Genomic DNA, 109991 nt, shown 5'->3' with positions numbered 1-109991 from the left:
CCTACGCGGCGGTGCGCCGCGGGCTGCGCGTGATCGTGATCGACCGCACCGACGGACCGAGCGGCGCGACGATCCGCAACTTCGGGCACCTCTGCATCGGCGCGCAGACCGGTGACGCCCGGCGCTACGCCGACCGGTCCCGTGAGCTCTGGCTGCGGCTCGCCGCCGATGCCGGGTTCTGGCTGCGCGAATCGGGCACGCTCGTCGCCGCGCGACATGTCGATGAACTCGCGGTGCTCGAGGCTGCGTCCCTCCACGAGAACCCGAGCGGCGGCATCCGGATGCTGGATGCGGACGAGCTGCTGCGCCTGGCCCCGCTGCGGCGCGATGGCATCCTCGGCGGTGCGCACATCGCGACCGACCTGCAGACCGATCCGCGTGCGGCCGCCGGTGCGATCGTCCGTCACCTCGCGGCGCTCGGCGTCGAGTTCCGGTTCCGCACTGCGGTCACCGCGCTCGCGGCAGGGCAGGTCGAGACCACGCGCGGTGCGGTGTCCGCCGGGCACACGGTCGTCGCCGTGAACCACGACATCGACCAGCTGCTGCCGGAGATCGCCGAGCGCCGCGGCATCCAGCGCTGCGCCCTCGACATGATGCGCGCGGCGGTGAGCCTGCGGCATCCGCTGCCGGCCCCGCTGCTGACGGGCTGGTCGATGGTGCGCTACGGCCGCTTCGCAGAGGCCCCGGAGACGGCGCAGCTGACCGCACGTCTGCGCGAACGCCTGCACGCCGAACGGCCCGACCTCGCGGCCCTCGACCTCAACCAGATGTACACGCAGCTGCCTGACGGCTCGCTCATCATCGGCGACTCGCACGCCACAGCGACGACGACCTCGCCGTTCCAGTCCGAGGCGGCGTTCACCGCCTTCCTCGCGGAGGCAGAGGCACTGTTCGACATGCCGGCTCCGCGGGTGCTGGAGCGCTGGCAGGGCGTCTACGCGAAGGGCTCCACGGAGTTCCTCGTCGAACGGGGCGACGACGGGGCGCTGGTGCTCGCCGCGACCACCGGCATCGGAATGACCACGGGTCTGGGGCTCGCTGAAGAGAATCTCACCGCCGCCTTCGGGTGGGCACCCGCAATGGAAGGAACATCATGACCACTCCTCTCGACCTCGCCTCGATCGAACTCGTCGTGCTCGACATGGCCGGAACCACCGTGCTCGACGACGGTGTCGTGGAGCAGGCGTTCCAGCGCGCTGCCGAACGAACCGGCGTCGCCGATCGGATGCCGTGGGACGAGGCGCTCGACCACGTGCGCGTCACCATGGGCCAGTCCAAGATCGACGTCTTCACGCACCTCGCAGGTGGCGACGTCGCTGCGGCTACGCGGGCGACCGCCGCCTTCGAGGACGCGTACGCCGAGATCGTCGCCGAGCAGGGCGTGTCCGAGATCCCCGGCGCGGCCGATGCGATCCAGGGACTGAAGGATGCCGGCCTCGCGGTCGCCCTCACCACCGGCTTCGCCCCGGTCACCCGCGACGCGCTCATCGACGGCCTCGGCTGGCACGGCCTCGTCGACCTCGCGCTGTCGCCGGTGGACGCCGGACGAGGTCGTCCTGCGCCCGACCTCGTGCTGACGGCGCTCCTGCGCACGCAGACCTCCTCGGTCGGCGCGGTCGCGGTCGCCGGCGACACCACGAGCGACATCGCGTCCGGGCGCCGTGCAGGTGCCGGCTTCGTCGCAGGCGTACTCACGGGTGCACACGATCGTGCTGCGTTGAGCGCCGCCGGCGCGGATGCCGTGCTCAGCGACGTCACCGGTCTGCGGGCCGCCCTCGCCGAGCGCGGACTGCTCGGCGCTGTGGTGTCCGGCGCTGCCGTGATTGTCTGAGCTGGTCGACGACATGGGCACGCTGCTGATCCGCCCTCCAGGCCATCGACGTGACGTCACGCTGCGGCCGGCGGCCACGGCGATGGTGTGGACCGGCGTCGATCACCCGCACGAGACGATCGCGGTGCCCGGCGTCGCGCTCGGTGACGGCGACGTGCTGGTCGCGATCGAGATGTCGACGATCTGCGGCTCCGACGTGCACACCGTGCAGGGTCGCCGGACGGCGCCGACGCCGCTCGTGCTCGGCCACGAGAGCGTCGGGCGCGTGATCGCGATCGGCGACGACGGCGCGCTCGGGGTCGACGGGAGTCCGCTGCGGATCGGCGACCGCGTGGTCTGGTCGATCACGGTCTCCTGCGCGAGCTGCGACCGGTGCCTGCGCGGAATGCCGCAGAAGTGCCGCACGCTCGGCAAGTACGGCCACGATCGGGTCGGCGCGCACGGCGATCTGACCGGCGCGTTCGGCAGTCACATGCAGCTGCGCGCCGGCACGGCGATCGTTCGGGTGCCCGAGGCGCTGCCGGCATCCGTGCTCGCGCCGGCGTCGTGCGCGACCGCCACTGCCTGGGCCGCGGTCGCCCGCGCTGCGCGGTGGCGGGACCTCGAAGGTGCTGCGGTCCGCATCCACGGCGCCGGACTCGTCGGACTCTCGGCGGCGGCGATCGCTGCCGAGTTCGGCGCCGACGTCGAGGTGCGCGACCCGAACCCGAAGCGCCAGGCGCTCGCCGCCCGGTTCGGCGCAGAGGGCCTCGATCGCGAGCCGGACGTGGTGATCGAGGCGTCAGGACATGCCGTGACGGATGCGCTGGAGGGCGTCGCAGTCGGGGGCATGGTGGTGCTGGTCGGCAGCGTGTTCCCGGCCGACCCGGTGCCGTTCGACGCCGAGAGCATCGTGCGGCGGCTCGTCACGATCGCGGGTGTCCACAACTACACCGGCGCGGAGCTCGCCGAGGCGGTCGCGTTCCTGGCCGGCCGCGGTCGTGCATATCCCTTCGCGGATGCCGTCGGTGCTGTGCGCCCGCTCGCCGACATCGATGCGGCGCTCGCCGCGGCATCCGAACGGGGCGCGCCGCTGCGGATCGGACTCGTGCCCGGGCGCTGAGCCGTTCCTCGGGCGCTCGTGGCCGCGGTATGGTCGCATCGACCCGGAACGCCCCCGTGCATATGTGTCTTCGGCACATATCCGTGCGATGGCCGCGCTGGAAAGCTGGAGCGACGACCACATCGCCGCTCCACCATCGACGCCGGAGCGCGCGTCGCAGAAGGGATCCCACGATGATCGATGACGAGCTCCGCGCCCGACTGGAAGCACTGGGCGGGATGGATGCCGGTCCCGGCTCCCTCGCCGGCGTCGTGGTGGTGGACGTCACTCGCGTCGTCGCCGGTCCCTACTGCTCGATGATCCTCGCCGACCTCGGCGCGACCGTCATCAAGGTCGAGCACCCCGACGACCCCGACTACACGCGCACCTTCCCTCCGCTCCTCGAGCGCGAGGGCGGCGAAGGCTTCAGCGGCTTCTTCGCGCAGTACAACCGCAACAAGCTCGGCGTCTCGCTGAACCTCCGTCACCCGGAGGGGCGGACGGCCCTCGAGCGGCTGGTCGCGAAGGCCGACGTGCTCGTCGAGAACTTCCGCCCTGGCACCATGGACCGTCTCGGCCTCGGCCACGAGCACCTGCGCTCGATCAACCCGCGCCTCGTCTACGCTGCGCTCAGCGGCTACGGGCAGACGGGCCCGTATCGCGGTCGCCCCGCCTACGACAACAGCGCCCAGGCGACCGGCGGGCTCTGGTCGATGAACGGTCCGGCCGGCGGCCCGCCGACGCGCGTCGGCACGATCATCGGCGACCTCGCCGCCAGCCTGTACGGCGTGATCGGCGTGCTCGCGGCCGTGCGTCATGCCGAGCGCACCGGTGAGGGACAGCTCGTCGACGTGTCGCAGCAGGACTCCGTGCTCACGCTCACCGAGAACGCGGTGGTCTCGTACACGACCGAGGGTGTCGTGCCGGTGCCGCTCGGCAACCAGCATCCCTTCGTCCGCCCCTACGAGCTGTTCGCGTGCCAGGACGGCTACGTCTTCTTCGGCGGCTATACCGACAAGTTCTGGAAGATCTCCTGCGAGACCTTCGGCTCGTCCGACGACTACGCGGCCAACCCCGACCTGCACCGGATGGCCGACCGCTTCGACGCCGTCGTCTACGCGCAGCAGGTCAAGCCGATGGTCGAGCGCTGGTTCGCCGGACGCACCAAGGCCGAGCTCGAGACGCTGGCCGGTGACCTCGTGCCGCTGAGCGCCGTGAAGGACATCGCCGAGGTCGTCGCCGACCCGCAGATCGCCGCGCGGGACATGGTCGTCGAGGCGGAGTACGAGGGCTACGGACCGCTGCGCACCTTCGGCTCGCCGGTCAAGCTCGACCGCACGCCCCCGCGCGCTCGCGGCCTTGCGCCCGACACCGGCGAGCACACCGACGCGGTCTTCCGCGATCTGCTCGGGTACGCGGCCGAGGAGATCGCGGCCCTGCGCACTGCGGGGACCATCTGATGGGAGGCGTGCGTCTCGACCGCGACGGCGCGCTCGCCGTCATCACGATCGATCGACCCGAGAAGCTCAACGCGCTCACGCTCGCGATGTACGAGCAGCTCGGCGAGGCGTTCGCCGAGGTGCGCGACGATGCCCGCATCGGCGCGGCGATCCTGACCGGCGCAGGGGAGCGGGCGTTCTGCGTCGGCGCCGACCTCGGCGAGTCGATCCCTGCGCTCACGGAGGGCCGCTTCGACATCAGCGAGTGGGATGCCGCGCACCAGAAGCACTCGACGCTCGACAAGCCGGTGGTCGCCGCGGTCAACGGCCTGTGCCTCGGCGGCGGCTTCGAGATCCTGCTGTCGACCGACATCCGCATCGCGTCGGAGGGGGCGCAGTTCGCGCTGCCGGAGACCGGCGTCGGCGTCGTGCCGGCCGGCGGCACGCTCGTTCGCCTGATCCGGCAGATCCCCTACGCCTGGGCCATGGACCTGATGCTGCGCGGCACGACCATCGACGCCGCGACGGCGTCGCGCTACGGCATCCTGAATCAGGTCGTGCCGGCCGTCGAACTGCAGTCGACCGCCGTGTCGGTGGCGGAGGATCTGCTGTCGCGCAGCCGCACCGCGATCGCGACGGTCAAGCGCGCGGTCCGCGAGCTCGCCGATCTTCCCGAGGGCGAGGCGTTCGTGCGCGAGGCAGCGCTCGGTCAGCAGGCGTTCGACAGCGACGATGCCCGCGAGGGCCTCGCCGCGTTCGCCGAGCGCCGCCCGCCGGTGTTCCCCTCGCACGAGGGCTGACGCACCGGCATCCGGCTCCGATCGCAGTTCGTGCCGCCTGCATGCTCTGCAGGCGGCACGAATCGCGACCGGAACGAGGTCCGGTCCGTCAGCGGTCGTCAGCGCTCGTAGTCGTCAGGGGCGGCCTCGCCCTGCGGGGCGCCGGACTCGGCGGTCTCGGATGCCGCTGCCTCATCCGTGTAGTCCGGGCGCGGCGGCTGCAGGCGCTGGTCGTTGAACTCGCCGCCCTTGCGTCCGCCGAACGGGCGGCCGTGGTCCGCCGACTCGTCGCGGGCGAACACGAAGCTCCAGGGGCCGGCGGTGAACTGCGCACCGGTGCGGAGCGTCTGGGTGTCCTCGCCGGGGTGCGTGGCGTCTGCGCTGCCTGCTGCGCTCCGCTCGCCCTCGCCGTGCAGCGTCAGCACGTACTCGTCGCGGTCGTCGTGCTGGATCGTGGCGTGCAGCGGATCGGTGTCCGCGATGCGCAGCTCGTTGCCCTCGGCCGACCCGATCCGCACGAGGTCCACGTCGAGCGCGAACTCGGTGCGGTCGTCGTCGCGCGTGATGCGCAGGCGGGGGTTGCCCGCGCCGAACTCGGCGTGGGTCGTGGTGGGGGTATAGCCCTCGGTCGTCTCGTCAGTCATGCGTGCTCGCCTCCCGGAAAGTGTGGCTCCGAGCCTAGGCGGGTTCGCGGATGCCGAGGAAGGGGTTGACTTCCGCGCTGCGTCACGGCAGAAAACCGATGACGGAGCGCGCACAGGTGACCCCGCACGGCGACCGGAGTACCCGATTTGGCGGAACGGAGGAATACTCTACTGAGAGGGACGATTCCGACAGCCCTGTCGGACCAGGACTGAATCGATCCGAGGAGTGGGACACATGGGAAAGTTCGTCTACGAAGGCGGCGTCAAGACCGAGATCGAGGACCGTGCGCTCACGCACCTCCAGCTCGTGATCACGGCCAAGCTCCGTCGCGGTGAGCCGTTCCCGTTCAGCTGGCGCGAAGACGCCAGCGTCGGCGGCGGACGCGTCACGGTCTGGGTGCAGCCGGGCAGCTCGCTCGTGTTCAAGTACTTCGGCAGCCGTCAGCCGGCGATCAACCGGGCCTGGATCGAGGCCCTGGCCTTCACCGCCAACGCCCCGAGCGGCCTCTACCTCGTGCCGGAACCCGCCGAGAACGGCGACTCCGTCGGCGCCGGCGACGTGCACATCACCGTCCCGAGCTGACCCGGAGCACACCCCGGAGCAGACGCGACTCAGATCCGGGAGCGCCCTCCGGGCTGTCAACCCCCTTCGCATGTCGAGGCGGGTGCGGCATCGTCGACCTCTCCGACGCGACGAGAGGCGAACCGATGACCGACACCGCTCCCGACCCCCGCACGGCCCACCGCACGGAGGGCTTCCCCGACCAGCAGCAGGATCAGCCGGGCCTCACCGAGCGGACCACGCCACGGCCGGATCACGGCGAGTCCAGCTACGTCGGCAGCGGTCGTCTCGAGGGCAGGAAGGCCCTGATCACCGGCGGCGACTCCGGCATCGGCCGAGCCGTCGCGATCGCCTTCGCCCGCGAGGGCGCGGATGTCGCGATCGCGCACCTGCCGGAGGAGCAGCAGGATGCGGATGCCACGGTCGAGCTCGTCCGAGCAGCCGGCCGCACCGCGGTGAGCCTCGCCGGCGACCTGCGCGATGAGGACTTCGCCGCCGCCGTCGTCTCCGAGACGCGACGTGCGCTGGGCGGACTCGACGTGCTCGTGCTCAATGCCGCGTACCAGCACGACATCGACGGCTTCGAGAACCTCCGCACCGACGACATGCGACGAGTCTTCGACACGAACCTCGTCGGCATGGTGCACTCGGCCCGTGCCGCCTATCCGCTGCTCGAGGCCGGTGCGAGCATCATCGTCACCTCCTCGGTGCAGGCGTACAACCCCTCGCCCGGTCTGATCGACTACGCCATGACGAAGGCAGCGCAGGTCGCGTTCGTGCAGGCGCTGGCGGAAGAGGCCGGCCCACGCGGCATCCGGGTGAACGCGGTCGCACCAGGGCCCATCTGGACGCCGCTCATCCCGGCGACGGGGTGGGATGCCGAGCGCCTCGCGACCTTCGGGCAGGACACGCCACTCGAGCGCGCCGGCCAGCCAGCCGAGCTCGCCGGTGCGTACGTGTACCTCGCCTCGAACGAGTCCTCGTACACCTCCGGAGCGATCCTGCCGGTGACCGGCGGCAAGCACCTCTGAGCATCCGATGCCGGGTGCCGGCCGGCACCCGGCATCGGGGTGTGTCGACTGGACGCGGCAGGGGCTGATGCCTCACGCTGAGAGACGTGCAGCAGTCCGCGTCGTCCCGTTCTCTCACGGGCGTCGCGCTCGTCATCGGCTCCTGCCTGTCGCTGCCCTTCGGCGCCGCCGTCGCGGCTCAGCTGTTCCCGGTGCTCGGGCCGTGGGGCGTGACCTCGCTCCGTGTCGCGATCGCGGCACTGCTGCTCGTCGTCATCGTGCGCCCGCGCCCCGGCCGGTGGACGAAGCAGCAGTGGATCGCCGCCGTGCTCTTCGGCGTCTCGCTGGCCGCCATGAACGGCTTCTTCTACGCCGCGATCGACCGCATCCCGCTCGGCCCTGCCGTCGCGATCGAGTTCCTCGGGCCCCTCGTGCTGGCCGCGCTGCTCACGCGTCGCCTGGCCGATGCGGTGTGGGTCGGCGTCGCGCTGATCGGCATGGCGCTGCTCGCGGTCGACGGGCTGCTCGGGGCCGAGCCGCTGGATCCGCTCGGCATCGTCTTCATCCTGATCGCCGCGGCGTTCTGGGCGATGTACATCCGCATGAGCGCACGCGTCGGCACGCTGATCCCCGGCGCCGGCGGTCTCGCGATGGGACTCGTCATCGCGGCAGTGCTCCTGATCCCGATGGGCGTGCCGGCGGCCGTCACGGTCGCCGGAGACACGCAGCTCCTGCTGCTCGCTGCGATCACCGCGGTGCTGTCGTCGGTGATCCCGTACAGCTTCGAGCTCGCGGCGCTGCGCCGCCTGCCCGAGCGCGTGTTCGGGGTGCTGCTGAGCCTCGAGCCGGCATTCGCGACGCTCGCCGGGTGGCTCGTGCTCGGCCAGAGTGCGACGCCGCTGCGGATGCTCGCGATCGCCCTGGTCGTCGCCGCGAGTGTCGGGACGACCCTCGGCATCCGCCGTCGCCGCCGCGCGGATGCCGCACGCGACGACGACGAGGATCCGCCCGGTGTCTTCACCGCGCCGATTCCGCTCCCGGACTGACCGGTTCGGACCCTCTCGTCAGGCCTTCACGCGCTTCGGGGCGGGGGCCGCGGCCATTGCAGCAGTCGGCAGCGGGTAGCGCCGACGCAGCAGTGCGCGCTGCACGAGTGTCCAGATCACCGTGACCGTGAGGTAGAGCGCGGCGGCGAGCGGCACGAACGCCGCGAACACGGCGGTCAGGTAGTGCATCGCGCTCATCACCCGCAGCATCGTCGGCGAGTTCAGCGGGGAGTCGCCCTCGACCGGCGCCGGGCGGAACACGCGACGGGTGACCTCGGCCACGGCGATCATGATCGCGAGCAGCACCCCGAAGACCAGGAACGTGGCGGGCGTCGCGGTGCCGCCGAACAGCGCGGAGACCAGGCTCGTCCCCAGCGGAGCGCCGAACAGGTCGTGGGTCAGCAGGTCGTTCGGATGCCCGGCGATCTCGGGGCGGATGAACAGCGTGTAGAGGATGCCGACCACCGGAGCCTGCGCGAGCACCGGCAGCATCCCGGCGAACGGGGAGGTGTTCTCCGACCGGTACAGCTCGAGCGTCTCGCGCTGCAGCCGCTCCGGGTTCTTCTTGTGTCGGCGCTGCAGTTCGCGCAGCCGGGGAGCGAGGCGGGCCCTGGTCTGCTCGGCCTTGGCCTGCGAGAAGCCGACGGGGATGAGCAGTGCGCGCACGAGCAGGGTGACGAGGATGACGGCTGCAGCGGACGCCGCGCCGCCGGCGAAGGGTTCGAGCAGGGTGGAGAGGCCGGCCAGAGCGCCATAGGCGGCGTCGAGCAGGGCGGTGAGCGGTGGGAAGGCAAAGGGGTCCATGGGAGTGTCCGTTCGAGAGGTCGGGAAGGGTCGGCGAATGCCGCGCGATCCCGGTCGGAACGGAGGTTCCGTCGACAGGACTACGCGGCGGTCGCGACTCCCGGCGCTCGCGGACGCGGGTGCCCGGCGGCATCCGGATCACTCTGCGAGAGGATGGTGGAGACATCGATGGCGCGCCAGGGATGCGGCGCGCTGCTGCCGGTGGCCTGACGCAGGCTCAGCACCATGGCGAGCGTGAGCGCGGTGACCGCGATCAGCGCGATCGCGAGGCCGAGGGCCGCGGCATCCGGCACCGAGACGAGACCGAGCGCGGTCAGCATGATGCTCAGCATCTGCCCGAACCACTCGCTCATGTGCGTCTCCCTCTCTCCTGCGAGGGTAGCACCGGGCGTTGGGTGGATGGCCGGTGGCGGCACGTCGTCACGCTCGACCGCGGGGTCCGCAGCCGGGCGTAGCCTCGAAGCATGAGTGATCTGCGTGCGCTGTTCGGCATCGAGCATCCGATCGTCCTCGGCCCGTTCGGCGGGCTGTCCTCCATACCGCTCACTGCGGCCGTCAGTGACGCGGGCGGCCTCGGATCGTTCGGACTCTACGGCTACGACGGCGACCGGATCCGTCAGACCGGCGCTGAGCTGCGCGCAGCCACCTCGCGCCCGTTCGCACTCAACATCTGGGTGCCGACCGGCGACGAGGTCGTCCCGAACGCACAGCACATGATCTTCGCGCAGGCGCTGCAGCCGTTCTACGACGCCGTCGGTGTCGAGATGCCCGCTCGGCCCGAGCATTACATCCCGTCGCATGAGGAGCAGCTCGAGGCGATCTGGGAGGTCGCACCGGCGGTGCTCAGCGTCGTGTTCGGCGTGCCCTCCGGCGAGGTCGTCGAGGAGGCGCATCGCCGCGGCATCCGCGTCGTCGGCACCGCGACGACCGTCGCCGAGGCCGTCGCACTCGCAGACGGCGGTGTCGACGCGATCGTCGCGACCGGCTTCGAGGCGGGCGGACACCGAGTCTCGTTCATGCGCCCGGCCGAGGACTCGCTCGTCGGCACCGTCGCGCTCGTGCCGCAGGTCGTCGATGCGGTCGACGTGCCGGTGATCGCCGCCGGTGGCATCGCGGACCACCGCGGAGTCGCCGCCGCCTTCGCGCTCGGCGCCGAGGCGGTGCAGGTCGGCACGGCGTTCCTCGTCACGGCCGAGTCCGCCGTGAACGACGCGCACCGCGAGGCGATCCGCCGCACTCCCGCTGACGGCACGGTGCTCACGAAGGCGATGAGCGGACGGCTGGCACGCGGCGTGCGCAATCGCGCGGTGCGGGCGATCGAGGCGAGCGGCACGATCGCGCAGTTCCCGATGCAGAACTGGCTCACGGGGCGCTTCCGCACGGCCGCAGGCCAGCAGGAGCTCGGCGAGCTGCAGTCGCTGTGGATGGGCCAGGCCGCCCCGCTCGCGCGCTCGGGCACGGCCGCTGAGGCATTCGCCGAACTCGTCGCCGGAGTGCCTGTGGAGTGAGTCTTTCGCCTAGCCAGGTACCTGGCTAACATGTCGTCATGTCGACATACAGCGTGCTCGATGCGCGGAACAATCTGTCCCGCCTGATCGCGGATGCGCGTTCGGGTGTCGAAGTTCTCATCACGAACAGGGGGATTCCCGTGGCGCAGATCACACCCATCACCGCGGTCGACCTGCCGCTCACCGGACCGGCGCTCGTGGAGTGGATCGACGCGAATCCGCTTCCGGATCGCCTCGCCCGCTCCTCGGCCGACATCGAGGAGCAGATCCGCGAACTCAGGGACGCCTGGGAGTGATCTACCTCGACGCCTGCATCCTCATCTACGCGCTCGAGGACCGCGGGGAGACCGGCGATCGCGTTCGACAGGCGCTGGCTCGGACAGAAGACCGCATCGCGGCGAGCCCGCTCGTCCTGCACGAGTGTCTCGTGAAGCCGCTGCGGGAGGGCGATCTCGAGACGCGTTCGAGATTCCTGTCCGCCTACGAACGCATGGTGCATCTCGAGCTCGACGAGACCGCGTTCCTGCACGCTGCCGAACTGCGAGCGCGGCACGGACTGAAGACGCCGGATGCGCTGCACCTCGCCGCCGCACAGCTGACCGGATGCCGGGAGCTCTGGACGAACGATGCCCGCTTCGCTGCGGCATCCCGTGGCCTCGCGGTGGACGTGGTCTCAGCCGGAGCATTCTCCGCCTGAGCGGTCCGGCCGGCCGCGGGGTTACAGGATGACGGTCGAGCGCCCGTGCACGATCACACGGTCCTCTGCATGCCACTGCACGGCGCGCGCGAGCACCTGACGCTCGACGTCGGCGCCGCGGCTCTGCAGCTGGGCGGCCGAGTCGGCGTGCGTGACGCGCGTGACGTCCTGCTCGATGATCGGCCCCTCGTCGAGGTCGGCGGTCGCGTAGTGCGCGGTCGCGCCGATGAGCTTGACGCCGCGGTCCTTGGCCCTGGCGTACGGGTTCGCGCCGATGAAGGCCGGCAGGAACGAGTGGTGGATGTTGATGACCGGTGCCTCGAGGCGCTCGATGAAGTCGTCCGTGAGGATCTGCATGTAGCGGGCGAGCACGACCAGATCGACGTTGCCGCGCAGCAGATCGAGCTGCCGTTCCTCCATGAGCTGCTTGTCGCCCGAGGGGATGTGCACGAACGGCACGCCGAAGGATCGCACCGCCTCGGCGAGATCTGGATGGTTCGACACGACCATCGTGATGTCGATGTCGAGCTGGCCGCGCTGCGTGCGCCAGAGCAGCTCCATCAGGCAGTGGTCGTACTTCGACACGAAGATCGCGACGCGCTTGCGACGAGCGGTGTCGTGCAGCGACCACTCCATGCCGAAGCGCTGCGCCACGACGTCGAGATCGGCCTCCAGTGCGGTGCGCGCTGCGGCGAGCCCGTCGAGGTGGATCACCGTGCGCTGGAAGAACCGGCCGCCCTCGGAGTCCGTCGAGTGCTGATCCAGCGAGATGATGTTCGCGTCGTGGGCGGCGAGCACCCCTGCGACTGCCGCGACGATGCCTGGTTGGTCATCGCAGGCGATCAGAAGACGTGCGGTGTCGGGCTGAGACATGGATGCTCCTCGGGGGTGTTCCTCGATTCTGCCGTGCGAGCGCTCCGACGGACGAATCGCCGCGGCGAGTGGATACGCTGGAGGGTGGCGCGAAGCGCCGCGAGGAGGACTGCCATGACAGCATCCGCTCTGCTGACGCAGGCTGTGCACGATCTCGCCGGCGCCCCGAAGGAGGGGCTGGGCGAGCAGCGCGACTCCCGCTGGCGGGGTCGGCGCATCGTGCGGGTCGGGGAGGCCTGGCACCTGGGTGTGCTCCTGCTGACCGACACCCACGCGCTCGCGACCGCTGAGGTGCTGCGTGCGGCCGATCCCGGTCGCCGCGGCTACACGGCCGAATCTGCGCGTGAGCGGGCGGCCAGACGCGAGGAGGCCCTGCGCGGCGGGTTCGACGAGGGCGCGGTCGTGCACGTCGGGTGGAGCGTCATCGATGTCGACGCGGTGGATGCCGGTGGCGCATCGGGTCCGCTCTCGTCGATCGACGGCGTCCCATCGGTGCGCTGGAGCGCGGCTGGCGGGTTCATGCCGCTGGAGTCGTACCTGCGGGAGCGCGTCGAGCTGCTGCGCGGCGCATCGGACTGATCCGCTGGCGGTTGCTCAGGCGAAGGTCTCGGCGAATCGGCGCAGCAGTGCGGTGCCCTCGGTGACGGATGCCGACAGCACCCGGTCCTGCACGTGGTCGAACTCGTCGGGATCGAAGTATCCGGTCGTGCGGTAGAACGTCATCCGATCGGCGAAGTCGCGCGGCGTGGGCTCCGGGTGGAACTGGGCTGCGTACAGGTGCGTGCCGACGCGGTAGGCCTGCACGGGGCAGTCGTCGTTCGTCGCGAGCAGCTCGGCACCGGCAGGCAGCGCGGCCGAGCTCTCCTTGTGCGCCGTGAACACGGTGAGCGCGGGGGAGCTGGGGCCGAAGACCGGATCGGATGCTCCGACCGGCGTCGTGCGGATCACGGTGGCGCTCGCGGCCTCCGGCGTCTCGGTCGTCACGTCGCCGCCGAGCATCCGCGTCACTACGCCGATGCTGAAGCACGTGAAGAACACGGCGATCTCGGCGTCGATCGCGCGCTGGGCGATCGTGCGCAGGTCGGCCTCGACCCGCAGCTGCTCCGGGATCTTCTCGGCGTCGCTGACGTTGAAGGGCGAGCCGCCGACGACGATGCCGCGGTAGCCGCGCAGGCGGGCGGGGTCGAGCGGTCCGTCGAGCAGGTCGAGCCGGTCGACGACGTCGGCACCGAGTGCCCGGCGGAAGGACGCGTGCTCCGCGTCGGCCGCGCCGCGCTCCGGGCGCACGCAGACGTAGAGAAGCGAACCCATCAGGCGATTCTACCGAGGGGCGGAGGCTGCCGAGAAAGCCGGTGACGCCCCGTGACGCCCGAGTTGCGCGCCCTCAGCGCGAGGAGTTCGAGGTGCGGCCGCGCACGATGCCGACGAACGTCTCCACGTCCGGTGTGGTGCGCTCGCGGGGCCAGACCAGGGCGACCGTGGAGGTGGGGCCGTCGAGCAGGGGACGGTGTCCCGCGTCCTTGCGGTGGTGGAGCCGTGCGAGTGACATCGGCACGATCACGATGCCGACACCGGATGCCGCGGTCACGATCGCTTCGGCGGTCGGCAGCGGCGCGAACGCAGCCGGCGTCGTGCCGGGCAGGTCGATCGGACCGAGCACGTCGTCGGACGGCACGATCACGACCTCGCCGGCGAGATCGGCGATCGAGAGCTCGTCGACCGCGAGCAGATGCGAGTCGGCGGCGGCGACCACGACCGGCACCTCGTCGTACAGCGCGACGATGTGCAGGCTGTCGTCCGCGAGCGGGAGGCGCAGCAGCGCTGCGTCGACATCGGCGAGGATGCCGTGCCGGTCACCGGCCTCGACGGGCACGAGCTCGAGTCGCACATGCGGCATCCGCTGCTTCCAGGCGTCGATCCACTTGCCCGGCGTCGTGCCGGGGACCGTGGCGAGTCGGAACACGCGGGGTTCTTCGGGAGCGTCGCTCGGGGCGTCGAAGACGACCTTGGCCTTCGCCGGAGCCCGCTTGCCCTTCGGCTGCGCTCCTCTGCTCTGTGCCTTGCCCTGCTGCCTGCCCTGGCGTGCAGGGCCGCCGGTGGTGCGCCGCGCCGGTCGCCGTCCCTGAGTCGCCATGTGGTCCAGGGTATCCGGCGCCGGGCGGCGCACCTGTGTCAGGCCCGCGAGGCCGCGGCGCGGCGCTGGGCGTGGCGGATGAGTCCGACGGCCCCGGTGACGAGCACGAGCACCCCGAGTGCGAGCAGCCCGAGGGCCACGGCTGTCCCGGGTGTGAGCGTCGTGATGGCATCGGCGGCCGCCGAGCGACGGTCGTCGCCCGTGAGCGTCCAGATGCCGGCGAACGCGATGGCCGCGAACAGCAGGCCCCAGATGATGGCGGCGCCGCGCACGCGGGGTGCGGCGGGTTCGGCGGCGACCGAGGTGGATGCTGCAGGAGCTGCCAGGGGAGCGGGCGGTGCCGGCAGGGACTCGGCAGCGTCCGACGGTGCCGAGTCGTCGGACGATGACGTCTCGGTGATCGGTGTCGTCTCGTCGGCGGGTGCCGCCGGGGGCGTCATCTCGGTGCTCATCGTGCTTCCTCCGCTGCTTCGTAGATCGTGACGAACACGTCGCCCGAGGTCTGGGCGATCGTGACCGATTGCCGCGTCGTGACCGCCGTGTTCTCGGCTGCTGTGGTCGCGGACGCGGTCTGGGTGCCGTCGTTCTGCCCGACCAGCGGCCAGATGCCCGAGTCGAGCACGGTGCCCGTGTCCGGCTCGATGCGCATCCAGCTCACGGTGCCGGTCCCGACGGTCGCATCCAGCTGGAGCTCGACCCCCGGCTGCAGGTCGATCCAGGTGTTGCCCGACCCCTTGTCGACCACGATCGGACGCGGCCCGCCAGCGTGGGGCGTGAGCGTGATGCTGAGATCGCCGAACGGCTGCTGCACGTGCTGCGATTCGTTGTTCGACACCGAGGCCCATCCGAAGGTGAGGTCGTCGAACGTCGCGACGTATCCTGCGGTCAGCCCGCCGGCGAGGGTGATCGCGGTGAGGAAGGCGAGGAAACCGCTGCGTCGGCGCAGGAGTCCGGCGATGATCATCCCGAGGGCCAGCACGAGCGCCGCGCAGAGGAGTCCGAGGGCCGCAGACGTGGGGCCGCCGGTCAGCCCGACGCCAGCACCGACGGCGAGCGCGAGTCCCATGACGGATGCCACGAGGGCGAAGCTCGCGCGGGGCTTCGACGCGCGGCGCACGCGGCGACGTTCAGCGGCCTCGGCGGCGAAGGTCGCGCCGACGGCCTGCCGCTCACGGCGGGCCTGCTCGCGGGCAGCGCGCTCGGCATCCTGCTGCTGCCGACGCCAGGCCTGATCCTGTGCACGCCAGGCCGCATGCTGCGCACGCCAGGCCGCGAGCTCCGCGGGGTCGGTGGTGCCCGAGGGCAGCGGCGTCGGTGCGGCAGGTCGTGCGTCGGCAGCGGACTGCTCGGGGGCGGGTACCGGCGACGCCTCGGGGTACGGGTGGGAGCCGGAAGCAGCGACGGCGGAGAACGGGGCCTGCGGTGTCGCATCCGCGCCCTCGGCGGTACCCGAACCGCCGAGGGGCGCGGATGCGTCCGGGGCCGCGGAGCCGGTCGGAGCCACCGACACGCTCGACGCTGATGCGCCCGGGGTGCGGCTCGCAGCGCGCACGATGAGGAAGAGCAGTCCGCCGACGAGGATCAGCCCGACGATCCAGCTGAACACCGACAGCGCCGACCAGCTCTCGTAGCCGAGGCCGAAGAGTCGACCGGTCAGCGGGGCGGTGGGGATCAGCCCGATCGCGGCCATCGCGAGGATGCCGAGCTGCACCGGCTCGTAGTCGCGGTTCAGCAGGTCGCGGGCGTGGATCCGTCCGTCGGCGTCGGGCAGCAGCGCCCAGGCGACGGCGTAGAGGAAGATCGCGGGGAGTCCGAACAGGGCGGCGATCACCAGCACGCCGCGCACGATCAGCGGGTCGATGCGCAGCCGGGCGGCGATGCCCGCGGCGACGCCGCCGAGCCAGCCGTCGGATCGTGCGACGCCGAGGCCGGAGACCCACAGGAAGAAGCGCTCTGCGGGGAGGGAGGGGGCGGTTGTCGTCGTGTCGGAGGCGGCCGGCTCGGTCGCATCGGCGGCAGGCGGAGGCGCTGTCGGAATCGTCATGCTTCGATACTGTCCGTCAGGAGGTGCCGTCGGCCATGGGGTGAACCCCTGAGCGACCCCTGATCTTGTCCGCGGGAATCCCCTCAGCAGTGCTGCGGGTGATTGGATTGCGACATGTCCTCCTCCGCGCCGCCCGTCTCCGCGCGCCCGACCCGCGTCGCGCCGCCGCCGCGGCCCGCGCTCGTGCGGGACCGCGAGTGCCTGGTGTCCGGTGTCAGTGCGGGGCTCGCCAGGCACCTGGGTGCGCCGGTCTGGATGATCCGCGCCCTGTTCATCGGGCTCGCGCTCTGCGGTGGTGCCGGCGTGCTCCTCTACGCCTGGTGCTGGGTCTTCACCCCGTGGGCGGATGCCGAGGCGGCGCCCTCGCGCCGGGTGCCGGTCGCGTGGATCCTGCTCGCTCCGGCCGCCGTCGCGGCGCTCGTCGTCGGATCCTGGACGCTCGGGAACGCGCCGGGCAGCGTGCTGTCGCAGCCCGCCGCAGTCCTCGCCGCGGTGGGAGCCGTCGTGCTCGCCACCGCCGCGGGACTCTGGGCGACGCTGATCGATCGCACCGACACGGCGCGCGGCCCGCGGCACACGACCGTCGTGCGCATCCTCTCCGTGGCGCTGCTGATCGCGTTGTTCGCGGTGCTGCTGGCGCGTGCGGTCGGCGGCGTCGAGTTCCTGCTCGCCCTGCTGCCGCTGGCCGGGGTGCTCGCGGTGGCCTCGTCGACGCTCATCCACCGTTGGCGGGAGCTCGCCGGGGAGCGCACCCGGCGCATCCGCGAGGAGCAGCGCAGCGAGATGGCTGCGCACCTGCACGACTCGGTGCTGCAGACGCTCGCGCTGATCCAGAACAGAGCAGGGGCGTCGAGCGAGGCCGCACGCCTCGCCCGCGCACAGGAGCGCGAGCTGCGCGCGTGGCTGTACGACGGCGATGCGCCGGCCGACAGCGACCTCCCGACCGATCTGCGCGACCTCGCCGGCGCGCTCGAACTCGACTACCCGGTGCGGATCGAGGTCGTCTCCGCCGGACTCTCCGCCGAGCGAGCGAGCGGTGAGCTCGCCGCGGCGGCCCGCGAGGCGATGCTGAACGCGGCACGGCACGCCGGCGGTGAGATCTCGGTGTACATCGAGGGCAGCGTCGCCGGTGTCGACGTCTTCATCCGCGACCGCGGGACGGGCTTCGACCTGGCCGAGGTGCCGGACGATCGGCTCGGCGTGCGACAGTCGATCATCGGACGCATGCGTCGCGCCGGAGGATCAGGCAGCGTGCGCAGCGACGAGAACGGCACCGAGGTGCATCTCAGCATCGCGACGACAGGAGACAGCCGTGGCTGACCGCATCCGCGTGGTGATCGTCGACGATCACTCGATCTTCCGCTCCGGGCTGCGCGCCGATCTCGATGAGAGCGTCGACGTGGTGGGCGAGGCCGACGATGTGCCATCGGCGATCGCGGTGATCCGAGACACAGCACCCGACATCGTGCTGCTCGACGTGCACCTGCCCGGTGGCGCGGGCGACGATGCGAGCGGCGGGGAAGCGGTCATCCGCGGCTCTGCCCCGACGGCATCCCGGTTCCTCGCGCTGAGCGTGTCGGATGCCGCAGCCGATGTCGTGCGGGTGATCCGTGCCGGAGCGCGCGGCTACATCACGAAGGGCTCGTCCGGCGGGGAAGTGAGCCGGGCCGTGCATGCGGTGGCCGGCGGGGATGCCGTCTTCTCGCCGCGTCTTGCCGGCTTCGTGCTCGACGCCTTCGGGGCCGTGTCTGGTGAGACGGCCACAGCCAGCGACGAACTCGACCGGCTCTCTGCACGCGAGCAGGAGGTGATGCGCCTGATCGCTCGGGGGTACGCCTACAAGGAGGTCGCCGCCGAGCTGTTCATCTCGATCAAGACCGTCGAGACGCACGTCTCGGCGGTGCTGCGGAAGCTCCAGCTGTCGTCACGGCACGAGCTGACCGTCTGGGCCTCGGAGCGCAGGCTCCTCTAGCCCGGGCCGGGACGACCGGGTGGCCTCAGGCTGCGAGCCAGAGGCCCTTCGGGTTGGTCGCGATCGTGAGGCCGGCTGCGACCGTCTCGTCGTCGCCGATGCGGGCACCGCGGACGATGCGTGCGCCGGCGCCGACCTCGGTGCGGACGCCGATGTAGGCGTTGTCACCCACCGCGGCTCCCTGGCCGATGTGCGCGTGCGCCTCGATGTGCGCACCCTCGCCGATCACGGCATCCGGTTCGATCCATGCGCCGCGTGCGATCGTCGCTCCGGCGCCGATGCGGGCGCCGGGTTCGATGTACGCACCCGCTTCGATGTGAGCCTTCGGATGCACCTTCGCGCCGTGCGCGACGAGACCGCGACCGTTCGCGTGCTTGCGGTACCGCAGCGTCGCCCCCTGGTCGTTCTCGATGTCGACGTAGTTCTTTCCCACGATTCCTCCCGTGTTCCGGAGATTCCCCGGATATATGGACAACCAGGAGACGGGTGGATTCATTCCCTCGGATGAATGCAGTTCACCGCTGGCACGATGGGCACCAGAACGTGATGCGTTCGCGGGTCGGATCGGCGCCCTGTTCGCCCCTCCGGATCAGCGTTCCGCAGCGTCGGCACGGCTTCCCGGCACGGCCGTAGACCCAGGTCGCCTGACCAGGGCGATCGACCCCGGTGAAGGTGCGCCGAGAGCGGTCGCGGTTGGCTCGGATGGTGCGTACGCCGAGTTCGATGAGGGCTGCGGCGTCGACCTCCTGGGTCGGTCTGGTCGGGAGGATTCCTAGGAGGAACAGGAGTTCTGCGGCGTACTCGTTGCCGAAGCCCGCGACGTTCCGCTGGTCCAGCAGGGCGACGTGGATGCTGCGGGTGTCGGTCGAGAGGCGGCGGACGGCCTCGGCGGCATCCCAGTCCTCGGCGAGCGGATCGGGACCCAGATAGCCGACCAGCTGCTCCTCGTCGCGGGTGGGCACGACCTCGATCTCGGCGATGTCGACACCGACCGCCTCGCGCTCGGCGGTGCCGACGATCGCGCGCACCTTGAAGGCCGGATGCCGCCACTTCTCGCCAGGGCGGTAGATGAGCCAGGCGCCGTCCATGCGCAGGTGCGAATGCAGTGTGCTGTCGCCGACGCGCAGCAGCAGATGCTTGCCGCGTGACACGGCGCCGTGGATCGGCTGGCCGGTCAGGTCGATCGTCGCGGCCTGCGGCACGCGGAGGTCGAAGCGGGTGGCATCCGCACCGGCCAGCGCCTCGTCGAGACGGCGTGCGGTGCGGAAGACGGTGTCACCCTCTGGCATCAGCGCGGTCCCGTCGGGGGTGCTTTGTGGGTGCCTGAGCTTGGTGCCCCATGGGCCCATGGGCTCGGTGCCCCGTGGGTCCCTGGGCTCGGCGCCCCGTGTGTCCCTGGGCTCGGTGCCCCATGGGTCCCTGAGCCTGTCGAAGGGCCCGACGTCGCCTGCGGCGTCCGCTGCAGCATCGTGCGCGCGAGCATCGTGGCCCCGGCGACCGCCGCCGGCATCACGGCGACAGCGCCGCCGGGGATCAGGAAGCACAGCTGTGTCGCGACCCCGAAGCCGAGCACCCTCGCGCGGCTGCCGCCGAACAGCGCAGCGCGGTCGGCCGGTGTGAGATCGCGGGCATCGAAGGCGCGTCCGGTGAGCTCTCGTGCCAGCATCCGTCCGGAGAGGAGCACACCGGTGATCGGCGCGAGGACGCCGCCGAGCAGCGGGATCAGCCCGAGCAGCAGCACGGCGATCGCGATCAGGATGCCGAGCAGCACGAGCCGCAGGCCCTCGCCGACCGAGGTCCAGAAGCTGCCGCCGTCGGCAGGAGGTGCATCGCCCAGGTCGGCTTCGACCGCCCGCCAGATCCGTTGGTAGAACGGGTCGCCGATCGTGAGGGTGAGTGCGCTGAACACAGCGCTCGCGAGTGCGAGCGAGGCCGCGATCACCACGAACCCGACGAGGCTGCGGAACAGTCCGCGCCACGGCTCGAGCCACCCCTCGGCGAAGGGCGTGAGCCAGGTGGAGATCGAGGTCATGCCGAGGAACACCGGGACCAGGGCTGCCGCCAGGAGCAGCACCGCGATGATCGCGGGAACGAGCCCGAGGTTCATGAGGCCTGGTCGGGTGCGCCAGAGGGCGAATCCGCGAAGCAGGAGGCGGATGCCGGCGCCGAACTCTCGGATCATGCCTCCCAGCGTAGGAGACGGGTGCGCGATCGCCGGTGGGATGTGCGGATGCGGTTCGGCATCACACCGCCTTCCGCATCGTGTACCCGCGCGGCGTGGCCACGAACCCGGCCTCCTGCAGCGCGAGCGCGAGCTCGGTGCCGTACACGCCCTCACCGTTGACCTTCTCGACGGTGAGCGTGTCGAGTCTGCGAGCGCGTACGGTCGCAGCGAGGTCGGTCGTTGCGGCGCGGAGGATGTCGCCGTCGTCGCTGAACGACAGCACCGTTCGTCCACCGCGTTCGAGCGAGAGGACGAGGGAACCGTCGACGAGCACGACCAGCCCGCCGGCCTTCCGGCCAGGACGGTGCGAGACATCGAGCTTGGGCCAGCCGAGCGCGGCGCCGTAGGGGTTCGCCGGGTCGGTCGCGGCGAGCGTGACGGCATGCCGGGGCGGCGGGTCTGCGAGCCCGGCGAAGGTGCGCAGGCGGTCGACGGTGGCGGATGCCGCGAACTGGGCGGCGCCGAGCTTCTCGATCACGTAGCCGCGACGGCAGTGCCCAGCCTCTTCGAAGCCGGCGAGCACTCGATACGCCTGTGCGAAGCCGCCCGGCACACCCTCGGACTGCACCGCTCCTCGCGTCACGACGCCGTAGCGATCGAGCAGCAGCCCAGCGGTCACGGTGGCCCGTCGAGCCGGATCGGACTCGACCTCCGGCAGCAGCGACCAGCGTCCGCCGATCGCGGCCGGCCGCGGTGCTGTGCGCGTGAGCGACATGCCCCGATACGTGCGGGTGCGCGGCGCTTTGCGCTTCACCCGGTGCGCTTGCGAGCCGCCGGCCAGCAGCGAGCGGATGGGCGCGAAGGTGTCGTTCGTGACGTGTCCCGACCAGGTCAAAGACCAGAGGGCCTCCAGCACGGACTGCTCGTTCTCTGCCGCTGTCATCTCCTTGAGCTGCCCGGCGAAGAATGCGCCGCCCACCTGCAGCGCCGCGATGATCTTCGCCTCGAGCGAGTCGGCGCCGATCTCGGCATCCGGATCGGGGAGCGTGAACGGTGCGAGATCCGCCGGATGCAGTGACACCCAGCCATCGCGACCGGGAAGCGTGCCGTGTCCTGACCAGATGACCTCGCCGGCGGCGGTGAGCTCGTCCAGCATCCCAGGAGCGTAGTCACGCACCCGCGACGGCAGCACCAGCGATTCCCAGGCGCTCGCCGGGATCGGCACCCCGGCGAACTGCTCGATCACGCTCATGACCCCGTCGAGTCCTTCGAGCGGCCGTCGCAGGTGCTGCCAGTCGGGCAGGAACCGCGCATACGCCTCGGGGGAGACCGGCTCGACGCTGCCCCGGATCGCCGCGAGCGAGCGCATGCGCAGGCGCCGGAGCACCTCGGTGTCGCACCACTCGATGTCGTCAGCGGAACCGGCGGCCTCGGGCAGGAAGTAGCCGCTCGTGAGGCGGCCGGCGTTGTCGAGCCGCTGCAGGGTGTGGCGCGCCACCGCAGCGCCGATGCCGAAGCGGGTCGCGATCGCATCGGTCGTGAACGGACCGTGCGTGCGGGCGTATCGGGCGACGAGGTCGCCGAGCGGATCGGCGAGCGGTTCGAGGAAGGCGACCGGGATGCCGGTCGGGAGCGCTGCGCCGAGCGCATCGCGCAGGCGTCCGGCATCCTCGATCGCGGCGATGCGCGTGACGCCCGCGATCGTCACGGGGATCGCGCGCCGAGCCGTCACGAGCGCGTCGAGGTGGGCGGCCGCAGTCGCCTCGGAGGCGGGCGCAGCCGGGGCGTCCGCATCGGCATCGGTCTCGGTGTCTGCGGAGAGCCGCGCTGCGACCTCGACGGCGTCCAGCGGTCCGAGCATCCGGAGCAGATCCGCGACGCCCTCGAGACCTCTGGCGCGGCGCTCCGGATCGAGTCGCTGGGCCTCGCGCTCGAACTGGGCGATGATCGCGGGGTCGAGGAGCTCGCGCAGCTCGACCGTGCCGAGCAGCTCGCCGAGCAGGGCGGGGTCGACCGAGAGCGCGGCGGCACGACGTTCGGCCAACGGCGAGTCGCCCTCGTACATGAATGCGCCGACATACCCGAAGAGCAGATCGCGGGCGTATGGCGACGGCTGGCCCGGCTGCGTCTCGACGAGCCTGATGCGCCGGTCGGCGATGGATGTGGCGAGTTTCCGGAGCGAAGGCAGGTCGTAGACGTCCTGCAGCACTTCGCGGAGCGTCTCGAGGATCACCGGGAAGGTCGGATGCCGCCGCGCGACCTCGAGCAGCTGGGCCGAGCGCTGGCGCTGCTGCCACAGCGGCGACCGCCGATTCGGATTCGTGCGGGGCATGAGGAGCGCCCGCGCCGCACACTCGCGGAACCGTGAGGCGAACAGTGCCGAGCCGCCGACCTCCTCGGTGACGAGACGCTCGAGCTCGTCCGGGTCGAACACGAACAGTTCCGCGCCCGGCGGCTCCGCTTCGGCATCAGGGATGCGCACGATGATGCCGTCGTCGCTCGCGACTGCGGAGCCCTCGACGCCGAGCCGCTCGCGGACCCTCGCATTGATCGCGAGCGCCCATGGTGCGTGCACCTTCATGCCGTATGGGGAATGCAGGATGACCCGCCAGTCGCCGACCTCGTCACGGCCTCGCTCGACCGTCAGCGTCCGGTCGGTCGGCAGTGTGCCGGTCGCCTCGCGCTGCTCCGTGAGATGGGCCATCAGATTGCCCCTGGCCTGCTCGTCGAGCCCAGCCTCGATGAGTCGCTGCGCGGCCTTCTCGGGTGTGGCGGTCGAGATCTCGCGCGAGAACTTCCCCAGCGCCTCGCCCAGCTCGAACGGGCGGCCGATGCCATCGCCGTGCCAGAACGGCACCTTGCCCGGCTGTCCATACGCGGGGATCACGTTCACGCGGTCATGGGTGATCTCGGCGATCCGCCAACTCGTGGTGCCGAGCGTGAACACATCGCCGACCCGGGACTCGTAGACCATCTCCTCGTCGAGCTCGCCGACCCGGCGCCCTGCACCCTCGCCGGCGACGAAGACGCCGAACAGGCCGCGGTCGGGGATCGTGCCGCCGCTGGTCACGGCGATGCGCTGGGCGCCGGGGCGTCCGGTCAGGGTGCCGGCGTCGCGGTCCCACACGAGACGCGGTCGCAGCTCGGCGAACTCGTCGGAGGGGTAGCGGCCGGCGAGCAGATCGAGCGTCGCCTCGTACGCAGAGCGGGGGAGCGCCTGGAACGGAGCCGACCTGCGGACCGTCTCGAACCACTCCTCGACGCTGATCGCGCCGAGCGCGCTCGCGGCGACCGTCTGCTGAGCCAGGATGTCGAGCGGATTGCGCGGCACCTGGATGGCCTCGATCTTGCCCGCCAGCATCCGCTCCGTGACGATCGCCGTGTGCAGCACGTCGCCCCGATGCTTGGGGAACAGGGCCGCGCGGCTGATCTCGCCGACCTGGTGACCGGCGCGACCGACGCGTTGCAGACCGGATGCCGCCGACGGCGGGGCCTCGACCTGGATCACGAGATCGACGGCACCCATGTCGATGCCGAGCTCGAGGCTGCTCGTCGCGACGACGCAGCGCAGCACTCCCGACTTGAGCTCTTCCTCGACGAGCGCGCGCTGCTCCTTCGACACGGAACCGTGGTGCGCCTTCGCGAGCACCGGATCGGCACCGGCGGTCGATCCCGCCTGCGCCATCATCGCGGCCGGCACGGTCGCATCCGGGACTGGCACCCCGATGCGTTCGGAGTAGATCTCGTTGAGTCGACCGGTCAGTCGCTCGGCGAGGCGGCGGGAGTTCGAGAACACGATCGTCGAGTTGTTCTGCAGGATGCGGTCGACGATCGCCTCCTCGACATGCGGCCAGACGGAACCGGTGACCTCCGTGTACTCGGCGTCCTCCGTCGGCTGGGTCCCTGCGCCTGTCGGAGGACCGGGCGGCGGCGGCGGATTCGTCATGTCGTCCATCGGCACGACGACGGAGAGCTCGAAGGTCTTGGAGGCAGGCGGCGCCACGATCTCGACCGGCGCCGAGCCGCCGAGGAACCGGGCGACCTCGTCGATCGGGCGCACGGTCGCCGAGAGTCCGATGCGCTGGGCGGCCTTGAAATCGCTGGATCCTTGAGCCGCGTGCGAGGCGCGGAGGGCGTCGAGGCGTTCCAAGCTCACCGCGAGATGCGCTCCGCGCTTGGTGGCCGCCACCGCGTGCACCTCGTCGATGATCACGGTGTGCACGTCGCGCAGGGTCTCACCGGCGCGACTGGTGAGCATCAGGTACAGCGACTCGGGCGTCGTGATGAGGATGTCGGGCGGATCGGAGACGAGCTTGCGCCGATCGCTCGAAGTGGTGTCGCCGGAGCGCACGCCCACCGTGACGGATGGAGCGGCGAGCCCGAGGCGCCTGGCGGACTGGCCGATGCCGATGAGCGGCGAGCGCAGGTTGCGCTCGACGTCGACGCCGAGGGCCTTGAGCGGAGAGATGTAGAGGATGCGGGTGCGCGATGCATCCTTCTCGCGCTTCTCGGACTTCGACGGCGTTTCCTCCACCTGGTCGAGGCGCTCTCGGAACACGCTGTCGATCGCCCAGAGGAAGGCCGACAGCGTCTTGCCGGACCCGGTCGGCGCCACGACCAGTGCGTGCTTGCCGGCCGAGATGGCGTCCCACGCCCCGGCCTGGGCCGGCGTGGGCGCGGGGAACGCCCCCCGGAACCAGTCCTGCGTCGCGGGGGTGAAGCGGTCGAGCACATCGCTCATCCCTCCATCTTGGTCGAGGCCTCGGACATCGGGGCCGCCGCAGACCCCGAACTCGCCCACACGGGGCGATGCGGAGCCGGCGCACCTCGGCAGGCGACACCGCGATTCGACCGGGCGCGGCGGGGTCATCCTCAAGTACGACGGGGGCCTGAGAAGGGCATCGCAGGCCGATTCTGCGGAGGGGTCTCCGCTCATACCTTCGCGATATGCCCTTCACCGCGACCGCATCAGCAGCCATCTCGCCCGCCCGATTCCTCTCTCGTACAGCCGCCGCGATCGGCGGCAGCGTGCTTGTCGGCGTCGCGCTCACGATCATCTGGAGCGCCCGACTGACCACCGACCGGACGCTCTACGTCAGCGGCCTCGGTGCCGACGGCGAGCCGACCGCCGCCGCGTTCGAGCTCGCGCTGCTGCTCCTCGTCGCCGGAGGCTTCGCCGTCGCCTGGGCGGCGCGAGGGCTGCGTTCCACCCTGCCGTGGCTCAGCGCGTGGTCGCCGTCGCTGTCCGTCGCGATCGCCTCGTCGCTGTTCCTGCTCGCCTCGCAGGTGCCGTGCACCTCGGGCTGCCCGCTCCCCGTCGGACCCACCTTCACCTGGCAGGACCTCATCCACACGACCGCTGCGGTGCTCGCCTTCGCGCTCGCCGCCATCGCGATGCTGCAGGTCTCCTTCGTCGAGGGGCGCCCGGTGCTGCGGCTGCTCTCGCTCGGCTCCGGGGTGTCGACCGCAGTCATCGCCGCAGCCGGCGGCATCCTCTCCCTGCTGCAGTACCGCACCGACATCGGCAGCATCCTCGAGCTCGTCGCCACCACGATCGGCATGGGCTGGCTCATGATCCTCGGGTTCGCGACAGCGCACGCATACGGATCCGCGCCCGTTCGGGAGCACGCGCCCGAGGTCATCGAGCACGAACCGATCAGCCCGGTCGCCGAGAAGCGCTCGCTCGTCTCCGCACGGTGACGGCGCGGCGACGGATGCGGTGCGTAGAGTCGTTGCATGTCAGCCTCACCTCCTACCTCCGAGGCGACGGTGGAGCTGCCTCGGCCGGCCGGCGTCGTCCGCAGGTTCTGGAGCGGCCACCCCTGGCTCGTCGACGCGACGCTGGCCGGCGCCTATCTGATCATCGGTGCATTCCTGGCGGTGCTCACGCCGCTCTCGTCCGGCATCTGGTCGCCGAGCGTCGACATCATCGTGCCGTTGGTCGGCACGATCGTCGGCGCCGTCGCACTGCTGTTCCGGCGCCACCACCCCTGGGCCGCCCTGGCGGTGTTCGCCGCGCTCACGATCGTCTCGATCCTCGTCGACGTCGTCCCGGAGTCGCTCGGCGGCGCGCTCGCGGTCTACGCGCTCTTCGTGTACCGGTCGAATCGGAGCGGCTGGATCGGGTTCGGCATCCTGGCGATCGTCGCGGCCGTCCTCGCTCCGCTGCTCGACGCGATGCTCCGCGAACGCACGCCGTTCCTCCTCTCGCCGATCGGCCTCGTCTCGCTCGTGGTGCTGCTCATCGCCGCGCTCCTCGGGATCACCGTGGGTGACCGCCGGCGATACATCGGCGCGATCGTGGAGCGCGCGAATCAGCTCGCGCGGGAACGTGACCAGCAGGCCCGGCTCGCCACGCTCGCCGAGCGCGCACGGATCACCCGCGAGATCCACGATGTCGTGGCGCACAGCCTCTCGGTGATGGTGTCGCTGGCCGATGGCGCCGGCGCGCTGGCCGAGAAGGATCCGCAGCGCTCGAAGAACGCGATCGGGGAGATCGGAGAGGTCGGCAGGCAGTCCCTCACCGAGATGCGGCAGCTGCTCGGCGCGCTGGGCGACGATCCGCAGTCCGGCGACGATGCGTCCCCGCTGCGGCCGAATCCAGGACTCTCGGAGCTTCCTGCCCTCGAGGCCACGTTCCGGTCGGCCGGTCTGCCGGTGTCGATGCGAACACAGGGCACCCCGCCGTCGTCGCAGGGCCTGCAGAACGCGATCTACCGGATCGTGCAGGAAGCCCTCACCAACGCCTTGCGCTACGCCAGGGAGCCGCATGAGGTGCTGGTGCGACTGGACTTCACCGGCCAGGAGGTCGTGGTCGAGGTGACCGATGACGGTCGTCCCGGCCCGGCGGCCGCCTCGGTCGGATCGGGACGAGGGCTCATCGGCATCCGCGAGCGAGTACGGCTCTACGCCGGCACGGTCGAGGCCGGCCGGACGGATGCCGGCGGCTGGCGCCTGCGCGTCGTGATCCCGCAGCAGATCGAGCAGAAGGAGCAGCAATGACGACCCGGCCGATTCGAGTGCTCCTCGTCGACGACCACGAGCTGATCCGCCGAGGCATGCGAATGGTGTTCGACGCCGAAGCCGATGTGCATGTGGTCGGAGAGGCGGCATCCGGCGCCGAGGCAGTGCACCTGGCGAGCGAACTCGCGCCAGACGTGGTGCTGATGGACATCCGGATGCCGGAGATGGACGGCATCGAGGCGACGCGCCGCATCGTTCGCACGACGCCCTCGAGCCGCGTGCTCGTGCTCACGACCTTCGACCTCGACGAGTACGCGTTCGGCAGCCTGCGTGCCGGCGCGAGCGGGTTCCTGCTGAAGAACACGCCCCCGGCGCAGCTCATGGAGGCGATCCGTTCGATCGCTGGGGGTGACGCGCTGGTCTCCCCGCGCGTCACCCGGGCGATGCTCGACCTCTTCGCCGCGAAGCTGCCTCGCGAGACCGAACCCGACGAGGCCAAGGTGGGCGTGCTGACCGATCGGGAACAGGACGTCCTCCTCGCCATCGCCAAGGGGCTCAGCAACGCCGAGATCGGGGAGAGCCTCTTCGTGTCGGAATCGACCGTGAAGACGCACGTCGGACGCATCCTGCAGAAGCTCGATCTCCGCGACCGCGTGCAGGCCGTGATCTTCGCGTACGAGGCGGGGCTCGTCTGAGCCGGACGGTCACCCCACCTCCTGCAGGGTGCCGTCCGCTGAGATCTCGAGCGTGAGGTCGAGGTCGAGTCGCGCGAGGAACGCGTCGTCGTGGCTCACGATGAGCACCGCTCCCCGGTACGCGCGCAGCGCATCGACCAGCTGATCGACCGTGTCGAGGTCGAGATTGTTGGTCGGCTCATCGAGCACCACGAGGTGCGGTGCGGGGTCGGCGAGCAGCAGCGTCGCCAGCGCCACGCGGAACCGCTCGCCGCCCGAGAGCGCCGCCACCGGCCGGTCGGCGGTCGCGCCGCGGATCAGGAACCGGGCGAGCCGATTGCGCAGCTCCTTCTCCGGCACCTGCGGCGCGGCCACGGCGATGTTCTCGAACACCGACCGACGCTCGTCGAGACCGTCCACCCGCTGCGGCAGGTACCCGACCAGGTCGGTGTGTGCAACGGCCTGCAGCGGAGGGCGTGCAGGATCCGGCACATCCGGCTCGATTCCCGCTGCATCCTGCGCGCCGACATCGGCAGCACTCGCCACCAGGCGCCGCAGCAGGGTCGTCTTGCCGGCGCCGTTGCGCCCGATCAGCGCGACCCGCTCCGGACCCTGGACCACCCACGACCGTTCGCCGTCGCCGATCGTGGCGATGCGACGACTCCGAGAGACCTGCGGATCCGGCAGCTCGATCTTCATCGACGAGTCGGAGCGGATGCGGCGGCCGGCCTCGTCACGTGCGGCGCGTGCAGCATCCTCCTTCGCCCCGACCTCGGTGCGCAGCTTGCCGGCCGACACCTCGGCGGCCATCTTGCGGCCGTGCGCGACGATCTTCGGCACGCGTTTCTCGATCTCGGCCTTCTTCGCGGTGCGCGAGCGGTGCGCGAGCTTGGTCTCGGCCTCGATCCGCTGCCGCTTCTCCTTGCGGAGCGTCTGCGCCGCGGTGACCTCGGCCTGCTTCGCGGCATCCTGTTCGGCATCCAGCCAGGCGCGCCACTCGGAGTACGGTCCGCCGAACACGCTCAGGCTGTGGGCATAGAGCTCAGCGGTGTCGTCCATCAGCTCCAGCAGCGACACGTCGTGGCTGACCACGATGAGTGTGCCGTTCCACGCGGTGACCATCGCGGCGAGCCTCGCTCTGGCATCGCGGTCGAGGTTGTTGGTTGGCTCGTCGAGCAGCGTGATGGGAGCGCGACGAAGGCGGATGCCGGCGATCGCCACCAGCACGGCCTCGCCGCCCGACAGCTCGCCGACGCGACGGTCGAGGAACTCGGGGGCGAGTCCGGCCTCGGCGAGCGACGCCTCCGCCCTCGCCTCGATGTCCCAGTCGTCACCGACCGCGTCGAAGTGCGCCGGGTCGACGTCGCCGGCGGTGATCGCCCGCACGGCATCGAGGGCCGTCGCGACCCCGAGCAGCTCGGCGACGCGACGATCGACGTCGAGCGTGAGCTGCTGGGGGAGGTACGCGACGTCGCCGGTCGCGTGCACGATGCCGGCGGTGGGCTCGAGCGCGCCGGCGATCAGGCGCAGCAGCGTGGACTTGCCAGAGCCGTTGCGACCGACCAGCCCGGTGCGGCCGGCGCCGAAGGAGCCGGACACCTCGCTGAGCGCGGTCGATCCGTCGGGCCAGGTGAAGGTGAGGCGGTCGAGTGTGACCGATGCGTGCAGGGTCGGGGTTGACATGGGGTCTCCTGTCGAGTGCGAAGGGTGCACTGACACCGGACCTCGGTCACGAGCCGTGAAGGGTCGAGCGGAGGCGGATTGTCCACGAGAAGCGGGACGGTCCCAGAACGGGATGGGTCCCTGAGAGGGGCGCTCCCTGGAATGGGATGGGTCCCTGAGCCTGTCGAAGGGTCGTCGGGTCAGCGCGCTGAAAGAGGGGCGCGGAGGCGACGGATCAGATCAAAGGACTTCCAGACACGGCGGACAGGACTCCACGACGATACCCGGGCGTGTCGAGCACCGCAACCCCCGGGCGTGTCGGCTACGCCTGCTCGATCCCGTCGACCCACTTCGTCAGGAACAGCCGCACATCGGCGAGCTCGTCCTCCGAGATGCTGTGCGTGAGGCCGGGGTACACCCGGCCGGAGAGCTCGGAATGGTCGGGAAGCCACTGCGCCGTGTGGTCGATCAGCGCGGGCGGGATGACATCGTCGTGCGAGCCGCGCCCCCAGAAGACGGCCGGCCGCAGTTCGCGCAGATCCTCGTCGCGGGGGAGTGCACCGGCGGCCGCATAGCCGCTCAACGCGACCACGGAGCCGAACCGCTCGGGATCGAGTCGAAGGGCCTGCAGCGCGACGGCCGCACCCTGCGAGAAGCCGAGCAGGGCCACAGAGGATGCGCCGACGGATGCCGCGTCGAGCCAGCGGAGGAACGCCTGCGCTGCGGTCGTCACCGCTTCGGGGCTGCGACCGTCGAGCCCCTCGCTCGCATACCAGGAGCGGCCCGGCATGGGCCACGGCGGGGCGAGCGGTGCGGCGACCGATGCCACGGCGATGCCCTCGGGCAGGTACGGCACGAGTCCGAACAGGTCGTGCTCGTCGGCGCCGTATCCGTGCAGCAGTACGAGCAGCGGCATCCCGTCGCGCTGGTCGGTGGACCAACGTGTCGCGGTGTCGTCGATCGTCAGGTGCTCGCTCATGCGAACCAGTTTGCCAGTGGCCGCCGACGGGGGCACGGTGCCGGGGAGCAGGCGCGGCTGGTAGAAAGGACACATGGCCGTTCGCACACCTGATCCCGACCCTGAGCCCGACGACGGCCTCGGGGGATTCGGCGATGCGCAGCCGCCGTCCCGCGACGCGAATCCCGGCTGGTTGAGCGACTTCGAGTTGGAAGAGGCTCGGCGTCACCTGCCGATGCTCTACGTCGAGGCGATCCCGGTGCGCGTCGACGGCTCTGGCGTGGTCACCGAGATCGGCATCCTGCTCCGCTCCACGCCGATGGGCGAGATGACGCGCACGATCGTCTCCGGTCGCGTGCGCTTCGGCGAGACGATCCGCGACGCCCTGTTCCGTCACGTCGAGAACGACCTCGGCCCGATGGCCTTCCCGCTGCTGCCGCCGCAGCCGCTCCCGTTCACGGTCGCGGAGTACTTCCCGATCCCCGGCGTCAGCGCCTACCACGACGATCGGCAGCACGCGGTGTCGCTGGCCTTCGTCGTGCCCGTCACAGGCACCTGCGAACCTCGTCAGGACGCGCTCGAGGTCACCTGGTTCTCGGCTGAGGCAGCAGGGTCGGACGCCGTCGCCGCCGAGATGGAAGGCGGCCGAGGCACGCTCATCCGCCTGGCACTGGCGAACCTGGGTCTGCTGCGCTGACGCGCGCTCTCACCTTCGCAAGCGTGCAGTGAGCGCGTCGAGATCGACGGCGGACACCCCGGCGTCCTCCAGGTACGTGCGCACGTCGAACGCCTCGATCCACTCGCGGAGGGCCGCCGCGCGGTCGGTGATGCGCTCCTCGATCTCCTCATCGGAATAAGCCGGTTCGACGTACCCGCCCTGATTCGGGTCGGGTGCCGCGGGGAGATCGCGGGCGTGGCGACGGCTCGCCTCCCGGAACGCTCGAGCGTAGTCGTCGATGATCGCGTCGACCTCGACGCCGGTGAGACGCAACAGCATCGCGGCCACCATCCCGGTGCGGTCACGACCGCCGGCGCAGTGCACGAGCATCGCCGCCGGTGCCGTCGCGATCGCGGCGAACACCGTGGCGAGCTTCTCCGGGTACATCCGCAGGTTGTCGGCGTAGCCACGGGGATGATCGAGCCAGGGACCGAGGACCTGCATGAATTCGGGATCGTCCGGGTCCTCGGTCGGGGCGTGGGTGATCACGATGCCGTCCGCGTGGTCCGCTGCCACGCTCGGGTCGGTCTCTCGCCGCCGTCGCTCCAGATCGTTGCGCAGATCGATCACCGTGCTGACACCAGAGCGCCGGAGATCTGCCCATCCGGCATCCGTCAGCGTCTCCGGTCGGCCCGATCGGTACACCCGTCCGACTGCGGTGACTCCACCGTCCGACAGCGGCAGTCCGCCGAGGTCTCGCAGGTTGAAGGCGCCGTCCCAGGCTGGCATCGGTGTTCGATCTCAGGCGCTGGTGAGGCGCGAGAGCTCCGTGACGAAGGCGTCGACGTCGTCTTCGTGCGTGTCGAAGCTGCACATCCAGCGGACCTCGTTGCGCGCGGCATCCCAGTCGTAGAAGCGGAATGACTCGCGCAGGCTGTCGGCGACGCCGTCGGGCAGCGTCGCGAAGAGGCCGTTCGACTGGGTCGGCTGCGTGAAGGCGACGCCGTTGATCGAGCCGTCGGCGATGCCTGCCTCGACCGCTGCGCGCAGGCGGGCGGCCATGGCGTTGGCGTGGCGGGCGTTGCGCAGCCACAGGTCGCCGTCGAGCAGCGCGATCAGCTGGGCCGACACGAAGCGCATCTTCGACGAGAGCTGCATGTTGAACTTGCGGGAGTAGATGAGTCCATCGGATGCCGCGGGGTTCAGCACCACGACGGCCTCGCCGAGCATGGCACCGTTCTTCGTGCCGCCGAAGCTGAGCACGTCGACGCCGGCATCGCGCGTGAACGCCGCGAGGGGGAGGTCGAGCGCGGCCGCAGCGTTCGACAGGCGCGCGCCGTCGAGGTGCAGCTTCATGCCGCGTTCGTGCGCGTGATCGGCGATCGTGCGGATCTCCTCGGCGGTGTAGAGGGTGCCGAGCTCGGTGGACTGCGTGATCGACACGACCAGCGGCTGCGCACGGTGCTCATCACCCCAGCCCCAGGCCTCGCGGTCGATGAGCTCGGGGGTGAGCTTGCCGTCGTCGGTCGGAACGGTGAGCAGCTTGAATCCGCCGATCTTCTCGGGGGCACCGCCCTCGTCGACGTTGATGTGCGCAGAGGAGGCCGCGATCACGGCACCCCAGCGCGGCAGCATCGACTGCAGGCCGGTGACGTTCGCTCCGGTCCCGTTGAACACCGGGAAGGCCTCCGCGCCCTCGCCGAAGTGCGTCCGGATGACCTCCTGCAGGCGTGCCGTGTAGGCGTCGCTGCCATACGCGCCCTGATGCCCGTCATTCGCCGTCGCGATGGCCGCGAGGACCTCGGGGTGGATGCCGGAGTAGTTGTCACTGGCGAAGCCCCGGATCGCGGGGTCATGCTGAATGGTCACCTCCCAAGCCTACGGCCCGGTGGCTGCCGCGGTGGCAGCCGGCGGAGGCCCGAGGTGGCTCTACGAATCGCGGAGGGACGGACGTATCGCGGATGGATCTCCGGGGAGTGGTCCGTCGATCGTGCACAGGCCCGCGATTCTTCCACCCCGGACCTCGGGAGGGGCTTCCGGATGTCGGAGGGGCGCTCTACCCTCGGAGCATGCAGCGCACCGCGGCGAAGACGGCCTTCGCGAATGTGCTCGTCAACACGTTGATCGCCAACGTGACCACGAGCTTCCTCTGGTTCGCGCTCACGTTCTGGGTGTACATCGAGACCCAGTCCGTGCTCGCCACCGGGATCATCGGCGGCGCCTACATGCTGATGGTCGCGTTCTTCGCGATGCTCTTCGGCACGATCGTCGACCGGCACCGCAAGCACACGGTCATGCTGCTCTCCAGTGTGATCTCGGCGGTCGCCTTCCTGCTCGCGGGCGTCGTCTACGTCTCGCAGCCTGAGCGCGCGCTGCTCGACCTCGGCGGCCCCTGGTTCTGGCTGTTCTCGGCCGTCATCCTGTTCGGCGGCGTGATCGAGCAGCTGCGCAACATCGCGCTCTCGACCACGGTCACCCTGCTCGTCGAAGAGGAGAAGCGCGCGAACGCGAACGGGCTCGTCGGCACCGTGCAGGGCCTTGCATTCCTCGTGACGAGCGTGTTCTCCGGCCTCTCGATCGGGTTCCTCGGGATGGGATGGACGCTCGCGATCGCGATCGTCGCGATGGTGCTGACCTTCGTGCACCTGCTGTTCATCCGCATCCCGGAGGGCACGCCGAAGGCCGACCCCGATGCGAAGAGCGCACTCGACTTCCGTGGGAGTGTTCGCGCGATCCGGCTCGCGCCCGGACTGTTCGCGCTGATCATCTTCTCGACGTTCAACAATCTGATCGGCGGCGTCTACATGGCGCTGATGGACCCGTACGGCCTGACGCTCTTCGACGCCCAGATGTGGGGCTTCGCGTTGGCGTTCGCGTCGACCGGTTTCCTGATCGGCGGCGGTCTCGTCGCGAAGTTCGGGCTCGGCAGGAAGCCGATGCGCACCATGCTGCTCGTCGTGATCGCGATGGGTCTGCTCGGCTCGGTCTTCATGCTGCGCGAGTGGTGGCCGCTGTACGTGCTCGGCATGTGGGTGTACATGGCGCTGGTGCCTCCGGTCGAGGCAGCGGAGCAGACCGTGATCCAGAAGGTGGTGCCGTTCGATCGGCAGGGGCGTGTGTTCGGCGTCGCCGCTGCGATGGAAGCGGCTGCCGCACCGATCACGGCGTTCCTGATCGCGCCGATCGCCGAGTTCCTGATCATCCCGTACATGAAGACGGCCGACGGTCAGCGGCAGTGGGGCTGGCTGCTCGGCGAAGGGGATGCCAGAGGCATCGCCCTGATCTGCCTGTTCGCGGGGCTCATCATGGTGGTCGTGGGCACGCTCGCGTTCTTCACGAAGTCGTACCGACGGCTCACCGAGCTCTACGCGCACGCGCCGGAGCAGCACATCGGCGGCCCCGGGGACGCTGAGGCGCTGAGCGCGGACGGGCACGACACGGACGGAAGCGACGCGGGCAGCACGGACGCGGACGGCGCCGACGCAGGCGCTCGCGGCAGCAGGACCGCCGATGCGCCGCCGATCGTTCCAGGGGCGTCTCAGCTCTGACGGCGGCGTCGCTCAGCTCTGACGGCGGCGTCGCTCAGCCGAGGACGACGGCACCGCTCAGCCGAGGACGACGGCGTCGCTCAGCCGAGGTCGAAGACCTGGTCGTTGAGGTCGGCCGCGTCGGTGTCCCAGAGCGCGGTGATGCGTGCGGCCAGAGCCTGCGCGTCGAGGGCTTTGGCGCGGAAGACGACGGATGCCGCGCGCAGCGGTTCCCCCGACTCTCGCGCGGCCTTCGCGAAGCCCTGTGCCACCGCGCGGGCCCATGCCTCGCTCGCGGCCTTCACCGCCGCATAGTTCGCTCCGCCGGCGAGCGGACGAGCGACCGCGGTCGACGACACGATCGCGAAGCGTCCGGCATCCGATGCCTGCAGCGCCGCATCGAAGGCGCGGCTCGTCGCACGCACCGCCTCGAGCGCGGGGAGCAGCGCGGCGAAGTCCTCATCCGACTGTCCGGCGAGGCCGCCGCCACCGCGCCATCCGCCCACGAGGGGCACGAGGGCATCGATGCGTCCGTATTCTGCGAGCAGTCGGGTCGACAGATCGATCATCGCTGCGAGGTCGGTTGCGTCGCTCTCGACCGTCTTCACGGCGGGGACCGCCGCAACGAGTTCGGCGAGGCGATCCGCAGAGCGTCCGGTCGCCACGACGGTGTGCCCGGCGTCGAGCAGCTGGCGAGCCAGCACGGCGCCGGTTGTTCCGCTGCCGCCCGCGAGCACGATCACCCGCGCCTCAGACATCGCCGAGCCACCCCTCTGTGTGCGAGCGGCCCCGGTATGTGACGCACACACGGGGGTGGTTCGATGCGAAGGGGGTGGCTCGGCGAAGGAGCGGGCTCATCTCAGTCGTCAGTGCCTCTCAGTCGTCAGTGCCGCGGATGCCGACGGTCGACTCGATGACCGGCTTCATCTTCTTGTCGAGCGCCTCGAAGAACATCGACAGCGGGAACTCGTCGTCCAGCACGGCGTCGGTGTAGCCCTTCGGGGCACCCGAGAGGATCTCGTCCGACAGGCCGCGTGCCCAGTTCGATGCCGGGTGCGGCGTCAGCACGCTGCGGACCAGGTCGTAGGCGGCGAGCCAGTGCGCCGTCTTCGGGCGGTCGATCGAGCGCCAGTAGAGCTCGTCGATCGCATCGCCCAGGGCGACGACCGCATCCGGCACGCCCTCCCAGTCGAAGGCGAGCGCCGTGTCGGTCCAGTGCAGCACGCCGCGCTGGTGCAGCCAGGCGAACAGCAGCTGTCCGCCGAGGCCGTCGTAGTTGCGGACGCGGGAGCCGGTGATCGCGAAGCGGAAGATCCGGTCGAAGATCACCGCGTACTGCACGAGCGGTGCGTGCTCGAGCATCTCCTGCTCGGAAGCTGTGAGGTCATCGCCGGCCTCGGCGCGTGCCGACAGCGTCCGCTGGATCTTGACCGACTCGCGGAACGCGGTCAGGTCGCAGCGCAGCTCTTCCAGCGAGTACAGGAAGAACGGCATCCGCTGCTTGATCATGAACGGGTCGAACGGCAGGTCGCCGCGCATGTGCGTGCGGTCATGGATGATGTCCCACATCACGAACGCGCGCTCGGTGAGCGCCTGGTCGTCGAGCATCGCCGCGGCGCGCTCCGGCAGCGCGAGCTTGGTGATCTCGGCGGCTGCGCGGGTGACGCGACGGTAACGGGCGGCTTCGCGGTCCTGGAAGATCGCGCCCCAGGTGAAGCTCGGGATCTCGCGCATCGCGACCGTCTCGGGGAACAGCACGGCCGAGTTCGTGTCGTAGCCGGGCGTGAAGTCGACGAGTCGCAGCGAGACGAACAGCGTGTTGCCGTAGTCGCCGGCCTCGAGCGCGCCGATGAACTCCGGCCAGATCGTCTCGACGATGAGCGCCTCGACCAGGCGGTCGCTCGAACCGTTCTGCGTGTACATCGGGAACACGACGAGGTGACGGATGCCGTCGATGCGATGCTGCTGCGGCTGGAAGGCCATGAGCGAGTCGAGGAAGTCCGGCACGCCGAAGTCCTCGGACGCCCAGCGGTCGAAGTCGACGACGGATGCAGCGAGGTACTCGGCGTCGTGCGGGAAGGCGGGGGCGAGCGCGCGGATGCCGGCGGTGATCGCGGCGACGAGCTCGGTGGCCTTCCGGTGGATGGCCGGGTCTGTCGCGGCCCCGGGGATCGAGCCGTCCTTGACCTGCAGCTCGCGGATCGCGATCGCGGCATCCTTCAGCTGCGCCCAGGCAGCGGACTGCTCGGCGCCCTTCGACAGGCTCAGGGAGCCGTCCTCGACGACCTCGGGTTCGCCGACGATGGCCTGTGCAGCGGAGCTGTTGGCGGAAATGATGGACATCGGGACCTCCGATCGCGCGGCATGCCGGAAATTTTCCGGTCATAACGGAATACTCACGATAATCTTACATCCATGGATGACTCTGTCGACCGTGCGATCGTCGCGGAGATCGCACGTGACGGGCGCGCGACGCTCTCCCACCTCTCGGATGCCGTCGGCCTCTCGGTCTCGGCAGTGCAGTCGCGGCTGCGGCGGCTCGAGGCCCGCGGTGTGATCACGGGCTACCGCGCGATCCTCAACCCCGAACTCGTCGGAACGCCGCTGTCGGCGTTCATCGAGATCACTCCGCTCGATCCCGCGCAGCCCGACAACGCTCCCGAGCTGCTGGAGCACCTCGACGCGATCGAGGCCTGCCACTCGATCGCCGGCGACGCCAGCTACATGCTCTTCGTCCGGGTCGCCTCGCCCCGTGCGCTCGAGGAGCTCGTGCGCGACATCCGGACCGCGGCGAACGTCAGCACCCGCACGACGGTCGTGCTGCAGACGTACTACGAGCACCGGCCCATCCTCCCGGTGGAGTAGCCTCACGAGCGAAACGCACACCTCACCTCGGCAGGAGACAGCATGTCGTTCCAGGCGTACCTCGACAAGGTCGAGACCCAGACCGGGCTCACCCCGCGCCAGTTCATCGCGCTCGCGAAGGAGCGGGGCTTCGACGAGACGACGAAGTCCACGGTCGTCCTGAACTGGCTCAAGGATGAGTACAGCCTGGGCCACGGTCACGCGCAGGCCATGGTGCACGTGATCCTCAAGGGACCGAAGATCAGCGACAAGCATGTCGGCGCGGGCGGTGCGCACGGCGATGCATCCGACACGCTGTGGCTCGACGGCAAGGACTCGAACCCGAACCCCTGACGGTCGGTGCCGGCTGCGCTGCCAGCCGGGATTGCGTGACTGTCACAAAGTGACTACTGTCATCTTGTGACCACATCTCCCTCCGTGTTGTCCCGGCTGGTCGGCGACATCATCGCCCTCATCCGCGAGCATCGACGCGCATTCATCGGGCTGCATCTCGCCTATCTCGCGCTGTTCGGGGTCGGGATCCTCGCGACGCTGCTCGTCCCCGAGCTGCGCCCTGGTGGACTCGGCGCGCTGCAGGACGACGCGGGCGCCGGCGGACTGGGCGGCGTGATCGGCGATGCGTACCGCAGCGGCAACGTCGCACTCGCGGCCATCGTCACGTTCGGCGTCAACCTGCTGTCGGCGTCGCTCCTCCAGACCACGGTGCCGTCGCTGGTGATCCCGTTCCTCGGTGTGGTGATCACGGTGGCTCGAGGTCTCTCATGGGGTGTCCTCTTCACGCCGGTCGGCGCAGAGGATGCGACGTTCCTGATCCACTGGGTCACGCTCGTGATCGAGGGCGCGGCGTACGTCTTCGTCGGCTTCGCCGCGTGGGTGCACGGACGGATGTTCCTGCAGCCGCAGCGTCACGGGTTCGAGACGCGTCGGGCCGGGTACGTCGGCGGGCTGGTCGCGACGCTGAAGCTGTACCTCGTCGTGATCGTCCTGCTCGTGATCGGCGCGGTGTACGAGGCGTTCACCGTCATCCACCTGATCGCCTGAGCCATGCGCGCTGATAGCGTCGCCCCTGTGATTGAGAAGCGGATGCCGATCGACCTCCGCCGCAATGCGGACGCGAGGGTGCAGGTCTCGCGGATCGCCGCCGACCTGTTCTGGCGCGACGGGGTGGCCGCGACGCGAGGCGAGGACATCGCGGCCGAGGCAGGGATCGCGACCAGGACGCTCTGGCGTTACTTCCGGTCGAAGGAGTCGTGCGTCGAACCGATCCTGGCGCAACTCGGACGGCGGTTCTCCGTGCTCCTCCAGGCCTGGCCGCTCGAGCTCTCGCTCGACGACTACCTGCGTCCGGGGATGGTCGACGGCCCGGTCACCTACTCCGACGACGATGTCGCCGCGATGCGGATCGTCGTGCTCGGGTTCGACGACCCGGCGCTCCGCAGCGCCTGGCTCATGGTGTGCGACGCGGCGGAACGCGAGTCGACGGTCGTGTTCGCCCCGCGGCTCGGGCTTCCGGCGGAGTCCGACGAGGTGCGCCAGGTCGCGGCATCCGTCTCCGGGGCGATCCGTGCGCAGAGCGACGCGCTGAGCCGTGACTTCGTCTCATCGGGTCTCGCCCCCCGGAGTGAGGACGTGCTGCGGAGCCTGCTCACCGCCATCCGCGATGCGAGCAACGGCCGCATCGGCCCGGCGGTCTGACTCTGGTCGCTGAGCTTGTCCTCATCACTGTGCTCCGCCGCTGGGTCCGTGAGCTTGTCGAGGGGCCCTGAATCACTGCGCCCCACTGCTGGGTCCCTGAGCGTGTCGAAGGGCCCTCATCGCTGTGCTCCGCCGCTGGGTCCCTGAGCTTGTCGAAGGGCCCTCATCGGCGCGCCCAGTAGGATTCCCAGCGTGGCAGCATCGTCGAAGCGCAAGAGCACAGCGCGCACCAAGAGCACCCAGCGCACCCCGAGCCGTTCGAGCGGCAACCCCGCCAAGCGGCCGGTGATCGAGGCCGGTCCGGTGACGGCCGGCGACTGGATCGGTGCCGCTCGCCTGCGCACGCTGCCCCTCGCGGTCGCCCCGGTCCTGATCGGCACCGGTGCCGCGCGCAGTACGCAGCCGGAGTTCCACTGGGTCATCGCGCTCGCGTGCCTCGCAGTCGCGGTGCTGCTGCAGATCGGCGTGAACTTCGCGAACGACTACAGCGACGGCATCCGCGGCACCGATGCCGTGCGCGTCGGTCCTGCTCGCCTCACGGCATCCGGTCGGGTGCAGGCCCGCACGGTCCTGATCATCGCGCTCGTCTTCTTCGCGCTCGCCGCGGCAGTGGGCCTCGCGATCGTGATCCGCACGGAGCAGTGGTGGATGCTGGCGGTCGGCGCCGCCTGCATCGTCGCCGCGTGGTTCTACACCGGCGGCAAGCGCCCCTACGGCTACGCGGGCCTCGGCGAGGTCTTCGTCTTCATCTTCTTCGGTCTCGTCGCGACCCTCGGCACGACCTGGGTGCAGATCTTCGAGCTGCCGCAGCAGGCCTGGCTCGGCGCGATCGCCGCCGGACTGTTCGCCTGCGCAGTGCTGCTCGCGAACAACCTCCGCGACATCGACCAGGACCGCGCCGTCGGCAAGCGCACGCTGACCGTGCTGATCGGACGCCGTGCGACGCAGGTGCTGTTCACGCTGTTCCTGCTCGCACCGTTCGGGATCGCGGTGGTGCTCGCCCTGCTGTTCCCGATCGCGTGGATCGCGCTGCTCGCGCTCCTGGCCGGCCTGCCCGCGGTGGCGATCGTGTGGACGTACCGTCAACCCCGCGAACTCGTGATCGCGCTCGCGCTGACCTCCCTCACCGCGCTGCTGTACGCGGGCGCGCTGTTCTGGGCCTTCGTCGGCTGAATCGTGGGGCCCGAGGGGCCGATCTGGGGCGCTTCTGGCTGAATCAATGCGCGTGAACGCCCTCGACGTGTTCCGACGCGAGCGCTGACCCGATCCGAGGTGGCACGAATGGCCGCCTCAAGGCGCGGGATGCGTCCACATGCGCCACCTGCCCGAGGGGAGGGGGCGCATGTGGTCGCTTCAGGGCGCGGGATGCGTCCAGATGCGACCCCTGCGGGGACGGGCGACCTGACTCAGGCCTTGACTCAGGCCTTGGTCTCGGGCTCTGCGGGTGCAGCAGTGTCCGTCGAAGCAGCTGACTCGCGAGCGTCAGCGCCCTCGGCGCCGTCGAGCACGGAGTCCTCGGCATCGGCATCCGCCTGACGCGCGGAATCGCCCCGGCCCTGGCGGCGTTCGTGGATCACGGTCGACGCCTCTGACAGCGGACGCCGCAGGAAGAGCATCGAGATGCTGGTGCCGATCAGCGCGGCGAAGATCGCGGCGAGCCACCAGAACTCCCGGAAGATCGGGAAGAAGAACCAGAGGATCGCGAGGGGGACGAGGAACGCCAGCAGCCGCAGCACGGTGTAGACGAGGAGGGGTGCAGGCTTCACCCCCTCAGTCTAAACGCGCCTCCTGTCGGCCACGTCCGAGTCCGATCAGGGCGAAGGGGATTCCGCGCACCACCCGCCGTCGCGGATGCTCGCCCAGCGACCACAGCATCTCGGCTTCGGGATCGAGCGCGAGGTCCTCGCATCCGACCGGCAGCGGATACGAGTGCGTCGTGAGGTCGTCGCGGGTGCCGGTCCACAGCCGACCGGGTTTCATCAGGTTCGACTGCGACACGAAGTGCAGCCCGCCCCAGCGCACGACGCCCTGCATCCGCGCGATGCCGGGCGTGAACCTCGCGTGCTCCTGGAACGAGTCCTCCGGCCCTTCGGGGATCGAGAACTCCGCGATGCGTCCCTGGTCGTCTCGCCGGTATTCGCCGATCAGTACGCGCCGCAGCGGGGTGCCGTCGTCATCGAACGCCCGGCCGAGGAACGAGCAGCGCAGCGCGATCGGATGCACCTTCGAGCGCACCGCGACGAGCGCGGTCGCCGGTCGCCAGCGACCCGAGACGCCGCGGAGCCGCCGGGCGACCGCTCCGCGCACCTGGCGCGTCTGGCCGAGGTCGAACTCCCAGATGCCCTGCCCCGTCGCCGCGACGAACAGTCGGTCCTCGAACCAGGCAAGCCCGCCGGTGTGGATCTGCGCGGGCTGCAGCTCGCCGTCCTCGCCAGTGAACGCGAGCGCGACGTCGATGTGCCGTGATCGCTCCGGGTCGATCAGCACCACGCGGGACGCGAGATGCGTGCCGGTCTTGTCCTGTCGGAACCAGCTGACCGCGAGCGTGCGGCCCCCGCGCCAGGATCCGACGTCGATGCCCTGGGGGTACCACTTCGTGGTCCAGGCGCGCGCGGTGAGCCACCGGAGGTCGGCGGTATCGCGCATCCGCCGTCGCATCGGTCGCCAGTGCGATCCACCGAACCAGAGCATCTGACCATCGTCGCCGATCCCGGCGTGCTCGTGTGCGAAGACACCCCGCGTTCACCTCCGGGTCGCCGACGCGCAACGATCGCCTGCGACCATGCATGACGTCGTCCACCCCCGGGAGATCCGTGCGCAGTCCCCTCGTCACCGTCATCCTTCCCGCGAAGGACGCGGGTCCCTACCTCGCGACCGCGCTCGAGACGCTGACCCGCCAGTTCGACGATCCGGCCGCGCTCAAGCTCGTCGCGATCGACGACGGATCGCGCGATGACACCGGTGCGCTGATGCGTCGCTACGCCGACCGGTTCCCGCACGCCGAAGTCCTCGTGAACGCCCGGCCGCAGGGACTCGCGACGGCCCGCAACCAGGGGCTCGCGCATGTGGAGGGAGAGTCGTTCTGCTTCCTCGACGGTGATGACTGGATGCAGCCGCAGCGGCTGCAGGTGCTGGCCACGCGACTCCGCGAGCTGGATGCCGACTTCCTCCGCACGGACCACGTGACGGTACGCGGCGGCATGCGGACACTGGTGCGCGCCCCGCATCCGTGGCGCGAGCAGGTGGGCAGTCCCCGTGACGCGATCCTGCCCGAGACCGAGACGACCATGGTCGACTACCCCTTCGCGTGGGCGGGAATCCTGCACCGGCGGATGCTCGACCGCGGGCTCGCCAAGTTCACGCCCGGATTCTTCACCGCCGAAGACCGGCCGTGGATCTGGCGGCTGCACCTGCAGGCGGCATCCTTCGCCGTGGTCGATGCGCCGGCGCTGCTGTACCGACGGGGCGTGACGACCTCGCTCACGCAGGTGCGCGATCGCCGTCAGCTCGACTTCGCCCGGGCGATGACGGAGGTGGTCGAGATCGTGGAGCAGGATGCCGAGGCCGACCGCTTCCTACCCAAGGCGGTGTGGACGGCGCTCGCGCTCAGCTCGCATCACTTCGTCCGTTCCCGGCGGATGCAGCCGGGGCTGCGGGTCGAGATGCGCACCGCGATCCGCGACCTGCTCCGACGGCTCCCCGCTGCCGAGGTCGCCGACGCGGTGCGTCGGCTGGACGGGCCGCGCCGACGCGTGCTCGCGCGGTCCCTTCGCCGAGCAGGGTATGACGGATGACCCAGCTCTTCGCGCTGCACAGCGCCTACGGACTCGTCACCGCGGCTGCCGCGATCGACGAGGGACTCCTCGGGGCATCCACCGACCGCGTCCTCGTGCCGTTCGTCTCCTCCCCGGTGCCGGAGACCGTCGTCGGGATCGCCGCCGACCCCGCGCTGCGCACGCTCCGGGAGCGATTCGACCGCATCGAAGACCTCGACGCACTGCTCGGACCGCTGCATCCGAGCTCCTGGGATCCGGAGCCAGCCGATCTTCCCCTGCTCGCGCGGCTGCTCACGCGCGCCTGGGGTCTCGACCCCGACGACCTGGAGCTGCTGGTGCAGAGCCCACAGGTGGCGCCGGCCCGCACGCTGCTGTCGATCTTCCCGCGTGCACGCATCACGATCGTCGGCGACGGACTGATGACCTACTCGCCGATGCGCGTGGCCCTCGGGCACACCGTCTCGGCGCGCATCCATCGCGTGGTGCACGCAGACGTGGTGCAGGGAGTGCGTCCGCTCGTCGGCGGGACCGCCGCAGCATCCGTCCCGGTGCCGCCGGAGGCCTTCCGTCGCGTGCTCCTCGAGACCGACCACGTCGAAGCGGTGACGGATGCCGCCGGTGCACCGCTCGACGACGGCGCGTCGACCGTGCTCGTGCTCGGTCAGTACCTCTCGGCGCTGGGGCTGATGACGCCGCGCGAGGAGATCGCGCTGCAGCGCGACCTGATCGACCGTGCTGCCGAGTGGTCGCCGGAGCGGATCGTGTTCAAGCCGCATACTGCGGCGCCGCCGCTGCTCACCCATGCGGTGCGCGAACGGGCGCTGTCTCGGGGGTGCGAGTTCGTCGAGTACCGGGGCCCGCTCGCCGCCGAGCTCGTGGCGCTGCGGCTCGATGCGGTGGCCGTGGTGGCCGGATTCTCGACCGCGCTGCCGACCGTGCACGCGCTGTTCGGCACGCCGATCGGGTCGAGCGGCACCGCGGCGATGCTCGCACGCCTGACCCCGTTCGAGAACAGCAATCGCGTGCCGATGACGATCGTCGACGCGCTCACCCGATCCGAGTCACCGGACGCCGACCCGGATCGGCTGCAGCTGCTGATCGACGCCGTCGGCTACGCGATGCAGCCGGAGATCGCCGGGCACCTGCGCGAGCGGGCGGAGCAGTGGCTCCGGGAATCGGATGCCGATGAGCGGGACCGGTACTTCGCGCCGGCGCGACTCGCGGCGTTGCGGCTGCCCGGCGCACCGGCGGACGGTCGACTGCGGCATGCGCTCCGACTCGCCGGCGGAACCGGACGCGTCGAGGAGCTGCGACTGACGGCGCTGGGCGCCCGGCGTCGCGCCGGGCGCGCATGGCGAGCGATTCGAGGACGATGATGACGGACATGACGAACACGACGACGGCGACTGCCGTGGCGATCATCCCTGCGCGGGGCGGGTCGAAGGGCGTGCCTCGGAAGAACCTGCAGCCGGTCGGCGGCGTGCCGCTCGTGCAGCGGGCGATCCATGCCGCGCAGGCCGCTGAGGGCATCGACCTGGTCGTGGTCTCCACCGACGACGTCGAGATCGCCGCCGCGAGCGAGGCGGCCGGAGCCAGGGTCGTGCACCGCCCCGCCGAGCTCTCCGGCGACACCGCCTCCTCGGAGAGCGCGATCCTGCACGCACTCGACGAGCTCGAGCACGACGGTGTGACGCCCGAGATCGTCGCGTTCCTGCAGGCGACCTCGCCGTTCATCCCGAGCGAGGCGCTCGCGACCGCCGTGCGCGACATCCGCGCAGACCGCGCGGACAGCGTGTTCTCGGCGTTCGAGACCTACGGCTTCCTGTGGCGTCGCGGCGACGACGGCGAGGCGATCGCGATCAACCATGACGCCTCGCACCGCCCGCGTCGCCAGGACCGCGAGCCGCACCACCTCGAGTCAGGGGCCTTCTATGTGTTCCGCGCCGACGGCTTCCGGGAGAGCCGCCATCGGTTCTTCGGCCGCATCCGCATCGCAGCGGTGCCGGAGTGGACCGCGATCGAGATCGACGACGACCAGCAGCTCGGCATCGCCAGGGCGCTCGCCGCACGGCAGGAGCTGCCGCACCCGATCCCCGCGAAAGCGGTCGTGACCGACTTCGACGGCGTGCACACGGATGACACCGCGATCATCGATGCAGACGGGCGCGAGCACGTGCGGGTCAGCCGGGAGGACGGCATGGGCGTCGCGATGCTGCGCAGCGCCGGCGTACCGATGCTCATCCTCTCGACCGAGGTGAACCCGGTGGTACGGGCGAGGGCCGAGAAGCTGCGGGTGCCGGTGCTGCACGGCATCGCCGACAAGGCGTCTGCGCTGCGCGATTGGGCCGAGAAGACCGGCGTGGCGCTCGATGACATCGCGTATCTCGGGAATGACATCAACGACCTGCCTGCGATGCGCATCGTCGGGTGGCCGATCGCGGTGGCGAACGCGCATCCGCAGGTGCTGGAGCAGGCCCGCGTCGTCCTGGCGCGAGCGGGTGGCGACGGTGCGGTGCGGGAGCTGATCGAACGGGTGTTGTCGAGCTGACCGATGCCGGTCACCCTCCGGTCGCATGGTGTTCACCATCGAGGCGTAGTCAGGAGGGGAGGGGACTTCCTGACCGCTCGATGACCGGAGGATTCATGACTGTCAGCATCGGCTCGCACGTGATCGGAGGCGGTCATCCCGCCTATGTGATCGCGGAGATCGGCCTGAACCACAACGGCGACGTCGAGATCGCGAAGCGTCTCATCGACGTCGCGGCGCGGGCCGGCGCCGACGCGGTGAAGTTCCAGAAGCGCACACCGGAGATCTCGACGCCGGAGCACATGCGCGACGTCCCCCGGGAGACGCCCTGGGGAACCATGAGCTACCTCGACTACCGCCGCAGGGTCGAGTTCGGCCGCGATGAGTACGTCGCGATCGGCGATCACGCCACGCTGCTCGGACTCGACTGGTTCGCCTCGCCGTGGGATGTGCCGAGCGTCGACTTCCTGGAAGACCTGAACGTCGTGGCGCACAAGGTCGCGTCTGCGAGCCTCACCGACACCGAGCTGCTGCAGGCGCTCCGCGCGACCGGCAAGCCCGTCATCCTCTCCACCGGCATGTCGACCATCGCGCAGATCGACCGTGCGCTCGACACGCTCGGCACCGACCGCGTCGTGCTCATGCACGCGACCTCGACGTATCCGCTGGAGCCGGAGGAGGCCAACCTCCGCGCGATCGCCACGCTGCGCGACCGCTATCCAGGTATTCCCGTCGGCTACTCCGGCCACGAGCGCGGTCTGCAGATCTCCCTCGCCGCCGTCGCGATCGGCGCGGTCGCGGTCGAGCGCCACATCACGCTGGATCGCACGATGTGGGGTTCCGACCACGCTGCATCCCTCGAGCCGGGCGGCCTGGAGCACCTCGTGCGCGACATCCGCGTGATCGAGTCGGCGCTCGGCGACGGCGTCAAGCGCGTGTTCGACAGCGAGCGCGCGCCGATGGCGAAGCTGCGCCGCGTCTCCGCATGACACGAGACCGCATGACGACGGGGCGGGACGGTCTGCGAGTCGTCGCGATCGCCGACGCCGACTCGTTCGTGAAGTGGGCCGCGTCGCTGCTCGGCGGCGTGCCCGGCATCCGATCGCATCTGCTGCTGGTGCGAACGCCTCTCACGGCAAGCGTCGAGCAGCAGCGCACGGCGCTCGCCGGAACCGGGATGCTGCCGGAGCAGGTCACCAGGGTGCGGTTCGCCGAGACGCTGGCGTGGTTGGAGGGGCAGCGCCCCGACGTCGTGCTGCTCGCCGGCCGCGGCCCGTTCGTGCGACTGCTGGGGCGCGTCATCGACGCGCTCTCCCACCGACCGGTCACGATCTCAGGCCTCCCTGGCATGGCCATCCCCGCGCAGCGCGGGGCGCTGGACTACCGCAGGCACACCGACCTCCTGATCGTGCACTCGCACCGCGAGGCTCGTGCCTTCGAGGAGCTCGGCCACCGCATCGGCGTGCAGCTGCCCACCGCGCTCGCGACGCTCCCGTTCGCCAAGCGGCGACAGCGGATGCTGCGCCCAGAGCACATCCGCGTCGACGCCGCCTCCGGCGGACGGAACGCTGTCGCGGTGGCCGAGCGGCCTGCGATCCTGACGCCGGTGCGACCGCCGGCGACCGACATCGTGTTCGCGGCGCAGGCGCTCGTGCCGGTCGGCCTGGACGAGCGCGCCGAGATCGCGGCGATGCTGGTGCGCGCGGCCGAGGCCGACCCGACTCGACGGATCGTCGTGAAGCTGCGGTCGCGCCCGGGGGAGTCCGAGACGCACCTCGAACGCTCGCCCTACGCCGAGCTGCTGCCGACCAGGCGCCCGGACAACCTCGTGTTCTCGTACGAGTCGATGGCGTCCGCGCTCGACAGTGCGGCCGGTCTCGTGACGGTGAGTTCGACCGCCGCGATCGAGGCGACGGCCCTCGGCATCCCGGTGATCGCACTCGACTCGTTCGGCGTGAGCAAGAGCCTGCTGAACACCGTGTTCGTCGGCAGCGGTCTGCTGGGCGGACGCAGCGAGGTCGTCGCCGGCAGGTTCCGGCATCCGCATCCCGACTGGCTACGCGACAACTACTTCCATCCCGAGGCGGAGTCGACCTGGTGGGATCGGGTCGAGCAGCTCGTGGCGCTCCGCCGGGCCGGGGCGCTGCCGCCGAAGCGGGTGCCTGCCGCCCGCGGCGGAACGATGCACGATGCCTGGCACCGTGCGAGTGTGCTCGGCGCCGAGGACCGCAGTCTGCAGGGCGGACTCGCCCTCGCGCTCGGTGCACCGGCGACCGCCGCGCTCGCCGCGGTGCGCCGCCGGCGACAGCCCGCTGAGGGCGGCACCTGGTCGGATGCGTCCACGGACTTCACGCTCGAGCCGAACCCGTTCCACGACTCGATTCGCCGCTGAGTCGAGCTAGCGTCCGAGGAGCGTTGCCACCTGATTCCGCACGTCCTCGGTGATCTCGTCGACGGTGAGGTCGACGTTGATGTTCGCTGACATCGTCAGGAACATGATGGCCGAGATGATGTGCGCGATGGTCGGTGCGTGCTCCTCGGCGATCTTCCGGTCGGCCCGCAGCACGGTGACAGCCGCCTGCTCGGTGCCGCCGGCGATACGGAGCGCTTCCGCGTGCTGCGCGTCCGAGGGATCGCCGAAGACCATCTCGCGCAGGTACACGCGGCCGTTCTCGATCTGCACCCGATTGCATTCGATGATCGGCCGCAGCAGCGCCATGATCGCGTCGAGTGTGTCGCTGATCTGTGCGGCCGCGACGATCCCATTCTCGAGGGCGACGGCGTAGTGCGCGTTCTGGACGAGCAGGAGCAGCTCGCCCTTGGTCTTCGCATAGAGGAACAGCGTGCCGGTGCCGACGTCGGCTCGCTCCGCGATCTGCTGGGTCGTGACGTCGTCGATGCCGCGCTCCGCGAAGAGCTCGGACGCGGCTGCGGTGATGCGTTCGAGCTTCTGCTGCTTGTTCCGCTCGCGGCGGCCGAGTGCGGCGTCGGTCGACATGGCATCCCCCGGGAATAGAAAATGAGTAGACTCAGTTATGAGTGAAGTCGCTAACGTGCGTACTCAGTATCCATTGTCGCAAAGAAGAGAGAACAGTCCATGCCCGCACTCACCGGAGCCGTCGTCCTGATCACCGGAGCGAACGGAGGCATCGGCTCGGCGTTCGTCGCCGAGGCGCTCGCGCGCGGCGCTGCCAAGGTCTACGCCACCGCTCGCACGCCGCGCACCTGGGATGACGAGCGCGTCGTGCCGCTCGCCCTCGACGTCACCGATCCAGCCTCGATCAGCGCGGTCGTCGAAGCGGCGCCCGACGTGACCGTGCTGATCAACAACGCCGGCGCTTCCGTGCCGACGGCCGGCATCCTGACCCACTCGGATGAGGACATCCGGCGGAACGTCGAGACGAACTTCCTCGGACCGCTGTTCCTGACGAGGGCCTATGCCCCGCTCCTGTCCGGGCGCTCGGGCGCCACGATCATCGACATCCACTCGGCGCTCGCCTGGTTCGCGGTCGGCGGGATCTACAGCGCCACCAAGGCGGCCCTGTGGTCGGTCACGAACTCGCTGCGTCTCGAACTCGCGCCCGCGGGGGTGCATGTCGTCGGCGTGCACGTCGGGTACGTCGACACGGCGATGGCCGAGCACGTCGATGACCCCAAGACCGACCCGGCCGATCTCGTGCGCGCGGTCCTGGATGCGACCGAGCAGGATGAGTACGAGGTGCTCGCGGACGAGATCTCCGTGCAGGTCAAGGCGGGGCTCAGTGCGCCGCTCGAGGCGGTCTACCCCCAGCTCAGGGCCGCGACGGCCTGACTCGCCGAGCATCCGAAAGGGAAGTGACATGCGCGCGTTCATCGTCGAGAAGTACAAGCAGCCCCTCACCCAGAAGGAGGTTCCGGAGCCGGAGGTGGGCGAGCGGGACGTCCTGGTGCGGGTGGAGGCGGCCGGCCTCAACCAACTGGACGAGAAGATCCGCACGGGGGAGTTCGCTCAGATCCTGCCGTACCGACTGCCCGTCATCCTCGGCAACGATGTGGCGGGCACGGTGATCCGCGTGGGTCGACTCGTGCAGCGGTTCCGGCCAGGGGATCGTGTCTTCGCGCGCCCGGACGAGCGGCGCATCGGCACGTTCGCCGAGCGCATCGCGGTCGCCGAGACCGACCTCGCGATCGTGCCGGACCGCATCTCGATGGTGGAGGCAGGGTCGCTGCCGCTGGTCGCACTCACGGCCTGGCAGGCGCTCGTCGAGCGGGGGAACGTGCAGCCGGGTCAGAAGGTCCTGATCCATGCGGGCGCCGGCGGGGTCGGCGCGATCGCGATCCAGCTCGCTCGGCATCTGGGTGCGACCGTCGCCACCACCGCGAGCGCCCCGAACGCCGACTTCGTGCGCGAGCTCGGTGCCGACATCGTGATCGACTACCGCAGCGAGGACTTCTCGGCGGTGCTGTCCGACTACGACCTCGTGCTCGACAGTCTCGGCGGCAAGAACCTCACGGCGTCGCTGCGGGTGCTGCGACCGGGTGGGAGGGCCATCGGCATCGCGGGCCCGCCCGATCCGGCATTCGCCAGGCGGCAGAGGATGAATCCGCTGCTCCGTCTCGCGATCGCCGCCCTCAGCCGCGGGATCCGTGCGCAGGCGAAGAAGCTCGGCGTCACCTACGAGTTCCTGTTCATGCGCGCGGACGGCGAGCAGCTCACCGAGATCGCCGCGCTCGTCGACGCCGGCGTCATCCGGCCGGTGGTCGCGAAGACGTATCCGTTCGATCAGCTGCCGGAGGCCTTCGCGGAGCTTGCCGACGGGGGCCATCGAGGCAAGCTCGTCGTGACGCTGGCCGACTGACGGGACGGCGGGCCGCCCGCCGACCTCAGATGAGGGTCGGCGGGTTCGCGTCGTCCCATCGCTGGAACGTCTGCACCCACCAGAACCAGGCGAACAGGCCGAGCGCCGCCGCCTCGCCGATCAGCACGAGCGGGAAGGCGCCGAGGGAGTCGCGGAAGATGAACGCGGCCAGCAGGAGCAGCAGATCGGCGATCAGCAGCCCGGCGACCCAGCGGTAGACGGCGCGCTGCCGCGGTGTCGGTGGCGTCTCGGTCTCGTCGACCGGCCCACGCGAATGCAGGATCGGCACGGCGACGAACGTGCCGAAGAAGAGCAGCGTCACGAGGAAGTGGATGCTCGGGGGATACGGCCAGAAGTTGAACGGGAAGTCGGCATTCAACCCCGGGATGAAGGCGAGCGCCGCGACCGCGACCGCCGTCAGCACCGCGATGCCCGAGACGAACAGGGCGCTCGGCGTGCCGATCCGCTGCTTCGCGCGGATCGCCGCCATCGTGATGACGACCACGAGCACGACGACGACGTAGATCGCGACCCCGGCGCGCACCTCGCCGAGGGATGCGGGCGGGATGCAGTCCTCGGCGCCGGGGCAGCGCAGATCGCCGATCGGATGCTCCGGATCGATGCCGGTCGGCACGATCGCGATCAGCGGCGCGAAGATCGCGGCGACGTCGAGCAGGGTGGCGGCCCGACCTCGGCCGGAGAGGGCGAGCAGTGCGAGTGAGGCGGCGATCAAGCTGCCGACGAACACCGCGCGCACTGGCGTGTAGAACGCGTGGCTGAGCGAGGGGAGCGGGTTCCAGCCGAGCGTGAACGGGTCCCACGACACGACGACCATCTGGATCGCGACGCTCGCCAGCAGCGTGAACACCACGAACACCAGCGACAGGCGCAGGTACCGGTGGGTCTTCTGCCCCGTGGTGGCTGGATCTGCGGCAGCGACGGTCATCGTCGTCCCCTTCCTGGCCTCTCGCCACGGTACCGCGAGCGCGATGCGTCGTCATCCTGTGACTCATACGGTTATCCCAGGCAACCTGCTAGCCAGGAAGATCACGGCCGGGTAACGTCGTTCACATCGCGGCGATCCGGGCGGTCCCGGGCCTCAGTTCATACCTGATGGCGTTGCGGGTTCGACTCCCGCCGTCGCGTCCACTCTGCACGGACCGGAAACGACCGTGCGTCTCTCGTGCTTCTTCCCCTCCATCGAGGGGATTCTCTCGTCGACGCGGTGCGGCTCACGGCCGCGCGATCGGAGGCGTATTGCTCTCCAGTCGGGCGAGCAGCCGGTGCGCGAGCTTCATGAACGCGTTGGTCGCCGGTGAGATGGCGCCGCCGCGACGGCTGACGAACGCGTAGTGCTCCTCGAACGACGGCTGCAGGGTCGTCCAGTGCAGCCCCTGGTCCTGGATCACCGAGCGACCGACGTGGTACGAGACCAGGGAGTCGCCGACCCCCTGCGCGGCGAGCTCGAGCGCGTGGGTCTGGAACTCGACCTCGATCAGCGGCTGGAGTGTGAGGCCGGCAGCCTGTGCCCGCTGCAGCAGCGATGAACGCAGTGGATCGTCCTCGGACCATCGTGCTTCGGACAGGATCAGCGGCCGCGTCGCCAGCGTCTCGATGTCGACGGGTGCGCGCGTGTGCGACTCGTTGCGCGACACGTAGATGACCTGATCCACGAACACGCTGTGCGAGACGACGAGCTCTCGATCATCGACGGGCAGTTGCACGAGCCCGGCCTCGAGCGTGCCGCTGCGGACGGCATCCGCGACCTCGGAGGAGTTCAGGCCGGTGACCTGGATGCGCACGGCCGGATGCATGGCGTGGAAATCCCGGATCAGGTCGGTCAGCAGATACAGGTGTGCGCTGTTGAAGGTGCCGAACGACACGGTTCCCTCATCGATCGACTTCACCCGGCGTCCGGTGTCGGCGATCTCGTTGACATCGGCGATCGTCCGCTCGGCCAACGGCAGCAGCTGTCGTCCGGCATCCGTGAGGACGAGCTTGCGGGGGGTTCGGGTGAAGAGCCGGAGTCCCAGATTCTGCTCCAGAACTGCGATCTGCTCGGAGAGGCTCGGCTGCGCCACTCGGTGCTCTGCGGATGCTGCGGCGAAGGTGCCGAGCCTCGCCGCCGTGACGAAGTAATCGAGCTGCCGGATCGTGGGCAGAGGCATGGCACTCCGATCAATAGGAATTTCCGTTGGCAACCATAGCAAAACCAGGCTGGCGCTTGTCCAGAGCACATGTTGCACTTAGGTCTCATCAGCGAACGCACGAACGGGAGACACGGAATGCACGGAACGGCCGGAGTGGCGCTCATCACCGGAGCAGCCAGCGGAATGGGGCTCAGCACCGTCGAGCTCTTCCTGAGTCGGGGGTACAAGGTCCTCGCGCTGGACGTCGTCGAATCGGTCGCTCCGCGCGGGTTCGCCGACGCATTCGTGTCGCTCGTCGCCGACGTGCGCTCCCGCGAGGAGATCGCATCGGCGATCGATGCTGCACTCGCCCTCGAGGAGAAGATCGACGTCATCGGCAACATCGCCGGCGTCTACCCGCCGACCACGCTCGAGACCTTCGACGTCGAGACCTATCGTCGGGTCTTCGACATCAACGTGCTCGGCGTGCTGAACGTGATCGCGGCCGCGCGTCCGCGTCTCACCGAGGGGTCGTCGATCGTCAACTTCGCCTCCGTGGATGCCTTCGCGGTCTCGAGGGGGCAGCTGCTCTACGGCGCCTCCAAGGCGGCCGTGGTGATGCTCACGAAGTCGCTGGCTCTCGAGCTCGCTCCTGCCGGCATCCGCGTCAACGGCATCGCCCCCGGTTGGGTGGCCACGCCGGGGAACGCCGCGACGGGGCGGATGGATGCCGCAGCCGCATCCATCCCGCTCGGCCGCGTCGCGAAGCCGGAGGAGATCTCCGCGTGGGTGTGGCTGATCTCGCAGGGCGACTACGGCGCCTTCATCACGGGTGAGACCATCGTGCTCTCCGGCGGGGATGTGATGCGCTGATGACCGGCACGATCGTCATCACCGGAGCTGCCCGCGGGCAGGGCGCGGCGCACGCAGCGCTCCTCGCGGCAGCGGGCCACCGCATCATCGTCACCGACGTGCTCGACGCGGCGGGCGAGGCGACCGCGGAGCGACTGCGTGCGGACGGCGGCGATGTGCGGTATCGCCACCTCGACGTGAGCGACGAGCACGAATGGGCGCTGCTCGCCGAGGAGCTCGCCGGTGCTGACCTGCCGGTACGCGGTCTCGTCAACAACGCCGGCATCCTCCGGCACGGCACCATCGCGGACACCACGGTCGACGTCTGGGAACTGCAGCAGCGCATCAACGTCCGAGGGACGTTCCTCGGCATCCGTGCGCTCGCGCCGCTCATGGCTGCCGATGGCGGCTCCATCGTGAACATCTCGTCGACGGCAGGGCTCGTCGGATCAGCCGGGTACGTCGCCTACTCGGCATCGAAATCGGCCGTGATCGGTCTGACCAGAGCGGCCGCGGCCGAGCTGGCGCCGTCGGTCCGCGTGAACGTGGTCTGCCCTGGCGGGGTCGCGACGTCGATGAACGACGACGAACCCGCCGGCGGATCCAGCAGCTCCGCGCCCCTCGGCCGACGTGCCGCCCCCGATGAGATCTCGCCGCTCGTCGCCTACCTGCTCACCGACGCCTCCTCGTTCGTCACGGGATCCGTCATTCCGATCGACGGCGGCCTCACCGCCGTCTGATGCACTGCCCTGCACCACACCCGACACTGAAAAGGAACAGCATCATGACCCGCACCACCTCCGTCCGCGCAGTCCGTGCTCTGGCGCTGCTCGGCGCCGCCTCCCTCGTGCTCGCCGGATGTGCATCCGCCGCGCCCGCATCGACCGTCTCGGCTGACTGCACGCCGGCTGACGACGGCCTCACCACCTTCACGGAAGGCGTCCTCACGATCGGCGTCCCCGAGAACCCGCCGTACACCCAGACCGACGGCTCCGGTGCATCCGGCATCGAGATCGACATCCTCAACAAGCTCGCGGAGGCGGAGTGCCTCGACGTCGCCTACGTCCCGATCACCTATGCCAACGGCATCCCGATGATCACCGAGCAGAAGAAGACCGACATCATCTCCGGCGGCTGGTACGTCACGGAGGCGCGTGCGGAGCAGGTCGGATTCACCACGCCCACGATGTACGACACGATGGGCATCGTCTCGAAGGAGGGCGCGTCCACCGTCGACGAGCTCGAGAGCATCGGCACGGTCGGCACCGGCACCGGGTTCTCCTGGAACGAGGACCTCGCCCCCGTCCTCGGCAGCAACCTCCAGCAGTACCCCGGCACGGTCGAGATGAAGGCCGACCTCCTCAACGGACGCCTGCAGGCGGCGCTCGACGGCTACGCGGTCGCGGTCGCGGCGTACGCCGACACGGAGTACAAGGTCGAGCCGGCGAAGTCCGACGATCGGGTCGGCATCACGGTCGACCAGCCGATGATCGCGTTCCCGGTCTCGAAGGACAACCAGGCGCTGTCCGACGCGTTCAGCGCGCTGATCGACGGGTTCCGCGAGGACGGGACGCTCGAGAAGCTGCTCGCCGACTACGACCTCCCCGCAGAGCTGCTCGTTCCCGCGGACGCAGCGGCGACGTCCATCCGATGACCCGGATGGGGCGCAGGCTGCGCGCCTGCGCCCCATCCTCCACCCGAGAGGACCGACCGTGAATCAACTGATCACCGCGTCGAACGAGCTCGCCACCGCAGGCGTCTCGATCGCCCATCTCTCCAAGAGCTTCGGCGACAACCTGGTGCTGGACGACATCTCGATGGAGGTCAAGCCGGGCAGCGTCACGGCGCTCATCGGCCCGTCCGGCTCCGGGAAGAGCACGCTGCTCCGCTGTGTGAACCTCCTCGAGACGCCAGACAAGGGAACGATCACAGTCGGCTCGACCACGATCGCCGCCGGCTCGACGGTGAGCGAGCGCTCACTGCTCGCGCTTCGTCGCCAGGTCGGGATGGTCTTCCAGTCGTTCAACCTGTTCCCGCACATGACCGTGCTGCGCAACATCGCCTACCCGCAGGAGAAGATCCTCGGCCGCAGCAAGGCCGAGGCCGAGGAGCGTGCGATGACGCTGCTCGACCGGGTCGGCCTGAAGGAGAAGGCGCTGCAGCACCCCGGGCGATGCTCGGGCGGACAGCAGCAGCGCATCGCGATCGTGCGCGCGCTCGCCCTGAACCCGAGGGCGATGCTGTTCGACGAGCCAACGAGTGCCCTGGATCCCGAGGTGGGCGTCGAGGTGCTCGCGGTGATGCGCGAGCTCGCGGACTCCGGCATGACGATGATCGTCGTCACGCATGAGATGCAGTTCGCCCGTGACGTCGGCGACCACCTCGTGGTGATGGCGGACGGCCACATCATCGAGGAGGGCGATCCCGCCGCGATCATGGCAGATCCTGCAGAGGAGCGCACCAAGCGATTCCTCTCCGCAGTGCTGGACCGCTGACATGGAGGTCTTCACCGCCGTCCTGCTCGGACTGCCGATGACGCTGCTGGTGACCGCCGCGGCCTTCACCATCGGACTCCTCCTCGCGGTTCCGCTCATGCTCGGCCTGCGATCGCGGATCCGACCGGTGCGTCTGCTGTTCCGTCTGCTGGTCGACCTCATCCGCGGCATCCCTCCGATCGTGTGGCTCTTCCTGCTGTACTTCGGCATCAACTTCGGCGGCCTGCGACTCGACTCGCTGTCGGCCGCGATCGTGGGCCTCGGCGTCATCGCCGCCGCCTATCTCGCGGAGATCTATCGCGGCGGCTTCTCGACCCTGCCGGCCGGGCAGCTGGAGGCATCCAGGGCGCTCGGCCTCGGTCGGCGGACGACGTTCGTGCGGATCCTCGCCCCGCAGGCCGTGCGCACCGCCCTCCCTTCCATCGCGACGTTCCTGCTCGCCCTGCTCAAGGACTCCTCGATCGCCTCCACGATCGGCGTCACGGAGATGGTCTTCGCCGCGAACACCTTCGTCCGGCAGAACCCGGGAACGGCCGGTCTCACACCGTTCTTCGTCGCGGCCGGCGTCTACGTCGTCATCAGCATTCCGCTGGCGATCGCCGCCCGTCGACTCGATTCCCGACTTCGGAGGAGTGCCTGATGAACCTCGCCGAGTATCTCCCGCGACTCCTCGAAGGGCTGCTCGTCAGTCTGCAGCTGACCGTCGTGTCCGTCTTCTTCGGCTACGTGATCGGGCTGCTCCTCGCCCTCGGGGTGTCGTCCATCAAGCCCTGGCTGCGCTGGCCGACGCTGATCGTGGTCGAGATCGGCCGCGGCATCCCCGCACTCGTCGTGCTCTACATCGTCTACTACGGTCTCCCGGCGATCGGGCTGCTGTTCGACAACTTCTGGGCGGCAGCCATCGGTCTCACCTTCACGGTCGCCGCCTATTCCTCGGAGATGATCCGGGGAGGCATCCAGTCGGTCTCGAAGGGGCAGTCCGAAGCCGCGGCCGCCCTCGGGCTCTCGCGTCTCTCGACGTTCGGGCGGATCATCCTGCCGCAGGGGCTGCGCTCCTCGATCCCCGCGCTGATGGGGCTCGCGATCCAATCGTTCCAGGGGACGTCGCTGGCCTACTCGATCTCGGTGAACGAGCTCATGAGCCAGGCCTACCAGGTCAGCTCGATCACATTCCAGTACCTCTCGGTCTACCTGCTGACGGGAGCGATCTACATCGTGATCGCCGTCCCGACGACCTGGCTGTCGGTCTACGCCGAGCACCGCCTGGCCCGGGGGTACGCATGAAGACCGTGACCTGGCTGGAAGCCACCCACGGGGACCCGGCGCTGGATGATCTCTGGACGTTCCTCGCCGACTCGGTCGAGCGGCTGGCGGACGGTCGGGTCCGAACCCGGCTGCAGCACACCGCGGTGAACACCGGCGGCATCCGAACCGCGGCGAATCGACTCCTGAGCGACGCTGCGATCCTGGCCGCCGGTCTCGACGCCGAGACCGCCTCCGATGCGATCGTGATCGGCTGCTGGGGTGCCCCGACGGATGCGGTGCGCACCGCGTCGCAGGTGCCGGTGTCGAGCCTGCCCGACGGCAGCGTCCGCGCGATCGGCAGCCTCGCGAAGCGCGCGGTCGTCATCACGGTCGCCCCGAGCCTTGTGCCCATCTTCACCGGTGATCTGCACGCGATGCGGGCGACCGGGTTCCTCGCAGACCGCCCGGTCCGCGCGTATGACCCCGAGTCGACGCATCTCGATGTCGTCAGGGCGATCGTCGACCCGTCCGATCTGATCGCCCGGTTCGACCGCGTCGCGGAGCAGGCGGTCCGCGACGGCGCCGACGCGATCGTGGTCGGATGCGGCTACCTCGCCCCGATCTTCACCAGGCACGGCTACACGCGCGTGCTCACCCATCCCGATGTGCCGGTCATCGACTGCAACCGGCTCGCATTCGAGCACATGCTGCAGCTGATGCGACTCGACGACGCGGGCATCACCCCCACGCCCCGCGGCTATGTGCGCCCCGATGCAGCGCGCCACGAGGCGCTCGCCGAAGCGGCCGGACGCTTCAGCCGGACTTCGGTCGGCACTCGCTGACCTCCACGACAGACCCGAAAGGACCCACATGACCAGATACTGCGTCATCGGCGCCGGCGCAGCCGGCATCTCCACGCTCGAGCAGCTCCGCACGGCGGGCTATGAGGTCGACTGCTACGAGAAGACCGACCGGGTGGGTGGCCACTGGCACACGGACTACGACGCGCTGCACCTCATCACCTCGCGCGACACCACGAGTTTCGAGGGGTTCCCGATGCCGGCGGACTACCCGCACTTCCCGCGACGCGACCAGATCCGCGAGTACCTCGAGTCGTACGCGCGTGCCAAGGGGCACTACGACATCATCCGCTTCAACACCCCGGTCGAGTCGGTCGTTCCCGTCGCGACGGACGGTCCGGTCGGCTCGGCGGGCTGGACCGTGACACTCGGCACCGGAGAGCGCATCGACTACGACGGCGTCTTCATCGCCAACGGTCACCTCTGGGATCAGAAGGTGCCGTCCATCGCCGACGACTTCACGGGCACGCAGGTGCACTCCGGGTCGTATCGGAACACCGGCGACATCGAGGGCACGCGGGTCCTCGTCGTCGGGGCGGGCAACTCGGGGTGCGATCTCGCGGTGGATGCCGCGCAGCACCGATTCGACGTCGACATCGTGATCCGTGAGGGCGTGTACTTCCAGCCCAAGAGCTACTTCGGGGTTCCCCGCCAGGAGATCGGCTGGATGGCGCAGTTCACGGCAGACGAGCAGGACCTGGTCGCACGGCTGCTCGCGAAGGTGTCGATCGGGGAGTGGAACAACTATCCCGGCATGCCGGAGCCCAAGCATCACACGCTCGCCGAAGGCCGCACCGTCGTGAACAACCTGCTCCTGTACTGGCTCCAGCACGGACGCGTGAGCATCCGTCCCGGTATCGCTCGCATCGAGGGGCAGACCGTGCACTTCACCGACGGGTCGGCTCGCGACTACGACACGATCCTGTGGGCGACGGGGTTCCACCCCAGCCTCCCGTTCCTCGACGAGGACCTGATCGAGCGCAGCAAGGGCGTGCCCCTGCGCTACGCCGCCGGCGTCGTTCCGCAGGGGCTGGAGAAGCTGTACTACATCGGTCTCAGTGCGCCCAGAGGCCCGCAGATCCCGGTCTACGGGGTGCAGTCCAAGCTGGCGATCCGACTGGTCGCCCTGCACGAGCAGAGCTCCACCGGGTTCGCCGGCGTGCAGGCCTACCTCGCCACGCTGCAGGAAGCGGACGATCGGATCGATATCGTCCGGGCGGTCTGGAACGAGCAGCTCGCGGACACCGAGCGCGTCCTCGACGCCTTCGCCGCATCGCGCGACGTCTCGGGCTTGGCGACGGTGGGGGCGGAGGCATGATCGTCGGACCAGCGGAGTCCGGGACGGCGGCGTGGATCGACGGCGGGTCCGGAGGCGATCCCGACACGGATGCCGTCGTGATCCTCGGCTACGACTGAGCATCAAGATTGCCGACGATGACGGCGGCCACGCGGAGGAGCGCGGGGCCGCCGTACCGTCGTTCGCATGACGTCGACATCGGATCCCGCACGTTCCTCCTCCGCCCTCGAGACGCTGCAGCACGAGGCGGTCGAGCTCACCAGGAGTCTGCTCCGCATCGACAGCGTGAACACAGGCATCCCCGAGACGATCGGTGACGGCGAGACCCGCGCCGCACGATTCGTCCAGGAGCAGCTCACCGAGGTCGGGATCGAGTCCGAGCTGATCGAGCCGAGGGCCGGACGCGGCTCGGTCGTTGCACGGCTTCGCGGCTCCGACCCGTCGGCGGGCGCGCTGGTCGTTCACGCCCACCTCGACGTCGTGCCGGTCGAGGGACAGGAGTGGACGCATCCGCCCTTCGGCGGCGAGGTGCACGACGGCTGGCTGTACGGCCGAGGCGCGGTCGACATGAAGAACTTCGCAGGCACGATCCTCGCGGTCGCCCGGCACTTCGCCAGGCATGCGATCACCCCGCGGCGTGACCTGATCTTCGCGTTCCTCGCCGACGAGGAAGCGGGCGGCGTGTGGGGTGCGAGCTGGCTCGTCGACAACCGCCCCGAGCTGTTCGCGGGTGCGACCGAGGCGCTGAGCGAGGTGGGCGGCTTCTCGATCCCGCTCGACGCCGGACGGCGCGCATATCTCGCTGCCACCAGCGAGAAGGGCGTGGCCTGGGCGACGCTGACGGCACGCGGTCGCGCGGCGCACGGCTCTCGGCCGACGGAGGACAACGCGGTGGTGCGTCTGGCGAAAGCGGTGGCCGCGGTCGGCGAGCACTCCTTCCCGATCGTGCGGACTCCCGCACTGCAGGCCTTCCTCGATCGGTTCGGCGCCGCGCGCGGACTCTCGTTCTCGGATGACAGCCTCGAGCGCGACCTCTCCCAGCTCGGCTTCGTGTCGTCGCTGATCGGTGCGAGCCTGCGCAACACCGCAACCCCGACGGTCCTGTCGGCGGGCTCGAAGACCAACATCATCCCCGGCGAGGCGACGGCGCGCCTCGACATCCGGGTCCTGCCAGGACAGGACGATGCCCTCAAGGAGGGGCTGCGCGAGGTCGTGGGCGACGACATCGACATCCGCTGGGGCAGGTGGTGGTCGGCCACCGAGGCTGCCGTCGATGCGCCCCTGCTCGCCGTCCTGCAGTCGGCGATCACCGAGCAGGATCCGGACGGGCTCGTGGTGCCGTACCTGCTGCCGGCCAGCACCGACAACAAGCACTTCGCGCGCCTCGGCATCGCAGGCTACGGGTTCGTGCCGCTGCGCGTGCCGGAGGGCTTCGACGTGTTCGGACAGTTCCACAGCGCCGACGAACGGATCCCCGTCGAGAGTCTCGAGTTCTCCGTCAGGGTCACGGAACGCATCCTGCGGGAGGCGTGACGGCTCTCACCGCGGCATCCTGCTGCCCCCAGTGTTACGGCCCGTGACCGGCCGTTGCGCCGTGTGTTGAGCGAGAAGCGCTCGCCGACGTTGCTTTCTAGGTTTGCTGATCATCCGTGGTCGTCCGTCCACGGGCTCCGACCGAAGAGAGCAGCAGACCATGAGCACGACGACAACCACAGCGCCGGTCGCAGTGAGCGATCCAGCGCCCACCGGCCTCGACGGCGCACCGGAGCGTGATCGTGTCGACCTCGGCAGCGTCCGGGTCGTCCACACACGGCACTGGTTCCGCTGGGCGCTGAGCGCGATCCTCATCTTCGCGATCGCGCAGTTCGTCTGGTCGCTGTTCACCAACGAGAACTACGAGTGGAACGTCTTCGCGACGTACTTCTTCTCCGAGCCGGTGATCTCCGGCATCGGCTACACGCTGGCGCTCAGCGCCATCTCCGCCTCGGTCGGCTTCGTCCTCGGCACGGTGCTCGCGCTCGGCCGGCTGTCGAAGTCCCCGCTGCTGAACTCGATCTCCTGGTCGTACATCTGGTTCTTCCGCTCGGTCCCGCTGGTCGTCCAGATCATCGTCTGGTACAACCTCGGCTACCTGTATCCCACGCTCGGCCTCGGCACGCCGTTCACGACCGACTTCTGGATCGTGGAGTTCCCGACCGTCCAGCTCATCAGCGCCGTCGCCGCCGCCATCCTCGGACTCGGCCTGCACCAGGCGGCGTACTCGGCCGAGATCATCCGCGGCGGTCTCATCTCGGTCGACCAGGGCCAGCAGGAGGCCGCGGCGGCACTCGGCATCCCGGCGCACAAGCGCCTGTTCCGCATCATCCTCCCGCAGGCCATGCGGTCGATCGTCCCGAACGCGACGAACGAGGTGATCGGCCTCGTGAAGGGTGCCTCGGTGGTGTTCGTGATCGCGATCCCCGAGCTCTTCTACGCGGTGCAGGTGATCTACAACCGCAACAGCCGGGTGATCCCGCTGCTGCTCGTCGCGGTGGTCTGGTACACGATCATCACCACGATCCTCAGCATCGCCCAGTACTACATCGAGCGGTACTACGCCCGCGGATCCGTGCGCACGCTGCCGCCGACACCGCTGCAGCGCGCTCGCCACTGGGTCGCCGTGCAGTGGAACCGACTGGGTGACGGCGCAACCGCCCCACCGCCCCTGCACGGAGCCGACGCCGCACCCGTGCTGAGCGTGGCGCAGCAGGGCACCGCGAACGACGCGAAGTTCGGAGGAAACGCATGAGCACCATCGCCCCTGAGACCACCACCGGTCTCGTCGAGATCCACAACGTCCACAAGGCCTACGGCGGCGTCGAGGTGCTGAGCGGCATCGACCTCACGATCGCGCCCGGTGAGGTCGTGGCCATCCTCGGCCCCAGCGGCTCCGGCAAGTCGACGCTGCTGCGCACGATCAACCACCTCGAGTCGGTGGATCGCGGCTCGGTCACGGTCGACGGCCAGCTGATCGGCTACGAGCGGCGGGGAGACCGCCTCTACGAGCTGCGCGAGAAGGAGATCCTCAAGCGCCGAACGCAGATCGGCATCGTCTTCCAGAACTTCAACCTCTTCCCGCACCTGACCGCGCTCGAGAACGTCACGGAGGCGCCGATCGATCTCGGGCTGCTGCACAAGGATGCTGCGCGGGAACTCGCGCTGTCGCTGCTGGAGCGCGTCGGTCTGAGCGACAAAGCAGGGCACTATCCGCGGCAGTTGTCCGGCGGCCAGCAGCAGCGCGTCGCGATCGCGCGAGCGCTCGCACTGAACCCGAAGGTGCTGCTCTTCGACGAGCCGACCAGCGCGCTCGACCCGGAACTCGTCGGCGAGGTGCTCGACGTGATCCGCGACCTGGCCCGCAGCGGCACGACGCTCATCATCGTCACGCACGAGATCGGTTTCGCTCGCGAAGTCGCCGACCGCGTCGTGTTCATCGACGGCGGTGTGGTCATCGAACAGGGCACACCGGACATCGTCCTCACCCACCCAGAGCACCCGCGCACGCGGGAGTTCCTCGCCAAGGTGCTGGCCTGACGCCTCGCGTCGGTTCAGACCTGCATCACTCCAAGAGAAAGAGACACCACAGCATGGCACTCAGCAAGAAGCAGGGCATCGCGATCGGCGTCGGGGTCGTCGCGGTCGCGGCGATCGTCGGCGGCGTGTTCGCGGCCGTCAACCTCAACAGCGCACCAGCCGAGGCGGCTCCGGCATCCACCGAGAAGCCGGCCGAGGGCAACACGACCACCGACGAGATCACCTGGTTCCACACCGACCCGGTGCCTGAGGCCGTCGAGGCGCTCGAGGCGAGCGGCTTCGAGCCCATCGAAGCGGGCAAGCTGACCGTCGCGATCGGCGCGTTCGTGCCGCCGCTGAGCTACCAGCCCGACGGCACCTCCGCTGCGACCGATGTCGCCGGCACCGAGCCCAACATCGGCTCGCTCATCGCCGAGGGCCTCGGCCTCGAGTACAAGCCGCAGGTGGTGGCATGGTCGGACTGGCCGCTGGGAATCCAGTCCGGCAAGTACGACCTGATCACCTCGAACGTGACGGTCACCGAGGAGCGTAAGGAGCTCTACGACTTCGCGAGCTATCGCGAAGACCTGCTGGGCTTCTACGTGAAGGCCGACAGCGACATCGACTCGATCACGGAGGCCGCCGACATCTCGGGCCTCAAGATCATCGTCGGCTCCGGCACGAACCAGGAGCAGGTGCTGCTGCGCTGGAACGAGGAGCTCGAAGCAGCGGGTGAGGCACCAGCCGAGCTGCAGTACTACGACGACACCGCAGCGGCGACGCTCGCGCTGCAGTCGGGTCGCTCCGACGCCAACTTCGGCCCGAACGCGACCTCCGCGTGGGCGGCGCTCGAGACGGGTGACACCAAGCTGGTCGGCATCGTGCCGGGCGGCTGGCCCGAGACGGCCAGCATCGCGGCGGGTACGGCCAAGGGCAACGGCCTGATCGAGGCGGTCTCGATCGTGATCAACTCGCTCATCGAGGACGGCACGTACGGCGATCTGCTCGAGGAGTGGGGCCTGGAGTCCGAGTCCGTGACCGAATCGCTGGTCAACCCGGCAGGGCTGCCCAAGCCCTGAGCATCCATCGCGTCGGCGGGACCCGGAGCATCGGGTCCCGCTGACGCGACCCTGTTCGACCACCACGGAACGAGACGCCATGACCATCCCGCTCGCCATCCTCGATCTCTCCCCGTTCGGTCAGGGGCAGACACCGGCCGACGGGCTGCGCGCCAGCGTCGCGCTCGCTCAGCGCGCGGAGCAGCTGGGCTACGCGCGGTACTGGCTCGCCGAGCACCACCTGAATCCAGGCGTCGCCGGTTCGGCACCGCACGTGCTGCTCGCCGCCATCGCGGCTGCGACCTCGAGCATCCGCATCGGCACGGCCGCCACGATCATCGGCAACTCCACACCGCTCCAGGTCGTCGAGGCGGCCGGTGTCGTCGCCGCCCTGCATCCGGGCCGCTTCGATCTCGGCATCGGCCGCTCGGGTGCGACGAGCTCGGCGCAGACACCCGTGTTCCCGAGTCAGCCGGAGGATCGGGAGGTCGACGGACTCCTGCTGCCCGCGTCCCGCTCCGTCGCATTCGATGCGGCGCGCTTCGCCGCGCAGGCCCGCCTGCTCGGACGCACGCCGGGCGACGCCGACCGGTTCGAGCAGGACGTCCTCGACATCCTCGACCTCATCGCCGGCAGCCACCGCGCCCCCGAGGGCGTGCCGATCCACGCGACACCAGCCGAGGGCCAGGACATCGACGTCTGGATCCACGGCAGCACCGCCGGAGCGAGCGCGGCGCTCGCCGGTCGACTCGGCCTGCCCTTCGGGGCGAACTACCACGTCGCGCCGAGCTTCGTGCTCGACGCGGTGGCCGCGTATCGCGAGGCGTTCCGGCCCGGCGTGAGCGCCCGACCGTCCGTGACCGTCTCGGTGGACGTGCTCGTCGCGGAGACGGATGCCGAGGCGCACCGCCTCGCCGAGGGATACGCTCGTTGGGTGCACAGCATCCGCGCCGGAGACGGCGCCGTCCCGTATCCGACCCCGGCCGATGCGCTCGCGAACCCGCTGGACGCCGACCAGCTCGACGTGGTGCGCGATCGACTCGCGACGCGCTTCGTCGGCACGCCGGATGCCGTGGCAGAGCGACTCGACGTGCTCCAGCGAGCGACCGGCGCCGATGAGCTGCTCGTGACGACGATCACCCACGACCCGCGCGATCGGGAGCGCTCGTCCGAGCTCCTCGCCGAGGTCTGGGGTCTGACGCCGCGCACCGACTCCCTCGACGATGCCCGCACCACCGAGGCGGCGTTCGCATGAGCACGGCGCCGTTGATCATCCGTCCGGTGCGCCAGGAGGAGTACGAGGAGGCAGGGCGGGTCACCGCCGACGCCTACCTCGCCAGCTACGGCGATCTGTCGGAGTCGTACCTGTCGTCGCTCCGCGACGTCGAGGGGCGACTCCGTGAGGGCGACGTGCTGGTCGCGACCGATCAGGACGGGACGATCCTCGGCAGCGTCTGGGTGGCTGCGGACGGCCGACCGCTCTCGCCCGACGCGCAGCCCGGCGAGACCGATTTCCGTCAGCTCGCCGTCGCGCCGGCCGCACGCGGACGCGGCGTCGGCGAGGCGCTCACCCGCCACGTGATCGCGGTCGCCGCCGAGCGCGGCTCGCATCGCGTGGTCATGAACAGCGGACCGCAGATGACCGGAGCGCACGCGCTGTACGCCAAGATCGGCTTCCGCCGGCTGCCCGAACGGGAACGCCCGATCGAGGTCGAGCCGGGTCGCTGGATCGACCTGCTCGCATTCGGTCTCGACCTCGATCCTGCCTCGGCCTGACTGCGGCGCTCGTCAGTCGAGCGAGCCGCTCGGCGCCGTTGCGAGCGGCTTCTCGAAGCACTGCGAGAAGGAGATCTCGAGGTACGGCGGATAGATCGGGATGCGCGTGTAGCCGATCCGCTCGTAGAGGGCCACGGCCTCGGGCTGCCGATCGCCGGTCTGCAGGATCAGGCGCTCGGCCCCGAGGTCTGCCGCGGTGCGCTCCAGCTCGGCCATCAGCAGACGGCTCACGCCGGTTCCTCGCGCGCCGGGGATGACGAAGACGCGCTTGACCTCGAGCGCATCGGCGAGGTCGCCGCCGAGGGCGCGGAGGGCGGCATGGCCGACCGGCACGTGCGCGGCATCCGTCACGATGATCGTCGCGACGATCGAGTCAGGGACCACGGAGAGCGCACGGCTCATGCGCGCTGCGAGCTCCGCCGGCACGTCGTCGAGACGGTCGGCGTATCGCGGACCGATCTCGGCATCCATGTCGGCGCGCAGCGCCTGGGCGCGCGGGTCGTCCCACGCGACGGCTTCGACGATCCACTCGGTGACGGTGTCGGACATGGTGCCAGTATCGCCGGAGGTCGCCGCGGCGTACGCGGATGCGGCAACACGACGTAACCGCGCGCTGTTCTGCGTTCGCGGCAGCGCGAGGGATCGCGAACGGCCGCCTCCGCGCGGGGGATGCGGCCATCTGCGCCCCCTCGCCACCGCGGCATCCACCGGGTGCAGCCGAGCCCTACGCCGGAGCCGCCACGGCTTCGCCCGCCTGCACCCGCGAGAGCGGCGTCTGCTCGCCGGCCTCGATCGCGATCCGCAGTCGGTTCTCCGCCGGAGGCAGGGGACACGTCGCGAAGTCGGTGTAGGCGCACGGGAGATTGACGGCGCGGTTGAAGTCGACGACCGTCTGTCCGTCCGGACCCGGCGCGGGCACGATCAGGCTGCGGTGCGCCGTGGTGACGCCGCTCGTGGCGTCCGAGAAGAGCACGAGCAGCTCGCCCGGTGCATGCGCTGGGAACGCCACGAGGCGCAGGGTCTCGTCGGCCAGGCGGAGCTCGAGGTATCCGGGTGCGTCGTACACGTGGGTGAGTCCGTCGACGGCCGCGCCGACCTCGGTGGGCCGCGGCGCGACGTACTCGACGAACCTCGCCGGCACGCGCCAGCGCGTATCGGCCGGATACGACGGCGTGCCCTCGTATCCGGCGAGATACGGATGGTCCGGGCGCCGCGGACGCACGATGTCGTGCCCGCCGCGCTTCGCGACCTCGGCGACGCCGCCGTCGAATGCGACGGTCAGCCCGCCGCGCTCGGCGATCGGCCCGAACTCGTGGCGCCCGCTGATGGGCTCGCCGTGCAGCGTCAGCCGCTCGCCGTCCGCCAGGTGGACGACAGGACCCCCCGGACCCGTCGTCCACCTCCCCGGCAGGCCGGCGATCCGCTGGGGGTCGCCGCTCAGCCAATGCAGTCCGGTGACCGCCAGGAACCCATGCGGATCGGTGCGGCGCGCCTCGTGAGCGCGATGCCACTCCTGCCACTCGCGATCGAACTCGGCCCGATCGAACTCAGCCTGATCGCCCTGAGCCCGATCGAGCTCGGCCCGATCGACCTGGTCGAGCGCGGATGCGTCTGTCGTCCCGGACATGACCGGCCCCTACGCCGTCGCCGCGAGCGCACCGCGGCGCTCAGGGATCGGCAGGCCGAGGTTCTCGCGCAGGGTGCTGCCCGTGTATTCGGTGCGCAGCGAACCGCGTTCCTGCAGCAGCGGCACGACCTTGTCGACGAACTCGTCGATGCCGCCGGGGGTGATGTGCCCGCCCAGCACGACGCCATCGGCTCCGTCGTTCTGGATGAAGTCGTCGAGCGCGTCCGCCACCTGCTGCGGCGTGCCGATGTACTCGGTGCGCGTCGACACCTCGGCGGCGACGCCGCGGATGCTGAGCCCCTTCTCCTCGGCGAGCGCGCGCCAGCGCCGCACGGTCTCGAAGCGATCCTGGTGGATGAACGCCCTGCCCTGGATGATGGGCGGCGCCTCCGGATCCGGCTCGATGTCGGGCAGCGGGCCGTCGATGTCGTACGCCGACAGATCACGGTTCCACAGCTGCTCGAACTGCACCTGCACCGCACGGTCGCTGAGCTGCTGCTCCAGGATGAAGCGGGCCTTCTCCTCGGCATCCGCACGGGAATCTCCGAGCACGAAGCCCGCCCCCGGGATGATCTTGAGGTCGTCGGGGTTGCGCCCGAAGCCGCGCGCACGCGCCTTCACGTCGACATAGAACTCCTGCGCCTCGGCGAGTCGGGAGAACGGCGAGAAGATCAGGTCGGAGTTCGCAGCCGCGAAGTCGCGACCCTGCGGCGACACTCCAGCCTGCACGATCACCGGGCGACCCTGCGGGCTGCGCGGGACGGTGAAGGTGCCGTCGATGTCGAACTGCGCACCCGTGTGCGCGAACGCTCCGGCGTCGTCGTCGAGGAGGAATCGGCCGCTCGCCTTGTCGGCGAGGATGGCGTCGTCCGCCCACGAGTCCCACAGCTCGCGCACCGTGTTCACGAATTCCTCCGCCCGCGCGTAGCGATCCTCGCGCGACAGGAATCCGCCTCGACGGAAGTTCTGCCCCGTGAATGCATCCCAGCTGGTGACGACGTTCCAGCCCGCGCGTCCGCCGGAGAGGTGATCGAGACTCGCGATCTGACGCGCGAGCTCATAGGGCTCGTTGAAGGTCGCGTTCAGCGTCCCGACCAGGCCGATGTGCGAGGTCACGGCTGCGAGGGCGGCGAGCACCGGCAGGGTGTCCGGTCGCCCCGCGATGTCGTGCTCGAACACCCGACCGGCGCGTTCGCGCAGCGCGAGTCCCTCTGCGAGGAAGAAGTAGTCGAACCGTCCGCGCTCCGCGGTCTGGGCGACGTGGCGGAACGTGTCGAACTCGATCTGGCTGCCGGCATCCGGGTGCTCCCAGGCCGTGTGCTCGTTGACCCCGCCGACGTACGCGGCGAGGATGATCTGCTTGCGAGGTGTCGTACTCATGGTCGGCTCCGATGTGACTCAGCCGGCGAGTGCCGGGGCGTAGCGGTTGGGGACGGTGGTGGGGAGGCCGAGCACGCCGCGCAGGGAATCGGCGTCGCTGTCCGCGAGCAGCTCGCGACGCCGCAGCTCGGGCACGAGGTCGTCGGCGATGCGCGGAAGATCGTCGGTCACGACACCTGGTCGCAGCCGCACGCCCGCGTAGCCGAGCTCACCGAGCGCCGCGATCTCGTCGGCCAGGGTCGAGGCCGAGCCGGCGAAGATCCGGGTGTCGGAGTGCAACGCACGCGCGAGTCCGTCGAGCCGCTCGAGCCTGGCTGCACCCGTCTCACGCACACCGTCGAGGAACACGACGATGTCGGCATACACCTGCAGCGGCTCGCCGTCGCGCCCCACAGCGGTCTCCGCCGCGCGCACCTCGGCGAGGATGCCGGTGGCATCCTCGATGCGCAGCGGGGTGACGAAGACCAGATCGGCGGATGCCGCGGCGAACCGGTACGGCACCTCGGCGTGTGCGAGCGCGGCGACCACCGGCTGGCCCTGCGGCGGACGAGGTGTGATCGAGGGACCGCGGACCCCGAACCACTGGCCCTCGAAGTCGATCGTGTGCACCCGTTCGGCATCCAGGAACCGATCGGTCGCGGCATCCCGGATCTCGGCGTCGTCCTGCCAACTGTCCCAGAGTCGCCGGACGACCTCGACGACGTCGTCCGCCTCGGCGAACAGCGTCGAGATGGCCTCCTGCACGCGCGGATCCCGCAGATCGTCGAACGCGGGGACGTCGCGACGCCCGAAGTGGCGTGCCTCGTCCGAGCGTCCCGAGACCTTCGGCTGCCACCCGGCGCGGCCGAGGCTGGCATGGTCGAGCGTGGCGACCGCCTTGGAGATGTGGAACGGCTCGGTGTGCGTCGTGGTCACCGTGGGGATCAGCCCGATGCGTCGGGTGACCGGAGCCACGCGAGACGCGATCAGCAGGGCGTCCAGACGGCCGCGCACCTCGTCGGTGCGCTCGTCGGGTCCGAAGGGTCGGCTGGACTGCACGGCGAACGAGTCCTCGATCGTGGCGAAGTCGATGCCGCCGGCCTCGGCCTGCTGCACGACGTCGACCCAGTACTGCGGGGTGAAGAGGTCGTTCGGACGTGCGGACTCCTCGCGCCACGCGGAGGGGTGCCAGCCGGCTCCCTCGAGCGCCACGCCGAGACGCAGTCGGTCAGTGGTGGTCATGCGTGCTCCTGTTCGTCGGTGTGTGTGGCCAGCTTCGCGGTGCTTCGGCCGATCCGTCTGCCCGTGCGTCAGCGGAAGTCATGCGACTTCACGCGAGGTAATGAGCCGCTCGTCGACGCGTGCTTCCGCGGGCGTCCAGCCGAGTTCGGGGAGGATCGCGTGCCTGATGTCGGAGAAGATCTGGCGGTACTCGTCCTCCGAGAAGCCGTAGGGCAGCGCCACGCGCAACTCGGTGCGACCGTCGATGGACGGGTCATCGCGCAGTCTGTCGACGATCTCCTCGGCGCTGCCGACGAGATCCCGCTGGAACACGACCCGACGTGCGCCGAGCTCGGCGGGCCTCGTCGTTCTGGGTTCGCGCGCCTCGGCATAGGCCCGGTAGTGCTCGCGCTGCTCGGCGGTCGCGCTCGTCGTCGGCACGATCACGCGTTCGACGCCGACCGTCGGGACGCCGTCGCCGACGAACTCGGAGTGGTACAGGTCGAGATGCACCCGCTGCGCCGGTTCGAACCGGTCGTGTCCGCCGGCGTCGCTCAGGTTGCCCAGGAGCAGCTTGAGACCGTGCCGTGCTGCCCAGCGGACTGATCGCTCCGACCCGCCGCCCAGCCACACGCGATCGCGCAACCCGGGGATGTGCGGCTCGATCCGGGGGATCTGCGGACCGTAGGGCGTGGAGAGCGGTTCCGCAGCGAGCGCGTGCCCTTCCAGTGCCTCGAGGAGTCGCTCGACCAGGACATACGGCTCGGCGGCGGCGTCACCGCGGCCGAGGTCGCCGAGCAGGTCGCCGTGCGGTGACGAGGTGCTGATCCCGACGTTGACCCGGCCGCCGGAGAGCGCATCGACCGTGCCGAAGTCCTCGGCCAGTCGGAACGGCGTCTCGTAGCCCAGCGGCACTACACCCGTCTCGAGGCGGATCCGCTGCGTTCGCTGGCTCGCCGCCGCCAGGAACGGCAGGGCGGAGGAGATCCCCCGCTCGAGGTGACGCTGCCGGATGCCTGCGACGTCGTAGCCGAGATCCTCGGCGAAGGAGAACAGGCGCAGCGTCTGCTCGAGTCCCGCCCTCGGGTCGCCTTCCGGATGGCTCCCGGCGAGGATGAGTCCTGCGTTCGGGATGAGCTGATCGGTCATTATTCTGCGTCCTTCCATGCGGTCACGAGCGATTCGAGGCGGGAGTCCGCACCGAGGGTGATGCCGTGGACGCCCGCGCCGATGCCGAGGATCGACGTGAGCTCGTGCACGGGGATCTGGTAGTACCGGCTCGCGATGCGCTCCTGCGCCTGAGCGAGGATCTCGGTGCGGGCGGCGGGATCACCGGCGGCGAGCTGCGCCTGCAGCAGCGACTCCAGCTCCGGGTCGTCGATCCTGGCCGTGGTGGTCGCCTTCGAGAACTGGGTGCGCAGCACGTCGCCGTCGGCGCGGGAGAGGTTGCCCCACGCGATGTCGAAGTCGCCGGCCGTCTGCTTCTCGAGGAAGTCGGGCACGACGCTGCCCGAGAGGTGCAGTTCGACCCCGATCTGCTTGAGCTGCTGCTGGATGAGTTCGAGGCTCGTCTGGTTCGGACCGAAGTTGGTGATCCAGATCACGTCGAGCGAGAGGCGCTGGCCGTCCTTCTCGCGGATGCCGTCGTCGCCGGCGACCCAGCCGGCGTCGTCGAGCAGCTCGCCCGCCCGGTCGGGGTCGAAACCGAAGGAGGCGCTCTGGTCGGCCCAGGACGGCGTGTTCTTGGCGAGGGCGCTGGTACCGACGTTGAAGAGATCGTTCAGGGAGGTGTCGCGCACCTCCTCGGCGTCGATGCCGGCGGCGATGGCTTCGCGCACCGCGATATCGGAGGCGATGGGGCTCGCCTCGTTGAAGGTCAGTCCGAAGCTCAGCCCGGGGTTGGCCCGGTGCACCAGCGGCAGGCCGGCGGCTTCGAGCACGTCGACGTCGGTCGGCTGCACGCCGCCGATCGCATCGAACTGATCGGATTCGAGCCCGCCGGTGCGCACGCTGGCCTCCGGCACGACCTGGAAGGTGACGGTGTCGAGGTGCGCGGCCCCGTCGTTGTCCCGCTGAGCCGGTGACCAGGCGTAGTCGTCGCGCTTCGCGAGCACGGTCGACACGTCCTTCGTGTAGGTGTCGAGCGTGAAGGGGCCGGTGCCGATCACCGACTCGCCGTCCGCCCGCTCTTCGAAGGGCACCTCGAGCGTCGCGGCCCCCACGATGCCGAGGCCGACGGCGGCGGTCGCGTTCGGGAACGCCGCGTTCGGTGTGGAGAAGTGCACCTCGACCGTGTCGTCGTCGACCACGACCGTCTGCTCGTAGCCGACGAACGAGCTCACCGACTGGCTCAGCGCTCCGGCCGCGATGATGTCGTCGAACGTCGCCTTGACCGACTCGGCCGTGAACGGGGTGCCGTCCGAGAATGTGACGTCGTCGCGGAGCTCGAAGGTGAAGACGGTCGCGTCGGCGTTCGCCGTGTACGACTCGGCCAGCCAGGGCTCCAGTTCGCTCGTCTCCGGGTCCTGATAGAGGAGCGAGTCGACGAGCTGTCGCGTGACGTACAGGGTGTCGTTGCCGGAGCCGATGCCGGAGGGGTTGAGCGAGATCGGGTCGTTCGCGATCGCGAGCACGAGGTCGCCGCCGTCGACGGGACTCGCGTCGGCATCGGCGGTCGTCGATCCCTGGGGTGCGCTGCTCGCGCAGGATGCCAGGACGAGGGCGGCGCTGAGCACTGCCGCGGCGGAGAGGACGGAGCGGGTTCGCATGATGGGTTCCTTGCTGTGGAGCGGGCGGGTGTCAGGGGCGGAGGGATGTCAGGGGGAGCCCGGCAGCGGCGTGGCCGGGGATCGCGTCGATCAGGGCCGTCGTGTACTCGTGCCGCGGATGGTCGAAGACCTCGTCGGCTGCGCCGGATTCGACGATGCGGCCGCGGCGCATGACGGCGACGCGATGCGCGATCTGCCGCACGACGGCCAGGTCGTGAGAGATGAACAGATAGGTCACGCCGAGCTCGCGCTGCAGTCCCGTCAGCAGCGTCAGGATCTGGTCCTGGATGAGCACGTCGAGCGCCGACACCGGTTCGTCGAGCACGATCAGCTCGGGTGAGATCGCCAGCGCACGCGCGATCGCCACGCGTTGACGCTGCCCGCCGGAGAGCTCTGCCGGCTTGCGCCGCAGCGCCGAGACCGGGAGCGCCACGACGTCGAGCAGCTCCGCGGCTCTGGCCGACCGCTGCCGCCGATCCCCGAGACCGAACGCACGAAGGGGATCGATGACGATCTGCTCGATCGTCTGCCGGGGATCGAGCGTCGCGTAGGGGTTCTGCTGCACGAGCTGGAGGCGGCGTCGCAACGCTCGCAGGTGGGATCCGCGCGCCGTCGTGATGTCCTCGCCGTCGAGTCGGATCGCCCCGGCAGTCGGATCGGTCAGCCGCAGCGCGAGTCGTGCTGTCGTCGTCTTCCCTGAGCCGGACTCGCCGACCAGGGCGAGCGTCTGCGCCCGGGGGATCGTGAAGGACACGCCGTCCACGGCGCGCTGGCTTCCCGCCCCCGCGCCTCGGGGGAGTGCGAACTCCTTCACCAGGTCGACGACCTCGAGCACGTGCGGCGTCTTCGGCTCGGACTGCTGCTCCCGACCGGCGGCGAACGGGTCGCCCGGTCGGCCGCTCAGTCGCAGCCGCGGAGCATCCGTCGACAGCACCGGGGAATCGGATGCCGCATCGCGACGGACGCTGAGGCTCGGCGCCGCTGCGATGAGGCGCTGCGTGTACGGGTCGCGCGGATTCGTGAGCACTTGCGCCGGGGTCCCGGTCTCGACGATGCGCCCTCGATTCATGACGACGATGCGATCGGCCCGGTCTGCGGCGACGCCGAGATCGTGCGTGATGAGCAGGATGCTGGTGCCGGTGCGCTCGCGGAGGGCATCGAGCTGGTCGAGGATCTGACGCTGCACGGTCACGTCGAGCGCGCTCGTCGGCTCGTCGGCGACGATGAGCTGCGGCGCGGCGATCATGGCGATCGCGATCAGCACACGCTGCCGCATCCCGCCCGACAGCTCGTGCGGATACTGCTGGGCCCGCGCTTCGGGGTCGGCGAGACCGGCGAGCGCGAGGGCCTCGATCGCACGGTCGGCGGCCGCGTGCCGGTCGGCGAGCCCGTGCACGACGAGCACCTCCGCGACCTGCGCTCCGATCCGCATCACCGGGTTGAGGCTCACGGTCGGGTCCTGAGGGACCAGGCCGATCCGGCTGCCACGGATCGCAGCGAGCTCTGCGCCGGTCGCCGTCACGAGGTCGTCGTCGCCGAGTCGTACCCGGCCGCTCGGGATCTCGGAGGCCGCCGGCAGCAGCCGCACGATCGCGTGTGCTGTCGTCGACTTGCCGGAGCCGGACTCGCCGACGATCGCGACGGTCTCGCCTGCGCCCACCTCGAACGACACGTCCTGCACGGCGTCCACCGGGCCGCGTGCCGTGCGATAGCGCACCGACAGCCCCTCGACGCGCAGCACGGGGACGGTCGCGGCCCCCTGCTCGCGGCTCATCGCGCACCTCGATCCGAGTCGAGCGCTCGCGACAATCGGTTCGCCGACAGCACGGTGAGCGCGATCGCGATGCCGGGGAAGGTCGTCAGCCACCAGGCGGAGCGCAGGTAGTCCCGCCCGCCGGAGACGAGCGATCCCCACTCGGCGAGCGGCGGCTGCGCGCCGTACCCGAGGAAGCTCAGCGAGGAGACGGCGAGGATCGCCCCGCCGAGCTCCAGCACCGACAGCACGACCACGGGTCCGAGCGAGTTGGGCAGCACGTGCCGGCCGAGCACTCGCAGCCAGCGGTTGCCCGACGCCTGCGCTGCCTCGACGTAGGGAGCGGAGCGCACGCGGAGGACTTCGGAGCGCATGATCCGGGCGACGGATGCCACGCTGGCCGCGCCGACCGCGATCGCGACGTTCACGGTGCCGAAGCCGAGCGCGGTGATGATCGCGAGTGAGAGGAGCAGACCTGGGATCGCCAGGAGCACGTCTGCGCCGCGCATGATCAGCTCGTCGACGCGGCCCCCGGCGAAGCCGGCGATCACGCCGAGCAGGGCGCCGACCAGCATCCCGCCGCCGACTGCGATCGCGGCGGCCGACAGCGTGAGCTGCGTGCCGTGCACGACGCGCGTGTAGAGGTCGCGCCCGATCTGGTCGGTGCCGAACAGGTGTGCGGCCGACGGGGCCTGCAGCTTGTCGGCCGGAACACCCAGCAACGGGTCGCCGGGAGCGAGGAGCGATGGCCAGAGCGCCGCGATCACGATGAGGGCGAGCCACACCGTCGCGAGCACCACCACCGGACGACGCAGCAGTCCGATCAGGCGGCGCACGCGGGGGCGGTGCGCCCGCTCGGCGACCGCATCCTCGAAGCGGTCGGCGGAGGTTCCGGCGAAGGTGTCGACGGCGCGCTCGGCGGCGTCGGGAAGCAGGGCGGTCGTCTCGCTCATCGTGCGCCTCCGGTCGGTTCGAGGGTCTGCTGGTCAGGACGAGTCGGGGATCCGGATGCCGGGTCGGCACCCTCGGATGCGCGGCCTCGACGTCGTCGGGTACCGGCGAGCACGATCCGAGGATCGAGCAGCGGGTAGATCAGGTCGACGACGAGGTTCGCGATCACGAAGACCGCGGCCGCGAACAGCACCACGCCCTGCACGACCGGGATGTCCTGCTGCTGCACCGCGGTGGCCGTGACCCTGCCGACGCCCGGACGCGAGAACACCGTCTCGGTGACGACCGTGCCGGAGAGCAGCTGCCCCACGATGAGTCCGGTCATCGTCAGCGCGGGCAGCGCCGCGTTGCGGAGTCCGTGGCGCACATGGACTCGAATGCGAGACGCGCCCTTCGCCCATGCGGTGTCGATGTACGGCTCGCGCAGCGTCGTGTCGAGGCTCTTGGCCAGCAGCTGGGCGATCGTCGCCGATGTCGGCACCGCCAGCGTGATCGCCGGCAGCACGATCGAGATCGGCCCGCCGTCGCCGACCGCAGGGAAGAGCGGGATCGCGAACGAGAACCACTGGATGAGGAGCAGTCCGAGCCAGAACGACGGGACCGCGACGCCGAGCGGCGGCAGCCCGATCAGGAGATCGGCCAGCGCGCGGTTCCTGGTGAAGGTCGCGAAGAAGGCGAGCGCCCCGCCGACGACGAGCGCGATGACGAACCCGACGGCGGCGATCTGGACCGTCGGTGGAATCGCTTCGGCGAGCATCGTCGTCACCGGTCGGCCGGTGCCGATCGAGGCGCCGAGGTCGCCGCGGAGCACCTCGCCCAGCTTCTGGATGTACTGCACGACGAGCGGCTGATCGAGCCCGAGTCGCTCGCGCAGTGCATCCAGCTGCTCGGCCGACACGTCGGTCGCGTCGCCACCGGCGAGCAGGCGCACCGGGTCGGCAGGCAGGGCGTAGAGCACGAGGAAGGACACGGTGTACGCGGCCCACAGCACCGCGACGGCCTGCAGCAGTCGTCTGCCGATGTAGCGCTTCATGTCGATTCCCGTTCCCGTCGTCGATCGCCGCAGGTCGCGGCAGACGGCTACGTTCGCAGTTCCGGAATCGGTGCGACGGGTGCGGGTCACCGACGGTCATCCCATGTCACCGGACGTCATACGGGCGCCGCCGGCTGACCGTCGAGACCGACGCGCGCAGCGAATGTGAACTCCGATGACGGCATCGGCCCCGAGGGGGTCCGTGGTGGCGCAAGCTCGTCGAGAGCACACTCACGAAGGACTGAAGAATGAGCCAGACCATCTCGACGCATCAGGATGCTGCCGTCCTCGACAACCCCGCGTGGCATGCGCTGACGGGCCCGCACGCCGCGTTCGCGATCGGCGATGACCTCGTGCGCCAGTACCCGGCCGACGTCGCACCGTTCGTGGCCGTGCGCACCTGGGACGACCCGCGCGTGTGGGATGCGCTGGCAGAACTCGTCGGTCCGGGTGCCGAGATCGGCCTGTCCAGCACCGAGGAGCTGCCGCCCGAGGGCTGGGAGACGCTCGGACGCGGCGACGGCGTGCAGCTGGTCGAGACGGATGCGCTCCGGCCGCGACCGGATGACGAGGCGATCGTGCTCGGCGCCACCGACGTGCCGGAGATGCTGGCACTGGTGGAGCGGAATCAGCCGGGTCCCTTCCGGCCGCGCACCTACCAGCTGGGTCGCTACATCGGCATCCGGCGGGAGGGCGCGCTGATCGCGATGGCCGGCGAGCGGCTGCATCCGGAGGGCTGGACCGAGATCAGCGCCGTGGCGACCGATGCCGCCTTCCGCGGGCAGGGACTGGCATCACGCCTCGTGCTCGATGTGGCCTTCCATATCCAGGAGCGCGGCGATCGGGCGCTGCTGCATGCCGCGGCCACGAACGTCGGCGCGATCGCGGTCTACGAGCGACTGGGCTTCACGCTGCGCCGGCACACGACGTTCTCATCAGTGCGCACACCGGAACACGGAGTCTGAGATGACCGATCGTCTGCACCTCGCCGTCGCGCTGGCCGGGGCCGGCTGGCACCCCGCCGCCTGGCGCGAGCCCACCGCTCGGCCGCGCGAGCTCACCTCCGCCCGGTACTGGAGCGACCTCGTCCGAGCCGCCGACGACGCGGGGATCACCTTCGTCACGATCGAGGACGCGCTGTCGTTCGGCGATCGGGGGAGCGATGCAGCCGAGCCACGCACGGATCGTGTGCGCGGGCGGCTCGACGCGGTGCTGCTGGCCTCGTACCTGGCACCGCTCACGCGTCGCATCGGGTTGGTCCCGACCGTGACGACGACGCATCCGGAGCCGTTCCATCTCGCCACCGGCCTGCAGACGCTCGACCACGCCAGCGGCGGGAGAGCGGGCGCACGCATCGTCGCCGGTTCATCCGCCGCCGAACGCGCGAACTTCGGTCGTCGCGCCGACGGGCCGGACGGGTTCCCGGCGTCCGGTCGCGTCGAGGACGACGCCGCCTGGACCGCCGCCTTCCGCGAAGCCGGCGAGGTCGTCGAGGTCATCCGCCGACTCACCGACTCCTGGGAGGACGACGCGATCATCCGCGACCTCGAGACCGGCCGCTTCCTCGACCGCGAGCGCGTGCACAACATCGAGTTCGAGGGCGAGTTCTTCTCGATCACCGGTGCGTCGATCGTGCCGCGCTCGCCGCAGGGGCAGCCGCTCATCACGGCACTCGCCCACCAGACGATCCCGTACCGCTTCGCCGCCGAGCACGCTGACGTCGTGTTCATCACGCCGACAGATGCGGCTGCGACCGCCGGCATCCTGTCGGAGATCGAGGCGGCCGTCGACGAGGTGCGCAGCGACTCCGAACGACTCCGCGTGTTCGTCGATCTCGTGGTGCTCATCGAGGACACCGCGGATGCCGCGCGGGCCGCGTGGGCTCGACTCGAGGCACGCGACGCGCTGACCACCGATGCCCGCGTCGTCGTCGGCACTGCGGACGACGTCGTCGACGAGCTGCGCGCATTCGCCGAAGCCGGTGTCGACGGCATCCGCCTGCGTCCGGCTCGGCTGCCGGCCGACCTCGACGCGATCGTCGAGAACGTCGTCCCGCGTGCGACCGCGGCGGGCGTGCTGCACGAAGAGGCAGCGCTGGACGAAGAGGCAGCGCTGGACGAAGAGGCAGCGCCGGACGAACGCACGGGCGCAGCCACGCTCCGCGAGCGACTCGGGCTGCCGCTGCGCGCGAGTCGCTACGCCCGACAGGAGGTCTCGGCATGACCAGGCAGATCCACCTTGCCGCGCACTTCCCCGGCGTGAACAACACGACCGTGTGGACCGACCCCGCCGCCGGCAGCCAGATCGACTTCTCCTCGTTCGAGTACTTCGCCCGGACCGCCGAGCGCGGGGTGTTCGACTACCTCTTCCTCGCCGAGGGGCTGCGGCTGCGCGAGCACCGAGGGCGGATCCATGAGCTCGACGTGCTCGGCCGGCCGAACACGCTCGCGATCCTGGCAGCGCTCGCGGCGGTCACCGAGCACATCGGTCTGGTCGGCACGCTGAGCACCACGTTCAACGAGCCCTTCGAACTGGCTCGACAACTCGGCACGCTCGACCTGCTGTCCGGCGGACGCGCCGGCTGGAACGCCGTGACGAGCTCCGATGCGTTCCACGGTGCGAACTTCCGGCGAGGCGGATACCTCGACCATGCCGACCGCTACACGAGGGCGTCGGAGTTCGCCGAGCTCTCCAAGCGACTGTGGGCGTCGTGGCAGCCGGATGCGATCGTGGCGGATGCCGACACCGGCGTCTTCCTCGACGAGCGAGGCGTCGCCCGCGTGCGACACGACACCCGGTTGTTCGACGTCGATGCGCTGTTCGACGTGCCGGCCTCGCCGCAGGGGCGGCCGGTCATCGTGCAGGCAGGCGACTCTGCCGACGGTCGGGACTTCGCGACAGCGCACGCCGACGTCATCTTCTCGCTGCACACCGAGTTCGACGATGCCCAGGAGTTCTACCGCGATGTGAAGGGGCGCCTCGCAGCGCACGGTCGCACGGAGGAGTCGCTGAAGATCCTGCCGGCCGCGACCTTCGTGCTGGGCGACACCCTCGCCGAGGCGCAGGAGCGCTCGCGCGAGATCGCGCTCGCGCAGGTGCGACCGGAGACCGCGATCACCTACCTCGAGCAGGTGTGGAATCGGGACTTCAGCGGCTACGACCCCGACGGACCGCTGCCCGACGTGGAGCCGGACACCGGACCAGAGTCGGCGCAGGGCTTCGCGAACCGCCATGCCGCCGTGCGGTCGCGCATCACGAAGCTGCGCGAGACGGCGGCGGCAGAGAACCTCAGCATCCGAGAGCTGATCATCCGCCTCACCGCGAACCACACCTTCGTGGGGACCCCCGACTTCATCGCGTCCGAGATCGACCGCTACGTCCAGGAGCGTGCCACCGACGGATTCACCGTGGTCGGCCATGTGACCCCGCACGGCCTCGACGAGTTCACCGACCGCGTGATCCCGCTGCTGCAGGAGCGCGGCACCTACCGGGAGTCGTACGACCAGGACGCGACACTGCACGACCTGCTGGGTCTGCCGTCGGTGCAGGCGGCGGCGCCGCTCCCCGTCGGCGGATGACGGCGGTCGGGCGCGGGCGGTGGCGGTGATCGGGATGACGGGTGATCGAGCGATGACGGATGCTGCGCCGCGCGACGTGGACGCCCCGCAGCGGGTCGTCTTCGTGGGCGCCGGTCCGCGGGCCGTCATGCTGCTCGAGCGACTGCTCGCGCGGTTCGGCGAGGATGCGCCGCCGCTCGACGTGCGCCTCGTCGACCCGCATCCGCCCGGCGCCGGCCGCATCTGGCGGCGCGACCAGTCCGCGCTGCTGAAGCTCAACTCGATGGCGCAGGACGTGACGGTGTTCACGGACGACACGTGCACCATCGACGGTCCGGTTCGCCCTGGTCCTTCGCTGATCGAATGGGCCGAGCTGGTGCGCGACGGGCGGCTGCCGGAGTTCGGGATCGATGATCCGCAGGTCTCGGACGAGCTGTGGGCGCTGCAGGGCGAGAGCTTCCCGACCAGGCGGCTGCAGAGCCACTACCTGGACTGGTTCTGGCGGAGCACGGTGGAAGCCGCTCCCGCCGGCGTGACGGTGCAGTGGGTCGAGGACACCGTCGTCGGTGTGCGGGACGAGGGCGAGGAGCACGTCGTCTCGCTCGCCTCCGGTGATCAGGTGTCGGCCGATCTCCTCGTCTATGCGCTCGGCCACACCAGCCGCGAGCCGGCCGGTCAGACCGCATCCCTGATCGAGGCCGCCGCGCGCGACGGCCTGACCTACGTCGCGCCCGCCTTCACCGCCGACGCCGATCTCTCCGTGCTGGCGCCTGGGCAGGACGTCATCGTGCGTGGGATGGGCCTCGCCGCAGTCGACCTGGTGGTGCTCCTCGCCGAGGGCCGCGGCGGTCGCTTCGTGCGCGAGGTCGACGGCTCCCTGCGCTACGAGCCCTCCGGGGCCGAGCCGCGGCTGCATATCGGCTCCCGCCGGGGTGTGCCGTATCGCTCGAAGGTGTCGTCTGTGAGCCAGGGCGATCCACCGCGGCTCGAGGTGCTGACGAAGCAGGCGATCGCCCGGCTGCTCGCCCGCCCGGCCCCCGTCGACTTCGCCGGTGACGTCTGGCCGCTCATCGCGCAGGAGCTGACCTGGGGCCACTATCGCGAGCTGTTCACCGGGCACCCGGAGCGCGTCGTCGGGTCGTGGACGGAGTTCCGCGAGGTCCTGCGCGCCCACGCGGCCGATGTCGTCGCGCTGCGGTCGGCGGTCGAGCGATTCGTGCCAGACCCGCTCGACCGCTTCGATGTGCCTGCTCTCGACCGGCCGTTCGGCGAGGAGGTCTTCGCGACCGATGACGAGCTGCAGGAGCGGGTCCGTCGGCACATCGCCGAAGATCTGGCCCTGCGCACCGAGCAGGAGCGCAGCAGCTCGCACGCCCTGTTCATCGCGATCCTGCTCTCCTTCATGTCGCTCGCCGATGTGCCGCCGGAGCGTTGGAGCGCGCGCTCCAGGATCGTCGACCTGCCCGTCACGTGGCACACCTTCTTCAGCTACGTCGCCAGCGGGCCGCCGGCGCACCGCCTCGACGAGCTGCTCGCCCTCGCGCGCGCCGGCATCGTCCGTTTCCTCGGCCCCGATGTCGAGGTGCGGATCGACCCAGAGCGCGGCTACGTCGCGTCCAGTCCGCGGGCTCCCGGCGAGACCGTCGCCAGGGCGCTCGTCGATGCCTGGCTGCCTGGCTCGGGTGCGGCGGTGAGCGACAACGCCGCGCTCCGCGAGATCGCCACGACGCACGGACGCGAGCTGTGGGTGGCGGATGCCGCGTTCGAAGGGTCGCTCGGACGGATCGAGGTGGACGTCGAAGGTCGCCTGATCGCGCCGGACGGCTCCGTCAAGGCTGGGGTCTTCGGCATCGGCCCCTTCACATCCTCGACCGAGGCCGGCGCGTTCACCAGGCCGCGCTCCGACTCGCTGTCGTTGCGGCAGACGGATCGGGTCGCCGGGGCGATCGCGGCCCGACTCCGGTCGGGTGTCGGGGCGGTTGCGGGAAGCCGGCTCGCGCTTCGCTGAGTCGCGGCGCGGGAGTCAGGTGCCGCAGAACGTCTGGTGCCGCGGAGTGCCTTCCGGAGCCGGCCAGGTAAAGCGCTCGTACTCGCGGCCCTCCCACTCCGTGTAGGGATCGCGCAGCAGCTCGAGCAGTCGCTCGAAGGGATCGAGGTCGCCCTCGGTCGCCGCCTGCAGCGCCTCCTCGACGAGGTGGTTGCGTGCGATGTACAGCGGGTTCGTCCTGCGGATGCGTGCGGCGTCGGGTGCCAGCGCGGCCCATGCGGCCAGCCAGGCGTCGAGCTCGGGGACAGCCCCGAGGAACCGTCCGCGGACCGGCCGTTCGTCGCCTTCGGCGGCGGCGGCGAGGTCTCGCCAGAAGCCGGTGAAGTCGACGTCGTGCGCGGCCAGCAGGCGCAGCGCATCCTCTGCCACTCCGGTGGCGAGCAGCGGTTCGACCTGATCGTCCAGGCCGAGCTTGGCGCCGAACGCCGCAGCCCAGTGCACACGGGAGCGCTCGTCGAAGGCGTCGACGAGTTCATCGGCGACCGTCGTGCCGACCGCGGGGTCGTCGGCCAGCAGCGGTGCGAGCGCATGGCCGAGTCGCCCGAGGTTCCACCGCATGATCGACGGCTGCCGGTCGTAGGCGTAGCGCCCGGTCGCGTCGAGGGAGCTGAAGGACGCTCCCGGCTCGTACTCGTCCACGAAGGCGCAGGGGCCGTAGTCGATGGTCTCGGCCGACACCAGCACGTTGTCGGTGCTGAGCACCCCGTGCACGAATCCGGTGCGCATCCAGTCCGCGGTGAGGGCGGCCACGGCATCCACGATCTCGACGAAGAGCGCTCGATACGGGTGCTCGGCGTCCGCCGCACGCGGGTAGTGGCGGGCGATCACGTGATCGGCGAGACGGCGCAGCAGCGCCGGGTCGTCCTGTGCTCGCGCGTACTCGAAGGAGCCGAATCGCACGTGGCTCGCGGCCGTGCGTGCCAGCACGGCGCCGGGCAGGACCCGGCCGTCATGGTCACGAGGAGCGCCGGTGCCCACGACGGCCAGCGCCCTGGTCGTCGGAACGCCGAGCGCATGCATCGCCTCGCCCATCAGGTACTCGCGCAGCATGGGGCCGACCACGGCGAAGCCGTCGACGCGAGACATCGAGGTGGGGCCGATCCCCTTCAGATGCACGTCGTGGAGCAGCCCGTCGCGTCCGCGGCGCTCGCCGAGCAGTGCTGCGCGACCGTCGCCGAGGATCGGCTGGAAGACGCCCCACTGGTGGCCGGCGTACACCTGGGCGACGGCCGGAGCAGCCGCTCCCGATCGCCCACCGGTGAGGAACTGCACGCCCGACGCCGACCGCAGGAACGCGGGGTCGAGACCGAGGTCGCGCGCGACGTCCGCATTCAACGCCAGCAGCCGCGGGTTCGGCGGCCGGACGGGGGATGCCGGACGGGAGAGCTCCGGGAAGGATGCCGCCCACACGTGCTCGAGCGCCGGCGGCTGCTCGTCGCGTGCGGCATCGCGTCGATCCGGTCCCACCCGCAGCACATCGGTCATGCCGGAAGCGTAGGGCCGCTCCTGCATCCGGCCGGAGTCGGCCGACTCTTTGGTTCACATGCGGTCACGGAGCGCTGGCGACCCTTGACACAAGCATTTCGATAACGAAATACTAGTGATATGACGTCTGTCGACGACTATGCGAACTGGCGAGGGGTCACCCCCCAGCGCGTCCGTCAACTCCTTCGCAGCGGCGAACTGCCTGGGCGTCGCATCGGATCCAGGCAATGGATCGTCGATGACGCAGCCTTCAACAGCCGCGTGCGCGTCGCGCGGCCGATGGCGCCCCCAATGGCATGGGGCCTGATCGCGATGCTCGGCGGAGAGGAACCTGCCGCCGACCTGACTCCCGTCCAACGATCGCGGCTCCGGGAACACCGCAACAAGCTGGTGCGTCTGGAGGACGGGGCGCCCGCCCTCCTGGCGTCGTGGGTGAGGCTGCGTGGAGAGCGACTGGTGTATCAGGTTGCTCCTGCGGACATCGCGGACCTCTCGCACGACGCCAGACTGATGAAGTCCGGCGTCTCCGATCCGCGTGCCGGGATCTCTGCCACTGGAGTCACCGAGGTGTGGCTTCGGCACTTCACAGACCTGGACGAGATCGTCGGAGACTATCTCCTCCTCCCTGATCCGAAGGGGCAGGTCGTGATGCACCGCGGGCGAGAACATGAGTCCGAGCAACCCCAGATCGGTCTGGTCATGGCGGATCTCGCTGATTGGAACAGTCCGCGTGAGGACGCGAGAGTCATCGAGCTGTTGGCGCGAGTGCGATGATCGACGTCGAGTTTCCTCCGATGTCCACGGCGCAGACCCAGTCCTGGCTCACGCTTCTCGAACTCGGTCGGCGGTTCCCGAGCGATTGGACCGTGGTCGGTGGACAGCTCGTGTTTCTTCACTGTCAGGAACGTGGTGCCGCGCCGGCCAGGCCGACCGACGATGGTGACGCCGCGCTCGACGTGCGGGCGCGGCCGAGCATCCTCCACGAGTTCACGAGCGCGCTCGAGGCGATGGGGTTCGTCGCCGATCTGCCGTCCGGCCTCGGGGTGCAGTACCGGTGGAGACGCGATCAAGCCGTGATCGACGTCCTCATCCCGCGTTTTCTCGGCGATCGGGCTGCGACACGACCGGGTGCTGGAGGCGCTCCGACGCTGGCGGCGCCAGGCGCCCAAGGCGCATTGGATCGAAGCGAACTCGTCAACGCGATCGTTGACGGTGAGCGCGGCACAGTGCCTCGGCCGACGCTTGTGGGAGCCATTGCGGCAAAAGCCGCGGCGCTCGAGATCGCAGATGATCCGTCGTGGCGTCGGCACGTGCAGGACTTGACCGTCTTGTCGACCATCATCCGGCGCGCTGATGACTTCACCGTCTACTCCACCCGTGATATTCAACGGGTGCGGAACGCGATCGGACGCACAGTACTGGACCGGTCGATCGTCTCGTCGATCGACGGTGCCGATGAGGGATTGAGCCGCCTGCGGCTCGCGCTCGCAGTGGAAGAGCGGCGACGAGGCATCGCGAGTTCGTAGATCACGGATCCGAATTCCGCGAGCCGCAACGCCTCGCCCGCGCTCAGAGCCCGAGCTGATCCAGCCGCTCCTCGAACCGCACCTGCACGTCCTCCGGCTCTGCGTCCTCGAACTCGGTCCAGATCGCGTCGAGCTCCTTCTGCACCGACTCGGGGAGTGCGGCGAACTTCTCGTCCCACGCGGCGATCGGCGTCCAGTAGCCGACGACCTTGAACCGGGTCGCCGGCAGGCCGAGCTCCTTGCGCAGGTACTTGCGCACGTCGCGCAGGGCGACGGTCTCGCCGGCGACCCACACGTAGCCCTCGTCGAGCGCCAGGCGGTCGTCGACGATGCCGCGCACCAGGTGGCCGAGCGCGCTCGGGGCGTGGCCGTTGCCGCCGATCACCCAGGTGACCTCGACATCCGGGCCGACGTCGAACGACACCCGATCGTTCTCGTGGGGGACCTCGAGCACCACACGCGTGCGCACGCCTGCCGGAGCATCGGCGGCGATCCGTGCGACAGCAGGCAGACCGGTGAGGTCGGCGACCAGCACCTGCCAGGTGATGTCGGCGGGCGGCGAGTACAGGCCGGTGGGCGAGTTCAGGCCGAGCACGTGGCCGGGCTCCGCGCGTGCGGCCCATGGGCCGGCGATCCCGGCCTCATGCAGCACGAAGTCGATGTCGAGCTCGCCAGCATCCGGTCGCACTCCGCTGATCGTGTATGTGCGCATCGGAGCCTCGGGCGCCCCGTCCGGCGTCTCCCACCAGTCACCTGCGGGCACTGGCAGTGAGACGTCGGTGGGGTCGTCGCCGTGCGGGAAGAACACGCGGACGTACTCGTCGCCGATGCCGGTGCTGAGGAAGTCCTCGATACCGGGACCTGCGAGGGTGACGCGGGTCAGGGTCGGAGCGAGCGTGGTCGTGCTGGTGACGATGCCGCGGTGGATGTTCACGGGGTCTCCGTCTCTCCGGACTCGTGCTGAGTCCGAGTCGGGTTCGGGGTCGGGTTCGGGGTCAGGTGGTCGGGTGTGCTCCGGGTCTGGGCGAGCCAGGAGCGGCGATACGGGCCGTCGGTCGCGAGGAGCTCCTCGTGGGTCCCGCGTTGCGTCGCTCTGCCGTCGGCGAAGACGACGATCTGCTCGGCGGTGGACGCCTGCTGCAGCCGGTGTGCGATGAGCAGCGCGGTGCGGCCCTGGCGCAGAGCGGTGATCGCGTCTTCCACGGCATCGCGGTGATGCAGGCCGACATCGGCGGTGGCTTCGTCGAGGATCACGACCGCCGGATCGGCGAGCAGCGCCCGCGCGACGGCGAGCTGCTGGATGCGTCCCTCATCGAGGGGGACGGCCGGGGCATCGGACGGATGCTGCGCGGCATCCGCACCGCCCTCGGCAGCCATCGCCTCGACCGCCCAGGCGGCGCCCACGGCATGCAGCACGGCGACCATCTCGTCGTGGCTCGCCTCGGGGGCGACCAGCCTGAGGTTGTCCGCGATCGTGCCGCGGAAGTGGTGCAGCTCCTGCGAGAGGTAGTACGGATCGGCCGTCCCCGCGGCGAGGTGCACGCTGCCAGAGGTCGGCGGGTGATGGCCTGCGATCACGCGCGCCAGGGTGCTCTTGCCGGATCCGGAGCTGCCGACGAGCGCGGCGGTCGTCCCCGGATCGACGGTGAGCGTGACCTCGCTGATCCCGCGGCCCGTCGTGGGGTAGCGGAACGTGACGTCGCGCACCTCGATCCCGGTCGACGCCGCCGGGGCGGCATCCGCTGTCGCGGGCTCGGACGGCTGCGGGGCGAGGTCGATCACGCCCACGAGTCGGGCGAGACCGATCGTCGCGCGCTGGATGTCGTCGAGCCCGAAGATCAGCTGCCCGACCGGACCGAACAGCCGGTGGAACAGCAGCGCGGCTGTCGTGACCATGCCCACCGTGATCGCTCCGGCCGACTGCAGCAGGAACCCGGTCGCGAGGATCGCCGCCAGTCCGACCAGCTCGCCGCCGTTGATCCAGCGGAACAGCCGGTTCGTCAGCCGCACGCCCTCGATCTGCTTGCGGATGGACCCCTCTGCACGCTCCCGCACCCGCTCGAGCGCGTGCTCCTGCTCGTTGAACGCGGTGAGGGTCTCGATGCCCTCGACGGCCTCCAGCACGGCCTGGCTGCGGGCTGCCTCGCGCACCCGCACCTCGCGGAACACGACGCGCGAACGACGCAGGAAGGCTCGGGTGCCGAGGATGTAGCACGGTGCCGACGCGAGTCCGGCGAGGGCGAGCCATGGGTCGAGCGCCGTCAGGGCGGCCACCGAGACCGCGATCGCGAACCCGGCGGACAGCAGGGTCGGCGCCACGTTCCCGCCGGCTTCGGCCACGGCATCCACATCGCCCGTCACGCGCGACAGCAGGTCGGCGCTCTCGCCGTCGTCGACCGAGCTCACCGGCAGCCGCATGGCCGAGGCGAACACGTCTTCACGGAGGCTCGCGAGCATGTCCTGCACGAGTCCGGTGAGCACGCGCGTGGCCCACAGCATCACGACAGCGGCGCCGATCGCTCCCGCGCCGGCCCCGGCGACCCAGCCGGCGATGGTGGGGAAGCCTGCATCGGTCGAGACGGCGTCGACGATGCGTCCGAGGCAGGCCGGCATCACGATGCCGAGGGCGGATGCCGCGAGGAAGAGCACCGCCACCGCTGCCGTCCGGCCAGGATGCTGCCGCAGCAGCGCGCCGACGGCGGCGCGCACGCGGGCACTCGAGGCGATCGGCAGCAGGGCGCTGCGCGAGGGGTCAGTCATGTCGGGCATCCGATCCGGCCGAGGGGAGGTCGATGACCCGGTCGCAGGCACCGAGCAGCTGCGGCGAGGTCGTGATCACGATCGTGGTCGCGGTGTGATTCGCGAGCGCGCGGGCGATGTGCGCCTCGGTGATGGCATCCACCGCAGAGGTCGGCTCATCCAGCACGAGCACCTCGGCGCTCGAGTGCAGGCCTCTGGCGATGCCGATGCGCTGGCGCTGTCCGCCCGAGAGCCGCCGCCCTGCTTCGCCGACCTGCGCCTCCCAGCCGCCGACCTGCGCGACGGTGTCGTGCAGCGCCGCCATCTCGATCAGCGCAGGCTCCGGGGCTGCGGCCGAACCGTGCCCGCGGACGGCTTCGAGCAGCGTGCCGCTCACGATCGTCTGCCCGTGCGGCGGGGCGACGACGCGACGACGGTACTCCACCGGGTCCAGGTGGGTGAGATCGCGGAACGTCCCGTCGACTGCGATCGAGACCGTGCCGGGCGCCGGGCGTGTGCGCAGTCCGAGCAGGCGGGACAGCGCACGTGCGGTGTCGCTGTCGGCCGGTCGGACGCCGAGCAGTTCGCCCTCGCGCACTTCGACGAGCGCCGAGTCGGTCGGGCCGGCGCGGAAGGTCAGCACGACGTCGTCGGCGGATGCCGAGAGGTGCGCGCCGCCGATGACCGGCTCGTCGAGCAGGTCCTCCGCGTCGATGACCTCGGCGAGGCGCTTGGCCGAGGCCAGCTTGTGGATCCAGTTCGAGGGGAACGACCCCGCATACGCGAGGTAGCCGCTGATGAACTGTGCGAGTCCGAGCACCGTCACGAGCTCACCGATGCTGATGCGCCCCTCGGCAGCGAACCACGCCGACATGCCGGCGAGGGCGGTGGTGACCACGGCTGCGAGGGTCTCGCTGACCGCTTCCGAGCCGGCGAGCGAGCGTCCGGCTGCCGTCGCCGCGCGGCGGGAGACGTCGCTGGCCGCGACGTATCGACGTACGGCTTCCTCTCGTGCGCCGATGCCGACCAGCACGCGGAATCCGCTCATGAAGTCGGCAGCGACCGCGCCGGCCTCGGTCGCCGCGTGCTGCTCGGCGAATCCTCGGCGCTCGAGCGGGCGTGAGACGACCCGCATCACGAGCATCATCGCGATCGTGGAGCCGAAGACCACGAGTGTCGCGATCGGCGAGATCACGAGCATGGCCAGCGCCGCTCCGATGATCGCCGCGATGGTCGAGCACTGCTGTGCGACGGACCAGGCGACGCCGGCCACGCGGTACGTGTCGGAGGTCACGAAGGTCAGCGCCTCACCGGGAGTCACCGCTCGTCGCGAGAGGCGGGGCCGCAGCATCCGTGACAGCGTCAGGTGGCGCAGTGCCTGCTCGCCGTAGCCGTAGATCGTCACCATGAAGCGGGATGCCGACTGGTAGCTCACGGTCAGCACCAGGAACGTGCCGACCAGCACACCGAGCCAGAGTGCGAGCGCGCCGGGGTCGGCAGGGAGCACCGCGCGGTCGATCGTGGCGCCGATGATCACCGGGATCGCCGCCTCGGCGAGCGAGTGCACGACGAGCAGTGCGGTCGCAGCGGTCAGTGCGATGCCGCGCCCCTCCGAGGCGAGTGCGATCGCGAACAGCCGCCTGGGTGTGCGCGTCACGAGGTGCGCCGGCCGAGCGGCAGCACCAGCGGGGTGCCGGACACTGGATCGGTGATCACCCTGCAGGGCAGGTCGTACACGGCCTCGACGAGTTCGGCGGTGATGATCTCGCGAGGGTCGCCCTGGGCGACGACCGCGCCGTCGCGCATCGCGACGAGGTGCGTCGCATAGCGGGCTGCGTGGTTCAGATCGTGCAGCACGGCGACCAGCGTGGTGCCGTTGCGGTGCAGGTCGGCGAACAGCTCCATCAGGTCGATCTGGTGGGCGATGTCGAGGAAGGTCGTCGGCTCGTCGAGCAGCAGGTGCTTGGTCTGCTGGGCGAGCGCCATCGCCACCCAGACGCGCTGGCGCTGGCCGCCGGAGAGCTCGTCGACCAGCCGGCGGGACAGCTCGGTGACGCCCGTGGCGGCCATGGCCTCTGCGACCGCGCGCTCGTCGGCGCTGCTCCAGGTGCGCATCGCGTTCTGGTGCGGGAACCGCCCTCGGCCCACGAGATCTGCGACGGTGATGCCATCGGGTGCGATCGACGACTGGGGGAGGAGCCCCAGCCGCCGGGCGGCCTCCTTCGGCTTGTACGTCTTCAGCTCCGCGCCGTCGAGCAGCACGGCCCCGGTGGTCGGACGCAGGAGTCGTGCGAAGCCGCGCAGCAGCGTCGACTTCCCGCACGCGTTCGGGCCGATGATGATCGTGAACGAGTCATCGGGCACCTCGAGCGAGAGCTCGGAGATGATCGGGGTGTCCCCGTAGCCCAGGCTGATGTCGCGGGCCAGCAGCGAAGTGGTCATGGGTGTTCCTTTCAGGCGCGGCGCGCGTACTGGGCGGCGAGCAGCCAGGCGAGATAGATGCCGCCGACCGACACGGTCACGACGCCGACCGGCACGGCGACGAGCTGGGCGACGGCGTCGGAGACCACGACGAGTGCGGCGCCGGTCAGCATCACGGGAGCCGTGCCCATCGGCGTGTTCGAACGCGTGAGGCGCTGCGAGATCTGCGGGGCGGCGAGTGCGATGAACGAGATCGGCCCGGCCGCGGCGGTGACGAGCGCGACCAGCGCCACGCCGAAGACCATCGCAGCGAGTCGGGTGCGACCAGGGCGGATGCCGAGAGCCGTCGCCGCATCGTCGCCCATCTCGAGCACCGGCAGCGTGCGGTTGAGCGGCAGGGCGGCGAGCGTGACCACGGCGAACACGATCGCGGCCGGGACGAGCTGATCGAAGCCGAGCGAGGCGAGGGAGCCGGCGCCCCAGGTCGCCGCCATCATGGCCTTCTCGATGCTGACCGAGATCATGATCCACGATGTGAGCGAGCCGAGGCCCGCCGAGACGCCGATGCCGACGATGATCAGCCGGAACGACGACATGGTGTTCTTGTTCGCCAGCAGGTACACGAGCAGGGCCGTGATCAGGCCGCCCACCAGCGCGCCGGCCGCCTTGAACATGTAGGTGTTCAGCTCGAGCACGATCATCGTGAGCGTGACGCCGAACTGCGCGCCGATGCCGAAGCCGATGATGTCCGGGGAGCCGAGCGGGTTGCGGGTCAGCGATTGGAAGATGCCGCCGGCGAGTGCGAGCGCCGCACCGCAGAGGATGGCGAACAGCACCCGCGGCAGCCGCCATTCGAAGACGACCTGGCGGATGTCGGGGTCTGACAAGGGGTCGACGATCGCGCGGAGCACGGACGGGAAGTCCACCTCATAGGCGCCGATCGTCATGGAGAAGAGGCCGGCCACGACGATCACGACGAGGAGCACGGCGCACACGACGATCGAGCGCACCGGGATCAGGGCGGCGAGCCTCTTCGTCTCGATGCGGAGGAGGCGCCGACCGAAGTCGACGGGTGCCAGGGAGGCGGGGCGTTCGTCGGCCATCGGAGGGGTCACCGGGCGCTGGTCGATGCTCACAGTCCGCTCACCCGCCTGCGGCGAACGAGGAGGATCAGGATCGGGGCGCCGAGCAGGGCCGTGACGATCCCGACGCGCAGCTCGCCGTTCGGCAGCACGATGCGGCCGAGGATGTCGGCGAGCAGCAGGAACGCCGGGCCGATGATCATCGAGTAGGTCAGCACCCAGCGCTGATCGGGGCCGGTGAACCACCGGACGATGTGCGGGATCATGAGCCCGACGAAGGCGATGGGTCCGGCCGCGGCGACGCTCGTGCCGGCCAGCAGGGTGACGGCGATGATGACGAGCACACGGGTGACCCGCACGCGGGCGCCGAGCGCCTGCGCCAGGTCATCGCCGAGCGCCAGCACGTTCAGGGATCGAGCGCAGAGCAGGCCGATGATGAGGCCGGCGGCGATCAGGGGTGCGGCCCAGGCGAGCTGGTCGAGCGTGCGTCCGCCGATCGATCCGACGCCCCAGAAGCGCATGACCTGCAGCGTGCCGGCGTCGCGCAGCACGATCGCGGTCGTGAAGCCGGTGAACGCCGCACCGAGGGCGACGCCGGCGAGGGTGAGTTTCATGGGGGTGGCTCCGGATGCTCCGAACGACCCCAGCGTGTAGACGAGCAGTGTCAGGACGAGTGCTCCGCCGAGGGCGAAGGGCACGTATGCGCCCGGCGTCGTCAGACCGAGCACGCCGACCGCGAAGGTGACGGCGAAGGACGCTCCGGCGTTCACGCCGAGGATGCCGGGGTCGGCGAGCGGGTTGCGGGTGAAGGCCTGGATCAGGCCACCGCAGACGGCGAGCGCCGCGCCGACCACGATGCCGAGCAGGGTGCGCGGCACGCGCAGCTCCTGGACCATCAGGTGCAGCGGGTTCTCATCGTCATAGGAGAACAGGGCGCTCAGCACGGTCGCAGGGTCGATCGCCCGATTGCCGACCGCGAGCGAGGCGATCGCTGCGAGCACGAGTACCGCGGTGGCCGCGATCAGGCCGACCGCGAGCGCGGCGGTGCGGCGCGGGGAGTCGTCTGCACGACCCCCCGCGCCGGTGTTCGAGACGTCGGTGCCGTCTTCCGTCGCCAGCGGAGCCGGAGGTGAAGTCGGCTGCGACATCTCCGAGATCACTCTCCCGCGATGGTCGGCTCGCCCTGCAGCGCGGCTGCGAGGTCGTCGACGTAAGTGGGGAGGATGTACTTCAGCGAGAGCACGGTCGGCGCGCTGATCGCGGATGCCTGCGCATCGTCCGCGTAGATCACGTAGGAGCCGGCCTCGATCGGCTCCCAGCGGGAGACGACCTTGTTCTCGACGGTGTAGGTGCCCTCATCCACGCTGCTGCCCCATGCGGCGAACAGGTCGGCCTGCACGTCGTAGAGCTTCTCCAGGCTGACGCCGGTGTACCAGTTGTCGCCCTCGGCGGTCGAGAGGAAGTCGTCCATGGCCGAGGTCGAGGTGAAGCCGAGGGCCTCGGTGATGCGCACGCGCGGGTCGTACTCGAGGTAGACGCCGAGGTCGGTGCCGCCCTCGTTGAGGGTCAGGCCCCAGACGAACGTCTTGCCGTCGAATTCGGGGTGCTCGTCGGCGAGCGTGGTGATCTGTTCCTCGGTCTCGGCGATCAGCTCCTCGGCCTTCGCGTCCTCGGACATCGCCTTGCCGATGGTGCGGGTCATGTCCTCCCACGTGCTCGGGTCCCAGGCTCGCTCGATGTAGGGGACCGTCGGTGCGATCTCGGTCAGGCGCTCGTACTGCACGTCGGTGATGCCCGAGTAGAGGCTCAGGATGAGGTCGGGCTTGAGCGCCTTGATGGCCTCGTAGTTGGGGCCGTCGTCGGTGAAGGGGATGATCTCGGGAAGCTCGCCGTACTCCTCGGTGACGTAGTCCTCGAACCACGGCTGGAAGCCGCTCTCGTCGGCGCCCCACACCTCTTCCATGCCGACCGGGTTGGTGCCGAGTGCGGCGACGATGTCGGAGGTCATCCAGCCGAGGGTCACGATGCGCTGCGGCTTCTCGGGGATCACGGTCTCGCCGTGCGCGTGTTCGATGACCACGCCGTCCGTCGACGTCGGCGCGGATTCGGCGGTGTCGGCGGATGCCGTGCAACCGGCGAGGGTGAGAGCGGCGGCGATGGCGGCTGCGACGAGCGCTGCACCTCGACGTGTTTTCGGGCGCGCGAGAGCGTGCGTCATGATTCTCCTTCAGAGAAAGGGGGAGGGGAGTGCCGCGTCCACGCGGCGGAAGTTAGGTAAGCATGCCCTAACAGATCGATGGTAGAACGCCTGGAGCTGGCCCAGTGTCGATCGACAGACGACTTGTGTCGCGAAACCGACAGATGCGGTCGGATGGGCGAGAGGATCAGCGCCAGTAGAGGTGATGCGCCGAGTCGGCCTGCACGCGGGCGACGTGCTGACGGGGGGTGAGCCCGAATCGCTCCTTGAAGCTCGCGGAGAATGCGCTGGTCGTGGCGTAGCCGCAGCGGTGCGCCGCGGCTCCGATCGGGGTGCCGTCGACGATCAGTCGCGCACCCAGGGTCATCCGCACGCCGGTGCGCCACCGCCCGAAGGTCATGCCGACGTCGTTCTGGAAGATCCGCAGGACGGTGCGCTCGTGCAGCCCGTGCGCGAGGAAGAGCTCGGTGGCGCTGCGCGGGTCGCCCGGATCGTCCAGCACCGCCTGCACGAGGGCGCGCACGCGTTCGTCGGTCGGCAGCGGCACCTCGCCCCAGCCCTCGAGCGCCTCCGGCGCCGGCTGCTGCAGCATCTCGATCAGCGTGGACTGGATGCGCACGCGCAGGCCTGTCGGCATGTCGTTGATGCCGAGGTGCAGGAGCATCTCCTGCACGGCGCGAGGCACGAGCACGCGGCTGATGTCGTCGATCGGGGTGATCGCCGATGATGCGGGCAGGTACGTGTAGCAGCCGACGGAGTCCCGTTCGTGGCGGGCGGTGTGCGGCGTCCGCGCGGGGATCCAGACGCCCTGGCCCGGCGCGAGGCGCCACATCGCATCCTGCAGGTGCACCCAGACGGTGCCGCGGTAGCACCAGGCGAGCATCGCGTCGGCATGCGAATGCGGCGGAGAGAGCGGGCGGGTGCCGGTGTCCTCGCCGGTCACGACGCCGGTGCCCATCAGATACGGCGCGGTGACCGTCGACGGATGCTCCGGGCTCGCGTCCCAGTCATCCTGCCGGTATGAGTTCATCGTGTGCTCCGCGTGGCGGTCGCCAGCGCAGCCGTGACGCGGTGCCGCTGGGACTGCGATGTCTCTGCAATCGTAATCCGCTCGCACCGCCTGCGGCGGCGGGACCGCCTCTATGCTCGTCTCATGATTCAGTCGGGACTGGCATCGCTCTCCGTGCTCTCGGACACGACCGACCCGGACGTCATCACGGAGGTGCTGGGACTCACGCCCGATCAGATCAGGCGGAAGGGCGAGGTGCTGCATCGCGGCCGCATCCGCACCATTCACGCGTGGTTGGTGGACGTGAACGAGCTCGACAACACCGAGGCGGACGAGACCGGCACCCGCGCGCTGCGCGAGCTTCTCGATCGCTGTACGCCAGCGGTCGGACGCATCGCCGATCTCCCTGCGGACTGCGAGGCTCGGATCTGGTGGTCGGCGTACTCCGATTCGAGCCAGGGCGGATTCGTGCTCCCGATCGAGCTCACCGTCCAGCTGGCCGCCCTGGGCGTGGATCTCTTCACGACCGTCTATCTCCAAGACGATGAGGACGCGGAGGAGGCGTGATGGCGGAGATCGGGAACCTGCCGGAGGTCGTGTCGGCAGACGAGTGGCTCGCCGCGCGAAAGGCGCTGCTCGCTCAGGAGAAGGACGTCACGCGCGCCAGGGACCGGCTCAACGCCGAGCGTCGCCGGCTGCCGATGGTGCGCGTGGCGAAGGAGTACGTGTTCGACGGGCCGGATGGTCCGGTGAGCCTGGCCGACCTCTTCGACGGCCGACCGCAGCTCGTGGTGCACCACTTCATGTTCGCGCCCGACTGGGACGACGCGTGCCCGAGCTGCTCGGGCGCAGCCGATCAGATCGGGAACCTGCGACAGCTGCACGTGCGCAACACGAGCCTCGTCGCGGTCTCGCGGGCTCCCTTCGCGAAGATCGACGCGTATCGTGAGCGGATGGGATGGGTCTTCCCGTGGGTCTCCTCGTACGGCGGCGACTTCAACTGGGACTTCCACGCCACCCTCGACGATCGGGTCGCCCCCGTGCAGCTCCACTTCCGCGACGAGTCCGAGCTCGCGCACGCCGGCACCCCGTGGACGGGTGGGCCGTGGACCGAGGCCATGCGCGGTGAAGAGGTGCCGGGGATCAGCGTGTTCCTCCGTGTCGACGACGAGATCTTCCACACCTACTCGACGTTCGGCCGAGGCATCGAGGAGTTCCACAACGGCTACCCCTGGCTCGACCTCACCCCGCTGGGGCGTCAGGAGGCGTGGGAAGAACCCGCCGGGCGCGCGCAGCCACTGGGGCTGCAGGTCGGCGGACCCGCGATGCGCTCGCCGGACGAGTACGACGTCTGAGACCTGATGTTCCGGAGGGGGACGATGCCTCAGAGGTCGAGTCGGTGCGGGATCGCGGCGCCGCCCTGGCGGTACGGGACGAAGCCCATGGCGGAGTAGTAGGCCAGAGCCGGTCCGTTGTCGGCGCCGATGGTCGCGTCGACGTGTCGCAGCCCGGCTGCCTTCGCTGCCGATCGTGAGATGGAGAAGAGGTGACGCCCGATTCCGTTCCGGCCGGCACTGGGGAGGATGTGCGTGCCGATGATGCCCCACCCTGGTTGCACGTCATACGGGTTGCCCGGCCAGGCGCGCTTGAGCGATTGGAACCCGAGGACCCGTCCATCCTGATCGGCGACGGTGCACGCGATCGTGTGCTCCGCATCGAGATAGCGCTCGTGAACGAGCGCTTCGTCGACCGGGCTCTCTCGGAGACCCGCGTGATAGATGGCGTTCTGCACATCCGTCATGCCTTCGGCGTCGGTCAGGCGGGCGGGGCGGTACTCGATCACTGAGCCATCCTCGCATCCGGGTCGACCGTGTCGCCCCTCGCGGTGAGGCGCTGCTCGATCGGCGCCCATCCGCCCTCGAGCACGGCGAACCCGGCTTCGAGGGTGCCGAGCTGGTCGTCGGTGTCGTTCACGAGCAGCTGCATCTGCAGGATGAACCGCGAGTAGACGCGGATCTCGGCAGTCGGCGCATCGAGTCCGAGCTCGTCGGCGATCGCCTCCGCCAGCGCATCCTCGTGCCGCAGCCACATCCGTGCCGCGTACTCGCGCAAGGCGGGTGTCTCGTTGAGGAACTGCATGAAGATGCGGGTCACATCGTTGCCGTGCTCGTCGACGTTGGCGGTGATCTCGGTCGCGTAGAAGTCATGGATCGCTCGGTGGATCTCGGTGCCGGCCGGACGATCGCGCACGGCGGACACGAGCCGGTCGCGCTGCTCGTCGTCCTCGTCGAACACGAGCGCCTCCTTCTGCGGGAAGTGCGCGAACACGGTCGTGGGGGAGACGTCGGCAGCATCCGCCACTTCCCGGATGCTGACGTTGTCGAAGCCGCGCTCGAGGAACATCAGCGTCGCGACGTCGGAGATCGCCTTCCGGGTCGCCGCCTTCTTGCGCTCGCGGCGTCCCATCGGCTCTGGAGAGTTCGGCTCGGTGGTCGTCATGCTCCCAGCTTATCGCGAACTCGATACAAAACTGGCTTGACACCAAAACTGGTACAGATACACTTTCGGTATGACTTCACTCACTTCCTCGATCCGGAACGCGAATCGCGCGTGGATCATGCTCATCGTCTTGACGATGCTCACCGTCATCGGCATGACGGTCGTTCTCCCCGTTCTCCCGTTCGTCGTCCTCCAGTACGTGTCGGAGGAGAAGGACCTGGCCGTCTGGGTCGGTGTCCTCGAAGCGGTCAACGGCCTCTGCGCCTTCCTCATCGCCCCGTTCCTCGGCCGCCTGTCCGATCGCTTCGGTCGCAGGCCCGTCATCATCGCCGCAGCTTTCGGCGCCGCGTTCTCGATGGCGCTGTTCGGCATCGGCGGCGCGCTCTGGGTGCTCGTGCTCGCCCGCGTGATCCAGGGACTCACCGCCGGCGACCTGCCGGCGCTCTTCGCCTACCTCGCCGACATCACGCCGCCCGAGAAGCGCGCGCAGCGGTTCGGCCTCCTCGGTGCGCTCTCCGGGATCGGCATGATGATCGGCCCGGCCATCGGCGGCCTCCTGGCATCCGTGAGCCTGCAGCTCCCGGTGTTCCTCACCGCCGCGGTCGGGCTCACGATCGCGATCCTCAGCATCTTCCTGCTCCCCGAGAGCCTGAAGCCCGAGAACCGCATCACCTCGATCTCCGCGCGCGACGTGCAGCCGTTCGCGGTCTTCAAGAACGCGTTCGGCCGCAAGGAGCTCCGCGGCCTCATGATCGGCTTCGGTCTGCTCGCCCTGCCCTTCGGCTTCTTCGTGAACAACTTCAGCGTGCTCGCGCTCGACTCGATCCAGTGGGGGCCGACGCAGATCGGTCTGATGACCGCCGCCGTCGGCATCATCGACATCCTCATCCAGGGCGTGCTGCTCGGCATCCTGCTGCCTCGCATCGGCGAGCGCGGCGTGATCGTGAGCGGCATCGTGGCCCAGATGGTCGGCCTCATCGGGCTCGCCGTCGTGGCCTCGATCTTCGCCCAGCCGTGGCTGTTCATCGTCGGAGCGCTCATGCTCGCAGCAGGCCAGGGCGCCTCGCAGGCGGCCATGGACGGCGCCATGTCGAACGCGGTCGGCGACGACGAGCAGGGCTGGCTCGGCGGCGCGACCCAGTCGCTCAACGCCGCCATGGGCACCGTCGCACCCCTGATCGCCGGCGCCCTCTACGCCACCATCAGCCACTCGGCCCCGTACTGGCTCGGCGCCGCGCTGATGGTCGTCGCCGCGATCGTGGTCGGTCGTGCCCACATCGCGAACACGGCGAAGAGGTCGCCGATCGATACTCCGGCGCCGGTCGAGCAGGTCGCGGCCGTCGGCTGAAGACGGATGCCGCGCCGCGGCGCGTGCGCCGAGCGCAACGTCGCAGAGCGACACGAACGTCGCAGAGATTCCAGGATCTTCTGCGACGTTCGTGCGTGGTTCGTGCGCGCGCGAAGAGGATGATGGATGCATGGCCGCTCCTCATCGCCCCGGTCTGCGGGTCTCCGCGGGGGTCACGATCCCGGAGTCCGAGCTGTCGTGGCGGTTCTCGCGATCGTCCGGCCCGGGCGGGCAGGGCGTGAACACCGCCGACTCCCGCGTCGAGCTCCTCTGGGATGCGGCCGGATCCACGGCGCTCTCGCCGGTGCAGCGGGAGCGGGTCCTCGAGGGTCTGCGCGGTCGCCTCGTCGACGGAGTCCTGACGATCGCGGCATCCGAGCATCGCGCGCAGCTGCGCAACCGGGAGGCTGCCCGCGCCCGCCTCGCCGCACTGGTCGCCGAGGCCCTGCGTCCGCCCGGACCTTCACGTCGTCCGACGAAGCCGAGCCGCGGCTCGAAGGAGCGCCGGCTGAAGGCGAAGCAGCGCCGCACCGACGTCAAGCAGCTCCGGCAGCGACCTCGCGACATCTGAGGACGACGAGAGCGCGTCTAGCTGGGCTCGTGGGCGAGGATGCTCTCCGCGGTGTCTTGGATCGAGTCGGGAATCGATCGAGGACGCCATCCGAGCACGCGCTCCGCCTTCGCGCCGCTGGCGTTGAAGTCGTAACCGAGCTGGCCGCGGAGTGCTCCCATGGCAGGGTTCGTCCGTGCGAGGATTCGCGCCAGGAAGAGCGGCAACTCCCGTGTCGGAGCCTTTGCTGCGCGGGCACCGAGGCGCTCGCGCAGAATACGCGCGACTTCGACCATTCGCAGGCTTCGTCCCGACGTCGCCAGGAATCGCTCGCCCACGGCGAGAGGGTCGGTCATGGCCCGCAGGTGGAGGTCGGCCACGTCCCGCACATCGACCCATCCTGTGCCGAACGGCGGGCAGACGGGCAGTGCGCCGCTCAGCATGCCGCGAATGGTGCGAAGCGACGGCGGGTCATCGTTTCCGAGCAGCGGTCCGAGCACTCCGGTCGGCTGGATCGCGACGAGTTCGAGTCCGTTACCCTCGGTGGCGATGAAGTTCCACGCCGCCTGCTCGGCCAGCGTCTTCGAGCGCTGGTAGGCCGGGATGTCGGACTCGAGGTTCGTCCAGTCGGCCTCCGTGAACGGCTCGGTCCGGCTGCGCGGATGGCCGTAGACGATCGCCCCGGACGCGCTCGTCAGCACGACTCGTCGCACGCCCGCATCGCGTGCGGCACGGAGGACTCGCAGCACGCCGCCGCATGCTGCCGACACCATCTCGTCGACCTCCATCGGGCCGTTTCGGAGTGTCGGCGACGCGACGTGCAGAACGGCATCGACGCCGTCGTGTGCTTCCGCCCAACCGGCGTCGCTCTGCAGATCCGCCTGGACGACCGTCAGTCGCGCATCGTCGAACTCGGCGGCCGCATGAAGCTGGGCGCGCAACGCGTCGCCCTTCCCCAGGTCGCGGACGGTGGTGCGAACATCGTGACCCGCTTCGAGCGCGGCCAGTACGCACCATCCACCGATGAAGCCGGATCCGCCGGTGACGAGTACTCGTGTCATGTCATGCTCCTTGTGGTTGTTATGCTTAGACGGAGAAGTCTCCGATTAATTTAACGGAGATGTCTCCGTTTAGCAAGGAGTCTGTTCATGGTCCGTTCTGATGCGCGCGAGAACCGCGATCGACTTCTCGCCGTCGCCCGGCTCGCCTTCGAGGAATCCGGTCTCGCGTCGCTCAATCAGATCGCTCAGCGCGCCGGGGTGGGGCCGGGGACGCTCTATCGCCACTTCCCCAACCGTGAGGCGCTCATCCTGGCGGTCTACCAAGACGAGTTGGATCGACTGCTCGAAGAGGTTCCGGAACTGTTGGCCGAGTATCCGCCGATCGAAGCGCTCCGGCGATGGACGACCAGGCTCGTCGCCGCGATGCGCAGAAAGCACGGACTCGGCGACGCCATCAGCCAGGCCACCCACCAGGCCGCCGCGGCCGAGTCATACGGCCCCGTGGTCGCGGCGATCGCACGGATTCTCGAGGCGGGAAAGGCGGATGGCTCGATCCGTCTCGACGCGAACCCCGCAGACTTCCTGATGCTCACGGGTTCGCTCTGGCGAGCGTTCGACAACACCGACGCGGACCCGGCGCGGATGCTGGACCTGATCCTCGACGGCCTCGGCGTTTCAGGCGGCGGCGCTCACTGATCGCCTAGTCCTTGCCGCCCCCGCGCACGAGCTCCAATCCCGCCCCGGCGAACTGCCGGATCGTCGCATCGGGCAGGAACGCCCTCGTCAGCGCACCGCCGATGCGGGTCAGGTCGCTCTCGTCGCGGAACAGCAGGTACATGGTCTCGTACCGCGGGTGGAACTTCTGCTTGAAGCGGTGCAGCGAGCCGAAGCCGTAGACGGGCTCGAGCGCCTCGGCGAGGCGGTCACTCAATGCGGCGATCATCCCGGCATCCGGCGGATAGTCGTGCGCGAGCGGAGCCCCGGAGAGTGACATGATCTCGGCGCCCTCGTCGGAGAACTCCCGCGCCGACATGCCGATCAGATACTCCATGACCGGCCCGAAGCCGCCCTCGCGGCGACGCATCAGGTCGAGCGTCCAGCCTCGCACCGTGCCGCCGTCGCCGTAGACCGGCAGCCACGAGAGGAATCCGTCGACGTCGCCGTTCGGAGCGAGCGCGAGTGCGAGCCGTACCTCTGGGTCCTCTGCCTCCTCCAGCGTGCCGAGCGTGAAGCGCATCTCCGGCAGATCCTTGTCGCCGACCCAGGCCTCCGAGATCGCCCGCAGCTGCTGCTGCACGCCCCACGACTCGGACTTCAGGTGCGTCATCCGGAACGTCATCGCCTCGCGGCCGGCCTTGTTCAGCGAGGTGCGCACGGAGTTCCACCGCTTGCCGGTGAACTCGAGCCCCGGCAGGTCGACGATCGTGTCGTCCGCCACCACGATGCTCCGCCACGTCGACGGCACGGCGGCGAGGGTCGCGGCATCCGCGCTGAAGAAGCAGGGGACGAGCCCGGCATGCTCGGCGGCGCTGATGAACCCGGTGACCGCCTCCGCCCGCGACTCGGCCGGTCCGATCGGATCCGCGAGTGCGAGGGCGACGCCGTTGCGACGCTGGTATGCGACGATGCCGCCGGCCACCCGCGCGTAGCTGTTGCCGTCCCAGGTCGTCATCCACGACAGCGTGCCGCCGCCGTGCGCGCGCAGCTCGGTCTTCACGTCGTCGACGGTCGGAGCCGGCTGGCTGCCGATGGTCGACTTGCGCTTGGCACGGAACGCGCGCCGCACCCAGATCAGATACACCAGCATGATCAGCCAGAGGAAGCCGTTCGCCATCACGAGCTCGGTCTCGCCGTCCCAGCGCACATCGAGCTCCGCCTGGCTGGTCAGGATGATGAGCGCGAGCACCAGCGCTGCGCCCGCCAGGTTGAACAGGCCGAGCAGGATCGCGAGCACCCAGGCGAAGCGGCGTCCGCGGCGCAGACCGTTCACGAGCACGAGGATCACGACGAGGTCGATCGCCAGGTCGATGAACCCGCCGGATGCCGGCTCCGTCGGCCCGAACGGACCGTCGGTCGCGACGAGGGTCGTGATGATCTCGACCGCGCCGAGCACCAGGATCGCCACCACCGCGATGAGCCGCTGTTCGCGGACGGTCGTGTGCCGCACGCGCAGCGACCGGTCGACGACCAGGATCAGCAGCACGGCGAGCAGATGCTCGAGGTCCGCGAGCTTGCCCCAGAACAGCATCGCGATGAACACGAAGCCGAGCAGGATCAGCCAGCCGCGCACCCGCCACGGCGGTCGGAACAGGCCGACCGCCGCCGCGATGCAGGCCATCGTGCCGCCGGACGCCCCGACGTCGAGCGCCTGCGCCTGCGCCGTCGCCCACGCCCAGGGGAACTGCGAGAGCGCGAAGAGCAGCAGCGCGGTGGCGAAGATCGCGAACAGCTGTCCCACCCAGTAGTACGCGAGGGCGACGCGCGTGCCGCGACGGAACTCCAGGTACGCCATGCCCCAGAAACCGGCGATCGTGAACAGGTACACCCAGGGCTGGTTCACGAAGAAGGTGCCGGTGATCGGCGTCCACCACTTGCCGTCTGCGAGGTTCGGCAGGCCGTAGGCGACCGAGCGGAACAGCTCGGCGTCCTCGAACGGAGCCCACAGCCCGCGCCAGACGACGCCGACCACGAGGATCAGCGCGATCATGGTCAACGTCGCCGGGATGCGTCGGATGACGGAGAGCACTGCGGGCGTGCGGTGTCGGGGCTCGCTCATGCGCTCAGCGTAGCGACCGGGATATCGCAGCGGGAGAGATTCGCCGCGCCCTTCCCTCCTGAGCCGGAGCAGTGTGGGATGGAGGGAACGGGAGGAGTATCGGATGCCGCGACGCGCACCCATGTGCATCACCGGGGCTGTTGCGGCCGCGCTCGCGCTCGCCGCGTGCACCCCGACGGTCCCTGACTCCGCGGCGCCCGCCGCGCCGGCGCCGGCCACGGCGGTGATCGCCGAGGGGCTCGATGCGCCCTGGTCGATCGTCTTCCATGAGGGCACCCCGCTCGTGAGCGAGCGCGACAGCGGTCGGGTCGTCGAGCTCGCCGCCGACGGCTCGACGCGCGAGGTCGGAGTGATCGACGGCGTCGTCGCGAGCGGGGAGGGCGGACTCCTCGGCCTGGCCGTGCACGACCGACAGCTGTACACGTATGTCACGGCCGACGACGGGAATCGCGTCGAGCGGCGCGAGCTCACCGGCACGCCGGGAGCGCTCGGCCTCGGCTCGCCCACGACGGTGATCGACGGCATCCCATCGGCCGGGAATCACAACGGCGGACGGATCGCCTTCGGCCCTGACGGGATGCTCTACGTCACCGCCGGCGATGCGGGTGATCGCGACAGCGCGCAGGACGTCGATGCGCTGTCGGGCAAGATCCTGCGGCTCACGCCCGAGGGCGAGGTGCCGGACGACAACCCGTTCGACGGCTCGGCGGTGTACAGCCTCGGCCACCGCAATCCGCAGGGCATCGCCTGGGATGCCGGCGGCACGATGTACGCGAGCGAGTTCGGGCAGGACACCTGGGACGAGCTGAACGTGATCGAGCCGGGCGGGAACTACGGCTGGCCGATCGTCGAGGGCATCGCCGACGACGAGGACTTCATCGATCCGGTCCAGCAGTGGCAGCCGTCGGCGGCGAGCCCGAGCGGCATCGCCGTCGTCGGCGACGACATCGCGATCGCGAACCTGCGGGGAGAGCGGCTGCGGATCGTACCGCTCGACGACCTCGCGGCGGCGACCGAGTGGTTCACCGAGGAGTTCGGGCGCCTGCGCGATGCGGTCGTCGCTCCGGACGGCTCGCTCTGGATCCTCACGAACAACACCGACGGACGCGGCGATCCGTCCGACGGCGACGACCGCATCCTTCGGCTCGAAGTCGACTAGCTCGGCTGCTCTCCGCGGAGCACCCGTCGCAGCGCTGCGACCTCGTCATCCGTGAGTCCGCCACTGCGCAGGTACGCCGCGGCATCGCCGGGCTCGGCGGCGATCCAGTCGATGGCGGCTTCGATGGCGGATGCCGGCGACTCGGTCGCGAGGGCCTTCAGCCGCGGAGTGAGCGGCACGCCGATCGAGGTGATGAGTCCGGTCAGCGCCTCCGCGAATCCGCGAGCGAGGTTCTTCCCGGTCTGGGTGTAGTCCTCGACGATCAGGTCGCGCGGCACCCCGGCGACCTGCAGGAGCAGCGCGGCCGCGAGCCCTGTGCGGTCCTTCCCTGCGGTGCAGTGGAACAGCACGCCGGGACGCTCGGTACGGGATGCCGCGATGACGGCGCGAGCGACGGTCGCGAACTGCGGGGCGCTCCCGCCGAGGATCGCGACATACAGGTCCTCGAGCGTCGGCACCTGGTCCAGCACCTCGGCGAGCTGGGCCTCCGTGAGCGGGGTGCCGTCGGCCGCCGGCAGCAGCCGCCGCACCATCTCGTCCATCGCGCCGCCCTGCACCGGCAGCGGCACGAGCGTGATGCTCCCGTCGTCGGGGAGCCGATCAGCCGACCGCGAGCGCTCGCCGTCGGTGCGCAGATCGATGACCGTGCCGATCCGGAGATCGGCCAGCCCCTGCAGTCCGGTGTCGCTGAGGGCACCGAGCGCATCCGAGCGGAAGAGGACGCCGGACGCCAGCACGCCCCCGCCATCCGTCGGGAACCCCGAGAGTTCGCGCGCATTGTGCGTCACAGGCAGTACAGCAGTCAGATCCAGTGTCATCAGGCCCCTCCACGGTCGTGCCCTCAGCGTATCGGCGAGCCCGGCGCGGATAGTCTCTGAGCATGCGCACGAGGACCGGCCCACGCACCGGTGCTTCGGCATGGTCGCTCGCGGCGTCGGCTGCCGCGGTGGCGTGGCAGATCCTCCGCCGACGTCTGCTGCTCGTCCTCATCGTCTCGATCGCGACGCAGGGGCTGTACGTCTGGGTCGTGCTCCCGCTGCTGCTGGCGCTGTTCCAGGGCGCGCTCCGAGTCGCTGGCGTCGATGGGATCAGCCTGGCCGGTCTCCCCGGTCTGCTCGGCAGCCCGCTCGCAGTCATCGCACTGCTGCTGATCGCGTTCGTCGCGACGGCCTTCGCGCTCATCCAGGTGAGCATCTTCTCCATCGTCGCGCGCCTCTGCCTCGCGGGGGAGGCTCCAGGCGCGGTCGCGATCCTCCGCGGCGTCTGGACGCTGCTGCGGCGCTGCGCGAGCTGGCAGGTCCTCCTGCTCGCCGGGTATGCGCTGCTGGTGCTGCCGCTGTCGCATCTCGGCGTCGGTTCGACCGTGAGCTCGCACATCGCCATCCCGGCGTTCATCAGCGGAGAGCTCACGAAGACGCCTGCGGGGGCGTGGGCGTACGCGCTCGTCGTGCTCGGTCTGCTGTATCTGGCGCTGCGACTCGCGGGCACGGCAGCCGCGCTCACCGGCGACGAGGACAGCGTGCTCGGTGCGATGCGCACGAGCTTCGCGCTCACCCGCCGCACCCAGCTGCCGGTCGCCGTGCTGTTCCTCGCCATCGGCGCGGGCGCGGCCGTCATCTTCGCCGTCGCGGCGCTGATCGGGACGATCCCCGTCGCGGTCGCATCGACATCAGGTGCCGGTGACCAGGTCGCCGGCAGCATCCTCGCGTTCCTGGATCTGGTGCGCTTCTTCGTGACGGGTCTCGCCGCCGCCTTCCTCGCGTTCTTCTTCGTCGCGCTGTCCCGCCGGCGGCAGCGCGAGCGCGAGGAGCCGACGATCACCTGGCGCCCGGTGCGCGACCGGGTCTCCCTCGTCGTGTCCGTCGCAGTGCTCGCGCTCTTCGTCGTGCTCGGCGCTCCGCAGGTGCTGTTCGCCACGATCGCCTCGCAGGAATCGCCGTCGCCGCTCATCATCGCCCATCGCGGGTATACGGCCGGGGGAGCGGAGAACACGATTCCCGCGCTCCGTGCTGCAGCCGAGGCGGGCGCCGATGTCGTCGAGATGGACATCCAGGAGACGGCGGACGGCCGCTTCGTCGTGATCCACGACACCGACCTCCGGCGGCTCGCCGGTGACCCGCGATCCGTGTACGACCTCGATCAGGAGGAGGCAGCCGGCATCATCGTCCGCCAGGGCGGGTTCGAGAGTCCCATCCCGACCCTGGAGGAGTACCTGACGACAGCCGACGAGCTCGGCATCCGGGTGCTCGTGGAGGTCAAACCGCACGGGCACGAGGCTCCCGGGTTCGCCGAGCGGGTGGTGCGCACGATGAACGAGCTCGACCCCGGCCATCGGCACATGATCCAGTCGCTGGACGTCGGGGTCGTCGACGACGTCATCGCGGCCGACCCGGCGCGCACCGTCGTCCTGGTCACCGGGTTCCAGATCGGCGACGCCCCGAGCACGGGCGCCGCCGCCGTCGCGATCGAGGACTGGTCGTACTCCGACGAGATGCTGGTGAGCGTGCACGACCGGCAGCAGCGACTCTTCGTCTGGACGATCGACGACGGCGGACTGCTGACCGACTACCTCGGACGCGGCGTCGACGGCATCATCACCGATCGTGTCGCGGAGGCCGTCACGGCGCGCGAACTCGACGCGACGATCAGGAACCCGGTCAGCCGCTATCTGCTGGCCGCGAGCAAGACCATCCGGCCCTGGTGATCGGGGCCGCAGTCCTCAGCCGTTCACGGCCTGCTCGACCGCCTGCTCGAGGTCATCCCATTCCTGCAGCACGACGGCCTTCCCGTCGATGAAGAACGACGGGGTGCTGCTCACGCCGAGCCGCTCGCCGTCGGTCTTGTCCGACTGCACGCGCTGCAGCGTGGCAGGGTCGGCGATCGCGTCGTCGTAGGCGGCCATGTCGAGCCCGAGCTCCTGCGCGAACGTCCGGAACACCTCGGGCGTCTCCTCGGCACCCTCGCCCCACTGCGCCTGGGTCTCGAACAGCCGGTGGTACATGTCCTCGAACCGGTCCTGCCGCGCTGCGGCCTCGGCGGCGAGTGCCGCCTGCGTCGAGTTGATGTGGCCAGGCAGCGGGAAGTAGCGCACGACGTACGTGATGTCGCCCGCGTAGGTCTCGCGGAGCTCCTCCACGATCGGGTAGAACGCGCCGCACGCCTCGCACTCGAAGTCGAGGAACTCGACGACGGTCACGGCGTCCGCTCCACCCTGATCGAGCACGTGCGAGTCGGTGCGGGTGGTCTGCAGCTGTTCGCCCTCGGCAGGGGGCTCCGGTGCGGCGGCGCGCTGGCTGATCGCGAACACGATGCCGACGATGAGCAGGACGACGGCGACGGCGATGGCGATCAGGGTCGCCTTGACAGAGGTCTTCATGGGGGTCTCCAGAGAATGGTGCAACGACAGGGGTGGATGCCGCGCATGGCGGCTCGATCGACGCGCTGTCGGTTCAGGTGCGGGAGACGGAGAGCTGGGCGAGGGTCAGCGCGGGGATGCGACGCGGCGGTCCTGCACGGGTGAGCGGACGCAGCCGCGGGGTTCGGCCGAGCAGCACGGTGCCGCCCGCCGTGCGCAGTCGGCGCAGCAGCAGGACGAGAGCGATGCAGCACAGGGCCGCGACCGCGCAGACCGCGGCATCCGAGGACAGCACGTCGATCGCGGTGATCTCCTCGTGGTGCCCCGCATCCGCTGCGGCGGACGTGGATGCACCCGACCCGAGGCAGATCGTCGCGGCGGACTCGGCGCCGCCGTGCGAGGTCGACCAGGCGCCGACGACGAGCAGCAGCGCGAGGCCGAGCGCAGTCACGATCCTGGCGACCAGCACCTGCTCGACCCGCTTGCGCGGGGCGGGGAGGGGTGGCGAGGGCGACATGACCCGCGAAGTCTAACAACGGCGGGTATGGCCGCCCATTCTGGGCGCCGCCTTCCATGAACGTGCATACACTGGAAGGGTGGCAAGACTACTGATCGTCGGCGGTTTCCTGGCCGCCGTGTTCTGGGTGTTCAGCATCGTGGACTGCGCAGTGCAGCCGGCGACGCGGCACCGCGGTGTGCCCAAGCCCGTCTGGCTCGCGATCGTGGTCCTCATCCCCGTCATCGGCGGCATCCTGTGGTTCGTCCTCGGCCGTCGCCGCGCGAACGACAAGGACACGATCCGGCTTGTCGCCCCGGACGATGACCCGGCATTCCTCCGCAGCATCAGCAAGACCGAGCAGGATGCCCGCATCCGTCGCATGGAGGAGGAGCTCGCCCGTCTCGACGACGAGACCGACGAGCCCCCGGCCGCGGAACCTCGGGCGTGACAGCCTCTGCCGCATCGGATGCCGCGGCATCCCTGATCGCGGAACTCGTCGCACACGGCGTGCGCGACCTCGTGCTCTCGCCGGGGTCGAGGTCGCAGGCCATCGCGCTCGCCGCCGTGCAGGCCGCGAATACCGGTGGACTGCGGGTGCACGTGCGCATCGACGAGCGTGTCGCGGGCTTCACGGCACTCGGCCTCTCCCGCGAGACGGGCGTGCCGACCGCAGTTCTCTGCACCTCGGGCACGGCCGTCGCGAATCTGCTGCCTGCCACGATGGAGGCCTTCCACTCCGGCATCCCGCTGCTGCTGCTCACGGCAGACCGCCCGCCCGAGCTGCGCGGTGTCGGCGCCAATCAGGCCACCGTGCAGCCGGGCATGTTCGCCGCCTGGGTGCGCGCGGAGCTCGACGCTCCGGTCCCGGATGCGGCTGCCTCTGACGCCTGGTCCGGTCTCGCGGCGCAGGCTGTGGCCGTCTCGCTCGGAGCTGACGCCGACCGAGCGCTGCCGGGTGTCGCCGGGCCGGTGCACCTCAACCTGCCATCCCGCGAGCCGCTGTCCGGCACCGCAGCCGAGGTTCCGCTGGTTCCCGGCCCCGCCCCCCGGATCGACGAGCACGAGGCGTTCGTCCTCGAGCGCGGACCGCGTACCGTCGTGATCGCCGGTGCGGATGCCGGGCCGATCGCCGAGGAGATCGCATATGTCGGCTCGTGGCCGCTGATCGCGGAGATCGTCAGCGGCGCCCGGTTCGGACGCCAGATCGTGCACGGCTACCGCGAGCTGCTGCGTCGCGATGATCTGGGCGGACGCGTCGAACGTGCCGTGGTGCTCGGGCATCCGACGCTCAGCCGCGAGGTCACGGCGCTGCTGTCGAACGCGGCCGTCGAGGTCGTCGCAGTCCGGCACGGCGGCGAGGAACTGAACCTCAACCACTGCACCAGCGCCGTGGCAGCCGTCGCCGTCGCCGACGGCTCAGCCGATCGGGACTGGCTCGGCGCGTGGCTCGAAGCATCCGCCGCGTCGGCCGTCGACCTCAGCGAGGACGCCCCGGATCAGGGCGGCCTCGCATCGACGCACTTCGCGGCACGGCGGGATGCGGTGAAGGCCGAGCTCGACGCTGTACGGCGCCCGCTCGACCGCGCACTGCTGGTCGACTCGGTGTGGCGCGCCACCTGGCCGCACGACCGCCTGATGTTCGGCTCCTCGCGCCTCGTGCGCGTGGCCGACGGCGTGCTCGGCGGCAAGAAGGTGCCGGTGCACGCCAACCGCGGGCTCGCCGGCATCGACGGCACGATCGCGACCGCGACCGGCATCGCGCTCGCGAGTCAGGCGAACGGCACTCCGGGCATCACCCGCGTGCTGCTCGGCGATCTCGCCTTCCTGCACGATGTCGGCGCCCTGCTGCTGCCGCCCGACGAGACCGAGCCTCGCCTGCAGGTCATCGTCGGCAACGACGGCGGCGGCACGATCTTCGACGGGCTCGAGGTCGCAGGATCCGCCGCGAAGGCCGATCTCGACCGAGCGTTCTACACGCCGCACACCGTGCGCCTGGAGCAGCTCGCGATCGCCTACGGGTGGGAGTACCGCCGC

At 70.1% G+C, this 109991-nt stretch carries 108 protein-coding genes and 1 tRNA gene (2 of these 109 only partly in view); 61 read left to right on the top strand and 48 right to left on the bottom strand.

The window, feature by feature from the left end:
- The 5 genes from V7Z82_RS09745 to V7Z82_RS09725 form a co-directional block, all read left to right on the top strand.
- Nucleotides 1-1097 carry the 3' portion of a TIGR03364 family FAD-dependent oxidoreductase gene (locus V7Z82_RS09745; protein ID WP_334150728.1) on the top strand. 79 nt of this gene lie to the left of the window's left edge, so only the last 1097 of its 1176 coding nucleotides appear in the window; the start codon falls outside the window, past its left edge; its stop codon occupies nt 1095-1097.
- Complete coding sequence (locus V7Z82_RS09740) at nt 1094-1831, top strand: HAD family hydrolase (RefSeq protein WP_334150726.1); 738 nt, start codon at nt 1094-1096, stop codon at nt 1829-1831. The genes V7Z82_RS09745 and V7Z82_RS09740 overlap by 4 nt, the downstream gene beginning before the upstream one ends.
- On the top strand, nt 1824-2933 hold the full coding sequence (locus tag V7Z82_RS09735) for an alcohol dehydrogenase catalytic domain-containing protein (protein ID WP_334150724.1): 1110 nt from the start codon (nt 1824-1826) through the stop codon (nt 2931-2933). Before V7Z82_RS09740 ends, V7Z82_RS09735 begins: the two co-directional genes overlap by 8 nt.
- Nucleotides 2934-3106: 173 nt before the next feature.
- Nucleotides 3107-4372 carry a CaiB/BaiF CoA transferase family protein gene (locus V7Z82_RS09730; RefSeq protein ID WP_334150721.1) on the top strand — a complete coding sequence of 422 codons (1266 nt, stop codon included), beginning with the start codon at nt 3107-3109 and terminating at the stop codon, nt 4370-4372.
- Entirely contained in the window at nt 4372-5151 is a 780-nt protein-coding gene (locus V7Z82_RS09725; protein ID WP_334150719.1) for an enoyl-CoA hydratase/isomerase family protein, read from the top strand. The genes V7Z82_RS09730 and V7Z82_RS09725 overlap by 1 nt, the downstream gene beginning before the upstream one ends.
- A gap of 98 nt (nt 5152-5249) precedes the next feature.
- Here V7Z82_RS09725 and V7Z82_RS09720 read toward each other — a convergent pair whose 3' ends face one another.
- Complete coding sequence (locus V7Z82_RS09720) at nt 5250-5774, bottom strand: FHA domain-containing protein (protein ID WP_334150716.1); 525 nt, start codon at nt 5772-5774, stop codon at nt 5250-5252.
- Between the two features lie 235 nt (nt 5775-6009).
- Here V7Z82_RS09720 and V7Z82_RS09715 point away from each other — a divergent pair, with 235 nt between their 5' ends.
- The 3 genes from V7Z82_RS09715 (at nt 6010) to V7Z82_RS09705 (ending at nt 8392) form a co-directional block, all read left to right on the top strand.
- Complete coding sequence (locus V7Z82_RS09715) at nt 6010-6357, top strand: DUF7882 family protein (RefSeq protein WP_334150714.1); 348 nt, start codon at nt 6010-6012, stop codon at nt 6355-6357.
- Nucleotides 6358-6482: 125 nt separating this feature from the next.
- On the top strand, nt 6483-7367 hold the full coding sequence (locus V7Z82_RS09710) for an SDR family oxidoreductase (RefSeq protein ID WP_334150712.1): 885 nt from the start codon (nt 6483-6485) through the stop codon (nt 7365-7367).
- An 86-nt stretch (nt 7368-7453) separates the two neighbouring features.
- On the top strand, nt 7454-8392 hold the full coding sequence (locus tag V7Z82_RS09705) for an EamA family transporter (RefSeq protein WP_334150709.1): 939 nt from the start codon (nt 7454-7456) through the stop codon (nt 8390-8392).
- An 18-nt stretch (nt 8393-8410) separates the two neighbouring features.
- Here V7Z82_RS09705 and V7Z82_RS09700 read toward each other — a convergent pair whose 3' ends face one another.
- Complete coding sequence (locus tag V7Z82_RS09700) at nt 8411-9196, bottom strand: YidC/Oxa1 family membrane protein insertase (RefSeq protein ID WP_334150707.1); 786 nt, start codon at nt 9194-9196, stop codon at nt 8411-8413.
- An 80-nt stretch (nt 9197-9276) separates the two neighbouring features.
- The gene (locus V7Z82_RS09695) at nt 9277-9549 is read right to left on the bottom strand and encodes a DUF6412 domain-containing protein (protein WP_334150704.1); all 273 of its coding nucleotides are present in this window, start codon (nt 9547-9549) and stop codon (nt 9277-9279) included.
- 111 nt (nt 9550-9660) lie between these two features.
- Here V7Z82_RS09695 and V7Z82_RS09690 point away from each other — a divergent pair, with 111 nt between their 5' ends.
- The 3 genes from V7Z82_RS09690 to V7Z82_RS09680 are packed head-to-tail and all read left to right on the top strand — an operon-like array spanning nt 9661 to nt 11401.
- A complete protein-coding gene (locus tag V7Z82_RS09690; RefSeq protein ID WP_334150702.1) occupies nt 9661-10704 on the top strand; it encodes an NAD(P)H-dependent flavin oxidoreductase in 1044 nt (347 codons plus the stop codon).
- A gap of 38 nt (nt 10705-10742) precedes the next feature.
- Nucleotides 10743-11000 carry a type II toxin-antitoxin system Phd/YefM family antitoxin gene (locus V7Z82_RS09685; RefSeq protein WP_334150700.1) on the top strand — a complete coding sequence of 86 codons (258 nt, stop codon included), beginning with the start codon at nt 10743-10745 and terminating at the stop codon, nt 10998-11000.
- Nucleotides 10997-11401, top strand: a complete 405-nt coding sequence (locus tag V7Z82_RS09680) for a type II toxin-antitoxin system VapC family toxin (RefSeq protein WP_334150697.1) — start codon at nt 10997-10999, stop codon at nt 11399-11401. The genes V7Z82_RS09685 and V7Z82_RS09680 overlap by 4 nt, the downstream gene beginning before the upstream one ends.
- Nucleotides 11402-11422: 21 nt before the next feature.
- Here V7Z82_RS09680 and purU read toward each other — a convergent pair whose 3' ends face one another.
- Nucleotides 11423-12274, bottom strand: coding sequence for a formyltetrahydrofolate deformylase (gene purU, locus V7Z82_RS09675; protein ID WP_334150695.1), 852 nt, complete (start codon nt 12272-12274; stop codon nt 11423-11425).
- A gap of 114 nt (nt 12275-12388) precedes the next feature.
- On the opposite strand from purU, the gene V7Z82_RS09670 reads away from it, so the two are divergent.
- On the top strand, nt 12389-12853 hold the full coding sequence (locus tag V7Z82_RS09670) for a glutaminase (RefSeq protein WP_334150692.1): 465 nt from the start codon (nt 12389-12391) through the stop codon (nt 12851-12853).
- Between the two features lie 15 nt (nt 12854-12868).
- On the opposite strand, the gene V7Z82_RS09665 is transcribed toward V7Z82_RS09670, so the two are convergent.
- From V7Z82_RS09665 to V7Z82_RS09650, 4 genes are all read right to left on the bottom strand, one after another.
- Nucleotides 12869-13585 (bottom strand): glutamine amidotransferase-related protein, encoded by a 717-nt coding sequence (locus tag V7Z82_RS09665; protein WP_334150690.1) that lies wholly within the window; start codon nt 13583-13585, stop codon nt 12869-12871.
- Between the two features lie 73 nt (nt 13586-13658).
- Complete coding sequence (locus V7Z82_RS09660; protein WP_334150687.1) at nt 13659-14408, bottom strand: LysR family transcriptional regulator substrate-binding protein; 750 nt, start codon at nt 14406-14408, stop codon at nt 13659-13661.
- Nucleotides 14409-14446: 38 nt separating this feature from the next.
- A complete protein-coding gene (locus V7Z82_RS09655; RefSeq protein ID WP_334150685.1) occupies nt 14447-14860 on the bottom strand; it encodes a hypothetical protein in 414 nt (137 codons plus the stop codon).
- The gene (locus tag V7Z82_RS09650) at nt 14857-16452 is read right to left on the bottom strand and encodes a PspC domain-containing protein (protein ID WP_334150681.1); all 1596 of its coding nucleotides are present in this window, start codon (nt 16450-16452) and stop codon (nt 14857-14859) included. Before V7Z82_RS09650 ends, V7Z82_RS09655 begins: the two co-directional genes overlap by 4 nt.
- 114 nt (nt 16453-16566) lie before the next feature.
- Between V7Z82_RS09650 and V7Z82_RS09645 the strand changes: the two genes are divergently transcribed.
- Together V7Z82_RS09645 and V7Z82_RS09640 are read left to right on the top strand one after the other, a co-directional pair.
- A complete protein-coding gene (locus V7Z82_RS09645; RefSeq protein ID WP_334150679.1) occupies nt 16567-17772 on the top strand; it encodes an ATP-binding protein in 1206 nt (401 codons plus the stop codon).
- Nucleotides 17765-18424 (top strand): response regulator transcription factor, encoded by a 660-nt coding sequence (locus tag V7Z82_RS09640; RefSeq protein ID WP_334150676.1) that lies wholly within the window; start codon nt 17765-17767, stop codon nt 18422-18424. Before V7Z82_RS09645 ends, V7Z82_RS09640 begins: the two co-directional genes overlap by 8 nt.
- A 25-nt stretch (nt 18425-18449) precedes the next feature.
- Here V7Z82_RS09640 and V7Z82_RS09635 read toward each other — a convergent pair whose 3' ends face one another.
- The 4 genes from V7Z82_RS09635 to V7Z82_RS09620 form a co-directional block, all read right to left on the bottom strand.
- Nucleotides 18450-18857: a DapH/DapD/GlmU-related protein gene (locus tag V7Z82_RS09635; RefSeq protein WP_045278821.1), complete on the bottom strand. Its 408-nt coding sequence runs from the start codon at nt 18855-18857 to the stop codon at nt 18450-18452.
- Nucleotides 18858-18939: 82 nt separating this feature from the next.
- Complete coding sequence (locus V7Z82_RS09630; RefSeq protein WP_334150672.1) at nt 18940-19713, bottom strand: DNA-formamidopyrimidine glycosylase family protein; 774 nt, start codon at nt 19711-19713, stop codon at nt 18940-18942.
- Complete coding sequence (locus tag V7Z82_RS09625; RefSeq protein ID WP_334150669.1) at nt 19713-20606, bottom strand: EI24 domain-containing protein; 894 nt, start codon at nt 20604-20606, stop codon at nt 19713-19715. Before V7Z82_RS09625 ends, V7Z82_RS09630 begins: the two co-directional genes overlap by 1 nt.
- 61 nt (nt 20607-20667) lie before the next feature.
- Nucleotides 20668-25329 carry an ATP-dependent helicase gene (locus V7Z82_RS09620; protein WP_334150666.1) on the bottom strand — a complete coding sequence of 1554 codons (4662 nt, stop codon included), beginning with the start codon at nt 25327-25329 and terminating at the stop codon, nt 20668-20670.
- A gap of 206 nt (nt 25330-25535) precedes the next feature.
- Between V7Z82_RS09620 and V7Z82_RS09615 the strand changes: the two genes are divergently transcribed.
- From V7Z82_RS09615 to V7Z82_RS09605, 3 genes are read left to right on the top strand one after another with little or no spacing between them, the layout of a single operon-like run.
- Nucleotides 25536-26288: a DUF998 domain-containing protein gene (locus V7Z82_RS09615; protein WP_334150662.1), complete on the top strand. Its 753-nt coding sequence runs from the start codon at nt 25536-25538 to the stop codon at nt 26286-26288.
- A gap of 36 nt (nt 26289-26324) precedes the next feature.
- Entirely contained in the window at nt 26325-27590 is a 1266-nt protein-coding gene (locus V7Z82_RS09610) for a sensor histidine kinase (protein ID WP_334150658.1), read from the top strand.
- Nucleotides 27587-28246, top strand: a complete 660-nt coding sequence (locus V7Z82_RS09605; protein WP_334150656.1) for a response regulator transcription factor — start codon at nt 27587-27589, stop codon at nt 28244-28246. Before V7Z82_RS09610 ends, V7Z82_RS09605 begins: the two co-directional genes overlap by 4 nt.
- Before the next feature lie 9 nt (nt 28247-28255).
- Here V7Z82_RS09605 and V7Z82_RS09600 read toward each other — a convergent pair whose 3' ends face one another.
- Both V7Z82_RS09600 and V7Z82_RS09595 read right to left on the bottom strand, forming a co-directional pair.
- Nucleotides 28256-29908 carry an ABC-F family ATP-binding cassette domain-containing protein gene (locus V7Z82_RS09600; protein WP_334150653.1) on the bottom strand — a complete coding sequence of 551 codons (1653 nt, stop codon included), beginning with the start codon at nt 29906-29908 and terminating at the stop codon, nt 28256-28258.
- A gap of 301 nt (nt 29909-30209) precedes the next feature.
- Entirely contained in the window at nt 30210-30866 is a 657-nt protein-coding gene (locus V7Z82_RS09595) for an alpha/beta hydrolase (RefSeq protein ID WP_334150651.1), read from the bottom strand.
- Nucleotides 30867-30939: 73 nt separating this feature from the next.
- On the opposite strand from V7Z82_RS09595, the gene V7Z82_RS09590 reads away from it, so the two are divergent.
- Nucleotides 30940-31542 carry a DUF4916 domain-containing protein gene (locus V7Z82_RS09590; protein ID WP_334150648.1) on the top strand — a complete coding sequence of 201 codons (603 nt, stop codon included), beginning with the start codon at nt 30940-30942 and terminating at the stop codon, nt 31540-31542.
- Nucleotides 31543-31551: 9 nt separating this feature from the next.
- On the opposite strand, the gene V7Z82_RS09585 is transcribed toward V7Z82_RS09590, so the two are convergent.
- Complete coding sequence (locus tag V7Z82_RS09585) at nt 31552-32292, bottom strand: tyrosine-protein phosphatase (protein WP_334150645.1); 741 nt, start codon at nt 32290-32292, stop codon at nt 31552-31554.
- Between the two features lie 12 nt (nt 32293-32304).
- On the bottom strand, nt 32305-33372 hold the full coding sequence (locus V7Z82_RS09580) for a threonine aldolase family protein (RefSeq protein WP_334150643.1): 1068 nt from the start codon (nt 33370-33372) through the stop codon (nt 32305-32307).
- 200 nt (nt 33373-33572) lie between these two features.
- Here V7Z82_RS09580 and V7Z82_RS09575 point away from each other — a divergent pair, with 200 nt between their 5' ends.
- Nucleotides 33573-35051, top strand: coding sequence for an MFS transporter (locus V7Z82_RS09575; RefSeq protein ID WP_334150640.1), 1479 nt, complete (start codon nt 33573-33575; stop codon nt 35049-35051).
- Between the two features lie 80 nt (nt 35052-35131).
- On the opposite strand, the gene V7Z82_RS09570 is transcribed toward V7Z82_RS09575, so the two are convergent.
- Nucleotides 35132-35788 (bottom strand): SDR family NAD(P)-dependent oxidoreductase, encoded by a 657-nt coding sequence (locus tag V7Z82_RS09570; RefSeq protein WP_334150638.1) that lies wholly within the window; start codon nt 35786-35788, stop codon nt 35132-35134.
- Between the two features lie 118 nt (nt 35789-35906).
- Entirely contained in the window at nt 35907-37373 is a 1467-nt protein-coding gene (locus V7Z82_RS09565; RefSeq protein ID WP_334150636.1) for a DUF6421 family protein, read from the bottom strand.
- 72 nt (nt 37374-37445) lie between these two features.
- Between V7Z82_RS09565 and V7Z82_RS09560 the strand changes: the two genes are divergently transcribed.
- The 5 genes from V7Z82_RS09560 (at nt 37446) to V7Z82_RS09540 (ending at nt 40763) form a co-directional block, all read left to right on the top strand.
- The gene (locus tag V7Z82_RS09560; protein WP_334150633.1) at nt 37446-37895 is read left to right on the top strand and encodes an Lrp/AsnC family transcriptional regulator; all 450 of its coding nucleotides are present in this window, start codon (nt 37446-37448) and stop codon (nt 37893-37895) included.
- A 42-nt stretch (nt 37896-37937) separates the two neighbouring features.
- Nucleotides 37938-38228: a DUF4287 domain-containing protein gene (locus tag V7Z82_RS09555; protein WP_334150631.1), complete on the top strand. Its 291-nt coding sequence runs from the start codon at nt 37938-37940 to the stop codon at nt 38226-38228.
- A 66-nt stretch (nt 38229-38294) separates the two neighbouring features.
- Complete coding sequence (locus tag V7Z82_RS09550; protein ID WP_334150628.1) at nt 38295-38936, top strand: hypothetical protein; 642 nt, start codon at nt 38295-38297, stop codon at nt 38934-38936.
- Between the two features lie 27 nt (nt 38937-38963).
- Complete coding sequence (locus V7Z82_RS09545; RefSeq protein WP_334150625.1) at nt 38964-39590, top strand: TetR/AcrR family transcriptional regulator; 627 nt, start codon at nt 38964-38966, stop codon at nt 39588-39590.
- Between the two features lie 192 nt (nt 39591-39782).
- Nucleotides 39783-40763, top strand: a complete 981-nt coding sequence (locus V7Z82_RS09540; RefSeq protein ID WP_334150623.1) for a 1,4-dihydroxy-2-naphthoate polyprenyltransferase — start codon at nt 39783-39785, stop codon at nt 40761-40763.
- Between the two features lie 245 nt (nt 40764-41008).
- Here V7Z82_RS09540 and V7Z82_RS09535 read toward each other — a convergent pair whose 3' ends face one another.
- On the bottom strand, nt 41009-41356 hold the full coding sequence (locus tag V7Z82_RS09535) for a DUF4229 domain-containing protein (protein ID WP_334150620.1): 348 nt from the start codon (nt 41354-41356) through the stop codon (nt 41009-41011).
- A gap of 4 nt (nt 41357-41360) precedes the next feature.
- Nucleotides 41361-42281, bottom strand: coding sequence for a hypothetical protein (locus V7Z82_RS09530; protein ID WP_334150618.1), 921 nt, complete (start codon nt 42279-42281; stop codon nt 41361-41363).
- A 122-nt stretch (nt 42282-42403) separates the two neighbouring features.
- On the opposite strand from V7Z82_RS09530, the gene V7Z82_RS09525 reads away from it, so the two are divergent.
- The 5 genes from V7Z82_RS09525 to V7Z82_RS09505 all read left to right on the top strand — a co-directional run bounded on the left by V7Z82_RS09525 (nt 42404) and on the right by V7Z82_RS09505 (nt 48285).
- Nucleotides 42404-43384, top strand: coding sequence for a glycosyltransferase family 2 protein (locus V7Z82_RS09525; RefSeq protein WP_334150615.1), 981 nt, complete (start codon nt 42404-42406; stop codon nt 43382-43384).
- Nucleotides 43381-44742 (top strand): polysialyltransferase family glycosyltransferase, encoded by a 1362-nt coding sequence (locus V7Z82_RS09520; RefSeq protein ID WP_334150613.1) that lies wholly within the window; start codon nt 43381-43383, stop codon nt 44740-44742. The genes V7Z82_RS09525 and V7Z82_RS09520 overlap by 4 nt, the downstream gene beginning before the upstream one ends.
- Before the next feature lie 8 nt (nt 44743-44750).
- Complete coding sequence (locus V7Z82_RS09515) at nt 44751-45914, top strand: acylneuraminate cytidylyltransferase (protein WP_334150610.1); 1164 nt, start codon at nt 44751-44753, stop codon at nt 45912-45914.
- A 95-nt stretch (nt 45915-46009) separates the two neighbouring features.
- On the top strand, nt 46010-46882 hold the full coding sequence (locus V7Z82_RS09510) for an N-acetylneuraminate synthase family protein (RefSeq protein ID WP_334150607.1): 873 nt from the start codon (nt 46010-46012) through the stop codon (nt 46880-46882).
- Between the two features lie 11 nt (nt 46883-46893).
- A complete protein-coding gene (locus tag V7Z82_RS09505; RefSeq protein WP_334150605.1) occupies nt 46894-48285 on the top strand; it encodes a DUF6716 putative glycosyltransferase in 1392 nt (463 codons plus the stop codon).
- Between the two features lie 6 nt (nt 48286-48291).
- Here V7Z82_RS09505 and V7Z82_RS09500 read toward each other — a convergent pair whose 3' ends face one another.
- Nucleotides 48292-48891, bottom strand: coding sequence for a TetR/AcrR family transcriptional regulator (locus tag V7Z82_RS09500; RefSeq protein ID WP_334150602.1), 600 nt, complete (start codon nt 48889-48891; stop codon nt 48292-48294).
- A 99-nt stretch (nt 48892-48990) separates the two neighbouring features.
- Between V7Z82_RS09500 and V7Z82_RS09495 the strand changes: the two genes are divergently transcribed.
- Both V7Z82_RS09495 and V7Z82_RS09490 read left to right on the top strand, forming a co-directional pair.
- Nucleotides 48991-49704: an SDR family oxidoreductase gene (locus V7Z82_RS09495; protein WP_334150599.1), complete on the top strand. Its 714-nt coding sequence runs from the start codon at nt 48991-48993 to the stop codon at nt 49702-49704.
- A 28-nt stretch (nt 49705-49732) separates the two neighbouring features.
- A complete protein-coding gene (locus V7Z82_RS09490; protein WP_334150597.1) occupies nt 49733-50731 on the top strand; it encodes an NADP-dependent oxidoreductase in 999 nt (332 codons plus the stop codon).
- A gap of 25 nt (nt 50732-50756) precedes the next feature.
- On the opposite strand, the gene V7Z82_RS09485 is transcribed toward V7Z82_RS09490, so the two are convergent.
- Nucleotides 50757-51677: a hypothetical protein gene (locus tag V7Z82_RS09485; RefSeq protein WP_334150595.1), complete on the bottom strand. Its 921-nt coding sequence runs from the start codon at nt 51675-51677 to the stop codon at nt 50757-50759.
- 127 nt (nt 51678-51804) lie between these two features.
- On the opposite strand from V7Z82_RS09485, the gene V7Z82_RS09480 reads away from it, so the two are divergent.
- A tRNA-Met gene (locus V7Z82_RS09480) sits at nt 51805-51880 on the top strand.
- An 83-nt stretch (nt 51881-51963) separates the two neighbouring features.
- On the opposite strand, the gene V7Z82_RS09475 is transcribed toward V7Z82_RS09480, so the two are convergent.
- On the bottom strand, nt 51964-52899 hold the full coding sequence (locus V7Z82_RS09475) for a LysR family transcriptional regulator (RefSeq protein WP_334150593.1): 936 nt from the start codon (nt 52897-52899) through the stop codon (nt 51964-51966).
- A gap of 117 nt (nt 52900-53016) precedes the next feature.
- Between V7Z82_RS09475 and V7Z82_RS09470 the strand changes: the two genes are divergently transcribed.
- The 14 genes from V7Z82_RS09470 (at nt 53017) to V7Z82_RS09405 (ending at nt 65995) form a co-directional block, all read left to right on the top strand.
- Nucleotides 53017-53733: an SDR family NAD(P)-dependent oxidoreductase gene (locus tag V7Z82_RS09470; protein WP_334150590.1), complete on the top strand. Its 717-nt coding sequence runs from the start codon at nt 53017-53019 to the stop codon at nt 53731-53733.
- Nucleotides 53733-54452, top strand: a complete 720-nt coding sequence (locus V7Z82_RS09465; RefSeq protein WP_334150588.1) for an SDR family NAD(P)-dependent oxidoreductase — start codon at nt 53733-53735, stop codon at nt 54450-54452. The genes V7Z82_RS09470 and V7Z82_RS09465 overlap by 1 nt, the downstream gene beginning before the upstream one ends.
- 44 nt (nt 54453-54496) lie before the next feature.
- The gene (locus V7Z82_RS09460; protein WP_334150584.1) at nt 54497-55366 is read left to right on the top strand and encodes a substrate-binding periplasmic protein; all 870 of its coding nucleotides are present in this window, start codon (nt 54497-54499) and stop codon (nt 55364-55366) included.
- A gap of 67 nt (nt 55367-55433) precedes the next feature.
- Nucleotides 55434-56207: an amino acid ABC transporter ATP-binding protein gene (locus V7Z82_RS09455; RefSeq protein WP_334150759.1), complete on the top strand. Its 774-nt coding sequence runs from the start codon at nt 55434-55436 to the stop codon at nt 56205-56207.
- A 1-nt stretch (nt 56208) separates the two neighbouring features.
- The gene (locus V7Z82_RS09450) at nt 56209-56847 is read left to right on the top strand and encodes an amino acid ABC transporter permease (RefSeq protein ID WP_334150581.1); all 639 of its coding nucleotides are present in this window, start codon (nt 56209-56211) and stop codon (nt 56845-56847) included.
- Nucleotides 56847-57491: an amino acid ABC transporter permease gene (locus V7Z82_RS09445; protein WP_334150578.1), complete on the top strand. Its 645-nt coding sequence runs from the start codon at nt 56847-56849 to the stop codon at nt 57489-57491. The genes V7Z82_RS09450 and V7Z82_RS09445 overlap by 1 nt, the downstream gene beginning before the upstream one ends.
- Nucleotides 57488-58294, top strand: coding sequence for an aspartate/glutamate racemase family protein (locus V7Z82_RS09440; protein WP_334150575.1), 807 nt, complete (start codon nt 57488-57490; stop codon nt 58292-58294). Before V7Z82_RS09445 ends, V7Z82_RS09440 begins: the two co-directional genes overlap by 4 nt.
- 28 nt (nt 58295-58322) lie before the next feature.
- Nucleotides 58323-59630, top strand: a complete 1308-nt coding sequence (locus V7Z82_RS09435) for a flavin-containing monooxygenase (protein ID WP_334150570.1) — start codon at nt 58323-58325, stop codon at nt 59628-59630.
- Between the two features lie 165 nt (nt 59631-59795).
- Nucleotides 59796-61142, top strand: a complete 1347-nt coding sequence (locus tag V7Z82_RS09430; RefSeq protein WP_334150568.1) for a M20/M25/M40 family metallo-hydrolase — start codon at nt 59796-59798, stop codon at nt 61140-61142.
- A gap of 160 nt (nt 61143-61302) precedes the next feature.
- A complete protein-coding gene (locus V7Z82_RS09425; RefSeq protein WP_334150565.1) occupies nt 61303-62397 on the top strand; it encodes an amino acid ABC transporter permease in 1095 nt (364 codons plus the stop codon).
- On the top strand, nt 62394-63182 hold the full coding sequence (locus tag V7Z82_RS09420; protein WP_334150562.1) for an amino acid ABC transporter ATP-binding protein: 789 nt from the start codon (nt 62394-62396) through the stop codon (nt 63180-63182). Before V7Z82_RS09425 ends, V7Z82_RS09420 begins: the two co-directional genes overlap by 4 nt.
- Before the next feature lie 53 nt (nt 63183-63235).
- Complete coding sequence (locus V7Z82_RS09415) at nt 63236-64240, top strand: ABC transporter substrate-binding protein (protein ID WP_334150559.1); 1005 nt, start codon at nt 63236-63238, stop codon at nt 64238-64240.
- A 79-nt stretch (nt 64241-64319) separates the two neighbouring features.
- Nucleotides 64320-65474 carry an LLM class flavin-dependent oxidoreductase gene (locus V7Z82_RS09410; RefSeq protein WP_334150557.1) on the top strand — a complete coding sequence of 385 codons (1155 nt, stop codon included), beginning with the start codon at nt 64320-64322 and terminating at the stop codon, nt 65472-65474.
- A complete protein-coding gene (locus V7Z82_RS09405) occupies nt 65471-65995 on the top strand; it encodes a GNAT family N-acetyltransferase (protein ID WP_334150555.1) in 525 nt (174 codons plus the stop codon). Before V7Z82_RS09410 ends, V7Z82_RS09405 begins: the two co-directional genes overlap by 4 nt.
- Nucleotides 65996-66007: 12 nt before the next feature.
- Here the strand turns inward: V7Z82_RS09405 and V7Z82_RS09400 are convergent, their stop codons facing one another.
- From V7Z82_RS09400 to V7Z82_RS09360, 9 genes are all read right to left on the bottom strand, one after another.
- Nucleotides 66008-66544, bottom strand: a complete 537-nt coding sequence (locus tag V7Z82_RS09400; RefSeq protein WP_334150552.1) for a GNAT family N-acetyltransferase — start codon at nt 66542-66544, stop codon at nt 66008-66010.
- Nucleotides 66545-66719: 175 nt separating this feature from the next.
- The gene (locus tag V7Z82_RS09395; RefSeq protein WP_334150549.1) at nt 66720-67622 is read right to left on the bottom strand and encodes a DUF1684 domain-containing protein; all 903 of its coding nucleotides are present in this window, start codon (nt 67620-67622) and stop codon (nt 66720-66722) included.
- 9 nt (nt 67623-67631) lie between these two features.
- Nucleotides 67632-69002 carry an NtaA/DmoA family FMN-dependent monooxygenase gene (locus tag V7Z82_RS09390; protein ID WP_334150546.1) on the bottom strand — a complete coding sequence of 457 codons (1371 nt, stop codon included), beginning with the start codon at nt 69000-69002 and terminating at the stop codon, nt 67632-67634.
- A gap of 18 nt (nt 69003-69020) precedes the next feature.
- The gene (locus V7Z82_RS09385) at nt 69021-70223 is read right to left on the bottom strand and encodes an LLM class flavin-dependent oxidoreductase (RefSeq protein ID WP_334150544.1); all 1203 of its coding nucleotides are present in this window, start codon (nt 70221-70223) and stop codon (nt 69021-69023) included.
- A 78-nt stretch (nt 70224-70301) separates the two neighbouring features.
- Nucleotides 70302-71351, bottom strand: coding sequence for an LLM class flavin-dependent oxidoreductase (locus V7Z82_RS09380; protein ID WP_334150542.1), 1050 nt, complete (start codon nt 71349-71351; stop codon nt 70302-70304).
- Nucleotides 71351-72970: an ABC transporter substrate-binding protein gene (locus V7Z82_RS09375; protein WP_334150539.1), complete on the bottom strand. Its 1620-nt coding sequence runs from the start codon at nt 72968-72970 to the stop codon at nt 71351-71353. The genes V7Z82_RS09380 and V7Z82_RS09375 overlap by 1 nt, the downstream gene beginning before the upstream one ends.
- Nucleotides 72971-73001: 31 nt before the next feature.
- The gene (locus V7Z82_RS09370; protein ID WP_334150537.1) at nt 73002-74744 is read right to left on the bottom strand and encodes an ABC transporter ATP-binding protein; all 1743 of its coding nucleotides are present in this window, start codon (nt 74742-74744) and stop codon (nt 73002-73004) included.
- Nucleotides 74741-75676: an ABC transporter permease gene (locus tag V7Z82_RS09365; protein ID WP_334150534.1), complete on the bottom strand. Its 936-nt coding sequence runs from the start codon at nt 75674-75676 to the stop codon at nt 74741-74743. The genes V7Z82_RS09370 and V7Z82_RS09365 overlap by 4 nt, the downstream gene beginning before the upstream one ends.
- Complete coding sequence (locus V7Z82_RS09360) at nt 75673-76707, bottom strand: ABC transporter permease (protein ID WP_334150532.1); 1035 nt, start codon at nt 76705-76707, stop codon at nt 75673-75675. The genes V7Z82_RS09365 and V7Z82_RS09360 overlap by 4 nt, the downstream gene beginning before the upstream one ends.
- Before the next feature lie 248 nt (nt 76708-76955).
- Here V7Z82_RS09360 and V7Z82_RS09355 point away from each other — a divergent pair, with 248 nt between their 5' ends.
- The 4 genes from V7Z82_RS09355 to V7Z82_RS09340 are packed head-to-tail and all read left to right on the top strand — an operon-like array spanning nt 76956 to nt 82272.
- Nucleotides 76956-77672 carry a GNAT family N-acetyltransferase gene (locus tag V7Z82_RS09355; RefSeq protein ID WP_334150530.1) on the top strand — a complete coding sequence of 239 codons (717 nt, stop codon included), beginning with the start codon at nt 76956-76958 and terminating at the stop codon, nt 77670-77672.
- 1 nt (nt 77673) lies between these two features.
- Entirely contained in the window at nt 77674-78930 is a 1257-nt protein-coding gene (locus tag V7Z82_RS09350; protein WP_334150527.1) for an LLM class flavin-dependent oxidoreductase, read from the top strand.
- Entirely contained in the window at nt 78927-80285 is a 1359-nt protein-coding gene (locus V7Z82_RS09345; protein ID WP_334150525.1) for an NtaA/DmoA family FMN-dependent monooxygenase, read from the top strand. Before V7Z82_RS09350 ends, V7Z82_RS09345 begins: the two co-directional genes overlap by 4 nt.
- Nucleotides 80286-80319: 34 nt before the next feature.
- Nucleotides 80320-82272, top strand: a complete 1953-nt coding sequence (locus tag V7Z82_RS09340) for an FAD/NAD(P)-binding protein (RefSeq protein WP_334150523.1) — start codon at nt 80320-80322, stop codon at nt 82270-82272.
- Nucleotides 82273-82287: 15 nt separating this feature from the next.
- Here the strand turns inward: V7Z82_RS09340 and V7Z82_RS09335 are convergent, their stop codons facing one another.
- Nucleotides 82288-83796, bottom strand: coding sequence for a protein adenylyltransferase SelO (locus V7Z82_RS09335; protein WP_334150520.1), 1509 nt, complete (start codon nt 83794-83796; stop codon nt 82288-82290).
- Between the two features lie 120 nt (nt 83797-83916).
- Here V7Z82_RS09335 and V7Z82_RS09330 point away from each other — a divergent pair, with 120 nt between their 5' ends.
- Nucleotides 83917-84570, top strand: coding sequence for a hypothetical protein (locus V7Z82_RS09330; RefSeq protein ID WP_334150517.1), 654 nt, complete (start codon nt 83917-83919; stop codon nt 84568-84570).
- Nucleotides 84571-84662: 92 nt separating this feature from the next.
- The gene (locus V7Z82_RS09325) at nt 84663-85322 is read left to right on the top strand and encodes a hypothetical protein (protein ID WP_334150514.1); all 660 of its coding nucleotides are present in this window, start codon (nt 84663-84665) and stop codon (nt 85320-85322) included.
- Between the two features lie 43 nt (nt 85323-85365).
- Here the strand turns inward: V7Z82_RS09325 and V7Z82_RS09320 are convergent, their stop codons facing one another.
- From V7Z82_RS09320 to V7Z82_RS09285, 8 genes are all read right to left on the bottom strand, one after another.
- Entirely contained in the window at nt 85366-86256 is an 891-nt protein-coding gene (locus tag V7Z82_RS09320; protein ID WP_334150511.1) for a siderophore-interacting protein, read from the bottom strand.
- The gene (locus V7Z82_RS09315; RefSeq protein ID WP_334150507.1) at nt 86253-88082 is read right to left on the bottom strand and encodes an ABC transporter ATP-binding protein; all 1830 of its coding nucleotides are present in this window, start codon (nt 88080-88082) and stop codon (nt 86253-86255) included. The genes V7Z82_RS09320 and V7Z82_RS09315 overlap by 4 nt, the downstream gene beginning before the upstream one ends.
- The gene (locus tag V7Z82_RS09310) at nt 88075-89718 is read right to left on the bottom strand and encodes an ABC transporter ATP-binding protein (protein WP_334150505.1); all 1644 of its coding nucleotides are present in this window, start codon (nt 89716-89718) and stop codon (nt 88075-88077) included. The genes V7Z82_RS09315 and V7Z82_RS09310 overlap by 8 nt, the downstream gene beginning before the upstream one ends.
- Nucleotides 89715-90503 (bottom strand): ABC transporter ATP-binding protein, encoded by a 789-nt coding sequence (locus V7Z82_RS09305; RefSeq protein WP_334150503.1) that lies wholly within the window; start codon nt 90501-90503, stop codon nt 89715-89717. The genes V7Z82_RS09310 and V7Z82_RS09305 overlap by 4 nt, the downstream gene beginning before the upstream one ends.
- A gap of 11 nt (nt 90504-90514) precedes the next feature.
- Nucleotides 90515-91618, bottom strand: coding sequence for a FecCD family ABC transporter permease (locus tag V7Z82_RS09300; RefSeq protein WP_334150499.1), 1104 nt, complete (start codon nt 91616-91618; stop codon nt 90515-90517).
- Nucleotides 91615-92712, bottom strand: coding sequence for a FecCD family ABC transporter permease (locus V7Z82_RS09295; protein WP_334150496.1), 1098 nt, complete (start codon nt 92710-92712; stop codon nt 91615-91617). Before V7Z82_RS09295 ends, V7Z82_RS09300 begins: the two co-directional genes overlap by 4 nt.
- A gap of 8 nt (nt 92713-92720) precedes the next feature.
- The gene (locus tag V7Z82_RS09290; RefSeq protein ID WP_334150492.1) at nt 92721-93782 is read right to left on the bottom strand and encodes an ABC transporter substrate-binding protein; all 1062 of its coding nucleotides are present in this window, start codon (nt 93780-93782) and stop codon (nt 92721-92723) included.
- A gap of 166 nt (nt 93783-93948) precedes the next feature.
- Nucleotides 93949-94791, bottom strand: a complete 843-nt coding sequence (locus V7Z82_RS09285; RefSeq protein WP_334150489.1) for a helix-turn-helix transcriptional regulator — start codon at nt 94789-94791, stop codon at nt 93949-93951.
- A 123-nt stretch (nt 94792-94914) separates the two neighbouring features.
- Between V7Z82_RS09285 and V7Z82_RS09280 the strand changes: the two genes are divergently transcribed.
- A complete protein-coding gene (locus tag V7Z82_RS09280) occupies nt 94915-95337 on the top strand; it encodes a DUF4279 domain-containing protein (protein ID WP_334150487.1) in 423 nt (140 codons plus the stop codon).
- Nucleotides 95337-96125 (top strand): DUF899 domain-containing protein, encoded by a 789-nt coding sequence (locus tag V7Z82_RS09275; protein WP_334150484.1) that lies wholly within the window; start codon nt 95337-95339, stop codon nt 96123-96125. The genes V7Z82_RS09280 and V7Z82_RS09275 overlap by 1 nt, the downstream gene beginning before the upstream one ends.
- A 29-nt stretch (nt 96126-96154) precedes the next feature.
- Here V7Z82_RS09275 and V7Z82_RS09270 read toward each other — a convergent pair whose 3' ends face one another.
- Together V7Z82_RS09270 and V7Z82_RS09265 are read right to left on the bottom strand one after the other, a co-directional pair.
- Nucleotides 96155-96613, bottom strand: a complete 459-nt coding sequence (locus V7Z82_RS09270; RefSeq protein WP_334150482.1) for a GNAT family N-acetyltransferase — start codon at nt 96611-96613, stop codon at nt 96155-96157.
- The gene (locus tag V7Z82_RS09265) at nt 96610-97269 is read right to left on the bottom strand and encodes a TetR/AcrR family transcriptional regulator (protein WP_334150479.1); all 660 of its coding nucleotides are present in this window, start codon (nt 97267-97269) and stop codon (nt 96610-96612) included. The genes V7Z82_RS09270 and V7Z82_RS09265 overlap by 4 nt, the downstream gene beginning before the upstream one ends.
- 70 nt (nt 97270-97339) lie before the next feature.
- Between V7Z82_RS09265 and V7Z82_RS09260 the strand changes: the two genes are divergently transcribed.
- Together V7Z82_RS09260 and arfB are read left to right on the top strand one after the other, a co-directional pair.
- On the top strand, nt 97340-98617 hold the full coding sequence (locus V7Z82_RS09260) for an MFS transporter (protein ID WP_334150477.1): 1278 nt from the start codon (nt 97340-97342) through the stop codon (nt 98615-98617).
- A gap of 130 nt (nt 98618-98747) precedes the next feature.
- Complete coding sequence (gene arfB / locus V7Z82_RS09255) at nt 98748-99188, top strand: alternative ribosome rescue aminoacyl-tRNA hydrolase ArfB (protein ID WP_334150475.1); 441 nt, start codon at nt 98748-98750, stop codon at nt 99186-99188.
- Between the two features lie 17 nt (nt 99189-99205).
- Here arfB and V7Z82_RS09250 read toward each other — a convergent pair whose 3' ends face one another.
- Nucleotides 99206-100228 carry an SDR family oxidoreductase gene (locus tag V7Z82_RS09250; protein ID WP_334150473.1) on the bottom strand — a complete coding sequence of 341 codons (1023 nt, stop codon included), beginning with the start codon at nt 100226-100228 and terminating at the stop codon, nt 99206-99208.
- An 87-nt stretch (nt 100229-100315) separates the two neighbouring features.
- On the opposite strand from V7Z82_RS09250, the gene V7Z82_RS09245 reads away from it, so the two are divergent.
- On the top strand, nt 100316-100864 hold the full coding sequence (locus V7Z82_RS09245; RefSeq protein WP_334150470.1) for a TetR/AcrR family transcriptional regulator: 549 nt from the start codon (nt 100316-100318) through the stop codon (nt 100862-100864).
- Nucleotides 100865-100868: 4 nt separating this feature from the next.
- Here the strand turns inward: V7Z82_RS09245 and V7Z82_RS09240 are convergent, their stop codons facing one another.
- Complete coding sequence (locus tag V7Z82_RS09240) at nt 100869-102944, bottom strand: bifunctional lysylphosphatidylglycerol flippase/synthetase MprF (protein WP_334150468.1); 2076 nt, start codon at nt 102942-102944, stop codon at nt 100869-100871.
- Nucleotides 102945-103047: 103 nt separating this feature from the next.
- On the opposite strand from V7Z82_RS09240, the gene V7Z82_RS09235 reads away from it, so the two are divergent.
- Complete coding sequence (locus tag V7Z82_RS09235) at nt 103048-104103, top strand: PQQ-dependent sugar dehydrogenase (protein WP_334150466.1); 1056 nt, start codon at nt 103048-103050, stop codon at nt 104101-104103.
- On the opposite strand, the gene V7Z82_RS09230 is transcribed toward V7Z82_RS09235, so the two are convergent.
- Nucleotides 104100-104921: a tyrosine-protein phosphatase gene (locus V7Z82_RS09230; RefSeq protein ID WP_334150463.1), complete on the bottom strand. Its 822-nt coding sequence runs from the start codon at nt 104919-104921 to the stop codon at nt 104100-104102. The genes V7Z82_RS09235 and V7Z82_RS09230 overlap by 4 nt on opposite strands.
- Nucleotides 104922-104983: 62 nt before the next feature.
- Here V7Z82_RS09230 and V7Z82_RS09225 point away from each other — a divergent pair, with 62 nt between their 5' ends.
- Nucleotides 104984-106807 carry a glycerophosphoryl diester phosphodiesterase membrane domain-containing protein gene (locus V7Z82_RS09225; RefSeq protein WP_334150461.1) on the top strand — a complete coding sequence of 608 codons (1824 nt, stop codon included), beginning with the start codon at nt 104984-104986 and terminating at the stop codon, nt 106805-106807.
- A gap of 15 nt (nt 106808-106822) precedes the next feature.
- Here V7Z82_RS09225 and V7Z82_RS09220 read toward each other — a convergent pair whose 3' ends face one another.
- On the bottom strand, nt 106823-107479 hold the full coding sequence (locus tag V7Z82_RS09220; protein WP_334150458.1) for a DsbA family protein: 657 nt from the start codon (nt 107477-107479) through the stop codon (nt 106823-106825).
- A gap of 73 nt (nt 107480-107552) precedes the next feature.
- Complete coding sequence (locus tag V7Z82_RS09215; protein ID WP_334150455.1) at nt 107553-107975, bottom strand: hypothetical protein; 423 nt, start codon at nt 107973-107975, stop codon at nt 107553-107555.
- A 79-nt stretch (nt 107976-108054) separates the two neighbouring features.
- On the opposite strand from V7Z82_RS09215, the gene V7Z82_RS09210 reads away from it, so the two are divergent.
- Together V7Z82_RS09210 and menD are read left to right on the top strand one after the other, a co-directional pair.
- Entirely contained in the window at nt 108055-108405 is a 351-nt protein-coding gene (locus V7Z82_RS09210; protein ID WP_045278772.1) for a PLD nuclease N-terminal domain-containing protein, read from the top strand.
- Nucleotides 108402-109991: the 5' portion of a 2-succinyl-5-enolpyruvyl-6-hydroxy-3-cyclohexene-1-carboxylic-acid synthase gene (gene menD, locus V7Z82_RS09205; protein WP_334150451.1), read on the top strand. 84 nt of this gene lie beyond the right edge of the window; only the first 1590 of its 1674 coding nucleotides appear in the window; the start codon lies at nt 108402-108404; the stop codon falls past the right edge of the window. Before V7Z82_RS09210 ends, menD begins: the two co-directional genes overlap by 4 nt.

The organism is Microbacterium sp. (assembly GCF_036823965.1).
Classification (GTDB): domain Bacteria; phylum Actinomycetota; class Actinomycetes; order Actinomycetales; family Microbacteriaceae; genus Microbacterium.
This window is presented reverse-complemented; position numbering and strand designations above follow the sequence as displayed.

What these genes read in the sequence shown, in the direction of transcription:
- V7Z82_RS09345 (WP_334150525.1), top strand. Translation starts at nt 78,927, where the DNA reads ATGACCAGGCAGATCCACCTTGCCGCGCACTTCCCCGGCGTGAACAAC.
- V7Z82_RS09495 (WP_334150599.1), top strand. Translation starts at nt 48,991, where the DNA reads ATGCCCGCACTCACCGGAGCCGTCGTCCTGATCACCGGAGCGAACGGA.
- V7Z82_RS09235 (WP_334150466.1), top strand. Translation starts at nt 103,048, where the DNA reads ATGCCGCGACGCGCACCCATGTGCATCACCGGGGCTGTTGCGGCCGCG.
- V7Z82_RS09450 (WP_334150581.1), top strand. Translation starts at nt 56,209, where the DNA reads ATGGAGGTCTTCACCGCCGTCCTGCTCGGACTGCCGATGACGCTGCTG.
- V7Z82_RS09330 (WP_334150517.1), top strand. Translation starts at nt 83,917, where the DNA reads ATGACGTCTGTCGACGACTATGCGAACTGGCGAGGGGTCACCCCCCAG.
- V7Z82_RS09315 (WP_334150507.1), bottom strand. Translation starts at nt 88,082, where the DNA reads ATGACTGACCCCTCGCGCAGCGCCCTGCTGCCGATCGCCTCGAGTGCC.
- V7Z82_RS09730 (WP_334150721.1), top strand. Translation starts at nt 3,107, where the DNA reads ATGATCGATGACGAGCTCCGCGCCCGACTGGAAGCACTGGGCGGGATG.
- V7Z82_RS09280 (WP_334150487.1), top strand. Translation starts at nt 94,915, where the DNA reads ATGATTCAGTCGGGACTGGCATCGCTCTCCGTGCTCTCGGACACGACC.
- V7Z82_RS09400 (WP_334150552.1), bottom strand. Translation starts at nt 66,544, where the DNA reads ATGTCCGACACCGTCACCGAGTGGATCGTCGAAGCCGTCGCGTGGGAC.
- V7Z82_RS09430 (WP_334150568.1), top strand. Translation starts at nt 59,796, where the DNA reads ATGACGTCGACATCGGATCCCGCACGTTCCTCCTCCGCCCTCGAGACG.
- V7Z82_RS09385 (WP_334150544.1), bottom strand. Translation starts at nt 70,223, where the DNA reads ATGACCACCACTGACCGACTGCGTCTCGGCGTGGCGCTCGAGGGAGCC.
- V7Z82_RS09615 (WP_334150662.1), top strand. Translation starts at nt 25,536, where the DNA reads ATGCCCTTCACCGCGACCGCATCAGCAGCCATCTCGCCCGCCCGATTC.
- V7Z82_RS09725 (WP_334150719.1), top strand. Translation starts at nt 4,372, where the DNA reads ATGGGAGGCGTGCGTCTCGACCGCGACGGCGCGCTCGCCGTCATCACG.
- V7Z82_RS09465 (WP_334150588.1), top strand. Translation starts at nt 53,733, where the DNA reads ATGACCGGCACGATCGTCATCACCGGAGCTGCCCGCGGGCAGGGCGCG.
- V7Z82_RS09490 (WP_334150597.1), top strand. Translation starts at nt 49,733, where the DNA reads ATGCGCGCGTTCATCGTCGAGAAGTACAAGCAGCCCCTCACCCAGAAG.
- V7Z82_RS09695 (WP_334150704.1), bottom strand. Translation starts at nt 9,549, where the DNA reads ATGAGCGAGTGGTTCGGGCAGATGCTGAGCATCATGCTGACCGCGCTC.
- V7Z82_RS09610 (WP_334150658.1), top strand. Translation starts at nt 26,325, where the DNA reads ATGTCAGCCTCACCTCCTACCTCCGAGGCGACGGTGGAGCTGCCTCGG.
- V7Z82_RS09250 (WP_334150473.1), bottom strand. Translation starts at nt 100,228, where the DNA reads ATGACACGAGTACTCGTCACCGGCGGATCCGGCTTCATCGGTGGATGG.
- V7Z82_RS09555 (WP_334150631.1), top strand. Translation starts at nt 37,938, where the DNA reads ATGTCGTTCCAGGCGTACCTCGACAAGGTCGAGACCCAGACCGGGCTC.
- V7Z82_RS09585 (WP_334150645.1), bottom strand. Translation starts at nt 32,292, where the DNA reads ATGCCAGCCTGGGACGGCGCCTTCAACCTGCGAGACCTCGGCGGACTG.
- V7Z82_RS09215 (WP_334150455.1), bottom strand. Translation starts at nt 107,975, where the DNA reads ATGTCGCCCTCGCCACCCCTCCCCGCCCCGCGCAAGCGGGTCGAGCAG.
- V7Z82_RS09405 (WP_334150555.1), top strand. Translation starts at nt 65,471, where the DNA reads ATGAGCACGGCGCCGTTGATCATCCGTCCGGTGCGCCAGGAGGAGTAC.
- V7Z82_RS09350 (WP_334150527.1), top strand. Translation starts at nt 77,674, where the DNA reads ATGACCGATCGTCTGCACCTCGCCGTCGCGCTGGCCGGGGCCGGCTGG.
- V7Z82_RS09590 (WP_334150648.1), top strand. Translation starts at nt 30,940, where the DNA reads ATGGCCGTTCGCACACCTGATCCCGACCCTGAGCCCGACGACGGCCTC.
- V7Z82_RS09245 (WP_334150470.1), top strand. Translation starts at nt 100,316, where the DNA reads ATGGTCCGTTCTGATGCGCGCGAGAACCGCGATCGACTTCTCGCCGTC.
- V7Z82_RS09395 (WP_334150549.1), bottom strand. Translation starts at nt 67,622, where the DNA reads ATGTCCGGGACGACAGACGCATCCGCGCTCGACCAGGTCGATCGGGCC.
- V7Z82_RS09410 (WP_334150557.1), top strand. Translation starts at nt 64,320, where the DNA reads ATGACCATCCCGCTCGCCATCCTCGATCTCTCCCCGTTCGGTCAGGGG.
- V7Z82_RS09260 (WP_334150477.1), top strand. Translation starts at nt 97,340, where the DNA reads ATGACTTCACTCACTTCCTCGATCCGGAACGCGAATCGCGCGTGGATC.
- V7Z82_RS09265 (WP_334150479.1), bottom strand. Translation starts at nt 97,269, where the DNA reads ATGACGACCACCGAGCCGAACTCTCCAGAGCCGATGGGACGCCGCGAG.
- V7Z82_RS09715 (WP_334150714.1), top strand. Translation starts at nt 6,010, where the DNA reads ATGGGAAAGTTCGTCTACGAAGGCGGCGTCAAGACCGAGATCGAGGAC.
- V7Z82_RS09445 (WP_334150578.1), top strand. Translation starts at nt 56,847, where the DNA reads ATGAACCTCGCCGAGTATCTCCCGCGACTCCTCGAAGGGCTGCTCGTC.
- V7Z82_RS09305 (WP_334150503.1), bottom strand. Translation starts at nt 90,503, where the DNA reads ATGACCACTTCGCTGCTGGCCCGCGACATCAGCCTGGGCTACGGGGAC.
- V7Z82_RS09595 (WP_334150651.1), bottom strand. Translation starts at nt 30,866, where the DNA reads ATGAGCGAGCACCTGACGATCGACGACACCGCGACACGTTGGTCCACC.
- V7Z82_RS09575 (WP_334150640.1), top strand. Translation starts at nt 33,573, where the DNA reads ATGCAGCGCACCGCGGCGAAGACGGCCTTCGCGAATGTGCTCGTCAAC.
- V7Z82_RS09220 (WP_334150458.1), bottom strand. Translation starts at nt 107,479, where the DNA reads ATGAAGACCTCTGTCAAGGCGACCCTGATCGCCATCGCCGTCGCCGTC.
- V7Z82_RS09515 (WP_334150610.1), top strand. Translation starts at nt 44,751, where the DNA reads ATGACGAACACGACGACGGCGACTGCCGTGGCGATCATCCCTGCGCGG.
- V7Z82_RS09435 (WP_334150570.1), top strand. Translation starts at nt 58,323, where the DNA reads ATGACCAGATACTGCGTCATCGGCGCCGGCGCAGCCGGCATCTCCACG.
- V7Z82_RS09720 (WP_334150716.1), bottom strand. Translation starts at nt 5,774, where the DNA reads ATGACTGACGAGACGACCGAGGGCTATACCCCCACCACGACCCACGCC.
- V7Z82_RS09370 (WP_334150537.1), bottom strand. Translation starts at nt 74,744, where the DNA reads ATGAGCCGCGAGCAGGGGGCCGCGACCGTCCCCGTGCTGCGCGTCGAG.
- V7Z82_RS09630 (WP_334150672.1), bottom strand. Translation starts at nt 19,713, where the DNA reads ATGCCAGAGGGTGACACCGTCTTCCGCACCGCACGCCGTCTCGACGAG.
- arfB (WP_334150475.1), top strand. Translation starts at nt 98,748, where the DNA reads ATGGCCGCTCCTCATCGCCCCGGTCTGCGGGTCTCCGCGGGGGTCACG.
- V7Z82_RS09225 (WP_334150461.1), top strand. Translation starts at nt 104,984, where the DNA reads ATGCGCACGAGGACCGGCCCACGCACCGGTGCTTCGGCATGGTCGCTC.
- V7Z82_RS09275 (WP_334150484.1), top strand. Translation starts at nt 95,337, where the DNA reads ATGGCGGAGATCGGGAACCTGCCGGAGGTCGTGTCGGCAGACGAGTGG.
- V7Z82_RS09665 (WP_334150690.1), bottom strand. Translation starts at nt 13,585, where the DNA reads ATGGGTTCGCTTCTCTACGTCTGCGTGCGCCCGGAGCGCGGCGCGGCC.
- V7Z82_RS09600 (WP_334150653.1), bottom strand. Translation starts at nt 29,908, where the DNA reads ATGTCAACCCCGACCCTGCACGCATCGGTCACACTCGACCGCCTCACC.
- V7Z82_RS09460 (WP_334150584.1), top strand. Translation starts at nt 54,497, where the DNA reads ATGACCCGCACCACCTCCGTCCGCGCAGTCCGTGCTCTGGCGCTGCTC.
- V7Z82_RS09505 (WP_334150605.1), top strand. Translation starts at nt 46,894, where the DNA reads ATGACGACGGGGCGGGACGGTCTGCGAGTCGTCGCGATCGCCGACGCC.
- V7Z82_RS09645 (WP_334150679.1), top strand. Translation starts at nt 16,567, where the DNA reads ATGTCCTCCTCCGCGCCGCCCGTCTCCGCGCGCCCGACCCGCGTCGCG.
- V7Z82_RS09425 (WP_334150565.1), top strand. Translation starts at nt 61,303, where the DNA reads ATGAGCACGACGACAACCACAGCGCCGGTCGCAGTGAGCGATCCAGCG.
- V7Z82_RS09285 (WP_334150489.1), bottom strand. Translation starts at nt 94,791, where the DNA reads ATGAACTCATACCGGCAGGATGACTGGGACGCGAGCCCGGAGCATCCG.
- V7Z82_RS09710 (WP_334150712.1), top strand. Translation starts at nt 6,483, where the DNA reads ATGACCGACACCGCTCCCGACCCCCGCACGGCCCACCGCACGGAGGGC.
- V7Z82_RS09380 (WP_334150542.1), bottom strand. Translation starts at nt 71,351, where the DNA reads ATGACCGATCAGCTCATCCCGAACGCAGGACTCATCCTCGCCGGGAGC.
- V7Z82_RS09625 (WP_334150669.1), bottom strand. Translation starts at nt 20,606, where the DNA reads ATGATCCGAGAGTTCGGCGCCGGCATCCGCCTCCTGCTTCGCGGATTC.
- purU (WP_334150695.1), bottom strand. Translation starts at nt 12,274, where the DNA reads ATGTCTCAGCCCGACACCGCACGTCTTCTGATCGCCTGCGATGACCAA.
- V7Z82_RS09510 (WP_334150607.1), top strand. Translation starts at nt 46,010, where the DNA reads ATGACTGTCAGCATCGGCTCGCACGTGATCGGAGGCGGTCATCCCGCC.
- V7Z82_RS09475 (WP_334150593.1), bottom strand. Translation starts at nt 52,899, where the DNA reads ATGCCTCTGCCCACGATCCGGCAGCTCGATTACTTCGTCACGGCGGCG.
- V7Z82_RS09560 (WP_334150633.1), top strand. Translation starts at nt 37,446, where the DNA reads ATGGATGACTCTGTCGACCGTGCGATCGTCGCGGAGATCGCACGTGAC.
- V7Z82_RS09335 (WP_334150520.1), bottom strand. Translation starts at nt 83,796, where the DNA reads ATGACCGATGTGCTGCGGGTGGGACCGGATCGACGCGATGCCGCACGC.
- V7Z82_RS09670 (WP_334150692.1), top strand. Translation starts at nt 12,389, where the DNA reads ATGACAGCATCCGCTCTGCTGACGCAGGCTGTGCACGATCTCGCCGGC.
- V7Z82_RS09470 (WP_334150590.1), top strand. Translation starts at nt 53,017, where the DNA reads ATGCACGGAACGGCCGGAGTGGCGCTCATCACCGGAGCAGCCAGCGGA.
- V7Z82_RS09530 (WP_334150618.1), bottom strand. Translation starts at nt 42,281, where the DNA reads ATGCTCTGGTTCGGTGGATCGCACTGGCGACCGATGCGACGGCGGATG.
- V7Z82_RS09485 (WP_334150595.1), bottom strand. Translation starts at nt 51,677, where the DNA reads ATGACCGTCGCTGCCGCAGATCCAGCCACCACGGGGCAGAAGACCCAC.
- V7Z82_RS09360 (WP_334150532.1), bottom strand. Translation starts at nt 76,707, where the DNA reads ATGAAGCGCTACATCGGCAGACGACTGCTGCAGGCCGTCGCGGTGCTG.
- V7Z82_RS09240 (WP_334150468.1), bottom strand. Translation starts at nt 102,944, where the DNA reads ATGAGCGAGCCCCGACACCGCACGCCCGCAGTGCTCTCCGTCATCCGA.
- V7Z82_RS09420 (WP_334150562.1), top strand. Translation starts at nt 62,394, where the DNA reads ATGAGCACCATCGCCCCTGAGACCACCACCGGTCTCGTCGAGATCCAC.
- V7Z82_RS09355 (WP_334150530.1), top strand. Translation starts at nt 76,956, where the DNA reads ATGAGCCAGACCATCTCGACGCATCAGGATGCTGCCGTCCTCGACAAC.
- V7Z82_RS09415 (WP_334150559.1), top strand. Translation starts at nt 63,236, where the DNA reads ATGGCACTCAGCAAGAAGCAGGGCATCGCGATCGGCGTCGGGGTCGTC.
- V7Z82_RS09440 (WP_334150575.1), top strand. Translation starts at nt 57,488, where the DNA reads ATGAAGACCGTGACCTGGCTGGAAGCCACCCACGGGGACCCGGCGCTG.
- V7Z82_RS09660 (WP_334150687.1), bottom strand. Translation starts at nt 14,408, where the DNA reads ATGGCGACTCAGGGACGGCGACCGGCGCGGCGCACCACCGGCGGCCCT.
- V7Z82_RS09340 (WP_334150523.1), top strand. Translation starts at nt 80,320, where the DNA reads ATGACGGGTGATCGAGCGATGACGGATGCTGCGCCGCGCGACGTGGAC.
- V7Z82_RS09570 (WP_334150638.1), bottom strand. Translation starts at nt 35,788, where the DNA reads ATGTCTGAGGCGCGGGTGATCGTGCTCGCGGGCGGCAGCGGAACAACC.
- V7Z82_RS09230 (WP_334150463.1), bottom strand. Translation starts at nt 104,921, where the DNA reads ATGACACTGGATCTGACTGCTGTACTGCCTGTGACGCACAATGCGCGC.
- V7Z82_RS09520 (WP_334150613.1), top strand. Translation starts at nt 43,381, where the DNA reads ATGACCCAGCTCTTCGCGCTGCACAGCGCCTACGGACTCGTCACCGCG.
- V7Z82_RS09700 (WP_334150707.1), bottom strand. Translation starts at nt 9,196, where the DNA reads ATGGACCCCTTTGCCTTCCCACCGCTCACCGCCCTGCTCGACGCCGCC.
- V7Z82_RS09390 (WP_334150546.1), bottom strand. Translation starts at nt 69,002, where the DNA reads ATGAGTACGACACCTCGCAAGCAGATCATCCTCGCCGCGTACGTCGGC.
- V7Z82_RS09500 (WP_334150602.1), bottom strand. Translation starts at nt 48,891, where the DNA reads ATGTCGACCGACGCCGCACTCGGCCGCCGCGAGCGGAACAAGCAGCAG.
- V7Z82_RS09565 (WP_334150636.1), bottom strand. Translation starts at nt 37,373, where the DNA reads ATGTCCATCATTTCCGCCAACAGCTCCGCTGCACAGGCCATCGTCGGC.
- V7Z82_RS09620 (WP_334150666.1), bottom strand. Translation starts at nt 25,329, where the DNA reads ATGAGCGATGTGCTCGACCGCTTCACCCCCGCGACGCAGGACTGGTTC.
- V7Z82_RS09375 (WP_334150539.1), bottom strand. Translation starts at nt 72,970, where the DNA reads ATGCGAACCCGCTCCGTCCTCTCCGCCGCGGCAGTGCTCAGCGCCGCC.
- V7Z82_RS09605 (WP_334150656.1), top strand. Translation starts at nt 27,587, where the DNA reads ATGACGACCCGGCCGATTCGAGTGCTCCTCGTCGACGACCACGAGCTG.
- V7Z82_RS09740 (WP_334150726.1), top strand. Translation starts at nt 1,094, where the DNA reads ATGACCACTCCTCTCGACCTCGCCTCGATCGAACTCGTCGTGCTCGAC.
- V7Z82_RS09650 (WP_334150681.1), bottom strand. Translation starts at nt 16,452, where the DNA reads ATGACGATTCCGACAGCGCCTCCGCCTGCCGCCGATGCGACCGAGCCG.
- V7Z82_RS09290 (WP_334150492.1), bottom strand. Translation starts at nt 93,782, where the DNA reads ATGACGCACGCTCTCGCGCGCCCGAAAACACGTCGAGGTGCAGCGCTC.
- V7Z82_RS09690 (WP_334150702.1), top strand. Translation starts at nt 9,661, where the DNA reads ATGAGTGATCTGCGTGCGCTGTTCGGCATCGAGCATCCGATCGTCCTC.
- V7Z82_RS09295 (WP_334150496.1), bottom strand. Translation starts at nt 92,712, where the DNA reads ATGTCGCAGCCGACTTCACCTCCGGCTCCGCTGGCGACGGAAGACGGC.
- V7Z82_RS09365 (WP_334150534.1), bottom strand. Translation starts at nt 75,676, where the DNA reads ATGAGCGAGACGACCGCCCTGCTTCCCGACGCCGCCGAGCGCGCCGTC.
- V7Z82_RS09655 (WP_334150685.1), bottom strand. Translation starts at nt 14,860, where the DNA reads ATGAGCACCGAGATGACGCCCCCGGCGGCACCCGCCGACGAGACGACA.
- V7Z82_RS09685 (WP_334150700.1), top strand. Translation starts at nt 10,743, where the DNA reads ATGTCGACATACAGCGTGCTCGATGCGCGGAACAATCTGTCCCGCCTG.